Raw genomic sequence first — 112,888 nt, 5'->3', positions numbered from 1 at the left:
CGGCGAGCCGCATCAGACGCTCGGTCTGGTCGCGGCCGATCTTCCACCCCTCACGCTTCAGCAGGGCATGCATCTTCCGGCGCCCGTACACGCCATAGTGCTTCGCGTGGAGCCGCCGGATCTCAGGGAGGAGCAACTCGTCGCGCAGCTGCCTGGCTGAGGCCGACCGGGCTTTCGCGGCCCGGTATCCGCGGGAGGTGAGGAACCCACGAACTGCCGCACGCAGCGTACGACAGAGGAACTCGACCCCGAAACGATCACGGTACTCGTCGATGAATCTGATCATTTCGTTCGTGGCCGGTCGAGTTCCTTCGCGAAAAACACGCTCGCGGCTTTGAGTACCTCGTTGGCCTTACGGAGCTCGCTCACCTCGCGGCGTAACCGCCGGTTCTCCTGGGCCATATCGATCGAGGTGCCAGGCTTCGCGCCGGTATCGATGTCGTAGCGGCGCTGCCACACGCGCAGCGTCTCCGGGCTCACTCCGAGGAGCCCACCGACGTGTCGGCAGGCCGCGGTCAGCGACTCGTGCTCGGGACGGGCTTCGGCGAGCATCCGAAGTGCGCGCTGGCGAAGTTCAGGGTCATATTTGCTTGGCATCGTAGTTCCATCCTTGTATAAAGATCGGAACTCAAACCAGGCCAATTCACACCGGGTAACCCAGTCGTGCACCAGCACCATGCATCCGCCTGCCGCATTACGCGGCCGGAAATCGCGCGTAGAGCTTCGCCGCGCGGCCGTTGTTCATGCCCCTGAGGGTCGCTTCGAGCCCCATCTTCTTCAGGTGGGCAGCAGTGCTCGCGGCTACGTCCTCGCCGACCAGCGCCCACTGACCGGGCCGCTTTCGCAGTTCTTTCGCGACCTGCTGCCACCTCCCGGCACCCGCAGAACTTCGGCCGGTCCTCGTGGGCTCGGGCTCCTGCCACTTGATTTCAGTCATTCCGCCACTCCTTCGCATCAGATAGGCGCGTGCCCTTGCACGGCACCCGTGGCGGTGCCGGGAGTTGAACCCGGAGCGGCACGCCCACAGCTAAGTGGGATCGCCCGCGACCACATACACCGCCCGCACGTAACCCCGTGCCCGGTTCCCGCCCATCGGGCAGGCCAAAAGAGTTGTTGTGCGGCTTCACCGATACCGCGACCGTTCCCACCCAACAGCGGGCCACGCACGACGGGACCTACCGTCGCGACTTCGCCACCAGAGGCGGGACTGTCTGAATAATGGTGTGTGAGGGTCCGGCCTGATCCGAAAGGAGATGGCCGTGGCTGACACGACCACTGTCGTTGTTGACGACGAGATGATTGATCCCGTGACCGGGGAGATCATCGATCAGAAAGAACTCGCAGAACGCTTGCTCGCGCAGGCGAAGGAGCAGGGCGTGAGCCTGACGGGGCCGGGCGGCCTGCTCAGCCAGCTCACGAAGAACGTCCTCGAGACCGCGCTGAATGCCGAGTTGACCGAGCACCTCGGCCACGAGCACGGCGGGACCCCAATCGGCGAGAACATGCGTAACGGGACGCGGGTCAAGACGGTGCTGACAGAGATCGGCCCCGTCGAGATCGAAGTCCCGCGAGATCGAGACGGGTCGTTCGAGCCGGTGATCGTCCCCAAGCGGAAACGCCGACTGGACGGCATCGATCAGATCGTTCTGTCCCTTTCCGCTCGGGGGTTGACGACCGGTGAGATCGCTGCGCATTTCGACGAGGTCTATGGGGCGAAGGTCTCCAAGGACACGATCAGCCGGATCACCGAGAAGGTCGCCGGGGAACTCGCCGAATGGTCGAGCAGGCCGTTGGATGCGCTCTACCCGGTGATCTTCGTCGACGCGATCGTGGTGAAGGTCCGTGACGGGCAGGTGAGGAACACCCCGTTCTATGTCGTGATGGGCGTCACCGTGAACGGGGAACGCGACATCCTCGGCATCTGGGCCGGTGACGGTCAGGAGGGTGCGAGGTTCTGGCTGCAGGTGTTCACCGAGCTGAAGAACCGGGGTGTCGAGGACGTGCTCATCGCGGTCTGCGACGGGCTGAAGGGTCTCCCGGAGGCGATCAACACCACTTGGGAGCAAACGGTCGTCCAGCAGTGCATCGTCCATCTGATCCGCAACAGCTTCCGCTACGCCGGGCGGCAACACCGCGACGCGATCGTCCGTTCCCTCAAACCCGTCTACACGGCCCCGTCGGAGCAGGCGGCGAAGGATCGGTTCGAGGAGTTCGCCGCCGAGTGGGGCGGACGGTATCCGGCGATCGTGCAGCTCTGGAAGAACAGCTGGGCGGAGTTCGTGCCGTTCCTCGAGTATGACGTCGAGATCCGGCGGGTGATCTGCACGACCAACGCGATCGAGTCAATCAACGCTCGCTATCGGCGCGCCGTGAGAGCTCGGGGGCACTTTCCCAACGAGGCCGCCGCGCTGAAATGTCTCTACCTCGTGACGCGGTCGCTTGACCCGACTGGCGGCGGAAGGGCACGCTGGGTGATGAGGTGGAAGCCCGCGCTGAACGCGTTCGCGATCACCTTCGCCGGACGGTTCGAGAAAACCACTCACGAATGAAAACCGCCGGATCCCACACACCGTTTATCGGACAGACCCCCAGAGGCCATCTGGTGGGCTTCACGCATCGCTACTTTCCTAGGCGGGGCCGTCAACCACGGGTGTGTCATCCCGCGGGCTGCCAGGTGGTGGCCGCTCCCTCTCGCCGTGTGAACCATGACCGCGGCAGTACATGCTGCCCATCACCTGATCTGGCTCGTATCCTCACGAAACGCTGTGTTTAGTTGTGCAGTGGATCCGACGCTGGTGAAGGCGACGGACCCGAAATTGGGTGTGCTGATGGAAGGCACCCACCCATGCGGGTGCCGAGAGAGAGGAAGTGGGGGCGCTACTCCTGCTTCACGCGCCACACCTTCGCGTGGTGCTTACGCCGGCGACCCCGCTGCGAGATCCGCATCGCGCCGGTGTCCTCCACCAGGCCCTGTACCACGAGCTCACTGCGCGCCGTACGTACGCGCTGCGGCGAGTAGTAGTCCTTGAGGTTGTCCTCGAGTTCGTAGTCCGTGCAGGGGCCAAGATCCTCGAGCAGCTCAAGCACCATCGCCTGAGAACCCACCAGATCCACCGACCGGCCCGCATCAACCGACGTGACCGGATCCGTCGAACGCGACCGCGGCATACCGCCGTCAAGAACCATGCTGCTCATCGCCCAACCTCCGGCTTATCAGTCGGGAGGGACTTCACCCAGCGCACGAGTTCACAATGCTCGATGATCGCCTTCGAGTTGGGGTAGCGCGCCTCGATAAGCCCACTGTTGATCTGGTCCCGGATGACGGTCCCAGAGAGGCCAGTCGTGGCGGCTGCGCCTTTGACGCTGTACGCGATCTCGCTCATGCTGCGAGCACCTCCGCAGCGCGCTGGGGAAGAAACCCGGTCGGGAGAAGCGTGAACGGTTCCACCCCGAGCGCTCGGGCAACTCGGAGAGTCTCGCTGACGGTGAAGTCGGTTCCACCGTTAAGCTTTCGCTTGAATGTAGTAAGAGCGATGCCCGATTTTTCTGCGGTCCACTTGATGGATCGCTCTGCATCGAGGCGGGCCTCTTCGATGAGTTCTGCCGCGGTCTTGGTTTCCATACGGACACTATAGGCACACGTTTGAGTACAGCGCAACGCTCATCGGAAAACTTTTTGGTCCAATTTGTGGACAAAAGTATCCAAGTTGGCGCTATGATGGACGCATGGGAACTTACGGAGACGCGTTCAATGCCGCTATTGCAGCAGAACTTAGAGCCGAGCGTGGCCGCAACAAGGTCACCATCGACTCTCTCGTTGCGGCCACGGGGCTCTCGAAGAGCGCTGTGTTGAACTACCTCAACAACAAGCGCGACATCCCGACGCCGGCATTCGTGGAGCTATGCCACGCGCTGGGCGTCTCCCCCAAGCTCGTCTTCGAGCGAGCTGAGGAAGCGATCGAGCAGGGCTGACGGGGGTATCCCGCAGAGCTTCGCTGCTTCAGCAATTCCACCAACTGTCGTCATCATTTAGCACTCCCGCGTCTATTCGAAACTATGTTCGAATCCTAGGCGCACCCTCCGACATTTACGAACCCAATACGGGGATGGATGTACATAGGGCGGTACTGCGGCCAGAAACAGAAAAAGCCCCGTGCGGATCGCTTTGATCCACGCGGGGCTTTAGCTTTAAAAATGTCTTCTGACCAGGTACAAAAGAACCCCCGCGATGTAGAAGCTACGCGGGGGTTCAGTGGCTCCGACCGGCATCGATCCGGTGACCTTTCGATTTTCAGTCGAACGCTCTACCAACTGAGCTACAGAGCCAGGCAATCACTTTCATGGCGACCGCCAGAGACGAAGAAACCCTTCCGTAGAAGGGTTCTTCGACTGGCGACCCTGACGGGACTTGAACCCGCGACCTCCGCCGTGACAGGGCGGCGCGCTAACCAACTGCGCCACAGGGCCATGGTGTATTCAATTGTATTCGGTGTTTAGTGACCCCAACGGGATTCGAACCCGTGCTGCCGCCGTGAAAGGGCGGTGTCCTAGGCCGCTAAACGATGGGGCCGAAGCGATTTCTCGCTTGCTACCGAGATATGATCTTATGCGGAGAAACGGGTGCAGTGCAAATCGGGTTCGAGAACTGCGCATCCCTGGCGTGTCGCGCCCGCTGTTCCCCGCGTGGAGCCACTGACACCGGCCCGCGACTCCGAGGAAAACGCCGCGCCGACGCCCAATGCTTCAGTCGCGCCTCAGCCGCCGAGCGCGCGCTGCACCCGATTCAGCGAGATGTTCTCGTGCAGCATGACTCCCGAGCTGGTGCGCTGCTCGAAGTGGTAGCCCATCTTGCCGCGCGACAGCATGCCGATGAGGTAGGGCTCGGTCGCGTTCCACATGATCCACGTCGGCTGCCCCGCCGCGTTCGTTCCGAGGTAGGTGATCTCGATGTCGCGCTCCCCGATACGCTGCACGCTGGGCATCAGCGCGTTGTGCGAGAGGGCGACGCCGGTGTGTCCCGTCTGCTGCATCTCACTCATAGCACGATCCTAGCGAACGTGGCCCGGATTATGACAGGGTTGAGAAAAACGCGCCAGTCGCCCGGGCGAGACCGTGAAGGTCGTCGACGTGGGCGAGTTCGCGCGCCGAGTGCATCGACAGCAGCGGCACGCCGACGTCGACGGTGCGGATGCCGAGGCGCGTCGCGGTGAGGGGCCCGATCGTGGAACCGCACGGCGACGTGTTGTTCGACACGAACTCCTGCGTCTGCACGCCGGCCGCCTCGCACACGCGCAGCCACAGGGCGGCGCCGTGGGCGTCGCTCGCGTAGCGCTGGTTGGCGTTCACCTTGAGCATCGGCCCCCGGCCGGCGAGCGGCTGCACTCGCGGGTCGTGCTTCTCGGGGTAGTTCGGGTGCACCGAGTGCCCGGCGTCGGCCGACAGGCACCAGGATCGGGCGAACGCGCGAGCGGAGTCTTCGACCGTCGCCTCGAGGCCCGCGCGGATGCGAGCCAGCACCTCCTCGAGGAACGGTCCGGAGGCGCCCGAGCGGGTCTCGGACCCGAGCTCTTCGTGGTCGAACGCGGCCAGCACCGAGATGGTGCCGGGGGCCGGCTCGGAGGCGAGCAGGGCGACGAGTCCCGCGACCGTCGAGCTGAGGTTGTCGAGGCGAGGCGAGGCGTACAGCTCGCCGTGCACGCCGATACGGGCGGGAGGCTGGGTGTCGTGCAGGCGCACGTCGGTTCCGGCGATCTCGTCGGCCGCGACGCCGGCCGCATCGGCCAGTAGCGCGAGCGCCGAGGGAGCGCCCGCTTCCGAGTCCGGATCGGAGCCCGCCCCAGAGCCCGCAGCGGGCACGAGCCCGATCACGGGCTGCGTGTGGCGCTGCCGGTCGAGCGTGAGGCCGGAGTTCGCCTCGCGGTCGAGGTGGATCGCGAGCTGCGGGATGCGGGCCACCGCCCCGGTGCGCACGAGGCGCTCGGTGCCGTCGCGGGTGACGATGCGACCGGCCAACTCGAGGTCGCGGTCGAGCCACGAATTGAGCAGCGGCCCGCCGTAGACCTCGACGCCCACCTGGCTCCACCCGTGCGCGGTGAAGTCGGGGCGCGGCTTGACCGTGAAGCCGGGCGAATCGGTGTGGCAGCCGAGCACCCGCACGGGGCTGTCGGCCGACACCTTCTTGCCGACGCGCCACGCGATCAGCGCGCCGTCGCGGCGCACGAAACCCCGCGATCCGTCGATGACCGCCTGCCACGCCTCGGTCTCGTCGTGGGCGCTGAAGTCGGCGGCCTCGAGTGCTTTCTGGAGCGCTGCGGCGGCGTGGTACGACGACGGCGCTTCGGCGATGAACTCTGAGAGGTAGTCGATGTAGGCGTCGCGATCCTTGAGCAGGTGCTGCGGGGCGCGCGCCGAGCGCCCGCCCCGGCGGGAGCGCCGAGACGCCGAGGGAGTCGACTCACTCATCGTCGGCGTCCGCCTCATCGATGTCGGTCTCGGGTGCGTCGACCTCTCCGGCGGGCTTCACGAAGCCGGCGGCGAACTCGGCGAGGAGTCGAGCTCCGAAGCCGGTCGAGCCGACCGAGCGCCACAGGTCGTCGCTCTCGGCCTGCATGGTGCCGGCGATGTCGAGGTGCCCCCACGGCAGCCCGTCGACGAACTCGTTGAGGAAGAGCGCGGCGAGGATCACGCCGGCGTACTGGCCGCCGATGTTCGAGAGGTCGGCGACGTTCGACTTGAGCTGGTCGCGGTAGCGGTGATCGAGCGGGAACCGCCAGATGTTCTCATCGGTGGCATCGGCGGCCGCCTGCAGCTGCTCGGCGACGGAGTCGTTATTGGCGAGCATCGCAGCGGTGCGGGTGCCGAGCGCCATCATCGCGGCGCCCGTGAGGGTGGCGATGTCGACGATCGCGTCGGGCCGGCGCTCTTCCTCGGTGGCGAGCACAAGGCCGTCGGCCATGACCAGGCGCCCCTCGGCGTCGGTGTTCTTCACCTCGACGGTCTTGCCGCCGCGGATCGTGAGCACGTCGCCGAGCTTGGTCGCGCTGCCCGAGGGCATGTTGTCGGTGCACATGAGCCAGCCGGTGACCGCGGTGGTGGTGCCGAGGTCGCGCAGGGCGGTCATCGACGCGAACACCGCGGCCGCGCCCATCATGTCGAACTTCATGGCCGCGTGCATCGCGTTCGACGGCTTCAGGCTGATGCCGCCCGAGTCGTACATGATGCCCTTGCCGATGAGCGCGAGATGGCCCTCGGCGTCGGCGAGCGCGGCGCCCTCGGGGCGGTACGAGACCTTGATCATGCGCGGCTCCTCGACACTGCCCGCGTTGACGCCGAGCAGGCCGCCCGTGCCGAGCTGCATGAGCGCCTCGCGGTCGAAGACCTCGACCTCGAGACCGAACTCGGGCGCGAGCAGCTCGACGACCTCGGCGAACTTGACCGCGCTGAGGTGGCGGGGCGGGGTGTTGGCCAGGTCGCGCGAGAGCGCGGCGGTGCGGGCGAGGATCAGCCCCCGCTCGACCCCGTACTCGGCGGCCTCGGCGTGCTGCTCGCCGATCTGCAGCATGAGCTCTTCGAGCGCGACCGTCTTCGGGTCGCTCTTCAGAGCGTCGTAACGGTATCGGGCGAGCACTGCACCCTCGATCGCGGCCTGCACGGCCACCTCGGCGTCCCAGTCGCCCGAGGCCAGCAGCTCGGTGAGATCGACCCCGATCCGGGCCTCCTCGCGCGCCGCGCGCGTGAAGGCCGCGACGGCGTCGCGCAGGCGCGCATCGCTGTCGATGCCCGCCTTGCCGGTGCCGACGAGCACCCGCAGCGGGGTGCCCGGCAGCAGCAGCGTCTGGTTCTCCGCGCCGGTGAAGCCAGCTGCGGCGAGCGCGTCGCGGCCGATCTCGGCGATGCTCTCGGGCAGCTCGCCCTCGGCGGGCACGAAGACCGCGAGAGCGCCGGGGTCGACCGGCGGCTGCGACGAGACGCTCACGCTTGTGGCGCGGGCGAGAGAGGGGACGGGATCGAATGCGGGATCAATCACAACGGTCATGGCTTCAGCCTAGTCGCGGCCGCCGACATTCTTCCGAGACGTTCGCGGGCGGCGTTGGCCGCTTCAGCGGGATCGTCACGGCCTGTCTCGAGCCGGGGTCGCTTCTGGCCGCGTCGGGGGCCGACGCGCAGCCAGAAGCACTCCCGATTCGCTCATGAGAGCGCGCAGCAGAACGGTGCGAGACGCGCAGCGCTCACTGCGCAGCGAGGGCGGCGATGGGAGACACCCGGATCGCGCGCCGGGCCGGTGCCGCCGCCGCGATGAGGGCGAGCGCGATCCCGCACACCACGATGCCGCCGATGATCGGCCACGGGATGGCCGGCGCCATGAGCCCCGTCTGGAACCCCAGCAGCGTCTGCGCCGCGGTCCATCCGTAGAACACTCCGAGCACGAGCCCGAAGACGAGGGCGGTGAGCGTCATCTGGGCGCTCTCGGCCAGCACCATGCGGCGCACCTGCGCCCCGGTGAACCCGAGCGCGCGCAGCAGGCCCAGCTCGCGGGTGCGCTGCAGCACGCTCAGCGAGAGCGTGTTGACCAGGCCGACGGCGGCGATGACTCCCGAGAAGCCGACGAGGCCCGTGAACACGCCGGTGGTGACGGCGAGGGTGGCCGTGAAGTCGGCCGCGAGGCGCGGGTCGCTCGCGAAGGCCTGCAGCGTCATCGTCTCATAGCTCGCGAGCGCCACCGCGAACATCGTGATGAGGGTCACGCCGATCACGAGGCCGATCGTGGAGCGGGCGCTGCGCTCCGGGAAGCGCACGGCGTTCGCCGCCGCCAACCGCCCCGACGGTCCGTTGCCCAGCGCCCGGCCCGAGATCCGCAGCAGCGGGGGCATCACGAAGTGGGCGCCGAGGGCGATGCCGGTGAACGAGAAGAGCCCGCCCATGAACGCGATGAAGAGCGCGAGCGGCGTCATGAGGCCGAGCACGATCCCGATCGCCAGCAGCGCGACCCCGATGATGAGCAGGATGACCGCCCACACCGTGCGCGCCGGGCGTCGTCCCGCGCGGTCGGCGGGCAGCTCGACGGCGGCCCCGGTCGCGGCGATCGGCGAGACGCGGCCCACGCGCCGCGATCCCGACCACGCCGCCACCCAGGTCGTGAGCGCGACGATCGCGACCGCGACGACTGTCAGCGGATCGAACAGCGGATAGTCCCGACCCGCGGGAAGCCAGCCCGCGTCCGGCCCCCACGTCACCGCGGCGGCGCACAGCGCCTCGGCGATCCCGAACCCGAGCACCGCGCCGAGCAGCCCCATCGCGAGCCCCTCCCCCGCGACCCGCGCGCGCACCCGCGCCGCGCTCGCGCCGATCAGCCGCAGCAGCGCGATCGTGCGGGTGCGGCCCGCGATGATGGTCGAGAAGGTGTTGGCGGTGACGATCGCCCCGACGTAGAGCGCGATCAGGATGAAGATGAGCGCCACCATCATCAGCACCACGCGGAAGGTGCCGCCCGCCTCGATCACGGCCGGGTCGATGGCGGCGGTGAGGATCCCGGTGAACAGGGTCAGCGTCACCGCGAACAGTGACGACAGCGCAGAGACGACGATGGTGGAGGCGTGCTCCCGGATCACGGCGATCATGCCGCGGCCCCGGATCCGGCGACGGCCACCGACTCGAGGTTCAGCATGGTCTCCGAGATCTGCTCGGCGGTCATCGCTTCGCGATCCGAGACGATGCGCCCGTCGGCGAGGAACAGGATGCGGTCGGCGTGGCTCGCCGCGATGGGGTCGTGGGTGACCATCGCGATGGTCTGGCCCGCGGTGCGGGTGGCGGATCGCAGCAGGCCGAGCACCTCGCGCCCGGTGCGGGAGTCGAGCGCGCCCGTGGGCTCGTCGGCGAAGATCACATCCGGCTGCGTGGCGAGGGCCCGCGCGATCGCGACGCGCTGCTGCTGGCCGCCCGACAGTTCGTGCGGGCGGTGCTTGAGGCGGTTCGCGAGGCCGAGCGTCTCGACGAGTGAACCGATGCGGTGCTGCTCCTCGGCGTTCGGGCGGCGCCCGTCGAGCTCGAACGGCAGCCGCAGGTTGCCCATGACGTCGAGCGTGGGCACGAGGTTGAACGACTGGAACACGAAGCCGATCCGGCGCCTGCGCAGCTTCGTGAGCGCGGCGTCGCCGAGGTTCGTGATCTCGTCGTCGCCCAGCCAGACGCGCCCCTCGCTGGGGCTGTCGAGGCCGGCCATGACGTGCATCAGCGTCGATTTGCCCGATCCCGAGGGTCCCATGATCGCGGTGAACTTGCCGCGCCTGATGCCGATCGAGACGTCGTCCAGGGCGGTGACCCGCTGCGGTCCCTCGCCGTAGTGCTTGCCGAGGTGGGCGACGCGCGCCACCAGTCCCATATCGCTCGAGTGAATCTCCATGCTTCGACGCTAGATTCGGCGCCCGGCGCGCGCGTCAGCCCTGGGTACCGCGGGGGTCGTCCCGCGGTACCGGCTTCGCGGCGCGCCCGTCGCGCGGGGGATTCGTGTCGCCAGGCGGGGCGGCGATCGATTTACATGCACGGGAATACAATTCGGGATCGGGTGTTGCACCCCGCATGAGAGCTTTCGGATTCCTGTCATTCGGGCACTACGGGCCGGTGCCCGGTTCGCGCGTTCGCACCGCGGGCGACATGCTGCACCAGACGATCGAGCTGGCCGAGGGGGCCGACGAGATCGGCGTGAACGGCGCCTACGTGCGCGTGCACCACTTCGCGCGGCAGGCGGCTTCGCCGATCCCGCTGCTCACCGCGATGGCCGCCCGCACCCGCCGCATCGAGGTGGGCACCGGCGTGATCGACATGCGCTACGAGAACCCCTTGTACTTCGCCGAGGAGGCGGCCGCGCTCGACCTCATCTCGGACGGCCGGATCGCGCTCGGCGTGAGCCGGGGATCCCCCGAGACCGCCCTGCGCGGCTACGAGGCCTTCGGGTACACGGGATCCGAGGATCCGCGCGGCGCCGACATCGCCCGAGACAAGTTCGAGCTGTTCCTGCGCGCGATCGACGGCGACGGCGTCGTCGACAGCGACCCGCAGATGCCCCCCCCCCCCCCCCCCCCCCGGCAGGCTCGCGGTCGAACCGAGGTCGCCCGGGCTGCGCGACCGCATCTGGTGGGGTGCGGGATCGCGGGACTCCGCCGAGTGGGTGGGCCGGCAGGGCCTCAACCTCATGAGCTCGACGCTGCTCACCGAGGCGACGGGGCAGCCGTTCCACGAGCTGCAGCGGGAGCAGATCGAGCGCTTCCGCGCGGCGTACCGCGAGGCCGGGCACACCGGATCGCCGCGCGTCTCGGTGAGCCGCAGCGTGTTCCCGCTGGTGAGCGAGCAGGACGAGATGTTCTTCGGCGTGCGGGGCCGCGACGGGCAGGATCAGGTCGGGATCATCGACGGCATCCGGTCCACGTTCGGCAAGACGTACGCCGACACCCCGGATCGCCTGATCGACCAGCTGCTCGCCGACGAGGCGGTGATGGCGGCCGACACGCTCATGCTCACGATCCCGAACCAGCTCGGCGTGGAATACAACCTGCACGTGCTGCAGGCCTTCGCCGAGCACGTGGCGCCCGCGCTCGGCTGGCAGCCGAACACGGAGGGGCCGGTTCGGGGAGACGCGGTCTGAGCTCACCTCCTCTCACCCCGCGACGGTGGTGGTGTGGAGCGCTGACGCAGCCTCCAGGCGAGGCTGCGGAGTACGCAGACGGTCACGCGGGTCATAGAATCGGCCCATGCGAGAAGGAGCCGCTCAGTTGAACATCCGAGCCGGCCGCGGCCCGCAGGAGCACGAAGCACTCATTGAAATCTGGCGCAGCGCGGTCCGCGCCACCCACGATTTCCTGGACGAATCCGACTTCGCTCGAATCGAATCTCATCTTGCATCGGACTACTTTCCCGCCGTGACACTCACTGTCGCCGAGAAGAACGGGCGACGCGTCGGGTTCGCGGGAGTGCGTGACGGCGCCCTGGAGATGTTGTTCGTCTCCGATGCCGTCCGTGGCGAGGGCGTCGGCTCGGCGCTTCTCGCCGAAGTCATCGAGAACCAGGCAGTCTCGAAAGTGGATGTGAACGAGCAGAACAGCGGAGCTCTCGGCTTCTACCTCAGTCGGGGCTTCGCGCAGATCGGCCGTAGCGAGCTCGATGGGGATGGCCGACCGTACCCGACCATTCACATGGCGCTTCAGACCGCACCCTGAACAGGTGAGGAGTTCGGGATCGAATCACTGTGCTGCTCCGATCCCGAACCGGCTCGGCGCGGCGTACAACCTGCGCGTGCTGCAGGCCTTCGCCGAGCACGCGGCGCCCCCGCCCGGCTGGCAGCCGCACACGGGGCCAGTTCGGGGAGACGCGGTGTGAACTCTCGCCGAGCGGCGGGTTTCGCATGCGCCGCTGAGCAGATGGGTGCGAAATCCGCCGCTCGGTCGATCCCCGCCGGGTCTCACCGAGCTCGGAGGCCTGCCCGCACGCACCGAGATCAGCGGCTATGTCAGGGGCGAGCGGTCGAGGCCGCTCGCCCCTCGGCGTACCTCAACTTCAGCCGCTCGCAGACGATCGGCATGCGGGACTCGAACCCCCTCGGACTCGCGGAGTAGGCGCGCCAGTAGTGCTCGTGCACCTCGCGCCACTGCGCGAGGCTGCGGTCGCCCTCCCCCTCCGCGAAGGCGTGCGACTCGGACACCTCGTCGAACGCGACGACCTCGACCGCGGTCGTCTCGAGCAGCGCGCGCGGCACTCCGCGACCGTCGAGGATGATGCTCAGCTCGCCGACGCCGGGCACCGGATCGCCCGTGTGCTCAAGGTCCCAGAGCGACGAGGCCGTCGCGGTCTTCGTGCCCTCGAGCACGAGAGCCAGCAGACCATCGGCGTGATCCGGTGTCGCGCCGAACGCCCAGGCCTCGGGCACCGCCTCAGGCAGGCCCGGAAGCGCGGTGCGGACCTCGGCCCAGAACTCTTCGACGGTCGGGGATGCGCTCATCCCGGTCAGCATACTCGGCGACGCAGGCCCCAGCGCCGCGAGCGTGCGCCACGGCGCCCCCGCTAGGGGCGCATCGCGAGGTAGGCCTCGCGCATCGCCGGGTAGTAGCTGTCGAAGCTGGGGCGCTCGGTGCCCTGGGTGGCGGCGACGAGCAGGTCGAGGTAGTACTCCCAGCCCGGCCCGATCTCGCCGACCTCGTCGGTGGTGTCGAGGTGGTGCACGAGCGTGAGCAGCGAGTCGTCGCCGTCGCGCTCGACGAGCAGCTCCAGGTGCCAGCCGCCGACCTCGTCCTCGGCTTTGAGCACGAGCCGCTCGAAGGGGTCGCACGCGAGGATGCGCACGCCGATCGCCGGTTCGTGATCCTCGAACCGCATGCGCACGCGCACCGCGCCTCCGGCGCGCCCGTCGCCCTCCCAGGGCCCGAACCACTGCTCGGTGAGCTCCGAGTCGGTGAGGTAGGCCCAGGCCTCCTCGACGGGCAGCGCGAGCGAGCGCACGAGCGCGAGATCCGCGCCCCGCCCCGTCGGTTCGATCCGTCCGCTGGTGTCCATCGTCATGCCGCTCTCCCATCGCCGTGCAGGTCTCCAGCGTACGCCGCCCCGGGCCGGAGGGCGCGCGCTGCGCCGGGGCCGATGGGCGCGCAGCGCACCCGGGCGCTCCTGCTCGGCCGGTCACGCGTTCGGGCCCTCCGGCTCCGCATCGATCGCCCCACCGCCCGCGCACCGCCCGCGCGCCGGTCGTGTGCGGTTCGCGCCCCGCCCGCACCGTCCGTGCGCCGTCCGCGCACCGATCGAGCTTCATGCACCTCGATCCGGGCGGATCCGGTGCGTGAAGCTCGATCGGTGCGGCTGGGTCGCTGCGATGCCGAGGGCCCAGGGGTCGGGGCGCGGGTGGCGCCGTGGAGCGGGCGGGAAGCGGGGAGCGGGTGGGGGCGGGACCGGATCGCAGCGAGAGCCATGGCCGGAACACGGCGACGGCCCGATCGCGGCAGGCTAGAGCACGGCGGCTCGGTGACAGGCCGGATCCCGGCAGGGGCCCGGATCCCGGTGACCCGGGCCCCGGCGCCGAGCCGGGTCTCGGTGGACCGCCCCGAACCCGCACTTGCGCACCCGCACCCTGTCTGGCGTACACTCGGGGGCGTGAAGAACTAACGCAGCCTCAATCCCCGTTCCGGTTCCGCTGCGCGCTGAGCGCGCCAGGGTCGATGCCACGGGATGCTGCGTGATCACCTCGGGCCCGCCGCGCCGCGCGCGGCTGCAGCGCCCGCCCGCGCGATCCGAGCCGCCATACGCGCGCCTCACGACGCGGGATCGGCGACCCGTCTCACGCGCACCCCGGCCACCCTGCGGAGCACCCGATTCCGAGAGGCGGCCACCATGCCCGCATCGAACACCACCCCAGACCTCGCAGCCGCGACCCGTGCGGCGTCCCGCTCCGCATCCGACGGCGCGGGGTCGGCGCCCGGCACCGCGCACCTGATCGTCGACGGCGTCTCCCGCTCCTACGGCGACCGCCGCGTACTCAGCGATATCTCGTTCACGGCGAAACCGGGCGATCGCATCGGCCTGATCGGTGAGAACGGCACCGGCAAGTCGACCCTGCTGCGCATCCTCGCGGCGGCGGGAGGATCGGCGGGAGGCCCGGCAGGAGACACAGCGGCAGGCCGGGCAAGCTCCGAAGACCCTCCGGCACGCACCGTGGGAGGCCCGGCTGACGATCCCGGATCGCGCCCCGACTCCGGCACCGTCGCGCTGCCGGGCTCGGTCGGCCTGCTCGCCCAGCAGCTGCCCTACCCCGACGAGACGCCGCTCGGCTGGGTGCTCGACGACGCCCAGCGCACCGCGCTCGACGCGCTCGAGCGCATCGAGCGGCTCGGAGAGCGCTTCGCTTCCCACCCCGACGACCCCGAGGTCGCCGACGCCTACGCTCTCGCGCTCGAGGACGCCGAGCGCACGAGCGCCTGGTCGACCGCGGCTCGCCGGGGCGAGATCCTCTTCGGGCTGGGGCTCGGCGGCATCGCCGAGGGCCGCCCGATCGGCGAGCTGTCGGGCGGGCAGCGGCTGCGCCTGGCGCTCGCGGCACTGCTGCTCACCGCGCCGCAGACCCTGCTGCTCGACGAGCCGTCGAACCACCTCGACGACGCCTCGGCCGCCTACCTCGAGCGGGTGCTCGCCGGCTGGCCCGGCATCGTGATCGTCGCGAGCCACGACCGCGCGCTGCTCGACGCGGTGAGCACGCGCATCCTCGATCTCGACGCGCTGCCCCTTCCCGCACAGGTGCTCGCGGACGCGGAACCGGTGGCGAGCGCCGGACGGGTCGGGGCGGCGGGACTCGCCGCGCACTCGCCAGACTGGGTTGCGATCGCGGCAGAGGCGAGCGCAGCGGAGACGCATGGTGCGGAGCGCGCAGTCGAGGGCTCCGGCGCCTCGGGGTCGGGATCCGGCGCGGCCGCATCCGGCATCGGCTCGGGCTCCGGGTCCCTCACGGGATCGGGATCCGGCACCGGCTCCCGATCCGGGTCCGCACCGAGTTCCCGTCCCCTCTCGGCGCCCGGGCCGCACGATTCCCTCCCGGCGGGTCCCGTGACCGACGACCCGGGCTCGGGTTTCGGCGTGCGGCTCTGGGGAGTCGGCTACTCGGCGGCACGCGCCGCGCGGCAGGCGGAGATGGAGCGCTGGCGCGCCCGCTACGCCGCCGAGACGGCCGAGCGCGAGGCGCTGATCCACGAGATCGAGGTCGGATCGCGCGAGGTGAACCGCAAGCACGAGTCGAAGTCGGAGGCGAAGATCACGCGCAAGTTCTACGCCGACAAAGACGCTCGCGTCACCGCCCGACGCGCCCGCAACGCGCGCGTGCGCCTCGACGTGCTCGAACGGGAGCGGGTGCGACGCCCGCCCGAGCCGCTGCGCTTCGCCGGGTTCGGGGCGGCGGCTCCCCGGGAACGCGGTGTACCGCACGGACAGGGTCTCGCACCGCGCGGCAGTTCATCGCCGGGTGACGGGCGGGCGGGAGGCGCGGTGGCGGAGCTCGATCCGACCCGATCCGCCGACGCTCGCGGCGAAGCTTCACCGTCCGCACTCATCCGCGCGGACCGGATCGCCCTCGCCGGGCGGCTGCGGCCGACCTCCTTCGAACTGCCGACCGGGGGCCGGCTCATGCTCACGGGGCCGAACGGCTCGGGCAAGTCGACGCTGCTCGCGATCCTCGCCCACCGCCTCGACCCCGATCGCGGCGAGCTCGAGATCGCGTCGCACGCACGCGTCGGCTACCTGCCGCAGGAGGTCGAGTTCGAGCACGCGGACCGCTCGGCGGAGCGCGTCTACCGCGACGCGGTCGGCGTCGACACCGCCGACGCGCTGCCGCTGCACGAGACCGGCCTGCTGGCGAGGCGCGACGTTGTCCGGCCCGTCGGCGCGCTCAGCGTGGGCCAGCGCCGACGGCTCGCCCTCGCGGCGCTCGTCGCCGATCCGCCCGACGTGCTGCTGCTCGACGAGCCCACGAACCACCTCTCCCTCACCCTGGTCGAGGAGCTCGAGACGGCGCTGCGCGAGTTCACCGCGAGCCCCGCGGCGAGCACCGGGCTCGTGATCGCGACGCACGATCGCTGGCTGCGCTCGCGCTGGGAGGGCGAGGTGCTGGATCTCGCCGGCGAGTGAGCCGGGAACCGCGATCGGGCGCGCGCCGGTGCATCGACGGAACGCGTACCCGAGGGATCGAGTTCGTCTGGGCGAACTCGATCCCTCGGGTATTCGACCTTGGATCAGGGCTTCTCCCTCTCGTCGCAACCTTGCTACGGTTGCTGCGGTCGCGCCGAATCCAGCGCCGCTCAGGTCGCGCCGCACCCGGCGCGCACCCTCCCCACGACCCCGAGGTGTTCATGAACGACGGACCCATCGACATCGCCAACCCGCACGACTACGATCACACGCACTCGTCGTCGGCGGGGTCGGGCTGGCTGCGCGCATCGGTGTTCGGCGCGATGGACGGGTTGGTGTCGAACATCGGCCTCATCTCGGGCATCGCCGCAGCGGGCGCGAGCCCGGGGATCATCGCGATCACGGGCGTCTCCGGTCTCATCTCGGGCGCGATCTCGATGGCGCTCGGCGAGTACACCTCGGTGCGCACCCAGAACGAGCAGCTGGCGGTCGAAGTGCAGACCGAACGCGACGCGCTCGACCGCAACCCGGTCGGCGAGCAGGCCGAGCTCACGGTGATGTTCGAGCACCTGGGCATGTCGCCGCAGACCGCGAGCGACGCGGCCACGCAGGTGCACGCGAACAGCGAGCAGGCGCTGAAGGTGCATCTCGCGCACGAGCTCGGGCTGAGCCCCGACGACCGCCCCTCGCCGCTCGTGGCGGCCGGGTCTTCGTTCGCCGCGTTCAGCGTGGGCGCAATCATCCCGGTGCTTCCGTTCCTGCTGGGTTTCGGCACGCTCTGGTGGGGGCTCGTCTTCGGCGGCGCGGGCCTGCTAGCGGCCGGTTTCACCGCCGCCCGCTTCACCGACCGCAACCCGTTCTCGGGCGCGCTGCGGCAGCTGGTGTTCGGCGGCATCGCCGTCGCGGCGACGTATCTCGTCGGCACGCTGCTCGGGGTCTCCTCGCTCGGATAGCGGCCGGGGATCCCGACCCGAGTCCGCCCCGCCCCGCCCCGAGTTCCTCGCCCCATCGAGACGGCCCATTCGTATCGACCCGGCACGGAATTCGCGCGAATCGCAGGCCGACTCGATACGAATCGGCCGACTCGATGAGCTGCGAAGCACGGCGCCCCCCGGTCGCCTCGAGCGCGTACCCTGGTGCCATGCCCAGTGCGGAGTTCGTCGAAGCCGTGCTCGACGTGGTCGAGCGCATCCCCGCCGGCCGCGTGATGACCTACGGCGATGTGGGGATCGCGATCGGCTCGGAAGCGCCGCGCGCCGTCGGTCGTGTGATGGCCCTGTACGGGCACGCGGTGCCGTGGTGGCGGGTGGTGCCCGCCAGCGGGCTGCCGCCCCAGGGGCACGCCCGGCTCGCCCACCCGCACTACGTCGAGGAGGGCACACCGCTCAGGCACGTCGAGTCTCCGGAGCGCTACCGCATCGCGCTCTCCACGGCACGGCTCCCGTACACGCACGAGATCTACGCGAAAATAGCGCTGTGAACGACGCCGAACTTCCCTCAGCCCCCGCCGACGACACGGGCGCGCTGCGCCTGGGCTTCACTCGGGGCACCGCTCCCAGCAAGTGGGCGAAGCGCTGGGAGCGGGCCGGCGGCGACCCCCTCGAACTGGTGCCCGTCGAGACGGCCTTCGGTCGGAAGGCCGAGGCGCAAGGGGTCGACGTGATGCTCGAGCGCACGCGCGCGGGCGAGCGCCCGGAGGGCTCGTCGGAGCCCGACCGCAGCCGCCACGCGATGCTGCTCTACACGGAGGCCGTGGCGCTCGTGGTGCCCGCCGACCACGAGCTCGCCGAAAGCTCCGAGATCTCGGTGGGCGACCTCGAGCTGGTGCCGCTGCTCGACCACCCAGATCACTTCCCCCAGTGGCCCGCCGCGCGGTCGTGGGAGGACCCTTCCTGGATGCCGACCGGTGTGAAGGCCGCCCTCGAACTCGTCGCGACCGGCGCCGGCGCGATCCTGCTCCCCCTTCCCCTCGCCCGGCACCTGAGCGACAAGCGCGCCCATGCCGTGCTGCCGGTGACCGGAGAGCCCGAGCTCGCGGGCAGCGGGATCTGGGCGAGCTGGGACGTGGATCGCGACGCTGCCGATGTGCAGCAGCTCGTGGGCATCATGCGCGGCCGCACGGCCCGCAGCTCCCGGCCCGCGGCCGCAGCTGCCGATGGCTGGACGGGCGCCAACGGCAGGAAGCCCGCGAAGCAGGCGCGCCCGAAACCGGCGGCGAAGAAGGCGGGCCCCAAACCGGGCTCGCGCGGCGCGCAGCTCGCGGCGGCGAAGGAGAAGGCCGAGCGCGCGAAGGCGCTGCGCCGAGCGGAGAAGAAGCGCAAGCGCCGCTGAGCACGATGCGACTCGCCGGGCGGGACCATCCGCTCGGGCCGGACGAGCCGGGACGGGCTGTCGGTTCTCGATGGCCCGCCGAGCATGTCTGTGCGGAGCCGGGCAGGCCGGTGCGCAGCCGGGCGAGCCCTGCACAGCGTGCGGCGCGCCCGTCCGGCCTACAGCTCCGAAGCGGGCACGTCGAAGGTACCGCACGCGCCGGGGCCGCTGCGGTAGCCCTCCTGGAACCAGCGCTGGCGCTGCTCGGATGTGCCGTGCGTGAACCGCTCGGGGTTCACCGGGGCGCCGGCCGACTCCATGATGTGGTCGTCGCCCACGGCGGCCGCAGCGCTCATGGCATCGGCGATCTGCTGCTGCGTGACGGGCTGCAGGAAGGGCACACCCGCGTCGTCGGTGACGGTGGACGCATTCTTCCCCCAGGCGCCCGCGAAGCAATCGGCCTGCAGCTCGAGGCGCACCGACCCCGACGCGGGCCCGGATTCGCGGCCCGTCTGCTGCAGCGTGCCGATGAGGTTCGAGATGTGGTGGCCCCACTCGTGGGCGAGCACGTACATCTGGGCGAGCGACCCGTCCGACGCGCCGTAGTCGCTGCTCAGCGTGTCGAAGAAGGCGACGTCGAGATAGATCGACTCGTCGGAAGGGCAGTAGAACGGGCCCGTCGCAGACGAAGCGGCGCCGCACGCCGACTGGGTCTGGCCGTCGTAGAGCACCACTTCCGCGGGTGCACGATAGCCGTCGACCTCGCCCGTCCAGAAGCGATCGAGGGAGTCGGCCGTGGCCGCCATGCGACACTCGGCGTCTTCGTTCGCGTCGGCGCCGGTCTCGCAGCCGGGCAGCGCCTCGGAGCGCTCGCCCGAGAGGGAGCTGCCGCTGATCAGCTGGTCGACCACGGGCGCGAACGGCAGCAGGTTCACGCCGAACAGCTGCGAACCGAGCGCGAGCAGCAGCGCGACCCCCACACCGCCGCCCGCGATCAGGCCGCCTCGCCGCGCGCCGCTGCGCTTCGACACTCGTCCGGTATCGATGCGAGCGTTGTCGTTGAAGGTCATGCCCCACCTGCCCTGTGAACGGAACCGATCTGCCGTGCCTCCAACTCTATGCCGCGGGGCGGGCGTTCACGAGCCCGCGCGCTGCTAGTCGGCCTTCTTCTTCGCGCGGTAGAGATCCTTCTCATGCATCGGCCAGGTGCCAGCCGCGCGCTGCGCTTCGACGTAGGCGTGGGCCTCCTCCTGGCGCTCGCCCTCGATGCCCGTGGCGATCTCGGCGCGCAGCAGCTCGGGGCTGAGACCGAAGGCCTCGACGAGGTCGAGGGCGTGCGGGCGCAGCCGACCGATGAGGCGGTCGATGTAGGCGGTGACGGCTTCGGCGCGCTGGCCCGAGATGCGGCCGTTCACGAGGTACCAGGAGGCGTTGCTCTCGATGAGTCCGAAGCCGAAGAGATCGCGCAGCCAGGTCAGCACCTGACGGGAGCCCTCGTCGTCGATCTGCTCGACCGCCTCGGTGAAGGCCTCCCACTGCAGCAGCTCGGCGTGGGCGCGGGCGGCCGCGATGAGCTTGTGCTGCTGCGCGTTGAAGGCGTCTTCGGCGGCGATGGCACGGGCGCGCTTGTCGTCCTTCGGCGTGTTCTTGGTGGCCTCGCGCAGCGCCATCGCGATCTCGGAGATCATGGTCTGCACGCGGTCGGCGAGCAGCTCCCGCTGCGCCTCGGGGCTGCGCAGGCTCTCGACCGATCGCGCCATCTGGCCGAGGTCGAAGATGCTCTGCCCCACCTGGCGCAGGCCGAAGCGGCTGACCCGCCCGCCCAGCTGGCTCGCGGCCGCCTTGATGAGAGCGGCCCGGTCGGCGCCCTTGAACTGCTCGGCGTAGTCGGTGAGCAGGCGCTTGCCGACGAGCTGCAGCAGCACGTTGTTGTCACCCTCGAAGGTCACGTAGATGTCGAGGTCGGCGCGCAGCCCGGTCACGCGATTCTTGGCCATGAAGCCGGCGCCGCCGCAGGCCTCGCGCACCTCCTGCAGCGTGTCGAGCGCGGCCCAGGTGGAGAGGGGCTTCAGCGCCGCGGCCAGGGTCTCGAGGTCCTCGCGGTTCTCGGGGGTGTCTCGTGCACCCGAGAACACCTCGTCGAAGACGGTGAGCAGCCGTTCGTCGGCGAAAGCCATGGCGTAGCTCTGGGCCAGCCGCGGCAGGAGCCTCCGCTGGTGCAGGCCGTAGTCGAGCAGCACGGTCTCGCGGCCGGAGGCCCCGGGGAACTGGCGCCGCTCGCTGCCGTAGCGGATGGCGATCGCGAGCGCGGCCTGCATCGCCCGCACCGAGGACCCGTCGAGGGAAACGCGACCCTGCACGAGCGTGCCGATCATGGTGAAGAAGCGGCGGCCGGGGCTCTCGATCGCCGAGGAGTAGGTGCCGTCGGCGGCGACGTCGCCGTAGCGGTTGAGCAGGTTCTCACGGGGGATGCGCACGTGGTCGAAATGCAGGCGCCCGTTGTCGATGCCGTTGAGGCCGCCCTTCACCCCGTCGTCTTCGCTGCCCACGCCGGGCAGCATCTCGCCGTCGGGCGTGCGGATCGGCACGAAGAAGGCGTGCACGCCGTGATTGACGCCGCGCGTGATGAGCTGCGCGAAGACGACCGCGGCCTGCCCGTGCAGCGCCGCGTTGCCGAGGAACTCCTTCCACGCGCCCGTGAAGGGCGTGTGGATCTCGAACTCCTCGGTCTCGGGATCGTAGGTGGCCGTGGTGCCGATCGAGGCGACGTCGGAGCCGTGCCCGATCTCGGTCATGGCGAACGCGCCGGGCAGTTTGAGGCTCATCACGTCGGGCAACCACCGCTCGTGGTGCTTGCGCGTGCCGAGGTGCAGGATCGCCGCGCCGAAGAGCCCCCACTGCACGCCGCTCTTGATCTGCAGCGACGGGTCGGCGAGCACCAGCTCTTGGAACGCCGCGATGTTGCCGCCGTGGTTGTCGCTGCCGCCGAGATCGGTCGGGTAGGCGCGCTGGATCGCGCCCTCCTCGACCAGGATGCCGAGCTGTTCGAGCACGCGCTCGCGGTGCTCGGCCATGGGCTGGCCGGGGATCGTGTGCAGGCGGGGGTCTTCGGCGAGCCGGCGCGACTCGAGCCGCTCCTTCTTCCAGCGGCCGAGCAGGGCGTCGCCGACCCGCTCGATGTCGATGCGGGCGCTGGTGGACTGCGGCGTGATGGTGACGCTCATCGATGCTCCTTCGACGTGATGCGCGGATGCGCGGCGCCGTGCGCCCGCGATCCGCTGACCTGCTGCCAGGCTAGGGGGCACCACCGACAGCGACAACCGGCCGCCGCGCTCCCCACAATCGGAGCCGCGGCCGACCCCGCACATCGTTGTGCGGTCTCTCCAAAAACAGGGTTCTGTTCCTGGAGATCATCTCCACTCTCGAAGCGTCCGCATGTTCTGCCCCACCCCCGAGTTCACGCAGCGGCACCGATCGAGCCGGCAGCACCTCGATCCGCCGGGAAGAGGTGCTCCGAGGTGGATCGGTGCGGTGAGCTGCCGCGGGAGCGCGCCCAGTGCCGTGTCCCGCCCAGCGTCGCCGCCGCCCGCCAGCGTCGCATCGACCGCCCAGCGCCCCGCCCCGCCGGCCCGGCCCGCCGCCCGGAGCTACGGGGTCGTCGGATCGTCGCCGGGCTCGTGGTCGCCGAAGGAGGCGGGCACGATCTCGGCCTGCCCGAGCAGTTCGCGCGTGCGCTTCTGCCTGGTGCGCGGGATCACCGTGAGCACGAGCCCGTCGCGGCCTGCCCGCGCCGTACGGCCCGCGCGGTGCAGGTAGGTCTTGTAGTCGTCGGGCGGGTCCGCCTGCACCACGAGGTCGACGTCGTCGACGTGGAGGCCTCGCGCAGCCACGTCGGTCGCCACGAGCACCGACGCCTTGCCCGAGGCGAAGCGCTCGAGGTTGCGCTCGCGCCTGGCCTGGCTGAGGTTGCCGTGCAGCGCGGTGACGCGCAGCCCGGCCTCGTCGAGCATCTCGGCGAGGCGCTCGGCGTAGGCGCGCGTGCGGCAGAACACCATGATCCGCCCGGGGCGCGACGCGAGTTCGACGAGCACGCGGTCCTTGTGCTCCCGCAGCACGATGAGCACGCGGTGCTCGGCCTCGCTCACCGCTTCGCCCCCGACCTCGTGCACGGCGGGATCGCGCAGGAACTCCGACACGAGATCCGAGACGCCGCTGTCGAGGGTGGCCGAGAACAGCAGCCGCTGCCCGCCGCGCACCGTGTCGCGCAGCACTCGCTGCACGGGCTCGAGGAACCCGAGCTCGCACATGTGGTCGGCCTCGTCGATCACCGAGACGAGCACCTCGCGCAGGTCGAGCTTGCGGCGGTTCACGAGGTCGCGCACGCGCCCGGGCGTGCCGATCACGATGTCGACGCCGCGCTCGAGCGCGTGCATCTGGGGGTCGAGGGGAACGCCGCCCACCAGCTGCGCGGTGAAGAATCCGACGGAGCGGGCGATCGGCTGCACCGTGCGGTCGATCTGCAGGGCGAGCTCCCTCGTGGGGGCGAGGATCAGGGCCTTCGGGTTGCGGGGAGGCCGCTTCGGCGCCCCCTGACGCTCACCGCGGCGGAGTCGATCGCGCGAGGCGGCGCCGTCGCCCGCGAAGGCGCCCTCCGCCTTCAGTTTCAGCAGCCGCTCGACCACGGCGGCGCCGAACGCGATGGTCTTGCCAGATCCGGTGCGGGCCCGGCCGAGCACGTCGCGACCGGCGATCGCGTCGGGGATCGTCGCGGCCTGGATGGGGAACGGCTGCTCGGCGCCGAGCTCGGCGAGCACGCGCACGATGTTCGGCCCGAGGCCGAGGTCTCCGAAGGCGACGCCCTCCGCGTCGGCGGCGGTGATGAGGCGGGCGTCGAGCCGCTCGAGCACGGGGGGCTCGGCGGGGCGGGGTCCGCCCGCCACCCGCTCGGCCTGTCCAACGGCTCCGAACGCGTAGACGCGCGCCTGATCGCGCCGTTCGCCGGGGCCCGGAGCTCCCTCGCGCCCCGCCCCGCCCGAGCCCGCCGCGCGAGCCGCGCGGTCGGAACGGTCCTCGCGCACCGGCCGGCTCTCCGCCGGCCGCCTCCGTCCCGCGGTCGTAGCGCGCTCTCCCGCCTCGCGGCCGCGCTCTCCCGCTTTGCGGCCGCGCTCTCCCGCCTCGCGGCCGCGCTCGGCAGCCCCGCGATTCCGCGCGTTCGACTGCCGCTGCCCACCCTGGGTGCTGCGCGGGTGTCCGGCGCCGCTGTCCCGGCCGGCGCCCCTGGCTCCGCGCGTCGGCTGCCCCTCGTCACCGGCGGCGGCTGCGCGGCCCCCGGCCCAGCGTTTGCCGGCACGACCGGGTTTGCGGCCCGGCTCGTAGTTCGACGGGGGTTTGAAGCCGCGTCGGCCCTTCTGCGCCACCGCTATCGCCCGCTCTCGTCTTCGGGCTGCTTGCCCTCGTCGCTGCCCGGTTCCGACGCGAGGGCGCGGGTGTTCTCGGTTTCGGCGTCGGCCCCGGCGCGCTGCTCGGCGGCCTCGACCTCCTGCGTGGCCTCCCACATGAGCTGCTCCCAGTCGAGCTCGCCGGTCACGGGAGGTGCCGCGGGAGGCGCGTCGCGGGCGTCGCCTCGGCTCGGCTCGTCCCCGGCATCGAACTCGGGGGCGACACCGGCCCGCGGCTCGGGCTCGGGCTCGGGCTCGGAATGCTCCCCGGGATCCCCCGGCAGCACGAGCGGCGTCACCTCGTCGGCGGCCTCGGCGCTTTCGATGTCCTCGACATCGAGCCCGGCGCCCGCGTGCCGCGGCACCGTCTGCTCGAGGTCGTCATCGCCGACCTCGTGATCGGACTCGCCCTCGAGCTCGGGCTCCGCTTCGATCTCGGGTTCGGGTTCGGGTTCGGATCCGGTCTCGCGATCGGCTTCCGCTACCGCCCGCTCGGGCGCCTCGTCGTCGACAGGTCCGTCACCCGTCTCTAGAGGGTTGTCCTCGCCGGTGAATCCGAGGTCGGCGAGCGCGAGCGACATCTGCGCGGTCGCCGGACCCACTTCGCCCTCCGCATCGGTCCCGGCCGTCTCGTCCGTCTCGTCCGTCTCTGAGCCATCACGATCGGTCAACTCGGGGGCCGAGAGTCCCACCCGCATGAGCTCGCTGAGGATCGCACGCTGCGTAGCGGGATCGGCCTGCGCGGCGACGGGCGCCGGCACCGGCTCGGGCGTCGCGAGCTCGTCGGCGTCGCGAGCACCGTGTGCAGGCTCGGGATCGGTCACATGCGCGCCGCCGTCGGACTGCTCCTCGAGGGCGGGGAGCGCACCGGCCGGGGTCTCCCCCGTCGCCTCGGGATCGATGCCGTCGGCTGCGCGATGCGCGTCGCGGGCGGGCCCGGCATCCACGGTCTCGGGATCGACGGCCTCCGGGGCACGCGGGTGCTCCGGCTCAGCAGCCGGGTCGGGATCCCTGTCGCCCGCGAACCGGTCGAGGAGTTCGCCGGGCGACTCCGCGGGGTAGCCCGTCGTCGTCTCGCGCGTGGTGTCGGCGCCGAGCACGCCCACGGTGCCCACCGCGCCGACGGCTCCGGCGAAGGCGAGCGCCTCGGGGCCGGCCGACACGGATGCCTCGGCGCCGGCCTGCGGGCTGCGCCTCGGGCCGCGCCGCCACGGCGCACGGACGCTCCCGCGACCTCCGGCCCCTCCGCCGTCCCCGCGGCGCCGAGCCGCGCGCCCGGCTCCGCCCTCACGACGACGCTCTACCGCGTAGTACAGCGTGGGCAGCACGATGAGCGTGAGCACGGTCGACGACAGCAGGCCGCCGATCACGACGACCGCGAGGAGCTGAGAGATGAACCCGCCCTTGCCCGTGATCCCGAGCGCCATCGGCGTGAGCGCGAGAATGGTCGCGAGCGCCGTCATCACGATGGGGCGCAGACGCTGCAGGGAGCCGTGCACGACGGCGTCGTGCAGCGAGTCGCCGCGGTCGCGGTACTGGTTGACGAGGTCGATAAGCACGATCGCGTTCGTCACGACGATGCCGACGAGCATGAGCACGCCGATCAGCGACGCGACGCCGAGCGGGATGCCGGTCGCGATGAGCAGCAGGATCGCGCCGGTCGCGGCGAACGGCACCGACACGAGCAGCAGCAGCGGCTGCAGCAGGCTGCGGAAGGTCGCCACCATCACCACGTAGACGATGAGGATCGCGGCGAGCAGGGCGAGTCCCAGCTGTTCGAAGGCCTCGGCCTGCTGCGACATCACGCCGCCGACCGTGGCGGTGGCGCCGGCGGGCAGGTCGACCGCTTCGAGGGCGGTGTTCACGGCGGCGCTCGCGACGGTCAGGTCGTCGCCCTCGGGCAGCGCGGAGACGGTCACCATGCGCACGCCGTCCTCGGTGCGCACGGTCACGGGGCCGTCCGCGACCTGGATCGTGGCGAGGGTGTCGAGCGTTCGCGGACCGAGCGCCGTCATGATGGGCAGCGCTGCGACCCCGGCCTGGTCGACGGCTGCGACGCCGTCGGTCAGGTAGATCGAGACGTTGTCGGCGTCCAGGGTGATCTGGCCGATCTGGCGCGGCTGCATCTGCTGCGCGATCTGGGCGGCGACGGCGGCCTCGGTGAGGCCCGCCGTGGCCGCGGCGGTGCGGTCGACCGCCACCTGCAAGAAGGGGCGCGAGGCGCCGAGGTCGCTCTCGACCTGCCGCAGGCCGGGCTGCTGCTCGAGTTCGGCGAGCATCGCGTCGCTCGCTTCTGCGAGGGTCTGCTGATCGGGGGCCGACACGTTGACCTCGATGGCGCTCGACATGGTCACGCCGCCGCCCGACTGGCCGAGCGAGAACTCGCCCGCGTCGTCGAGGCCGTCGACGGCCGCGCGGATGTCGTCCTGAACCCTGGCCTGGTCGGCGTCGGAGTCGGTGGTGATCGAGTAGCTGACCGCTCCGTCGCCGCCGCCTCCGAAGATCGCGCCCATGCCGCCGCCGCTGCCGATGGTCACCTGCACGGTGTCGATGTCGGCGAGCTCGGCGAGCGCGCCCTCGACGCGCTCGACCTGAGCGAGCTGGGCTTCGAGGCTGGTGCCGGGCGCGAGCGTCTGCACGAGGCCGATCGAGTTCTGCTCGTCGTCACCCATGAAGTTCGTCTTCATGAACGGGGTGAGCGCGATCGTGAGACCGAAGACGAGCACCGCGGTGAGCAGCGTCGCCGCGGGGCGTTTGAGCGTCCAGTCGATGACCGGTCGGTACCCCCGCTGCAGGGCCGTGAGCGGCTCCGCTGCGACCGGCTGCTGAGCCGGCGCGTCCGCGGCAGCCGCGGCGGGAGCGGCTGCGGGCGCCTCGGCGACACCGTCCGCGTCTGCGCCCCGCTTCTTCCGATCCGGCCTCAGGAACCAGTAGGCGAGCACCGGCACGATCGTGAGCGAGACGAGCAGCGATGCGGCGAGCGCGATCGTCACCGTGAACGCGAACGGGCGGAACAGCTCGCCCACCATGCCGTCGACGAACGCCATCGGCAGGAACACCGCGACGGTCGTGATCGTCGACGCCGTGATCGCGCCGGCGACCTCGCGCACCGCCTCGATGATGGTCTTCGTGCGGTCGACGCCCGGGGCGAGGTGCCGCTTGATGTTCTCGATGACCACGATCGAGTCGTCGACGACGCGGCCGATCGAGATGGTGAGCGCGCCCAGCGTGAGCATGTTGAGCGTGTACTCGGCGAAGTTGAGCCCCACGAAGGTGAGCAGCACCGAGGTCGGGATCGAGATCGCGGTGACGAGCGTCGCCCGCACCGACATCAGGAACACGAGGATCACGAGTACGGCGAACACCAGGCCGAGCAGGCCCTCGGTGGTGAGCGTGTGGATCGACTGCTCGACGTACGGCGCCTGATCGAACACGACCGAGAGCTGCTCGCCGCCGAGCTGATCCTGCAGTTCGTCGAGCTTCTGCTGCACCGCGTGCGACACGTCCACGGTGTTCGCGGCCGACATCTTGGTGACGCCGATCGTGAGGGCGGGCGCGCCGTTGATGCGCGAGATGCTCTGCTCGGGGCCCGGCTCGAGGCGCACCTCGGCGACGTCGCCGAGGGTGAGGGGCGCGGGCGGGGCCTCGTCGTCGAAGGAGGAGGGATCGCTGAACGCGCCGGTGCCCGGCAGCGGGATCGCCGCGATGTCCTCGACCGAGGCGAGCTCCGTTCCCGCCTGCACCGCGAGCGTGCGGTCCCCGTCGGTGACGGTGCCGGCCGCCATGAGCACGCCGCTCTGCTGCAGCGCGTCGGCGATGGTCTGCGACGAGAGCCCGTTCGCGGCGAGGGCCTCGGCCGAGGGGGCGATCGTGACCCGCTCCTCGCGGGCGCCCGAGAGCTGCGCGTCGCGCACCCCGTCGATGTCGCTCAGCTCGGGGATCGCCACGCGCTCGATGAGCTGCGCCGCTTCCTCCGGCGTCTCCCCCTCGGCCGGGGCGACGGCGATCTGGATCACGGGGAAGTCGTCGATGCTGCCCGACATCACCTGCGTATCGGCGGCCTCCGGCAGCAGCTGCGAGATGCGGCTGATCGCGCGCTCCACCTTCTGCTCGGTCGCGGTGATGTCGACGCCGTAGGTGAACTGCGCGACGACCATGGAAGCGCCCGTGCTCGACGTCGCGGTCGAGGTCTCGAGCTGCGGCACGCTGCGCAGAGCCGTCTCGATGGGGCCGGAGACGTCGTTGTTGACGACCTCGGGAGAGGCGCCGGGGTAGGTGGTCACCACCGCGATCGCGGGGAACTGGACGGATGGCATCAGCTCCTGCTTGAGCGATCCCACGCCGATGAGGCCGAAAACCGCGGCGACGATGGTGACGAGCGCGATCAACGCGCGGTTCTTCAGGCTGAGCGCCGTGAGAAGGTGCATGGTGTCGATTATTTCATGCGGCTACCGGGAGCCCGCCGTGGAGGATAATACTGAGATGCCGTCGTCCCGCACACGCCGCACCCTGGGGGCCGTGTCCCCCGCAGACTTCGAGCGGCTCGCCGAGCTGCGCCGCATGCAGCGCCTCGCGGTCGCCCTGCTCATCGGCATGGCGATCGTGTTCGTGATCTCCTTCGCGCTGCAGACCCGCTACCCGTGGTTGGGCTACGTGCGCGCGGCCAGCGAGGGCGGCATGGTCGGCGCCCTCGCCGACTGGTTCGCGGTGACCGCCCTCTTCCGGCACCCGCTCGGCCTCAAGATCCCGCACACCAACCTCATCTCGAGCAAGAAGGACGACATCGGAGAGGGCCTCGGGTCGTTCGTCGAGGAGAACTTCCTCGCCGACGACGTGGTGCACGACAAGCTCGCCGGCATCAGCGGCGCCAGGCACGCGGGCGAATGGCTGTCGCAGCGGCCCAACGCCGAACGCGTGGGCGACATGATCGCGAGCGCCGGTCTCGGAGCCCTCACCGTGCTCGACGACGGCGACGTGCAAGAGCTTGTCGAGATGCTCGTGCGCCGCCACGTCGTCGAGCCCGAGTGGGGGCCGCTGCTCGGCCGCGCGGCGGAGTCGTTCGTCGACGGCGGACACCAGCAGCCCCTCATCGACATCGCGGCCTCCCGTGTCGAGGAGTGGCTGCTCGCGCACCCGGCGGCGTTCGACCGCGTCATCTCGTCGAGGCTGCCCTCCTGGGTGCCGAACATCGTGGATCGCTTCGTCGACGACCGGCTGCACGCCGAGACCGTGCGGTTCGCCCAGCGCGTCGGCGCCGATCCCGAGCATCCGTTCCGCATCGCGATCGCCAGATTCCTCGCCGATCTCGCCCGGGATCTGCAGCAGCAGGAGCGCCTGCAGCAGCAGCTCGAGACGTTCAAGCACGAGGTGTTCGACAGCCCGCGCATCCGCGCCGTCGCCGCCAGCACGTGGGAGACGGCCAGGGCGGCGATCGTGTCGATGCTCGAGGAGCCCGGCAGCGAACTGCGCACGCGGATCGTCTCGGCGGTGCAGGACTTCGGCCGCAAGCTGCTCGACGATCCGACCCTGCAGTACAAGATCGACGTGTGGGTGATGGGCGTGGTCGAGCACCTGGTGCGCAACTACCGCCACGACATCGCCGGCGTGATCACCGAGACCGTGCAGCGCTGGGATGCGCAGGAGGCCGCCGAGAAGATCGAGCTGCAGGTCGGCAAGGATCTGCAGTTCATCCGCATCAACGGCACCGTCGTGGGCGCTCTCGCCGGCCTCGCCATCTACACCGTCGCCACGCTCGCCATCGCGCCGCTCGCGCACTGAGCCCGTCGCTCGGCACGAGCGGGCTTCGTCGTGACGGGCCGGCGCGCTACTCCCGCGCGAACGCGACCGGCAGCAGCATGTCCTGCACCCGATCCCGCGCCGCGGTGTGGTCTGCTCGGGTCGCGATCGCGCAGCGGGTCTCGCGGCAGTCGAGGCCGTCACTCGTGGGCGCCGGCACCGAGAGGGTGGCGGTGAAGGATCCGGACTGCGCGTCGTCGTAGCGCTGCGTGGCGAACGCCTGCCACGCCCAGTCGTCGGTGATCCACACGCTCGCCAGCGCCGCCTGCTGCGCGTGCCCCTCCTCGGCCCCCTCCGGGATGCCCCCCCCAGGCAGGGCCCCGGCTTCTCGTCGGGACCGCTCGGGATCGCGCACACGGCCACGTATATTCCGATACCGGCATCAAAGCCGTCGCCCCGCACCACGAGGGTGTCGCCGGGCTGCAGCGCGTCGAGTTCGGCGGGCGCGCCGTCCGGCGTCTCGACGCGCAGCTCGCGCGTTCGCCCGTCCGAACCCTGCGCGCTCGTCTCGGAGACGAACTGCTCGGGCACGGTCTGACCCGACCCGCCGGCGCTCTGATGGGTGAGAATCGGCAGCAGCACGGCGATCGCGCCCGCCAGCACGAGCGCCGCGATCACCAGCACCGCGATGAGCAGAATGCGGGTGGCGCGGGGGCGGCGGGAGGTCATGCCTTCATCGTAATGGCCGCGTCTCACCCGTTGCTCCGATCTGCTAGAATCTGCTCCATACGTCTATTTGTATAAGTACCTGCCTCGCGGAAGATCGCCCGCGAGGCCTGAATGTGTAAGGGGGTCACGCATGGGGCGCGGCCGTCAGAAGGCAAAGCACACCAAGGTAGCCAGGGAGCTGAAGTATTTCAGCCCCAACACCGATCTCTCACAACTTGAGCGCGAGCTCGCGCAGAGGTCGCAGCGCGGCTCCGATGAAGATCCCTGGGCTGAGTACGCCAGCAAATACAACTCCGACGACGACCCCGTCGACGAAGACGACACCGACGATCCCCGCGGCGAGCGCTGACTCAGCCTCGCGCCTCGCACATGTGAAGGGCCCCTCCTCCGAGGGGCCCTTCACGTTGCAGCCGATCCGCCCTCGGCGTCGGCTCAGTGCTTGCCCTGGTCGGCTCAGTGCTTGCCCTGCGCGGCGACCGCTGCGGCACCGGCGGCGGCGGCCTCCGGGTCGAGGTATCGGCCCGCACCCGCCGGGGTGCCGTCTTCGTTGATGTCGTAGACGAGCGGCATGCCCGTCGGGATGTTGAGACCCGCGATATCGGTGTCAGAGATGCCGTCGAGGTGCTTCACGAGGGCGCGCAGCGAGTTGCCGTGCGCGGTGACGAGCACCGTCTTGCCTGCGTTGAGGTCGGGCAGGATCTCGCCCTCCCAGTAGGGGACGAGCCGCTCGACGACGTCTTTCAGGCATTCCGTGCGCGGCCGTTCGCCATCGATGCCCGCGTAGCGCGGATCGTCGGATTGCGACCACTCGCTCGAGTCGTCGAGGGGCGGCGGAGGCGTGTCGAACGAACGTCGCCACTCCATGAACTGCTCCTCGCCGTACTTCTGCAGCGTCTCGGACTTGTCGAGCCCCTGCAGTGCGCCGTAGTGGCGCTCGTTCAACCGCCACGACCGGCGCACCGGGATCCACAGACGATCCGCGCTGTCGAGAGCGATGTTCGCGGTCTGGATCGCCCGGCTCAGCACCGAGGTGTGCAGCACGTCGGGCAGCACGCCCGACTCCGCGAGCAGCTCTCCGGCGCGGGCGGCCTCGCCTCGCCCCTGCTCGGTCAGTCGCACGTCCACCCAGCCGGTGAAGAGGTTCTTCTGGTTCCAGTCGCTCTGCCCGTGGCGGAGCAGGATCAGCTTGTTCGTCATGGTTCCAGTCTATGAGGTTTCGCAGTGCGGGCGGTGTGCCGGGCGGCGGGCGGTGCTCGGAGACTACAGCCGCTTGAGGCGCGGGATGTGGCGCGTCGCTCCGGCATCGGCGGGCACGATCGGCTCCTGCGCCGCGGCCGCGCGCTCGGCGGTGTCGGGCAGCTCGACCTCGAGCGGCGCGTCCTCGGGCAGCGCGCGCTTCAGCAGGGCGAGCGCGATGCCGCCCCACTCGTGATGCAGCGCGGCGCGGGTGATGCGGCCCACCGGTCGCGCCTCGGGATCCCGGTCCTGTTCCGGCTGCGGCGCGCGGAACACGAGCGCGCCGGGCGTCGGCAGCTCGCCCCCCGAGCCGTCGAGGTGCAGCATCGCCAGGCGACGCGGAGGATGCCCCAGGTTGTGCACCTTCGCGACCGTCTCCTGGCCGCGATAGCAGCCCTTCGTGAGGTGCACGGCCGTGCGCAGCCAGTCGAACTCGTGCGGGATCGCGCGCTCGTCGACGTCGGCGTGCTGCGCCGGCCGCCACGCGCGCACCTCGAGCGCTTCGAGCGAGAGCAGGCCCGCGGCGCGCACCTCGCCGCTCGCGCCGCTCGCCAGCTCGATCACCGCGGGGAGCTGCTCGCGCGCGAACACGAACTGCGACACCGACCACCCCTCGGCCGCGTGCCCCTCGGGGGCGGCGTACTGCACGCCACCGCCGGTCACCGCTGCCCACGGATCCTGCCACTCCACCGCGGGCGTCAGCCCGCGCAGCGCCTCCGCGGCGGGGCCCGCTCCGGTGAAGGCGAGCACGGCCGCGTACTCGTTCGAGACGTCGTGCACCTCGACGCGCAGGGCGAATCGCATGCGCTGCAGGAACGCCGCGAGCGGCTCCGACGAGCCCTCGTCGACGAGCAGCCAGCTGCGCTCGCCATCGTCGACCACGCGCATCGCACGCTCGATGCGGCCGTTCGGATCGAGCAGCAGCGTCTCGGTGCTCTCGCCCGGGCGCAGCCCCGTCAGCTGCTGACTCGTCATCGAGTGCAGCCAGCTCAGACGGTCGGGGCCGGAGACCGTGACGATGCCGCGGTGCGACAGGTCGACGATCGCGGCGCCCCGTTCGAGCGCGCGCTGCTCGGGCAACGGCTCGCCGTAGTGAGAGGCGACGCCCACCGGGTCGGCGACGGCGCCCGGAAGCTCGAGGAACGACTGCATCAGACCCTCCCGCTCATGAGACGTGAGGCGAGCGGGTGATTAGCGCTGGCCCTTGAAGAGCTTGTAGACGACGGTGCCCGAGATCCACGCGATCGCGACACCGGCGAGACCCAGCAGGCCGAGAAAGAAGAGTTCGAGAGCGAGAAGCATGACGCCAGTCTAATACAACGCGCGCATCGGGGTACGGCGCGATCCTCACCCCTCTGACCGCCCGCGAGCCCCGGCCGCGGCTCGGCCTGAGCTCGCGACTCAGCCTCAGCCTCAGCCGAGCAGCATGCCGATCACGTCGATCACCGCGATCAGCACCACCGACCCGGCCACGCTGAACGAGACCCGGGTGATGAAGCCCTCGCGCTGAGCGGTGCCCAGCTGCAGTGCGAAGGTGACGAGCGTGCTCGCCCCCACTGCGAAGGCCAGCCAGGCGAAGCGACCCTCCTGCGGGACGAGCAGCGTGACGAGCGTGCCGATGAGGGCGGCCACGGCCCAGGCGATGATCATGCGCGGCAGATGCCACGACTGCACGTCGGGCATCTCCGGGGCATCGGACTGCACGGGATCGCTCACGCCCCCATTGTCCCACAGCGCCCCAGGGCGCGGGCCGAGGCCCCTCTGCACGAGCTTCTTCTCCCGCTGTCTGGCGATGATGGTCGCTTTCGGGTGCGGCCGCGCGGCGCCGCGCGGCCGGCGGCGAAGCACTCGGCGCCGCGAGAAACACGGTCGAAACGGTCGCGAAACAGTGCCCGCAGTACTATTGCCTCGGGTTGAACGCACAGTGAAGGGAGCCGATCCATGCAGCTTCTCTGCCTCACCGATCGAGATCCCGCCGATTCCCTGCCCGGGCTGGATCTGCTGCCGCACGACGTGCGCACCTCGCCGCTGTCGTTGCGCGTGCCCGAGACGATGGCGGCGCGCTTCGACGCGATCCTCGTCGACGGCACCCTCGATGCCCGCCGGGCCCGCAGCGCGTGCCTGGCTCTCGCCGAGGGCGTGGATACGCCGCGGGTGGTGCTGCTGCCCGAGCTCGCGCTCGCCGCTCTGACGCGGGAGTGGGGCGTGAGCGAGCTGCTGCTGCCCACGGCGAGTCCCGCCGAGATCGAGCTGCGCTTGCGCCTGCTCGGTCGGCCCGCCTCGGCGGCCACTGCTCCTCCGCCCGCGGTCCAGGCCGCGGGCGTTGTCATTCACGAGTCCAATTTCACGGCGCGGCTGTTCGGCCGCCCGCTCGATCTCACCTACAAGGAGTTCGAGCTGCTGCACTTCCTCGCGGGGCACCCGGGACGGGTGTTCACGCGGGAGCAGCTGCTCAGCGAGGTGTGGGGCACCGATTACTTCGGCGGCACGCGCACGGTCGACGTGCATGTGCGGCGCCTGCGCGCGAAACTGGGAGAGCACGAGGGGCTCATCAGCACGGTGCGGGGCGTCGGGTACGGCTTCGCACGTGCCCGCGTCGAGGAGGAGTAGATGCCAGCACAGCTCGAGATCGCCGAGGGGGCGTCGGATCGGGCGCTGTCCGATGCGCGCGCGCTGATCGCCGAGGCCGAGGCCGCCGACGGTTCCTCGCCCGTGTCGGATCAGGCGCTGCTGGCGGCGGCGCAGGGGCAGCGGGCGCTGCTGCTGTTCATCGACGCGGGCGCCGAACCGGATCCCGGCACCGGTGCGCGCGGTTCGGACGATGCGGGCGGGCCCGTCGCGGTCGGGATCGTGGGGCAGGGCGAGGTCGACCTCGCGGTGCGCCCCGGGCACCGCGGCCGTGGCGTCGGATCCGCGGCGCTCGCGGAACTGCTCGCGCGAGACCCCGGCGAGCTGAAGGCCTGGGCGCACGGCGAGAACCCGGCCGCCGAGGCGCTGCTCGCGCGGGCCGGCTTCGCGCCCGTGAGATCGCTCTACCGCATGGCGCTCGACCCCGGGCTGCTGCCGGCCGACGGGCGCGACCCGCTCGCCCTTCCCGTGCCGCAGGGGCTGCGGCTGCGGGCGTTCGATCCCGAGCGCCCCGCCGACGCGGCCGCGTGGGTGCGGGCGAACGCGGCCGCGTTCGCGACGCACCCCGAGCAGGGGCGGATCACGGAGGCCGATTTCGAGCTCATGCGCGACGAGCCGTGGTTCGAGCCCGCCGATCTGGTGCTGCTCGCCGAGGATCCGGGCGACGAGCTCGCGGGATCGACCTGGATCAAGACCGTGCGCGGCGACGACGGCGTGGAGTGCGAGCTCTACGCCGTGGGCGTGCGCCCCGAGTACGCAGGGCGGGGCCTCGGCGGGCTGCTGCTCGACGTGACGCTCGCGCGCATGGCCCAGCACTCCCCCGACCGCGTGACGCTCTACGTCGACGGCGAGAACGAGCGGGCTGTGCGACTGTACGAGCACGCGTCGTTCACCGTCGATTCACGCAGCCGTCAGTGGGCGAGACCGGCTTCGTCAGGGGTCGATGACACAATGGACGCATGACCGAAGACACCCGAGAGACCGCCGTCGAACGAGCAGAACTGCCCGCCGACCGGTACATCGATCGCGAGCTGAGCTGGCTCGCCTTCAATCAGCGCGTGCTCGAGCTCGCTGAAGACCCCGGGGTGCCGCTGCTCGAACGCGCCAACTTCCTCGCCATCTTCGCCTCGAACCTCGACGAGTTCTTCATGGTGCGCGTCGCGGGCCTCAAGCGCCGCATCGTTACCGGCCTGGCCCTGCCGACCAACGTGGGCCGGGCCCCGACCGACGTGCTGGCCGACATCAATCGCACGGCCTACGAACTGCAGCTGCGGCACGCGCGCTGCTTCCGCGAGCAGGTGCAGCCCGGCCTCGCCGAGGCGGGTATCCGCGTGGTCGAGTGGGAGCAGCTCGACACGGCCGATCGTGTGCACCTCACCGACTACTACGAGCGCCACATCTACCCGATCCTCATGCCGCTCGCGGTCGATCCCGCGCACCCGTTCCCCTACATCTCGGGCCGCGCCCTCAACCTGTCGATCCGGGTGCGCAACCCGCGCACCGACAAGGTCGAGTTCGCCCGCCTGAAGGTGCCGCAGATGATCCCCCGCTACGTGCGGGTCGACCAGCGCGAGAGCATCGACGACGTGCGCTTCATCGCGCTCGAAGAGCTGATCGCCAACCAGCTCGACGGGCTGTTCCCGGGCATGGAGGTGCTCGACCACCACGTCTTCCGGGTCACCCGCAACGAAGACATGGAGATCGAGGAAGACGAGACCGAGAACCTCATCCAGGCCCTCGAGAAAGAGCTGCTGCGCCGCCGCTTCGGCCCGCCCATCCGCCTCGAGATCTCAGACGACATGGACGAGGCGACGCTCGAACTGCTGGTGAGCGAATTCGACATCGACGAGCAGCAGGTCTACACACTGCCGGCGCCGCTCGACCTCAGCGGGCTCTTCGCGCTCTCGGGCATCCGGCGCCCCGATCTCAAGTTCAAGCCGCACATCCCGGTCACGCACCCGCAGTTCCGCACCAACTCGCCGAGTGAGAAGCCCGACGTGTTCGGCGCGATCGCCCGGCGCGAGGTGCTCGTGCACCACCCCTACGAGTCGTTCTCGACGAGCGTGCAGGCCTTCGTCGAACAGGCGGCCACCGACCCCGACGTGCTCGCCATCAAGCAGACCCTCTACCGCACCTCTGGCGACAGCCCCATCGTCGCGTCGCTCATCAAGGCGGCCGAGGCCGGCAAGCAGGTGCTCGCCCTCGTCGAGGTGAAGGCCCGCTTCGACGAAGAGGCGAACATCACCTGGGCGCGCAAGCTCGAGCAGGCCGGCGTGCACGTCGTGTACGGCCTCGTGGGCTTCAAGACGCACTGCAAGCTGGTGCACGTGATCCGCGAAGAGCAGGGGCGTCTCGCCCACTACTGCCACATCGGCACGGGCAACTACAACCCGAAGACCAGCCGCATCTATGAAGACTTCGGCCTCTTCACGTCGTCGCCCGAGGTGGGCCGCGACGTGACGAAGCTGTTCAACGTGCTGTCGGGCTACGCGATCGAGACCGACTACGACCGGCTGCTCGTCGCCCCGCTGCAGCTGCGCAGCGGTCTGCTCGAGCGCATCGAGCGCGAGGCCGAGAACGCCCGCGCCGGCCTGCCGAGCGGCATCAAGTTGAAGGCCAACTCGATGGTCGACGAGGCGATCATCGACGCCCTCTACCGCGCCAGCCAGGACGGCGTGCCGATCGACGTGTGGGTGCGCGGAATCTGCTCGATCCGCGCCGGCGTGCCGGGCCTCTCCGAGAATATCCGCGTGCGCTCCGTGCTCGGCCGCTACCTCGAGCACTCCCGCATCTACGCCTTCGAGAACGCGGGCGAGCGCGAGGTGTTCATCGGCAGCGCAGACCTCATGCACCGCAACCTCGATCGCCGCATCGAGGTGCTCGTGCGCCTCGAGGACCGCGAGCACCTGGCCCGCATCGACCGCTTCTTCGGGTTCGCGTTCAGCGACGACGTATCGTCGTGGCGCATGCTGTCCGACGGCAGCTGGCAGCGGCGCGTGGTGAGCGAAGAGGGCGAACCGCTGCCCGACCTGCAAGATCTGGTGATGATCGACCGCACCCAGGCGCGTTCGCGGAGGAGCCGGTGAGCCCGACCGCCACGCAGAAGCGCGCGAAGAGGGGCTCCGCGTCGGCCGAGCCCGCGGCGAAGCCGACCGAGGTGCTGGCGGCGGGCACCGTCTGCTGGCGGCGGGTCTACGACGAGCACGGCGATCCCGGCATCGTCGTGCTGCTGATCCACCGGGCGAAGCAGCGCGACGTCTCGTTCCCCAAGGGCAAGCTCGACCCCGGCGAGAGCATGCCGCAGGCCGCGGTGCGAGAGACGCGCGAGGAGACGGGCTACCGGGTGTCGCTCGGAGTGAATCTGGGCACGATCCACTACGCGCTCAGCGGCGGCCGTTCGAAGACGGTGCAGTACTGGGCCGCGAAGGTGTCGTCGAAGGCCGAGGCGAGCGCCAAGTTCAAGCCCAACGACGAGGTGCAGGCCATCGAGTGGGTGCCCGCCGACCGGGTGCGCGAGCGTCTGAGCTACGACGCCGACCGCGAGCTGTACGACGTCTTCCTGCGGCTCGTCGACCGTGAACTGGTCGACACGTTCTCGGTCACCCTGCTGCGGCACGCGAAGGCCGAGCCCCGCAGCAGCGCCTTCCCGGTCGACCATCTGCGCCCCCTCGCAGACGTCGGCGAGGAGCAGGCCGAGACGCTGGTTCCCACGCTGCAGGCGTTCGGGCCCCGCCGCATCTACTCGTCGACCGCGGTGCGCTGCCTCTCGACGGTGGCGCCCCTCGCCGAGCGCCTCGGCAAGCGGGTGCGCGCGAAGCAGGCGCTCAGTCAGGACGCCTGGGACGAGGGCGACCTGAGCTCGCTGCGCAAGCTCGTCGCCAAGGTGATCGGCCGCGGCCGCAACGCGATCCTCTGCAGCCACCGCCCCGTGCTGCCCGACCTCGCGCGGCAACTCGCGATCGTCACCGGCAGCCCCCAGGGCCGCTACCTCGAAGAAGCCGCGTCGCTGCCGCCCGCAGGCTTCTCGGTGCTGCACTTCTCTCGCGCGCGCCCCGAAGCGGGCATCGTGGCGGTCGAGACCTACCCGCTCAAGCACTGAGGCTCGCGCGCACCTCTCGGCGGGCGCAGGGGCCCTCCGGCTCTCCCGAGCGGGTAAGAACTGCTGCGCGACTCCGGAAACCCGACCGTTTTCGACCAGTCGGCATGCGTGCAGCCCGCGCACCTGCGACGGGTTGGGCGCAGGCGCAGGCACAGGGGGCGCGACGCGGCGGAGCCGCGCGCCGCTACTCCTGCGTGATCAGCCACTCGCGGGCGCCGAAGTCGGCCGCCCCCATCGCGTTGGCCGTCGCGCGCGTGCGCTCGAGCACGCCGGCATCGAAGTCGGGCGACTGGCAGACGCCCTGCGGCTGATCCGGCATCACCGAGCACCACTTGTAGCGGCCGTCCTGCGTGTTCGTGGCGGCGTTCCAGGCGAGGTCGTTGGTGACCCACGTGCCGTCGGTCTGCTTCGCGAACTGCACGCGCGCCATCAGAAACTCGTTGTTCACCTGCTGTGCGGGCGGCGCCGACTCGCTGATCGTGTTGCCGGTGCCGTAGAGGATCCACTTGCCGTTGTAGCTCTCGAAGGGCTGCACCGAGTGGGAGTGGTGCTGGTAGACGAAGTCGAACAGGCCGCTGTCGTGCAGCTGATGCGCGAGCTCGATCTGGCCGCCGGTCGGCTCGGACCAGTACTCCTCGCCGATGTGCTGCACGCCGATCACGATCTCGGCGCCCATCTCGCGGGCCTTCTGGGCCTTCGCGATCGCCCGTTCGGGGTCGACGCGCGGCTCCTCCTCGCGGTAGTCGACCTGCCACTCGTAGTCGGCGTACAGGCCGTTGAGCGAGAACGTCGACGTGATGATCGCGACCTTCACGCCGTTGGCCTCGACGATGAGCGGCACGTCGCGCTCGCCCTCGGCCCGGTACGATCCGGTGTGGGCGATGCCGGCCTGGTCGAGCACGTCGAGTGTGCGGACGAGCCCCTCGGCGCCCTGGTCGACGGTGTGGTTCGACGCGGTGGTGCAGACGTCGTATCCGATCGCCTTGACCGCGGCGGCCAGCTCGGGCGGCGTGCTGAAGGCCGGGTAGCCCGCGTAAGGGCCGCCGACCGGGGCGAGCGGGGTCTCCATCTGGCAGATCGCCAGGTCGGAGCGGTCGAGGTAGGCGCGCTGCCCCTCGAGCAGCGGTACGAAGTCGAAGTTCTGGCCCGCCTCGTTGGTGGGGATCGCGTACTGGCTCCAGAGCCCCTCGTGGAAGAGCAGGTCGCCCGACACCGCCACGCTCACGCAGTGGTCGGTGGGGCAGGCGGGGCCGACGCCGGGCTGAGGCTCGGGGGTCGGTTCGGGCTCGGGCGTCGCCGTCGGCTCGGGGGCCGCGACCGGGGCCTCCTCCGGCTCAGGCGCGCACCCCACCAGTCCGATGCCGCCGGCGATCACCGCAAGCGCCGCCCCGAAAACCGCGATCCGTCTCTTCCCACTCACGCGCACCATGCTACATCGCATACGGCGACAGGCAGCGGGCACCGCGAGTTCACCCTCTGTTCACCTCCCGGCAGACCTCGCGTCACGAAGCCTCCCTAGCGTGGACATGTGGTCGTTCGCGATCATTCCCTCATTTCAGATTGAGATTGGAACATACTCGAAGTGAAGCTTTCAGCATTCGCAAAGGTCGCCGCCATCGGCGGCATCGCCGCGCTCACCCTCACCTCGTGCGCCGCGAACGAGGGCGGTTCGGCCGAGGGCGATGCCCAGGCCTCGTCGCTCTCCGGCACCCTTGTGGGCGGCGGCGCTTCGTCGCAGGGCTCGGCACAGGAGGCCTGGGTCGCCGGCTTCCAGACCACGCACGCCGATGTCACCGTGAACTACGATCCCGCCGGTTCCGGCGCGGGCCGCGAGACCTTCCAGCAGGGCGCCTCCGCCTTCGCGGGCAGCGATCGGGCGTTCAAGACCGACGAGATCGAGGCCGGCCCCTTCGACAGCTGCGCCACCGACGCGCTCGTCGAGTTCCCCGCCTACATCTCACCGATCGCCATCATCTTCAACGTCGAGGGCCTCGACTCGCTGAACCTCGACGCGGCCACCGTCGCGAAGATCTTCAACGGCTCGATCACCCAGTGGAACGACCCGGCAATCGCCGCGCAGAACGAGGGCGCTCAGCTGCCCGACCTGAACATCACCGCCGTGCACCGCTCCGACGAGTCGGGCACCACCGGCAACTTCACCGAGTACCTCTCGGCCACCGCGGCCTCCGACTGGACCGTCGGCTCGATCGAGAGCTGGCCGACCGAGTTCGGCGGCGAGGGTGCGCAGGGCACCTCGGGCGTCGTCGAGGCCGTGACCAACGGCGTCGGCACCATCGGCTACGCCGACGCGTCGCGCGCCGAGGGCCTCGGCACCGTCGCGATCAAGGTCGGCGAGGAGTACGTCGAGTACTCGCCCGAGGCCGCCGCCGCGATCGTCGACGCCTCGACCGTCGAGGAGGGCCGCACCGACCACGACATCGCGATCGAGCTCGACCGCACCAGCACCGCCGAGGGCGTCTACCCGATCGTGCTCGTCAGCTACCTGATCGGCTGCGAGGAATACGCCGATGCCGCGAACGCCGAGCTGGTGAAGGAGTACTTCAGCTACATCGTCAGCGAGGAGGGCCAGCAGCTCGCCGCCGACGCCGCGGGCAGCGCCCCCATCTCGGCCGATCTGCGCAGCCAGATCGAGCCGGCCATCGCCGCCATCAAGTAGCATCCGCTCGCGGGCCCGCTCCCTCACAATAGATAGGGGGCGGGCCCGCGTCCGCGGCGTCGTCCCCTGCGGCAGACCCAGGGGACGGGATCCCGATCCTCGCCCTCTTCCCACCGATCCAGGAGCCCGAGTGACCTCCACCTCCGCCACTTCCAAGCCCGTGCTGAGCCTCGGCGATCGCATCTTCTCGCGCTCCGCGGTCTTCGCCGGCAGCATGATCCTCGTCACCCTGGCGGCGGTCGCGATCTTCCTCATCGTGCAGAGCCTGCCCGCCTTCGTCGCCACCGACGAGACCGCTTCGCTGCTGCCCGACAACTTCTGGTCGTACGTCTGGCCGCTCATCTTCGGCACGATCTGGGCCGCCGTGCTGGCGCTGCTCATCTCGCTGCCGCTCGCGATCGGCATCGCGCTCTTCATCTCGCACTACGCGCCCCGCAGGGTGTCGGCCGTGCTGGGCTACATCGTCGACCTGCTCGCCGCCGTGCCCAGTGTGGTCTTCGGCCTGTGGGGCATCGGCGTGCTGGCGCCCGCCGCTCAGCCCGTATTCGTGTGGCTCAACACCTACCTCGGGTGGATCCCGTTCTTCGGCGGCACGGTGTCGGGCACCGGTCGCACGGTCCTCACCGCCGCCCTCGTGCTCGGCGTCATGGTGCTGCCCATCATGACCGCGGTCTGCCGCGAGATCTTCCTGCAGGCGCCCGTGCTGCACGAGGAGGCGGCGCTCGCGCTCGGCGCGACCCGCTGGGAGATGATCCGCCTCGCCGTGCTGCCCTTCGGCCGCCCCGGCATCGTCTCGGCCGCCATGCTCGGCCTCGGCCGCGCCCTCGGCGAGACGATGGCGGTCGCGATGGTGCTCTCGGCGACCGGCCTCGTGAGCTTCCGGCTGCTCACCAGTGAGAACCCGTCGACCATCGCCGCGAACATCGCTCTCTCCTTCCCCGAAGCCTACGGTGAGAACGTCAACGTGCTCATCGCCACCGGCCTCATCCTCTTCATCGTCACGTTCCTCGTCAACGCGGTCGCCCGCTGGATCGTGAGCCGCCGCGCCGAGTTCTCTGGAGCCAACTGACCATGGCACTCACCGTCCGCCCCGTCTCCCCCGGCGCCGTGCTCACGGGCAACCGGCTGCCGAAGCCCACGACCTGGATCATCCTCGGCGCGAGCCTCGCCGCGTCGCTCGCCCTCTTCGGCCTGCTCTCCCTCGCGAACGGCGCCGAGTTCAACCTCGTCGGCGCCGTGCTGATCGGCCTGATCCTGCACCTCGTCGTGACGACCTCGATCTCGGCCGCCGTCGAGGGCCGCCGCCAGGCGACCGACCGTTTCGTCACCAATCTCGTCACGGGGGCATTCCTGCTCGCCATGGTGCCGCTGATCTCGGTGGCGATCACGGTCGTCGGCAACGGCGTGGCACGCCTGGACCCCGAGTTCTTCAACTCCTCGATGCGCAACGTCACGGGTGAGGGCGGCGGCGCGCTGCACGCGATGGTGGGCACGCTGATGATCACGCTCGCGGCCACGGTCATCTCGGTGCCGCTCGGCCTCATGACCTCGATCTACCTGGTCGAGTACGGCCGCGGTCGACTCGCGAAGACCATCACCTTTCTCGTCGACGTGATGACCGGCATCCCCTCGATCGTCGCCGGCCTGTTCGCCTACGCGGCCTTCGCGCTCTTCCTCGGGCCCGGCGTGCGCATGGGCATCATCGGCGCGGTCGCCCTCTCGGTGCTGATGATCCCCGTGGTCGTGCGGTCGAGCGAGGAGATGCTGCGGCTCGTGCCCAACGAGTTGCGCGAGGCCTCGTACGCGCTGGGGGTGTCGAAGTGGCTGACGATCATGAAGGTGGTGCTGCCCACCTCGATCGCTGGCATCACCACGGGCATCATGCTGTCGATCTCCCGCGTGATCGGCGAGACCGCGCCCCTGCTCATCACCGCCGGATTCACCGCGAGCATGAACTACAACCTGTTCAACGACCGCATGCAGTCGTTGCCGGTGTTCGTGTACACCCAGTTCGCGAACCAGGGCAATCCCGCGTGGGCGTTCCTCGAGCGGGCCTGGGCGGCGGCCCTCGTGCTCATCCTCATCGTCATGGCCCTCAACCTCGTCGCCCGCTTCGTCGCGAAGAAGTTCTCCCCCCAGCACCGGGCGCTGACCACCGCCCGCCCCAGTCTTACTCCACCGTCTCAAAACCAAGGGAACGCAATGTCCAAGCGCATCGAAGTCAACGACCTCAACGTCTACTACGGCAGCTTCCTCGCCGTCGAGGGCGTCTCCATCAACATCGAGCCCTGCAGCGTCACCGCGTTCATCGGCCCCTCGGGCTGCGGCAAGTCGACGTTCCTGCGCACCCTCAACCGCATGCACGAGGTCATCCCCGGCGCGCGCGTCGAGGGCGAGGTGCTGCTCGACGGCGACGACCTCTACGGCCCGGGCGTCGATCCGGTGCTCGTGCGCCGGCAGGTGGGCATGGTGTTCCAGCGCCCCAACCCGTTCCCCACCATGTCGATCCGGGAGAACGTGCTGGCCGGCGTCAACCTCAACAATCGCAAGATCTCGAAGAGCGACGCCGACGATCTCGTGGAGCGCTCGCTGCAGGGCGCCAACCTGTGGAACGAGGTGAAGGATCGCCTCGACAAGCCGGGATCGGGCCTCTCGGGCGGTCAGCAGCAGCGCCTCTGCATCGCCCGCGCCATCGCGGTCTCGCCCGAGGTGCTGCTCATGGACGAGCCCTGCTCGGCGCTCGACCCGATCTCGACGCTCGCCATCGAGGATCTGATCGACGAGCTGAAGAAGGAGTACACGATCGTCATCGTGACCCACAACATGCAGCAGACCTCGCGCGTCTCGGATCGCACGGCGTTCTTCAACATCGCCGGCACGGGCAAGCCGGGCACGCTCATCGAGTACGACGCCACTTCGAAGATCTTCTCGACCCCGTCCGTGAAGGCGACCGAGGACTACGTCTCGGGCCGCTTCGGGTAGGTCTCCGCGTCGAGGCCGGCGCGGCTGCCGCGCCGGCCTCCCGCACCGCGGAGCCCCGAACTGCACTGCCTCCGGGGCGCAGTTCGGGGCTCCGCTTCGTCGTCTCCGAGGAGGGGGCAGGGGACCCCGGCCGAGGAGCGGAGGCAGTCCCGGCTGGCGTGCAGCGGCGCGCACCGATCCGATAGGCTTATCCGGGTCCGCCCCTATAGCTCAGCGGTAGAGCTACGGACTTTTAATCCGCAGGTCGTAGGTTCGATCCCTACTGGGGGCACCACCGCGTCAGACGCTTCGCCGAGTGCTGCGACGCACCAGCAGCATGCCCCCGAGGAGCAGCGCTCCGGCAGCGAGCAGCAGCCCCGACGGGTCCGCACCGGTGCTCGCAAGCCGTGCAGCCCTGGAAGTCGCGCTGGTGACACCGGGCTCGTCGGTGCGGGCCGCCGCCGCTGCGAGGTTGATCCTGAACGTCTGATCGGCGAACTGCCCGACCCGGTCGGTGGCCCGCACGACGAACTCGTACTGCGTGTTCACCGCCATTCCTCGCGTGTCGACGGTCACGATCCCGGCCTCGTTCACGGTGGCGGGGCCCGTCGCGAGCAGCATCGAGAATGCCGAGAGTTGCCGCATCGCGGCGGCGGGGCCCGCTGCACCCGCATTGGGGAGCGCCGTGGGCTGCTGCAGCACGGTGAAGGCCCCGGTCTCGGGCAGATTGCCCGGCAGGAGGGCCCCGGCGTCAAACTGCACCAGATCGCCGACTCTGGCGGTCTTGCTGACGAGGCCCGGCTCGGTGTGGGCGAACGCCGGCTTCGGCAGCACGGCGACGGTCACGGTGCCCGTGGCGGTGCCGCCCCGGGCATCCGCCACGGTGTAGGCGAGAGTGATCTCGTGCGCGGCCTCGCCCGCACTCCAGGCGTGGTCCGGCATCACCGCGACTGCGCCGGAGGCCAGGTCGGGCTGCACTGCCGCGTCGCCGGAGACGAGGCTGACCGCGGCGAGGGCCTTGCCCTCCCCGCCCGAGCCGTCGAGCAGGTCGAGCACGAACGCCGCGTCGGGCTGCTCCATCGTGATGTCGGGGGCGGCCGCGCCCTCGTACGCTTCGAATCGGACGTCGACCGTCTCGGACTGCCCGACCTTGTCGGTGACCCGCACGGTGACGCTGTCGATGGTGCCGAGCGGCATGCCGGCCGGGGCGGCGTAGGCGACCACGCCCGCGTCGTTCACCGTCGCCGTGCCGAAGCTCGGCGGTGCAACGATGCTGTAGCCGTCGGTGGCGGGGATCACTGGACCGTTCAGGACCTTGACCGCCGAAGTCGCGCTTCCCCCGACCGGCACGTCGCCCACGAGCGTCGGTGCGGTGATGACCGGAGCCCGCAGCACACGAACGTTGACCTGCGCCGTCGCGGGTCCGTTGTCGTCGGTGATCGTATAGGGGGGCGACGAAACCGGTCGAGGCCTCCAGCGGGCCCCAGTTTCTCACGGGAGGCGTGAAGGTCGCGCCCGTGGCGTCGAACGACACCGCGGCGTTGCCGGGGTTCGCGAGCACACTGGTGAGTCGCGGGTTCACCCCTCGGGCGTGGTCGGGAAGGATCTCCACGCGAGTGCTCGTGTTGCCGTCGCCGGAGGGGATGTCGACGCCGAAGGTGTCGGCTTCGGCGGTGCCCTTGATCGTGAATGTCAGCGGCTGATAGGTCTCGCCGGTCTGGCCGTAATGGTCGGTGGCGAGGATCCGCACCGTTGCGGTGCTGTTGGGCACCGCGTTCGCGGGGGCCGTGTAAGTGACCACCCCGTCACTCGCGACGGCTGCGGTTCCCATCGACGGCTGGGCCTTCACCGAATAGCTGCTGCCGCCGGTCGCCGCGCCCGCCACGAACTCTTCTCCGCGCGCTTCGACTCGCAGTTGCACGGTCTCGCCGGCTGCGACGACGGCGTCGCTCAGGCCCGATGCGAACACCCACGGCTTGTGGACGAAGGTGAGGTCGATCTGCCCGCTGGCGGTCTCGCCATCGCTTTCGACCGTGTACCCCACCGTCGCCTGGGTGCGGTGGTTGGGGAAAGCCGGCGTCTGCGTCGGCGAGACCACGATCTGGGTGGGACCCTGAATGCTCACACTCGCACCCGCCGACGGGCTCACTGCGACGATCACGTTCCCCATACCGATTGCGCCCTGGAGCTCGACGAGTCCCCCGCCTGCGGGGAGCGTGAATCCGACCGTCGGGGCCGTGGGCGGCGCAGCCTGGGCGGGGGCGGCGATCCCGAGGAGTGCGCCGACGCCGAGCAGGAGCGCCAGCCCGCCGGCAACGAGCCGAGCGGTTCGCGAGCGGTGTTCGGCGCGCTGGAAATACGGTTGCAGCATCATCTGTGTTCCCCCGGAACAGATCGCCGCGCCCACTTCCCCAGCGAACTTGGACGGCGTCCACTCGAGGAGTGTATCAGGGCGTGTCTCGTAGCGAGACCCCGGAATCACCAATTTTATCGGGCTTTCCCGAACACCCGATCCACGCGGGGGCGGCGCCCGCGGCGTAGACTCGCGGGGCGCGCGGGATCCCGAACCCTTCTCCCGCCGTTCCGACCCGAGGAGATGTGTGACCCGAGACCATCAGCGCCCCGTGCTGCAGCCCACCGCCGACTTCGACTGGATCATCGGCTCCGACGAGCCGGGCGCTTCGCACCGCATCGCCCAGCAGACGTCGTGGGCGCTGCTGGATCGGGTGCGCACGGGCGCAGACCCCTCCGTGGTCGAGCGCGTGGTGGGGCTCGCCTCGACGGGCCCCGGCATCGACGACATCGCCGAGTTGTGGGCCCGCGAGGGAACTCACTCCCTCGCGGGGGTGCTGTGGCGCCTCTACCTGCTGCGGCGCGTGGTGGCGGGCGACGCCGAGGGGTCGGCGGATCTGTTCCGGCGCGGATCGGCGGCGGCGTTGACCATCGATCCCGTGGTGGCGGGGGCGGCCGAGCCGGTCACGCCGGTGTCGATCGGGGAGCTCTGCGACACGATCCTGCGCGGCGCCTTCGTGGGGGATCTCGGGGCCGCCCTCGACCGGGCCGCGAGCTATTGCCGCATCATGGCGCTCGGAGCGGCCGACCTCGCCGACACGCGCGATGTGCACGATGACGCCCACGCGCAGCAGCTCACCACCCGCGCCCTGCGCTACTCCACGATGGCGCAGGAGCTGCACGCGGGCGCCCGCCGCTGGCGCGACGGCTCCCTCGCCTGACCGGAGGCCCTGCGTTAGACTGGTGCCGCCGGGCCGCAGTAACCCCGGGCTCCAATTTTTGCCGCTTCGAGCGGCCTTCCGCCGAGAGGCGTTCTGCGGTCCGGTTTTTTCGTGCCCTCCCGCGGCGATGGCGGGACGGCAGCTGAGCGAGGTGGATGCACCTGCCGGGTACCGCGGTCCCCCGTCGGCGCCGCTCACCCCGCCGACTCCGGCCTCTCTCAGAAAATAATTGCCCGAGGCAACTATTAGGGCGATAATGGGGGCATGGACGACGGCGACGCGGATCCCCGGGCCCGGTTGCTCACCTCGCTCACGGGGCTCATGTCGCGCTGGTCGTCGCGCGACTTCCAGACCCGCATCTCTGCGGCATGCGGCGTCCCGCTCGACGCGACCGCCGTGCGCGCCGTCTACACCCTCGGGCTGCGCGGCGGGTCCGCGCGCCCCAGCGAGATCGCCGACGAGGTGCACCTCAGCCGCCCCTCCACATCGAAGCTCATCGCGCGGCTGCGCGAGGCCGGGCTCATCGAGCGCGACCGCGACGAATCAGACGGCCGCGCGGGCATCGTCGCACTGACCCCCGCCGGCAGGCAGGCCTTCGACCGGCTGTTCGACGCGGGCGTGCAGATGATCGGGCACGCGATCGCGCGGTGGACGGACGGCGAGACGACGACCTTCGCATCGCTGATCGAGGAGTTCGTCGGCTCGCTCGTCACGGAGCGCACCGTCGCAGACCTCGAGCGGCACTCGGGCGCACCCGAGGCGCATCCGAGCGGCCCCGGCTCCGAGGGCGCCGCTCCGCCCTCCCCCAGCATCCCGCGCTCGCACGCGGGTTGATCCCCACGAAAGGAATCACCATGTCACGCACCTACGTCATCACCGGCGCCGCATCGGGCATCGGCAAGACCACCGCCGAGCTGCTGCGCGCCGACGGCCACACCGTCATCGGCGTCGACCTCGCGGGCGTCGAGGTCGACGGCGACCTCTCGACGAGCGAGGGCCGCCGCGCTGCGGCCGAGGCGGCTACGCAGCTGGCGGGCGGCACCGTCGACGCCGTGATCGCCTGTGCCGGGCTGTCGCTGCCCAAGGCCATCACCGCGGCGGTCAACTACTTCGGCATGACCGAGTTCCTGGAGGCGATGCAGCCGGCACTCGCGAAGTCGGATGCGCCGCGCACCGCGCTGATCTCGTCGCTCTCGTCGGTGCAGCCGGTCTTCCCGCCGCTCGTCGACGCGTTCCTGAACGACGACGAGCAGGCCGCGCTCGGGATCGCCGAGGAGCTCGCGCAGAACGAGCAGACGGGCGGGCTGATCTATGCGTCGTCGAAGCAGGCGATCTCGCGCTGGGTGCATCGCGAGGCCGTGACCGAGCGGTGGGCGGGCGCGGGGATCCCCCTGAACGCGGTCGGCCCGGGCGTCGTGAAGACCCCGATGACGGCGGATCTGCGCGCGACGCCCGAGGGGTCCGCGCTGATCGACGCCGTCGTGCCGATGCCGCTCGGCTACCATCAGGATCCCGAGAGCATCGCGAAGCTGCTGATCTGGCTCACCTCGGTCGACAACACGCACTGCTGCGGTCAGACGATCTACTGCGACGGCGGCGCCGAGGCCGTGCTGCGCGGCGAAGACGTCTGGTCGTGGAACAACGACGGCATCGCCCAGAAGTTCGCCGAGCTCTACGCGAAGCTCGGCGGCTGAACGACCCCTGTCGCGCCCGACCCTGCCGCCCCTGAGCCTGTCGGAGGGGGGCGACGGGGTCGGGCGCCCCTCTTCCAGGACGCGGGCACCGAGCCCGTCTCCGGCCCGCTACGGGGTCTGATCGCGCAGGCGCACGAGGCGCTCGTGCCCCGTCTCCTCGAGCTCGGCCACGTCGGAGCGAGACTTCAGGAAGTCGGAGAAGGAGCGGAACCCGAGCGCCTTCTCGTTGAACGACGGGTCCATGCGGCGCATCTGCTGCTTCACGGCCGAGCTGTGCAGCCACCCCGAGTCGTCCTTCTCCTGCCCCAGCCAGAGCGCGCGTATGAGCAGCCCGGTCACGGCGAAATCGGAGTCCTCATCGGTCTCATCGGTCTCGTCGGCGGCGTCGCGATCGTCGTCGGCCCGCGAGGCGGGCGCCGACTGCTCCTCGACGGCCTCGATCGCGGGGCTCTCCTTCGACGCGGCCACGGCTTTGCCGCGCTTCTGCCGCTTGGCCGGCTGCTCCTGTTCGCGCTGGGGCAGTTCGACGCCGGGCAGCGAGTCGTACGACGCGAACTCGTCGCACGCCGCGGTGAGCGCCTTCGCGGTCGAGCCCGCGACGCCGATGCCCACGACGTAGCGGCCGAGCCGCTTGCAGCGCTGCGCGAGCGGCACGTAGTCGGAGTCGCCCGCCACGATCACCACGTGGGTGAGGTCGTCGAGGCGGAACATGTCCTCGACCGCGTCGACGGCGAGCCGGATGTCGGCGCCGTTCTTCGCGTAGGCCGCGGCCGGGAAGAGCTGCACCAGGTCGACCGCGCGTGCGACGAGCTGCGCGCGGTAGTCGGCGTTGATGGGCGACGACCAGTCGGCGTACGCGCGGGTGAGCACGAGCGTGCCGAACGACGAGGCGTAGTCGATCACGGCGCCCACGTCGACCACCGCCGCCCGCAGTCGGGCTGCGATCTCGGCGTCGGAGGGATCCTCGGCGATGCGCTGCCGGTCGCGGGCGTAGGAGTTGCGGCCGTGCACCCGGTCGTACCAGGAGAGCACGATGTTGTCGAAGTCGAGGTAGACCGCCACACGGCCGTTCTGAGTATTCGCCACGGACTCAGTCTGTCAGGGTGCGGCGCTTCGCCGCGCGAGACGCGTCGATCTCACAGGGCATGCGGAGCCGCCGCGCGGAGCGCGCAGCGAGCCGCCGCGCGCCACCGCGCGACGCGCCGAGCGCCGTACCGCGCTCACTCGATGCCGCGGTCGACCGGATCGACCTGGCCCCCGCCCCGTCGCCGGGAGAAGAAGAGGATCAGCGAGATGAAGAACACCACGGCGCCGGCGCCCATCAGCAGATAGCCGACCATGTTGAGGTCGATCCACTCGACCTGCACGTTGAGCGCGAACGCCATGATGGCGCCGATGACGAAGAGCACGATTCCCGAGCCCATACCCATGAGCCTCTCCTTTCACCTGATCCGAAGGGTGCGGCGCGGCGCCCTTCGGGCGCCGTTCCCACCGCGTCTCCGAAGGCGGACGTGCACCCCAGACTCGCCCCGGGCCGCAGGCCTCGACAAGGGGTTGACAAGGCGGGCGTATCGGAAGCGCGCTGGCCCCCGATCACTCCGCCGGCTGCTCGAGCCCGACCGGCTGCACCAGCGGACGGCGGTGGTCCCGCACCCACACCGCGCCGTCGGCCCGGCGCTCGGCGCGCGACGCGAAGCGGTAGCGGTACGACGTCACCCGCACCCACCGCGGCCGCTCGCCGCGAAAGGGGTCGTCGGCGAGCAGGGCGAGCGTCGGAGCGTCGGCCTCCAGCAGGCGCACGAGCAGCGCCGTGAACCACTCGTCGAGCGAGCGGCCGAGCGGCAGGAACCACATCAGCCAGTCGAGCCTCAGGTGGTAGGGGGCGAACTGCCGCGGCACTCGTCGCACGTCGCCCGGTTTGCCCTTGAATCCGTACTCCAGCCACTCCGCGGCTCCGGGATCCTCGTCGACGGTGCCCTCGATCACGTACTCGACGCGCTCCTTCGTGACCGTGCCGAACGCGCCGTACGCGTTCGCCAGTTGCCACCGGTTGAAACTCGCGTTCATGAGCTGACGGCTCGCGAACAGGTTGCGCAGCGCCGGCCAGCTGAGCGCGACGACGAGCAGGCCCACAGCGGTGGTGATCCCGAACCAGTAGGGCGGCAGGCCTCCGAACCAGGCGAGCGCCCCGGGATCGGTCGCCGCGACGGCGCCGCTTCCGGTCACCGAGATCGCCGAGCACGCGAGCACGACGGTGGCCCAGTTGAGCCAGGCGAAGTTGCCGGTGAGCACGAGCCAGAGCTGGGTCGCGATGATGATCGCGGCGGCCGCGGTGCCGATGATCGCGGGCACCGGGCCCGGGATCCAGAGACCGAGGATCGGCGCGAACAGGAAGAACGGCACCACGAGCTGCGCGAAGTGGCTGCCGAGCGCCTCGGCCCGGTGGAACCAGCCGGGCAGCAGGTGCGCCTGGCGGCTGAGCGGGCCGGGCATCGGCTGCGTCTGGTGGTGGTACATGAGGGCCGTCAGGTCGCGCCACTCCCGCCCGCCGCGCATCTTGATCATGCCGGCGCCGAACTCCAGCCTGAAGACGAGCCACCAGAACAGCACGATCACCGCGGTCGGCGGCGGTTGATCCGTCGATCCCAGGAACGCGGCGAGGAACCCCGCTTCGAGCAGCAGCATTTCCCAGCCGAATCCGTAGAAGGTCTGGCCGATGCTCGCGATCGACATGTAGCCGAACCACAGCAGCAGGAAGCACAGCATCGGCACCCAGGGCGCCGTGAGCTGGGGCACACCCGCAACGAGCAGCGCCGAGAGGGCGATGCCGATCCAGCACAGCACCGCGAGGCGACGGTCGGTGTAACGGATGCGCCGGAACAGCGTCGGTCGCAGCAGCCTCGCCCGCGACGGCGAAGACTCGGCCCACGCGAGCAGTCGGGTGACGGGCAGCAGGCCGCGCTCGCCGAGCAGCGGTCGGAACTGGTTCAGCGTCGAGATGAAGGCGACGAGGTACAGCGCTGCGACGCCCCTCTGCAGAACCTCTCGCGCGAACCCGAAATCGACAGCCGCGAACCCGTCCATGCCGAAGAGGCTACGCTCTCGTCTCCCGCCCGAACAGGGGTTGCCACAGCGCGTGAGAGCGCCGCAACCCCCTGAGGGGTGCGGGATCGCCCCACTAAACTGTGGGCACGCGCCGGGCGAGGGGCCCGGCTGGCGCATGAGTCGATCTTCGGAGGTCACATGTCCGCACCAGCTCTCACCCGCCGCGCGCTGCTCGGAAGCGCCGGCGCCCTCGCCCTCGGGGGCCTCGTGGGCTGCGCGCGCGGCTCGGTTCCGGCCGGCGGGGCCGCGGAGGTCACCTACCAGCTGTCGTGGACGCACTCGGTGCAGTTCGGCGGCACCTATCTGGCGCAGGATCGCGGCCTGTTCGAAGAGCTCGACCTGACCGTCAGGCTGGCGGCCGGGGGGCCGAACGTGGCGGGCGACACGAGCACGGTGAGCGGTGCCTCACTCATGAACATCTCGGCCGCCGACGGGGTCGCGCGATCCAATGCGGAGGGCGCCGACCTCGTGATCATCGGGGCCCAGTATCAGAAGAGCCCGGGCACGATCCTGTCGCTCGCCGACGCCCCGCTGCAGCAGCCCGGCGACCTCGACGGCAAGAAGATCGGCGTGGCCGGCACCGACACCCCGGCACTCGAGGCGTTCCTTGCGCTGAACGGGCTCGAACAGGATCAGGTGGAGTTCGTGCCCAGCCAGTACGACCCGGCCGTGCTCACGGCGGGTCAGGTTGACGGCCTGTACTGCTTCTACAACGATCTGCCGGTCGCCCTGGCGGTACAGGGTGTCGAGGCGCACTCGATGCTGCTCGCCGATTTCGAGTACAACCCGATGAGCCAGACGTACACGGTGCTGCGGTCGAGCCTCGAAGACGAGCAGCAGCGCGACCGGATCGTGCGACTCATGCGGGGCGACGCGCAGGGCTGGCAGCTGTACCAGCAGGACCCTGGTGCGGCGGCCGAGCTGGTCGTGCAGATGTACCCCGACGCCGGGCTCGATCTCGCCACGCAGCAGAAGCAGGCGGAGGTGCAGCTCGACATCATGTTCTCGGAGGCGACCGACGAGTTCGGCTTCGGCTGGTTCACCGATGAGCAGGTCGAGCAGAATCTGCGGCTGTTCGAGGTGCTGGGCATCGAGGGTGCGACGGAGGAGTTGTGGGATCACTCGATCCTCGAGGAGATCTACGAGAACGGCCCGACCGCGTGAGCGCGCCCGGGGCCGAGAGCGACGGAGCGGACGGCCCGGCGGGCCGCCCGCTCCCCGCCGATGCCGCGGAAGCGGCCGCCGGTTCCGCCCCCGACGTGGTGTGCGCGTCGGTCTCCAAGACGTTCCCAGCCGGCCGCGACGGGCTGCGCGTGCTCGAGCCCCTCGACCTGACACTCGCGGCGGGCTCGGTCACGGCGCTCGTCGGTCCCTCGGGCTGCGGCAAGTCGACGCTGCTGCGGATCATCGCGGGCCTCGAACAGGCCGACCCCGGCGGATCGGTGCGGATCGGCGGCGACGATCCGACGGAGGTGCGGCGCCGGGGCGAACTCGCGATCGCCTTCCAGGACGCGTCGCTGCTGCCCTGGCGCACGACCGCGGCCAACGTGGCGCTCGCGCAGCGGCTCGCGCGCAGGCCCGTCGACCACGAGCGCGTATCCGAGCTGCTGCGGCTCGTCGGCCTCGAGGGCTTCGAGCGGGCTCGGCCGGCGCAGCTGTCGGGCGGCATGCGGCAGCGCGCTGCGATCGCCCGCTGCCTCATCACCGAGCCTCGGCTGCTGCTGCTCGATGAGCCCTTCGGCGCCGTCGACGAGCTCACCCGCCGGCGGCTCAACATCGAGCTGCCGCCGCTGTGGTCGGGCTCGCAGACCACCACGCTGCTCGTGACCCATTCGATCTCCGAGGCGGTGCTGCTGGCCGACCGGGTGCTGGTCATGTCGCCGCGGCCGGGCGCGGTGATCGCGGACATCCCCGTCGACCTCGAACGGCCGCGCAGCCTCGAGCATTTCCGCAGCCCTGGCTTCGGCGAGCTCGTCGAGCGCATCGGCGCGCTGCTCGGCGTCGACGAGACCGCCGGCAGCCGGAGCTGAGCGATGGTGCTGACGGCGACCCGGGCCGAGCGCCTCGAGGACGGCGCCGCGGGCGGCGAGCTCGCCCCCGGCGCACTCCGCCGGGGGTCGAAGCGGGCCGCGGCGCTGCGGGCCGCGCTCGGCTGGCTCGTGGTGATCGGCCTCTGGGAGCTGCTGGGCCGCACGCTGCTCGCCGGCCGGCATCTCATCGGCACGCCGTCGGGCATCGCCGTCGCACTCGTCGAGAACGCCGAGGTCTACGGCCGAGGGCTGCTGTTCACCATGCGCGAGGCGCTGGCCGGCTACCTGCTCGGCAACCTCGCGGCGGTCGCGCTCGCGCTGCTCGTCGTGCTGCTGCCGGGCCTCGAGCGGATCGTGCTGCGCTTCGCCCTCGTGGTCTACTGCCTGCCCCTCGTGGCGCTGGGCCCGCTGCTGCGGCTCGTCTACGGCTTCGGCGACGGGCCCCAGATCACACTGGCGGCGCTGGCGGTCTACTACCTCACCCTCGTGCCGCTGCTCGTCGGGTTGCGCGCGGTGCCCCGCTCGTGGCTCGACCTCACGGCCTCGTACGGTCGCGGCCGCTGGACCACCCTCGTGACGGTGCGGGCGCGGGCGGCCCTGCCCTACCTGATGGCCGGCCTCCAGGCCTCGGTCCCCGCGGCGTTCCTCGGCGCGCTCGTCGGCGAGTTCACGGGCGCCGAGCGAGGGCTCGGCGTGCTGTCGATCCTCGCCCTGCGCAGCCTCGACACCGACGGGCTGTGGGCGCTCATGGTGCTGAGCGCGGCGGTGTCGCTGCTCGGCTACGGCGTGGTCTCCCTGATTGCGCGGAGGGCGAGCCCGGACCGGCCGACGGTGCTGCTCACGCCGCCCGGCTCGGCGCCGCGCCGATCCGCGCTGGGGCGCTGGGGGCGAGCCGTCGGAGGGGCGCTCGCGACGACCGCGATCGTGCTCGTCGCGTGGGTCGTGCTGTTCGAGGCGCTCGGTCTCAACCCGTACTTCGCGAAACGCCCGTGGGACGTCTGGGACTGGCTCGTCGCCTCGGCCGACGCCGGCGAGCACCGCGCCGAACTGCTCGAGGCGGTGGCCGAGACCGTGGCCGTGGCGACCCCGGGGTACTTCGCCGGTCTCGCGATGGGGCTGCTGCTCGCGGTCGCGTTCTCGCTGTCGTCGCGGGTGCGCCGCGCGCTCACCCCGGTCGCGGTCGCGCTGCGGTGCGTGCCCATCATCGCGATCGCTCCCCTGCTGGTCGCCGCCCTCGGCCGCGGCCCCTTCGGCACCGCCGTGGTGGTCGCCATCATGACGTTCTTCCCGACCCTCGTCTCGTGCCTCTACGGTCTGCGGCAGCTGCCGGGCCAGGTCTCCGACGTCTTCGCGACCTACGCGACGCCATCGCCGCGCGTGCTGCTGCTCGGACGGCTGCCCGCGATGGCCCCCGCGTTCTTCTCGGCCGCCCGCATCGCCGCGCCCACCGCGCTGCTGGCCGCCACGGTGGCGGAGTGGCTCGCCACCGGCACCGGTCTCGGCAACATGATGGCGGTCGACGCGGCGACGAGCCGCTACACGTCGCTCTGGGCGACCGTGGTGGTGGTCACCCTCGTCTCGCTCGTCGCGTACGCGCTCGTGGAGTTCGTCGAGGCGCGCGTACTGGCCCGGGTGGCGCCCGAGCAGACGCGCTGGTGAGGCTCGGTCGCACTGCCGGGCGTCCCCGGCGCGACCGAGCGCTACGGAGGGAACGCCCCGGCGATGACCCGGGCCGCCGCCGTCCAGGTGGGCAGGCGCGGGCGCAGCTCGGCGGTGAGGTCCCGCCACCGTCGGCGCAGCTCGGGATCGGCGAGCCACCCCCGCAGCTCCTGCGACAGCCGCTCGGCATCACCCGGCGGGAACGCGGAGCCCGCGCCCTGCTGCGCCTCGATCGCGCCGGTGCCGAGCGGCACGATCGATGGGATGCCGCGGGCCAGCGCCTCGCTCACGACCATGCCGTAGGCCTCGGAGCGCGCGGTGTGCACCAGCAGGTCGGTGCGCTGCCAGATCTGCTCGAGGTGCGCACCGGTGCGCGGGCCCGTGATCTCGAGGCGATCCGCGAGACCCGCCGCCGCGATGCGGCGCCGCAGCTCGCGGCTGAGATCCGAGTGCGCCGTGTGCGGCCCCACCAGTCGAGCCGTCCACGGCAGTTCGCGCAGCTGGGCGAGCGCGTCGACAAGGGCGAGCGGATCCTTCGTCTCGGTGACCCGCGCCAACCAGAGCAGCGCCGGAGCCCGGCCGTCGCGCTCGGAACCGGCAGCCGGGTCGGCCGCATCGACCCCCGGGACTGCGACGAGCGCGTCGTGCCGCCCGTACCGCCGCGCCACCTCGCGGGCCGTCCAGGCGCTCGTCGCGACGACGGCGCTCGCCGCCCTGACGGCCCGCTCCTCGGATGCGGCGAGCGCGGCGCGATCCCGCGACGGCAGGGAGAGGTCGTCGGAGGGGAAGTAGTGCATCAGCACGACGACCGCGCGGCCCGCCCCCGTCGCGGCAGCGATCGCCTCGGGCGCCGCCGCGGCCACGATGTTGTCGACCAGCCAGCGCTGCTCAGCCTCGAGAAGCGTCGCGAACCGCTCGCGGTCGCCGGGGCCAGCCACGGGCCAGGCCCCGGTGACGGGGTGCTCGCGCAGTTCGATCCCGAGCCCGCGCAGCTCGCCCGAGATCTCGTCGTCGTAGCGGTTGCCGCCGCTCGCGACGTCGCTGCGCCAGCGCGCGAAGCCGATCCGTCGCCCCATGCCGCCTCACCCCCGTCCGCCCGGCACGGCCGCCGCCCGGGAGCGACCGCCGCCCCCGGCACCGTCCCCCGCGCCTCACCGCCGATCTTAGGCTCACTCGTGGAGCAGGGGGGAGGGGCTTGTGGCAAGGGGGTTTCGCTGCCATCGAACCCCCGTGACTCCGCCCCGGCGCTGCGGCAGGCTGGGGACATGACTACCACCGAGACCCGCACCGCCGTCACCCGCACCATCGACGCGCCCACGAAGGCCATCTTCAACCTGCTGACGCTGCCCGCCAGGCACCCCGAGTTCGACGGCTCGGGCATGGTGCGCTCCGACGAGAAGTCGCAGCGCATCCAGGGCGTGGGCGACGTCTTCGTCATGAACATGCACCGTGACGCGATGGGCGACTACCAGATGCACAACCACGTCACCGCCTACGACGAGAACAAGATGGTGGGCTGGCAGCCCGCCCAGGCCCGCAACCCCGACGAGCCCGACGGGTGGGAGTGGCTCTACGAGCTCGAGGCGATCGACTCGGGATCCACGCGGGTCACGCTCACCTACGACTGGTCGAGGGTGACCGATCCGCAGCTCGTGCCGATCTTCCCGGCCGTCTCGGAGGAGCAGCTCGAAGAGTCGCTGAACCTGCTCGCCGCCGCCGTCTCCGACGCCTGAGCGGGGCGCGCAGGGTCTGGCCGCGCAGGGCCGCGCGGCAGCTCCCCGCCCGACCGCTGCGCGATCACTCGGGCCGAGCCGGCTGGGCCCCGTCGTCTCCGGCGCCGGAGTGCGGAGCCTCGAGCTCCTCGGGCGCTCCGGCTGCCGTCGCCGCGAATTCGGCCGGCGATCCCGCGTCGGTCGTCTCGGACGCCCGCCGCGAGCCCCGCCTCACCGAGCCCGCCGCGCGCTTCGCCGTGCGCCCCACCGCGCCGGCGCCCGCCGCGATCGAACCGCCCGCGGTGCGCGCGCCTCGCAGGATGCGGCGCTCGAGCCGCTCCGCGCCCTCGCGGGGGGCGAGCTCGGGAGCGAAGCCCGCGGGAGCCGGGCCGAAGGCGCGACGCGAGGCCGCGACGACGCGGCGCCCCAGGATGTGGTTGCCCGCACCGCCCACGGCGGCCCCGATCCCGAACGGCAGCGCCTTGCCCACGAGCGAACCGCCCCCGATCTTCGCGAAGTGGCGCACGAACGAGCGCTGCAGCTTGTCGAGCACCGGCCGCACCGCACCGCGCGGCAGCGACTTCGTCACCATCTCGCCCCAGAACGCGGATCGCCCCACGCCCTTGCCCACGACCTGCTTCGTGAACTGGCCGAGCAACTCGCCCGCCTCCTGCCCCAGCATGAGCGTCATCACGAGCACGCGGGCGCGATCCGGGTTCTCGACGGGGATGCCGTGCACCTCGGCGACCGACTGCGCGAACAGCGCGGTGCTCTCGAGGAACCCCACCGTCTCGACCCCCGAGAGGGCGAGTGTCGCCGGCGTGCTGATCACCGGGATGACCGCGGTCGCCCCCACCGCGGCGCCGCCGCCCGTGATCGCGAGCAGGTAGCGGCGTTCGAGCATGCGGATCACCTGATCCGGCGTCGCCCCGGGATGGCGCAGCCGCACGCTGCGGATGTGCGCGAGCACCACGGGGCGCTGCACCGCGAGCGCTCGGTCGAGCGCCCGGGCGAACGCCGGTCGGTGCTCGAGGTGTTCGGGCGCCATGATCACGGTGCCGGTCTGCGTTTCGTCCACGCCGCGATTGTACGGAGCCGACATGGAAGCTCGGGGAATCTGTTCGGGGGCGTTGACTCGTCCCCGCCGCGGTGCCATGGTGGAGACGGAGGTGCGCCATGCGCGAGTACTCGTTCGTCAGCATTCCGATCCGCCGCCGCCGCGAGGGCGCAGCGCTCGAGATCGACTACCGCGACGTGATCCGCGAGCGGGCCGAGCACGGCTGGGAGTTCATCCAGGCGATCCCCCTCGACACCCACGCCGATCCGCGCCTCGACCTCGTGTTCGCACGGAAGGGGAAGCAATGAAGCACCCGCTGCGCCTGCTGCAGGCGTTCACACTGTTCTCGGCAGGCCTGTTCGCCCTGTTCGTCTTCGCCGGCAATCTCATGGACTACGACTCGAACTACCAGTTCGTGAAGCACGTGCTCTCGATGGACACCACCTTCGAGGGCAACGCGCTCATGTGGCGCGCGATCACGGCGCCCTGGGTGTGGACCGTCGGCTACATCGGCATCATCGTGGCCGAGGGCGTCTTCGCGGTGCTCGCGATCGTGGGCGCGGTGAAACTGTTCCTGCGGCGCGCGGCCGGGGTCGCCGAGTACGACGCCGCGCGCAAGTGGGGCTACGCGGCCTACGCGCTCGGCTTCGCGATCTGGTTCATCGGCTTCATCGTGATCGGCTCCGAGTGGTTCGCGATGTGGCAGTCGGACACGTGGAACGGCAAGGACACCGCGATGGGCATCGTCACACTGTGGGCCGGCTTCGCAGTGCTGCTCGCGATGAACGAACCGCGCGAGGTGACGCTGCGGGAGGGCGAGCCGCTCGCACGCGAGAACCGATAGGCACTGACGGGCGGGGGCGCGGTGCGCCCTGCGCCCGGGGAGCCGGCCTCAGCCCGCCGAGGAAGACGCGTAGTGCTCGGCGGCCTCGGCCACTCGGTGGTTGTACTCGATCGTGTCGTTGTAGGCGGCGACCGCGGCGATCCAGCGGTCGGGGTCGGTGAGATCGCCCCCGCCGCGCAGAGATAGCGGGCCGCCGAGTAGGCCGCGTCGTCGATGTTCTGCGGATCCGCGATGCCGTCGCCGTTGCCGTCGCCGCCCCACTCGGCCCAGGTCGAGGGGATGAACTGCATCGGCCCCACCGCCCGATCCCACACCGGGTCGCGGTCGAGCCGCCCGTCGTCGGTATCGGGCACGGCCTTCGTCGAGACGCCGTCGAGCGGAATGCCGATGATCTGAGGCGACGCCGCCCCGCTGCCCTCCAGTGCGCCCCCGAAGATGGTGCCGTGCTCGGACTCGACGAACCCGATCCCCGCGAGCGTGTTCCAGCCCAGCCCGCACGCGGGCTGCTCGCGCGCGATGCGGTGCGCGGCCGAGGCGTACGCCTCGAGCGCCCGCGGAGCGATGCCGGTGCGGGCGGCCGTCTCGGCGAGCCACCCGGGGTCGAGAGCCGGGCGCCCCGCGGGCTCGGCGGCGGCCGTGCTCGGCCCGGCCTCGGCGGCCACCGGTTCGGCGAGCGCGACGGGCGCGACGGCGGGCGCGACGTCCGCACCGGGGGCCGGGGCGCCGAGCAGCAGCGCCGCCGACACGCAGCCCGCTCCGACGAGGCCGGCGAGCAGAGAACCCACGATCAAGCGTCTCGGCGGGCCCGCCTCGGGCACGGCTCGGCGCCGGCCCTCTCCGCCGGCCGCGCTCACGCCGGTACCGCCGCCGAGGCGGTCGCCGCCGACGCCGAGCCGAGCCGGCGCACGTACCAGACCGTGCCGCCGATGATGCCGCTGAGCATCAGCAGGCCGCCCCCGACCACACCCGCGACGGCCGCCGGGTGCATTCCCGCCCCCAGCAGCGCTCCCGGCCCGCCGCTGCCCGAGCCGTCCGCGCCCGCAGCCGCGGCCGACCTCGACCTGCCGCTCTTCTTCGCCGCGGCATCGGCGTTCTTCGCCTTGGAAGCGGCGACGGCCTTGCTCCCGGCCTGCTTGACCGCGCTGCCGACGGCGAGACCCGCGGCGGCCGCGTTCGGATCGACGGCCACCCCGCAGAACGCATCGCCCAGCTCGACGTCGCCCACCTGGAACATGTAGGTGTGCGTCGCCGTGGTCAGCGTCCGTCCCGTCGCCGGGCTGGTCGCCGTCGCGTTGACCGTCAGCTTGTAATTGCCCTTCGCCGAGAAGACCCAGGCCGCGTGCGTGTGCGCCGGGTGGGGCACACGAATCGTTCCCGGCATGGCGAAGCCGTCCATGATGGGCGACCACGCGCCGAGCGGATCCTGCGTGGCGAGGAAGATCCGCCCCGGGCCGTCGACGCCCACGACGTTGATCGACACGTTCGTGTAGCCGCTCGCCTCGGTGAACCCCAGCGTGTTCCAGCCGGGCCAGATCAGATCGGGGTCCTGGCTCAGCGGCAGCACGTAGCCCTGCGCCGGAGCGCCCGCGATGCCCGGCGGCACGGCGCCGTAAGCCGATTCCTTGACCCGCAGCAGCACGCTCTCCGCCTCGCGGATCACGTTGAGGCCGGTCACGTCCTCCTTGAGCTGCAGCACGGCCTGGCCGTCGGCCGCGGCGACGTTGAAAGCGTCGATGTGGCCGGTCTCGAGCACGACCTTGGGTACGCACTCCTGCGTCGGGGCCGCCGGCACCGGCACGGGCAGACCGCCGCCACCGGGGCTGCCGCCGCCCGGAGTGCTGCCGCCGCCGGGACCGCCTCCCCCACCGGGGTTGCCGCCGCCCGGGTCGCCTCCGGGGTCTCCACCGCCCGGTTCCGGGCCCCCTGCCTGCCCGGTCACCCGCACCTCGTCCCAGCCGAGGAAGGCGCCCGCCGCGTCCTTCAGCACCAGCGCGTGCGTACCGGCGGCGGTGCGGGCCGGAACCTGCTCGGTGAAACCGCCGTCGGTACCCGTGCGCACCCATCCCAGCCAGACGGGATCGGGGGTGTGCAGCCAGACCGAGACCCAGTCGCCGCCCCGCAGCGCTTCCGCCGAGACTGCGCCGGCCACCACCTCGCCGGCCCGCACCGTCTTCTCGGGGTTCCGCACCTGCACGTGCGCGCCGGCCGCAACGGCGCGCACCTCGGCGGCGGGCACCGCGTCGACGTCGTCATGCTCCGGCCTCGGCTGCGCCTCGCCGCTGACGGTGAGCGTCATCTGCTCGGACTCCGAGGCGGTGAAGTCGGTGCTCCAGGTCGGCACGAACTCCGCCACGATGCGGTGCGGGCCCGAAGCCAGGGCGGAGGTGCGGAATGACGCGGTGCCGTCGGCCCCCACCGGGGCGTGGCCCAGCACGGTGCCGCTCTCGTCGTCGCGGAACTGCACGGCTCCCGCCGGGCTGCGCGCCCCGGCGGAGTCGACGGTCGCGGTGAACGTAACAGGCTCGCCGAGCACCGCGTTCCCCTCGGCGTCCTCGCTGTACTCGGCCGAGAACGAGGTGGCCGTCGCGGCCGTGTGATCGTCGAGGTCGCCGACCACGAAGGTGTAGTCGTTCTGCGCCCGCTGCACCGAGCCGCCGATCACGGCCTCCATCTCGAAGGTGAAGGTGTACGTGCCCGTCTCGATGAACGCCCAGTTCATGTGGGTGTGCTGCGGCACGCCCATGCTCCAGTCGGCCAGTCGCTCGCTCGAGCTGAACACCCGCTTCGGGCCGAAGGTCTCCTGCAGGTACACCTCGGCTTTCCCCGGCCCGTCGACGCCCAGCAGGCGCACCGCGACCGACCCGCCCCTCAGCTGCCCGACCAGCCGCTCGTCCTCGGTGCTGAACCCGGGCCAGATGAGGGCGGCGTTCTGCGTCTGCGGCGCCAACCAGAAGGTGTCGCCCGCCTCGCCGATGAATCCGTACCGACCGCCGCTCGGCACCTGCATCCTGCTGCTCGTCGTGTCGACGAGGTGGAAGACGGTCGCCTGCGGGTCGATCCGGATGGCTTTCTGCCCCCCGGGCTGTCGTACTTCGCCTCCAGCACGAGGCGTCCGTCGTCGAGGTAACCGGACACGGTGTCGGTGTGCACGTTGCCGATGACCTGCTTGGCCCGGCTCGCGGGTGCGGGCTGATCCGACTGGTCGGCGAACGGCGTCGCCTCGGCGAGCGTCGGGGCCGCAGCCGTGGCAGGCGCGGTGGCGCCGACCGGGGCCCGCACCCCCGGCGCGGCCGGGGGTTCCGCCGTGTCGGCGGCGGCCCCGCCGGAATCGGCCGCCTCGACCTCGGCTCCGGCGCCGGTCTCCCCGTCTCGCTGAGGATCGGCGCGCTCGCCGTCGCCGAGGGGCTGCTCGGCACTCGTCTCCGGGCTCGGATCCGGGCTGGGCCCCTGCGCCGGCTGCGCTTCCGAGCCCCCCGCCGCATCCTGCGCGAAGGCCGGCGCCGATGCGCCGAGCGAGCCCGCCGCGAGCGCCACGACGAGCGCCGCGATCCCGATCCCGCGCACGCCGCCTCTGATCCGCCGGTTCATGACACTCCCTCCAGACGCCGAGCCCGCGGGGGCCGGGGCGCCTCGTCCTCGTCTTCCTCGCCCTCGATCGGCACCGCCCTCCGCAGCCGGCGCATCAGCAGGCCGTGCCTCGGCGCGAAGACCCACGCGAGCAGGAACACGGCGGTCGCCACCAGCACGATCGTGCCGCCCGCGGGCAGGTCGAAGCTCCAGGAGACGTAGAGTCCCACGAGAGCGGAGCCGCCGCCGATCACGGGCGCGAGCAGCATCATCGCGGCCAGTCGGTCCGTGAGCAGCCGGGCCGCGGCGGCGGGGGTGATGAGCAGCGCGAGCACCAGGATGTTGCCGATCGTCTGGATCGAGATGACGATCGCGATCGCCACCATCACGTACAGCCCGAGATCGAGCGCGAAGACCGGCAGGCCCGCCGAGCGGGCCATCTCGCGGTCGAGCGTGACCGCAACGAACTCGCGATGCAGCAGGAACACGACGAGCAGCAGCACCGCCCCCGTGATCGCGACCGTGAGCACGTCCTCATCGGGGATGCCCGTGATCGAGCCGAAGAGGAACTGCTGCAGGGATCCCGAGTAGCCGGGCGACAGCGAGATGATCACGATGCCGAGCGCGAACGCCGCCACGAAGAACACCCCGATCACACTGTCCTCCTTGATGCGGCGGTTCTGGGAGAACACCGCCACGATGATCGCGGTGAGCACCCCTGCGACAGCGCCTCCGAGCACCAGGTTGCCCTGGATCACGAAGGCGACGGCTAGGCCAGGAAACACCGCGTGCGCCACCGCGTCGCCGATGAAGGCCATGCCCCGCAGCACCACGTAGGTGCCGATCACGCCGCAGACGACGCTCGACATCACCGCGACCAGCAGCGCCTTCGGCAGGAACCGCAGGTCGGGATTGAGCAGATCCTGAATGAAATCGACCGGTGAGAGCATCAGGCGGCCACCCCCAGCACCGACAGGATCGGGTTCGTCGCCTGCACGTCGAACGCGCGCATCCAGATCGCGGGATCGCGCAGCTCCCCCGGCCTGGCATCGGCGATCACCGTGCGATTCACGAGGCAGAGGCGCGAGCACTGGTGCATCGCCCCCGCGAGATCGTGGGTGCTCATCACCACCGCGCGCCCCTCGGCCGCGAGCCCGCGGAAGAGATCGAGCAGCAGCTCCTGTGTGGGCATGTCGAGTCCGGTGAACGGTTCGTCGAGCAGCAGCAACCGGGGCCGCAGCGCCAGCGCCCGCGCGACGAGCACGCGCTGCCGCTGCCCGCCCGAGAGCTCCCCGACCGGTCGACGGGCGAGTGCGCCCATCTCGACGCGCACGATCGCGTCGGCCACGGCGTCGTAGTGCTCTTGCCGGGGGCGCCGAAACCAGCCGACGTCGCGCACGAGGCCCGTCATGACCGTCTCCTCGACGGAGATCGGGAAGTCCCACGCGAACTCGTGGCGCTGCGGCACGTAGCCGATGCCGGCGCGCGCCTGGCGCGGCGGAGCGCCACCCACCCGCACCCGGCCGCTCTCGGGCCGCACGACGCCGAGCACCGAGCGCAGCAGCGTCGTCTTCCCCGCACCGTTCGGCCCGATCAGACCGACGAACTCGCCGTCCCCGATCGAGAGATCGATGTCCCGCAGCACCCGCCGGCCTCCCAGCCGCACGGAAAGGCCCTGCACCTCGAGCACGCTCACCGGGTTCCCTCCTTCGCGTTCGGCTCGGCGCCGCGGCCCTGGGCCCGCTGCCACGCCAGCTCCCGAGCGCGCCTCTTCGCGCCCAACCGGGCGATCAGCACCACCACGACCGCGACGATCAGCGCCGCGCCCAGCACACCGGCGACGATCCCGATCACGAGCCCCGTCGCGTCGGCCGGGTCGCCCGCCTGATCGGGCCCGGCGCTCGCGGGTTCGCCCGGCCCGTCGCGCCGTCGGCTCCGCCGGTGTCATCGGGGAGCGCCGACTCGTCGAACCGGGCCGTGAACGCCTGCGCGGAATCGGTTCCGTCGCCGACCGCGAACCGCAGCGTGTCGTGCGCCGATACCGGCTCGCCGTCGATCAGCTCGCCCGAGAACTGCACCTCGACCAGGTACACGCCGGGTTCGTCGAACACCCAGTTCGCGTGCGTGTGGGTGTTCGATTCGATCCAGGTCTGCTGCGGGAACGCCTCGTGCGTCGACCAGAGCGGCTCGGGCTGACCGAAGTTGCCGCTCTGCAGGTAGACCGAGACGTCGCCCGGCCCCTGCACCCCGAGGATGCTGAGCGTGGTGCCCATGCTCAGGGAGTCGAGCACCGTGGGCTCCTGCGTGTTCCAGCCCGTCCAGATGACGCCGGGCTTGCGCACCTGCGGAATCACCCAGGCCTCGGTGCCCGGCTCGAGCCCGAGAAAGGCGTAGTCCTCGCTCTCGGGGATCGTGAGCTTCGCGGCGTCGTTCACGTGGGCGACGACGTCGGACGGCATGCGCCAGTACGATGGGGCGCCCGTGTCGTCGTGGATCTGCACGATCCACTCCCCCGTGTTGAGCGTCGGGCCGAAGTCGATGTGCCCGTCGTCGAGCACCACCTGGCCCGTGCCCTGAGCCTGATTGGGGTCGAGCGTCTGCGTCAGCCCGTCGTCGGGGGCCTCCACTGCGAGCGCCATCGAGGCCGGCAGCAGCGCGAGGGCGGCTGCCACCAGTGCACCGCCGAGCAGCGCTCGGCTCGTACGCGAGCGGGTCATTGATTCTCCTTGTCGTGGGCGTCGGCGCCCGGTGTGTCCTCATGCGTCGCGGTCGCGCCCGCGGCCTTCTCGTCCCCGTGCGGCGCACCGGTCAGGCAGTCCCGCACGGAGTGCGCGTTGAAGCGCATCATCTCGACGTAGCTCGTCACCTCGGCGCTGAAGGCGTCGCCGTAGATGCTGCAGACCTCGATCCCCTGCTCTTTCGCGACTTCGACGAGGGTGGAGGAGCGCGAGGCCAGGTTCGGTTCGAGGAACACGGCCGGCACCCGCAGGTTGCGGATGGTCTCCGTGAGTCTCTTGCGCTCGGAGAGCGAGGGCTCGACCGACGGGTTCGGGGTCACGAATCCGACGATGTCGAGGTCGTAGGCCCGCGCGAGATAGGCGTAGGCGTCGTGGGTGGTGACGAGCGTGCGGGCCTCGCGCGGGATCTCGGCGATCGTGTCGCGCACCTCGGCGTCGAGCTCTTCGAGTTCGCGCAGATAGGCGGTCGCGTTCTCGGTGTACGTCTCGGCGCCCCCCGGATCGACCTCGATGAGCGTGTCGCGGATGATCTCGGTGTACGACATCGCGTTGCGCACGTTCTGCCACAGGTGCGGATCGATCTCGCCGTGCACGTGCTTGCCCAGCACCGCCTGGGCGAGCTGGTAGACCTGGTCGCCCGGCCGGCCGAGGAAGCGATAGGCCGGATCGCCGGGGATCTCGTGCAGGGCCTTGTTGGGCACCTCGACCACGAGGTCGTCGGGGGCGAGCGTCTCCTGATGCACCTCGGAGGTGCCGTGCTCGTGGTCGACGAGCACGCGGAGTTCGTGTTCGTCGAGGTCGAGCACCAGGTCGGAGTGCCCGGAGTTCAGCACGTGCGCGCCGGGGCGGCCCGGGGCACCGTAGGGGTCGACGCCCACGGCGAAGGTGATCTCGCCCGCCGCGATGTCGATCGGCTGCTGGTCGGGGGTCACCTGCAGGCTTCCCCGCAGGTCGAGCGTGTAGTAGCCGGGTTCGGTGAAGGCCCAGCTGAGGTGGGTGTGGGTGTCGGGCGGGATGGTGACGGAGTCGTTCGCGTACCCCTGAGAGGCGTCGAAGCCGTCGGTCGAGTCGAAGTATCGATCGATGTCGCCGAAGCTGCCGGTGAGGTAGGCGACGAGATCGCCGGGGCCCTGCACACCGGTCGCCGAGAGGATCACCTCTGAGGTGCGATCGGCGCCGTACTGCGCGCCGTTCCCCTGCACGCGCAGGCCGAGCCAGACCGTGTCGAGGGAGACGTCCTCGACGAGCGGGATGATCTCGGCGGCATACTTCACGGCGTCCTCGGCGAGGGCGACGTTCGGCACGCCCTCGGGGAGATTGGTGTCGAGGGCCTTGATGAGACTCTGCTCCTCGAGCATGAGGTAGTTGGAGAACGCCGCGTCGGCGTACACGATGCTGCGCACGTCGCGCAGCGAGGGCTCGTAGCTGTGGGGGTCTCCGCCCTCCGGTACCAGGGAGACGACGTTGGCCCGGTCGCCGGCCACGTTGCCCACGAGGTCGGCGAGGATCCCCGTCGTGGTGACCACCTCGATGCGCCCGTCGTCGGCGGTCGCCGCGGGTGCGGCGCACCCCGCGAGCGCCGCTGCCGCGCCGAGCGCGAGAAGCGATCTGCAGATGCGGTGTCTCACGTCATCCTTTCGCACTGGGAGCGGGCGCGGCCCGGAGGCCGTCGCCCGCTCCGGCATCGACGGTGTCAGTCGCCCGGGGCGTCCGGGGTGCGGCGCCGCGCGAGGAGCACAGCGCCGACGCCCGCGGCGAGCAGCAGCGTCGCAGCGGTGGCGGCAGCGGCGAGCTCGGTGCCCGTGGTCGAGAGCTTGGCCCCTCCCGCGGGTGCATTCGCACCGGCCGGGGTCTGAGCCGCCGGGGCCTGCCCGCCCGGTGCCGTTGCACCCGGCGTGCCCTCGCCGGGCTTGCCGCCGCCGGGCGTGCCGCCGCCGGGCCCGGCAGCCGCCACCTCGATCGCCTGCCACCCGATCAGGCTGCCGTCCTCGGCGAAGGCCGCGAGACGGTGGCCGCCGGCGGGCGCGTCCGCCGGGATCGTCACGGAGACCGAACCGTTGCCGGCCACCGCCTGCCAATCGCCGCCGAGCAGCACGGGATCGGAGAACATCCAGACCGCGACCCAGCGGCCGGCGAACTCGTCGCCCTCGCCGATCTGCACGGTGACGGTCTCGCCCGGGCTGGGTTTCGTATCCGATGCCGTGATGCCGCCGGCCTCGACGCCGTCGAGAGCGGCCCCCGTCTGCGCGGTCGGCGCCGTGTCGGGCTTGGGCGCCGGGTGCTCGCCGCCGTGATCCTCGACGTGCAGGGTGACGGGCTCCGAGACGACGTACCGCTCGCCGTCGTCGTAGCTGAGCTGCGCGAAGATGCTCGCCCCGTCGAGGGCCTCGGTCGCCTCGAACGAGACGGCGGCGCCGTTCTGCGAGACCTCGCCCTGCAGCGGGCTCGGCTCCGTCTCGGCGTCGCGCTGCACGAACCAGTCGTAGCGGGTCAGCACCGACGCGGGCTCGACGCCCGCGGTGAGCGTTGCGGTGTCGCCGGGGTGGTAGTGGCCCGCGAGGCCCGAGATCACGACCCTCTGCAGCGGGTCCGCGCCGTGGTCGTCGACCTCGATCGTCACCGGCTCGGCCGAGGCCACGGCCTCGCCGTGCTCGTCGAGCAGCTGGGCGCTCACCCGGGCGCCGTTCAGCGCCTGCTCGGCCGTGATCCGCAGCTGTGCCTCGGTGACGCCGGCGACGCGCACCGGCTCGGGCTGATCCGTGCGCTGGATGAACCAGGCATAGCCGGCGTTCTCAGCCGCCGGGTCGGAGGCCGCCTCGAGCTCGATCGGGGTGTTCTGGTGGTAGTGCCCGCGCAGCCCGGTGATCGAGAGCGCGGGGGCCTGCGGGGCCTGCGCGTCGAAGCTCCATTCGGACGGGGCGCCGTCGGCGAGGTCGAAGCCGTAGGCCGGCGCGGCGGTGATCGTCAGGTCTTCCCGCAGTTCGTGGGGGCCTGCTTCAAGCACTGCGCCTGATCCGTCGGTGTAGACGGTCCAGGGCTGCGCCGGAATCGTCACGGTGTTGCCCGACTGCGTCGGAGCGGCAGGGGTGAGCTTCGTGCGCTCCGCCACGACGAAGGTGTAGGTGGCGGTGTTGGTGGTGGCGGTCTTCGCGCCGTCGGCGCTCGCCACTTCGCCCTGCACCGTGAGCTTGTAGGTGCCGGGGTCGGTGAACGCCCAGTTGGCGTGGGTGTGCGCCGGGTAGGGCTGCGAGATGACGCCGGGCAGGGCGTAGTCGTCGCCGTGCATGAGCGGCTTCGGCGCGCCGAAGGAGTCCTGCGACCAGAGGAACACCTGCCCGGGGCCCTCGACGTCGACCGTGAAGTCGGTCGAGAACCCCGCCCCGAACTCGGGGGTGAGCGCCTGGGTGTCCCAGCCGGGCCAGATGAGGCTGTGGTCCTGCGTGAGCGGCAGGAAATAGACCGATGACGGCAGGCCGGGCACGTAGTCGGCCGGAACCTGCTGCTGCGCCGCCGGTTTCACGAACAGCTCGACGGATTCGGGCGTGCGCAGCACGTGCGACCCGGTCACGTCCTCCTTGAGCACGAGCCCCGGCGAGCCGTCGTCGTTCAGCACGAGATTGAACGCGTCGATGTGGCCCGTCTCGAGCCTGATCGGGTCTTCCGCGACGGCCGCGTGGGCCGCGGCGGGCGCGATGAGGCCCGCGAGAAGGGCGAGCGCGCCGACGGAGACCGCCGACGCTCTCGTTCGGGTCAGCAAAGCCATGGAGACAACCTTCCAAGTCGGATCACCGCCATCCTTATTGATAACGGTTTTCACTGCCATTGCGGATCAGCCGAACGCGCGCAACTCGACGCCCGTCGCGGCGCGCCCGGATCGCGGCCAGAGACGGGGCACGCGCGCCCGAGGCCGGCTCCACAGACACGGCCGATCCGCTCGAGGTGCGTGAAGCAGCGGGCACCGAGCGCGCCGCGCGTCAAGCCCCTGACCGACCCTGCCGCGCACGCCTAGCGTGGGAATCATCGGCGCGGCGGCCGCCGCGCCGACCGAACGAGCAGGAGGTCGAGAGCATGGCGAAGCACGACGTCACCACCAAGGCGAAGAACGGGCAGTGGGTGAACGAGGTCGACGGCGATCCGGCGCTCTCGCGCAGCTTCAGAAGCCGAGACGAGGCCGTTCAGGCAAGTCGCGAGTTCACCGCCGAGCGCGGCACCCGGCACACCGTCGTGCACGACGAGCCGACCGGAGCGATCACCGACGGCGGCGATCCGGAAGACGAGACCCCCGTCGTGGGCGAGGGCGCGTAGCGGCGGGCGCTGGCCCGGGGCGCCGAAAGCGGCCCCGAGGCCGCGCGATCCGGAGCCCGCGTGCTCAGTGCATCGGGCAGCGATCCGCAGCCGCGCCCGCGCCTCGCACCCGCCCACCGGAGGCGGGCTTCGTGGGCAGCCGGCGACGATTCACCTCGAGGCCCCGACCCAGGACCGCGACGCGCTCATCGCTCAGCGTTGCCACGGCCGCGGCGAGACCGACGATCGCGAGCTTCTCTCCCGGGCACCGGTGCCCGCCCGCGACCGTGGCGCCCCCCCCCTGCGGCACGAATGCCGCGAGCTCCTCGTAGTCGTCGATCCCGACGAAGCGCTCGGGATCGAAGAGTTCGGCCCGCTCCCACGACCCGTCGTCGAGATTCGTGCCGAGCACGTCGAGCACCACCCGACCGCCCGCCGGCACCCGCTCGCCGTCGAGCTCGATGCCCTCGAGCGCCCAAGCGGGCAGCACGGGCACGAAGGGCGCAGTACGGCGCACCTCCTGCGCGAACGCCGTCGCGAGCGGGCCGCTGACGAGGCTGCCGCGCTCGGCGGTCTCGGCGGCGATGCGGGCGCGCCACTCGGGTCGGTCGTGCAGCTCTTTGGCGGCGAAGGCGACGAAACGGGCGACCGCGATGAGCGGGCGGATGCAGTTCTGCAGCTCGATCCCGGCCAGCCGCGCGGGCAGCAGCACGTCCTGCTCATCGCGGTGCCAGGCCCACGCGTGCAGCGCGGTGCCCTCGGCGGGATCGAGCCGGCCGGCGCGCGTCGCCTCGACGAGCTTCTGCGCGTGGCGGTCGGACCACGCGCGGTTCAGGGCCGACATCACGAACTCGGGCGAGTACGGGGCCCCGAAGCCGTCGACGATCTGCGCGAGGCGCGCCGCCCACCGGGTCTGAGCCGCAGCCGTGCCGGGCAGCCCCGCCCAGCGCATGCCGGCGCGGCCGAACACGCCGACGGCGGCATCGTAGGCGGAGCGGTCCCCACCGGCGATCCAGTCGGCGAGCTCCGTGCGCCACTGCTCCTCGATCAGCGGGGCCAGCCGCGCCACCTGCTCGTCCTCGTAGGCGACGTCGACGAAGGGTCGACTTGCGGTGGCGGTGCTCCGCGCCGTCGAGGCTGTGCACCGAGCCGTGTCCGAACAGCGTCTCCTGCACGAACGCCGGCATGGCACCGTGCCGGGCCACCCGCCCTTCGTCGTAGAACAGGGCGACCCCCTCGGCGCCGCGCACCAGCAGCGCCTCGCGTCCGAGCAGCCGCATGGGCGCCGATCTCGCCCCGTCGCGCACGCGCTCCCAGATGCGCGCCCCGAAGCCGTAACCGCGAGTGAGGAGCGAGAGCGAGTCGTCGCGCAGCAGGTTGCTCATCGTGGGGTCCTTCCTGGGGTGGGGTCGACTGTCGGGCGCGGGCGCTCCGATGAGGATCAGGCTGGCAGAGCCCGTCGGGTGCCGCCAAGGGGGCACGCGGGGCCGACAGTTGTGCTAGGGCTCGGCGAGCCGAGTGGAAGGCCGGCCTCCGCACAGCCTCCGCACATGGCAGCCCGGAAACCGCTCCCGTGCAGGGAAATCGCCTAAGCTGGCCTCGGATATTGGGGGGTATCATGCCGGGCAGGGGACCGCACATCGCGAGCGGCGATACATGAGACGCGCGCTCCCCGCACTATTCGCGGCCGTCATCGGTCTTGCCTCGATCGCAGGCCAGCAGCCTGCGCAGGCACTCGACCCCGTCGCTCTCGGCGCCCGAGCTGCTCTCTCCGCTCCCGTCGCCACCGACCTCGCGAGCGTCGTTCCGCCCCATGGGCCCGCCGACGACTCTTCGGAGCCGGGGACTCCGCCCGCCGGGGGGGAGCTCCCCGGAGAACTCGGACTCCTCGCCCAATCTGCAGGCACTCCCCATGCTCGCCTGGCTGGGGCCGGGAAACCCGGTGTGGGTCACCGTCGTGGTGCGCAACGACGGAGCCGGCGCCTCCACCGGCCACACGCTCGATTTCGCGCCGCAGGAGGGCACCGACCGGCAGGTGTCCGCCGACGCGAACTGCGCCGCGACGCCCCCGGGCGGGTTCCGCTGCGTCGGCGGCGCGCTGGCCCCGGGCGAGAGCGAGTTCCACTCCTTCCGGTTCTCCCCGCCGGGAGCCGTGGAGGGGTGGCCGCCGTTCTGGTCGGCGACGGTCGCGGGCGAGCAGCCCGACGCACTCGAGGAGGACGACCGTGTGGTGCTCGAACTGCCCGACTCCACCTTCGTCAGGCTCGAAGCCGACATCAAGACCCGGGTCGACGACACCGACGGCGACGGGCGCGCGACGCCCGGAGAACCCATGGAGGTCTACGTCTACTTCGTCAACACCAGCGAGTACGAACTCGACGAGGTGGTCGTCGCCGTCACCGGAACCGTCTGGGACCACCGCCGGCTGGCGCAGGCGATCGCGCCCGACGAAGAGACCACGGTGCGATTCGACGCGACCGTGCCGGACCTCGGGGACGACGCATCGAGCGGGGTGGAGGCCGATGTCACCGCCCGCGCCATGGGGGCGACCGTCAACACTTCGAGCGGCACACTGATGCTGCTGGGCCCCTATGCGGCACCGAATCCCGAAGGACCCGAGGGCGAGCAGAACGGCGCCGTGAAGCACGAGGTCATCGGCGCCCCGGCAGAGACCCTCGAGGACGTCGCGCCCCGATCCGCGCCCCTCTCGAGCGATCTCGGTGTCATCGAGACGCGGGAGGATCCGCCCCTCCTCGGCGTCCCTCCGGCGCCGCGGGAAGCCCCGGCCGAGCTCAGCCCGATCCACACCGAGCAGTCGGCGTCGACCTCGCGAGAACAACCCCTCGCAACCGCGTCGGCGCAGCCGTCCTCGGGTCAACAGGCGCCACTCAGCATCACCGGCTCCGACCCCCTCAGGACGTCGATGCTCGGGGCGCACGTGCTCGTCGCGCTCGGGATCGTGTTCGCCCACATCGGCTTCTCGCGGCAGGCGCGCAGAACGCGTGCGGGAAGCGGATCCTGATGTCGGATCGCACCCCTGAGACGGCGCGCGGCGATGACCGCGGCCGTGACGCCCGCGGCAGAGCCGCGCCCGGCCCCGGCCCCGAGCTCACCGACGAGGAGCTGTGCCGGCTCGTACGCGACGGGGAGGCGTGGCCGCTCGAAACGCTCTGGCAGCGCCACAGCGCGGTCGCTCGATCGTGGGCCGCGAAGAAGGATCCGGGGGCCGCGGAGGACATCGTCGCCGAGGCGTTCGCGTCGGTGTTCCAAGCGCTGGTCGGCGGCGGAGGCCCCTCCGCATCGTTCCGCGGATACCTCTTACAAGACGATGGACTCGCTGCTCGCCACCCACTGGAGTTCGCAGCGGCGCATGCATCAGCTCGACGACCTCGGGGGCTTGCCCGCCGATGACGTCGAGAGCTCGCCGGAAGCGCTCGGCGACGCTCAGGAGCAGCGCGCCGCCGCCGCGCTGCTGGAGCTGCCCGAACGGTGGCGCGACGTGATCGTGGCCGTCGATGTCGAGGGGCGACCGGTGCAGGACGTCGCGAGATCGCTCGGCCTCTCCCCGAACTCCACCTCCGTGCTGCTCAAGCGGGCTCGCGGCGGCCTGCGCAAGGCGTGGATCCAGCGCCTGCACCGGCCGACCTCTGCGCTGCCCGACGACTGCGCGAGCGCGGTCGAGCACTTCGGCATCATGCGCTGGGGCAAGCCGGGCGCGCGGCGGAGAGCCGCGGCCGAGCGTCACCTCACCACCTGCGACTCGTGCCGTTCGCGGTACGCGCAGTTCATCGAGCAGGCCACCACCGTCGGCCTGGGGATCGCCGGTCTGCTCGCGCTCACCCGCGAGTGGCGGCAGAAGCTCGTCCCCGCCCTGGCCACCTCCGCGACCGTGGTCGCCTCGTTCTCGATCCCCGCCACGATCGACCAGGCGCCCCTCGCCCCGCCGCCGAGCCCCGCGCCCGTTCAGGTCGACGAGTCGCCCGCTCGAACCGGCTCGGGGGCGTCCGGTGCGGATGGCCGCACCGTGGGTTCGGAGCCGGGATCGGGCGACCGGCCTGCGGATCCGAGCGTCACCGCCGAGCCGGATCCCGGAGCCGACACCCCCGAGGATGAGGAAGAGGAGGAAGAGACCACGGTCCTCTACTTCGGGGACTGGACCGGCTGGAACGAGGAGGAGCAGCGCTTCGTCGTGGCGCCGTGACGCCTCGGCCGCGAGGAGCACCGCACTGAGCGGGACGCCGAGCACCGCATCTCGATCAGGAATCGAGAAGCGCCGTCGGGGCCCCGCCGGTTAGCCTGGGCCGAACACGAATCGACGCGAGGAATGAGGGCGGAAGATGGCTGAGAAGGAGAAGGCCGGGTTCTCGGCTCAGGAGCGGGCCGCGATGAAGGAGCGGGCCGCCGAGCTGAGGGCCGAGGCCAAACGCGAGAAGGGCGCGAAGAAGGCTGCGGCCGAGGAGGCGGAGCTGCTCGCGAAGATCGAGCAGATGCCCGACGGCGACCGGCAGATGGCGCAAAGGGTGCACTCGATCGTCACGTCGGCGGCCCCCGACCTGGCGCCGAAGCTCTACTACGGCCAGCCCGGGTATGCGCGGGGCGGCAAGGTCGTGGTCTTCTTCCGCAGCGGGCAGATGGACAAGGAGCGCTACTCGACGTTCGGCGTGAGCGCCGAGGCGGCGCTCGACGACGAGAGCGGGTTCTGGCCCACCTCGTACGCGCTCGTCGACCCGACGGAGCGCGCCTGGGAGCAGCTCGCAGACGTCGTGCGGAGGGCCGCGGGGTAGCGCGGAGAGGTCGAGGTCCCGGCGGGCTCACTACACCGAGCGCACCGAGCCGTCAAGCACTGGCCCAGTCATTCCGGCGCCGTCTACCTTGGGATTCCCGGCTCCTCGGTACCGCCAGACGGCGCACCCGGGATCCCCGTTTCCCTCCGCCTCTCGCGGACGACCGAGGAGAACGCAATGATGGATTCACGGTTCTGGACGCGGCTCGGCGCCACCCTCCGCGACACCCTCGACGCCGTCGGAGCGATCAGGCCGAGCCGCCGGCGCCGCGCCCGCGCGAGCAGCCCGCTGCTTCCGGACGACCCTTACGCGCGCTACCTCGAGTGGATGCGGACCCGCGAACCGTAGGCGGTTCGCTCCCCGGGCCGGGGGGTCCCCGGCTCACTGTTCACCGGGTCGGGCGGGGATCCCGCTTCACCCCCGGCCTTCGAGCGTGGCGACGCGAGCAGGGCGCGAGGCGACGGACCGCGAGACTCCAAGGCAATGAGCGCACCTCAAGTTGAGAGGATTTGAATTGGCCTGGTTTGAGTTCCGATCTTTATACAAGGATGGAACTACGATGCCAAGCAAATATGACCCTGAACTTCGCCAGCGCGCACTTCGGATGCTCGCCGAAGCCCGTCCCGAGCACGAGTCGCTGACCGCGGCCTGCCGACACGTCGGTGGGCTCCTCGGAGTGAGCCCGGAGACGCTGCGCGTGTGGCAGCGCCGCTACGACATCGATACCGGCGCGAAGCCTGGCACCTCGATCGATATGGCCCAGGAGAACCGGCGGTTACGCCGCGAGGTGAGCGAGCTCCGTAAGGCCAACGAGGTACTCAAAGCCGCGAGCGTGTTTTTCGCGAAGGAACTCGACCGGCCACGAACGAAATGATCAGATTCATCGACGAGTACCGTGATCGTTTCGGGGTCGAGTTCCTCTGTCGTACGCTGCGTGCGGCAGTTCGTGGGTTCCTCACCTCCCGCGGATACCGGGCCGCGAAAGCCCGGTCGGCCTCAGCCAGGCAGCTGCGCGACGAGTTGCTCCTCCCTGAGATCCGGCGGCTCCACGCGAAGCACTATGGCGTGTACGGGCGCCGGAAGATGCATGCCCTGCTGAAGCGTGAGGGGTGGAAGATCGGCCGCGACCAGACCGAGCGTCTGATGCGGCTCGCCGGCGTGCGCGGGGTACGGAAATCAAAGCGCGTGTTCACCACACGCCCTAACAAAACGGCGGCACTGCCTGCCGATCTCGTCAACCGGAGATTCGCCGCTGACGGGCCGCGCAAGCTCTGGGTGTGCGACGTGACCTACGTCGCCACCTGGTCTGGGTTCGCCTATGTCGCGTTCGTCACTGACGTGTACTCGCGCAGAATCGTGGGCTGGAATGTCGCTGCGACGCTGAAATCTGAGGTTCTGCCGATGCAGGCACTCGATATGGCTGCGTGGCAATCGGGCGGCAGGCTCGATGGCCTGATCCATCACGCCGATCACGGGTCGAATTACACCGCCATGGTCTATACGGATCGCATTGCGGAACTCGGAGCAGTGCCCTCGACCGGGACGGTCGGCGACAGTTTTGACAATGCCATGGCTGAGGCGGTCAACAACCTCTACAAGACCGAACTGATCCGACAGCAGGGCCCCTGGCGGACGGTTGAGCAGGTCGAACTCGCGACCCTCGAATACGTGTGGTGGTGGAACCATGAGCGCCTTCACGGGGAGCTCGATATGCGTACCCCGATCGAGGTCGAGCAGGCCTACTATACTGAGGCCGAGGAACTTCTGTCACCGACAGGTTGACAGGAAAACCGGTCGGAACTCAAACCAGGCCAATTCAATTCGAACCTGCGACCCCTTGACCCCCCAGGTAAGACGTCGACCGGTTTACCCCACTTGACCGGGGTTATTCCCTTTCTAGCGTTGCACAGCGCGTCATGGATTTCATGCTTTGCAGGACGTTGACCACTAGATTGGCCCACTAACTTCCGCGCCTCGATGTGAGCCACATCGAGCCCCGGAACGGGGTTTATGGTGACTTCTTGGCGATCTCTTCCAAGCAACTGGACTGCGGCGAGCCCTCACGTCAGTGCTGTCAGATAACTTCCCATTCGGGAACTTTTCTGACAATGGTGCCGATAGGAGTGCTCGGAGGCGCGACAGGGCGGCGGGGCTCCCCGGCTCTAGGCTGATCAGATTACGCGGTGCCACCGTACCTCTCCTCCAGCATGCGGGCGGTGGCCGGGTTCACTAGATCATTACGCACGATGTAGTGCTGAGCTGTGATCCGCGAGTCGGTGTGTCCGAGAAGCTCGGCCGCGAGGTCGATGCCGCCAGCCTGGTTGACTGCAGTCGCTCCGGTGCGGCGGAATCGGTGCGGGGTCACTCCGTTCAGTCCTGCTTTGTCCATCACGTCGCGGAGTCGGCGGCGGACGTTGTTCGTCGTGAGTGGATCGCCGTTGCGGTTGCAGAACAGAAGCGCATCGGGGTCGATCGAAAGCCGCTTCTTGATCCGCGCGCGGATCGCGGCCACCGCGAACTGCGGCAGTGCGATCGTCCGCACCGAGCGTGAGGTCTTCGGGTGATCTTGGCGGTGAGTCGGTTCGCCCTTCCTGCTGACGATGGTGCCCGTGATCCTGACCGTTGGGATTGCGCTGCGGAGGTCGAGGTCTCGGATACGGATCGCAAGGACTTCGCCGATCCGAACGGAGGTGCCGAGGAGCACTTCGATGATCTGCCCGAGCTGTCCGTCTGGCTTTGGGCCAGCCACGATCTTTCGCTCTTCCCACTCGCGCACGGCCTCGCGGATCAGTTCGATCTCCGAGCCCTCGAACGCATCAGGAGTACGAGCGGGTCGGCGCAGCCGAGAGACGTGATCCATCGGATTGCGTGGGATCACTTCGTGCCGCACTGCAAGCCCGAGCGCGAGGCGCAGAACCACGCGAGCCTGACGGGCACGGCTATAGCTTTGCTTCGCGAGTTGTTTCAGGAAGTAGTCGCACCGTGCGACTCCGATTTCGCGCAATGTTAGCTCGGCGAACGACGGGGCGACGAGGGTTCGCATGTTCCGCTCGTAGAGGTTCCGGGTGGTTCGTGAGAGCCGGTCTTCGACCTCCATGTCCTCAAGCCAGTAGTCCACGAGCTTCGCGAACGTACTGTCGGCGCTGAGGCCAGCAAACCCGGGTTGGAAGAGCGATCGCTCGGAGAGCTTTCGCTTGAGCGCGAGTTCGGCGGCGGCTTTCGTCGCCCCAGTGCACTGCACGGCTCGCAGCTTTCCATCCCAGTCGCGGTAACGTGCCCGGGCTTGACATACACCCGTGGTGATCTTGCGGTGGCTGATTTTTCCGAACGTGCCGATAGGGGTCCGAGGTCTAGCCAAGATACACCTCATCCGGACGCGAAACGCTAGAGCAAATACCGGTATGCGGCTGGCAGTGAGGTCTGATTTCTTGCATCAGACCAGGGTGCCAAAGAGATACTCGGTATTCTCCGCGCGACCCACGAGCCGTGACTCGGAGTAGATCTAACCTTGGATGCGTTGCCTAGCCTATGCGCGCACCATCGCTCGGAGGCTTGCGCGCACCTCTTCGTGAACAGTGGTCGAGGTCTCAACTCTGGTTTCGACAGAGACGACAAGACCGTATCGAACGGCATTTCCCTTTCGCAGAGTCTGTCCATCTTTCATGCACTCAACGTGAATGGGAAGCGTTCCACCTTCTCCAAAAATCATCGACTGATCGCCTTCGATGATTTCGTGTTGGCAGCTCCCTCGGCGGACGGCACGGAACTCTGCTTCGGCGGGACTGTCTGAATAATGGTGTGTGAGGGTCCGGCCTGATCCGAAAGGAGATGGCCGTGGCTGACACGACCACTGTCGTTGTTGACGACGAGATGATTGATCCCGTGACCGGGGAGATCATCGATCAGAAAGAACTCGCAGAACGCTTGCTCGCGCAGGCGAAGGAGCAGGGCGTGAGCCTGACGGGGCCGGGCGGCCTGCTCAGCCAGCTCACGAAGAACGTCCTCGAGACCGCGCTGAATGCCGAGTTGACCGAGCACCTCGGCCACGAGCACGGCGGGACCCCAATCGGCGAGAACATGCGTAACGGGACGCGGGTCAAGACGGTGCTGACAGAGATCGGCCCCGTCGAGATCGAAGTCCCGCGAGATCGAGACGGGTCGTTCGAGCCGGTGATCGTCCCCAAGCGGAAACGCCGACTGGACGGCATCGATCAGATCGTTCTGTCCCTTTCCGCTCGGGGGTTGACGACCGGTGAGATCGCTGCGCATTTCGACGAGGTCTATGGGGCGAAGGTCTCCAAGGACACGATCAGCCGGATCACCGAGAAGGTCGCCGGGGAACTCGCCGAATGGTCGAGCAGGCCGTTGGATGCGCTCTACCCGGTGATCTTCGTCGACGCGATCGTGGTGAAGGTCCGTGACGGGCAGGTGAGGAACACCCCGTTCTATGTCGTGATGGGCGTCACCGTGAACGGGGAACGCGACATCCTCGGCATCTGGGCCGGTGACGGTCAGGAGGGTGCGAGGTTCTGGCTGCAGGTGTTCACCGAGCTGAAGAACCGGGGTGTCGAGGACGTGCTCATCGCGGTCTGCGACGGGCTGAAGGGTCTCCCGGAGGCGATCAACACCACTTGGGAGCAAACGGTCGTCCAGCAGTGCATCGTCCATCTGATCCGCAACAGCTTCCGCTACGCCGGGCGGCAACACCGCGACGCGATCGTCCGTTCCCTCAAACCCGTCTACACGGCCCCGTCGGAGCAGGCGGCGAAGGATCGGTTCGAGGAGTTCGCCGCCGAGTGGGGCGGACGGTATCCGGCGATCGTGCAGCTCTGGAAGAACAGCTGGGCGGAGTTCGTGCCGTTCCTCGAGTATGACGTCGAGATCCGGCGGGTGATCTGCACGACCAACGCGATCGAGTCAATCAACGCTCGCTATCGGCGCGCCGTGAGAGCTCGGGGGCACTTTCCCAACGAGGCCGCCGCGCTGAAATGTCTCTACCTCGTGACGCGGTCGCTTGACCCGACTGGCGGCGGAAGGGCACGCTGGGTGATGAGGTGGAAGCCCGCGCTGAACGCGTTCGCGATCACCTTCGCCGGACGGTTCGAGAAAACCACTCACGAATGAAAACCGCCGGATCCCACACACCGTTTATCGGACAGACCCGCTTCGGCTCTTGCTCCCGCCGTAATCTGCTTATCTGGCGTCTCGAAGAACACCTTGGTTCCGCGATATCTCGTAAGTTGGCCGGCAGTCGGAGCCATGTAGGCCAATGTGATGGTCACTCGGTGCCATTCGCGGCGAGCTCGTAAAGACGACGGGAGAGGAATCTGGTAAGTGTGCCTCTGCTCGCGCTCGATGGAACCGCCCGCGATCAGAACAGCACGGTTGGTAGCTGCATTGCCTAGGCGCGTAAGGTCGAGAGCGCCATAGCCAAGAAGGGCACTGAGTTCTCGACGTGCTTGCTGCGAATCCATTTCGAGGAGCTGACGCAGACGGACTGAACGCTCGCCCCAGGCACTCGAATGAACGAGAAGCGCCTTAGCCAGCACAGGATGGTATTGCGGTGCTGGAAAATTCGGATCGTCGAGGTCCGCGCCCGCTTCAAGGACATCGAATAAACGGCTTGCTTCACGGGTAACGAGGGCAGTCGCATTGCTCGTGCCATGGGTGAATGCGAAGGTGTCAGATGCGCCGCTCCGACCAGGTGCCGCCACTTTGGTCCCGGGACTGTCTGAATAATGGTGTGTGAGGGTCCGGCCTGATCCGAAAGGAGATGGCCGTGGCTGACACGACCACTGTCGTTGTTGACGACGAGATGATTGATCCCGTGACCGGGGAGATCATCGATCAGAAAGAACTCGCAGAACGCTTGCTCGCGCAGGCGAAGGAGCAGGGCGTGAGCCTGACGGGGCCGGGCGGCCTGCTCAGCCAGCTCACGAAGAACGTCCTCGAGACCGCGCTGAATGCCGAGTTGACCGAGCACCTCGGCCACGAGCACGGCGGGACCCCAATCGGCGAGAACATGCGTAACGGGACGCGGGTCAAGACGGTGCTGACAGAGATCGGCCCCGTCGAGATCGAAGTCCCGCGAGATCGAGACGGGTCGTTCGAGCCGGTGATCGTCCCCAAGCGGAAACGCCGACTGGACGGCATCGATCAGATCGTTCTGTCCCTTTCCGCTCGGGGGTTGACGACCGGTGAGATCGCTGCGCATTTCGACGAGGTCTATGGGGCGAAGGTCTCCAAGGACACGATCAGCCGGATCACCGAGAAGGTCGCCGGGGAACTCGCCGAATGGTCGAGCAGGCCGTTGGATGCGCTCTACCCGGTGATCTTCGTCGACGCGATCGTGGTGAAGGTCCGTGACGGGCAGGTGAGGAACACCCCGTTCTATGTCGTGATGGGCGTCACCGTGAACGGGGAACGCGACATCCTCGGCATCTGGGCCGGTGACGGTCAGGAGGGTGCGAGGTTCTGGCTGCAGGTGTTCACCGAGCTGAAGAACCGGGGTGTCGAGGACGTGCTCATCGCGGTCTGCGACGGGCTGAAGGGTCTCCCGGAGGCGATCAACACCACTTGGGAGCAAACGGTCGTCCAGCAGTGCATCGTCCATCTGATCCGCAACAGCTTCCGCTACGCCGGGCGGCAACACCGCGACGCGATCGTCCGTTCCCTCAAACCCGTCTACACGGCCCCGTCGGAGCAGGCGGCGAAGGATCGGTTCGAGGAGTTCGCCGCCGAGTGGGGCGGACGGTATCCGGCGATCGTGCAGCTCTGGAAGAACAGCTGGGCGGAGTTCGTGCCGTTCCTCGAGTATGACGTCGAGATCCGGCGGGTGATCTGCACGACCAACGCGATCGAGTCAATCAACGCTCGCTATCGGCGCGCCGTGAGAGCTCGGGGGCACTTTCCCAACGAGGCCGCCGCGCTGAAATGTCTCTACCTCGTGACGCGGTCGCTTGACCCGACTGGCGGCGGAAGGGCACGCTGGGTGATGAGGTGGAAGCCCGCGCTGAACGCGTTCGCGATCACCTTCGCCGGACGGTTCGAGAAAACCACTCACGAATGAAAACCGCCGGATCCCACACACCGTTTATCGGACAGACCCTTGGTCCCCGGTGCGGTGGCCGGGGTATGTAAAGGTCGCAGTTCGACGTGTTCGGCGCCTGGTTCGACGATCGGTCGAGAGTAGAGCACTCGACCACCCTCGTGGTAGAGATCGGGCTTGATCGATCGGCCGACGCCAGGGCCGATCGCGCTGTAGTGGGCTGGCATCCCATCCTCAGTGAGGTTCCATACGCCATCTGGGAGTTCGATCTCTCCGCTTGAGTCGGAGTGAATGGCTCCGACTGTGAGCGCGTTCAACGAGTCGCCAGGTGGAAGGATCCCACGCTGACGGCTAGTCGCGCGTGCGGCCTTGACGGCTCCGATCAGAGCATCGTCAGCGTTGAGTACCGCTGTGGTGGGAATCATCAGCGGGCGGCTGTGGTTTCCGGCGCTCACAACAAACAACAGGTTCAGCTCGACGGCTAGCCAGTCCAAGAGACGGCCGAGTGGGCTCATCTTCCGTACGAGCGCTCGAGACTCTGCGCCGATTGAGAGATTGATGATGCGCACGCTGGGAGCGGCGGGTGGTCGGCCTGCGTCGCTCTCGACAATGCGTCGGATTGCTCGATGCAGTAAATCAGGGAAGAGTTCCTCGTCGAGGACGTGCTCAACTCCGGTGAGGAAACTGTGTGGACGCAGAATCGGGCGTACATAGAGCTTGCGATCGAGCGGGGTGCTTGGAGATGAGAGGTCGCCGTGGATGATGAGCGAAGCCATCCCGGTTCCGTGATGCCGTGCCGCCACCGCGAATCCTTAGCGAGATCATCGGGGTCGTCAACGGCAAGGCGTCCAGCAAGCGCATCGTGATTGACGAATGGCAAGCCATCCAGCAGTGCGATCCTCGGGAGACCGTCCGCAGTCATAGGCGGTCGCAGCGAGCCCGAAGGTATCGACCTGCGCGACAGCGCCGCCGTCGGCACCGGTCATACCAACGCGGGTCGCGGCGACTTCTCGTTCCATGAAGTCGATCACCTCGGCGATCGCCGCGTGATGCGCCTCGGCGATGAGCGCTTGGGTGCCGGCATCGGCGACCGCCCACAGCACCGACGCCGACTTCGGCAAGGAGAAGGTGTAGTCGTATCCGGCGACGGCCTTCCTGGTGCCGCGCGCGTGTTCTTCGGCTCCGATCTCAGCGATCGCTTCCGCACGCGAGGCCGGGCCAAGGTCGGAGTCGAGGGCTTCGACGCGCTCGGCGATGCGCTCGGCCGGGGTCTTGTACACCGGGTAGGCGCGGCCGAGCGGGTCGCCTGTCACCGGGTCGCAGCCCATCCCGATGAGGAGCTGGAGCTGCTGCTCCGATACCTCCTCGCCGGGAGTGATGCGACCTTCGCCGAGCTGGGCGAGGCCAGAGCCGAGCCAGCTGCCGGGAGGATTCCCGACCTCGGCATAGTAGCGAGTCAGCGGCGTCGAAAGGCTCCGGTCGCCGTCGCCTGCAACGACGGAGCGCAGCAGATACTTGTAGCCGTCGCCGGCGCTCATCACGCGCATCGAAACCGTCACATCCGATAGGTAGGAATCCGAGGCTTGGCTCAAGCCCTGAGCTCCAGACGGCTTCCATCTTGTTGCCGAGAGCACTGGAGGGGAACGGGGTAGATCCGGGAGCAAGGAGGCAAATGCGTTTCGGAGTCATGCGAACCAATATGAACGTTAGGTGTCAGCTGGCGAGTTGCTTTCCAGAGCGCGGGCTCAACGGCAGACTTGGTGGGGTGGGACTCCCTGATTCAGTTGCGTCTCGCCCATTCCCGGGTTCATCGGGACGGGTCTTCCTCGTGTTCCTGCGGCTCGGGTTGACGTCGTTTGGCGGGCCGGTCGCTCACCTCGGCTATTTCCGCACCGAGTTCGTCGAGCGGCGAGGATGGCTCAGTGACCGCGCCTACGCGGATCTCGTCGCGCTGTGCCAGTTCCTGCCCGGGCCGGCGTCGAGTCAGGTCGGCATGGCGATCGGCCTGCAGCGCGCCGGTATCCTCGGCATGCTCGCCGCCTGGGCCGGCTTCACGCTCCCCTCAGCCATGCTGCTTTTCGCTTTCGCGCTCGGTATCGGCGCGAGCGGGGATCTCTCGCAGGCGGGCTGGGTACTCGGTTTGAAGGCGGCTGCGGTCGCGGTAGTCGCCCACGCTGTGCTCGCCATGGCAAGATCGCTCACCCCCGATGCTCGTCGCGCGACGATCGCGGTCGCGGTCATGGTGCTCGTGCTGCTCGTGCCGGGCCCGCTCGCGATGCTTGGTGCCATGATCGCCGCGGGCATCGCCGGGTTGCTGTTCCTTGCGCGCACCGCGCACACCGGGGCACCCGCCAGGACTGAGGATCGATTTCCGGTGCGCCTGCACCGGGGCGTCTCGATCGGCTGCCTGATCGCGTTCGCCCTGCTGCTGGTGACCCTCCCGATCCTCGCAACAGCGACAGGAGATGCGGCACTCAGTCTGTTCGACCTCTTCTACCGTGCGGGCTCGTTCGTGTTCGGGGGCGGCCATGTCGTGCTGCCGCTCCTGCAGGCGGAGACGGTGCAGACAGGGCTCGTAGAGCCCGGCGCGTTCCTGGCCGGGTACGGAGCCGCGCAGGCGGTGCCTGGTCCGTTGTTCACGTTCTCCGCTTTCCTTGGCGCGGTCACGACGAGCGGCCCCTCGGGGGCGCTCGGAGCATCGATCGCCCTCGTCGCGATCTTCCTCCCCTCGGCCCTCCTCATCATCGGCGTACTGCCGCTCTGGAATCGGCTGCGCCGAGCCCCGAGGGTGCAGCGAGCGCTGAAGGGCGTGAATGCGGGAGTCGTCGGCCTGCTCGCGGCGGCCCTGTACGATCCGGTGTTCACCGAGGGCGTCACCGGACCGCACTCTCTCGTAATCGTCGCAGTGGCATTCGTCGCACTGACCGCGTGGAAGGCTCCCGCTTGGGCCGTGGTGCTCGGTGCTGCTGGGCTGGGGGCGCTGCTGCTCTGAACCACGCCCTCGGCCGAGACCGAAGCATGCTGAGGCAAGGCTCGCCTGCGATGCGCCGACGCCCGCGATCTGGGAAGCTTGCAGCGTGAGACGAGTTTCTGCCGCAGCCAAGGCGTATCCGCTGGTGTTCGCGACCCTGCTGATCGCGATGGTCGGCCTGATCCTGCTCACCACCCCTGCCCGAGAAACCGCCCCGTGGCTCGTCGGCGCGTATGCGCTGGCGATCGCAGCGTGGGAGGCGGTCGGCATGATCCGCCAGCTCCTCAAAGGCCACGCCGGGCTCGACATCCTCGCGGTCACCGCGATCACTGCGGCTGTGCTCGTCGGTGAGCCGTGGGCCGCGCTCGTGGTCGTGCTCATGCTCACCGGCGGCGCGGCCCTCGAAGACTACGCTGAGAACCGCTCCAAGCGCGAGCTCACCGCGCTGCTGCGCAAAGCCCCGCAGCAGGCCACCAGGCTGCTGCGCGACGAGGCCGCCCCGGCGGGCCGCTCAACCCTCGAGGCGGTCGCCGAGGACGTGCCGGTCGAAGCCGTCGAGGTCGGCGATCTGCTGCTTGTACGGCCCGGCGCGCTCGTACCGGTCGACGCGGTGCTCGTGTCAGAGCATGCTGTGCTCGATGAATCCTCGCTCACGGGTGAGAGCCTGCCGGTCGAGCGCGTGGCGGGCGAGCGCGTCTCCAGCGGAGTGGTGAACGGTGCGAGTGCGGTCACGATGCGGGCTGTCGCGCTCGCCTCAGACAGCGAGTACCAGCAGATCGTGCGTTTGGTCGAGCAGGCCGCGGGCAGCAAGGCGAAAGTGGTGCGGCTCGCCGATCGCTATGCGGTGCCGTTCACGGTACTCTCGCTCGTCATCGCGGGCGTTGCATGGGTGGCCAGCGGGGAGGCGGTCAGATTCGCCGAGGTGCTGGTGGTCGCAACGCCGTGCCCCCTGCTGATCGCCGCACCGGTCGCGTTCCTCGGCGGCATGAGCCGGGCTGCGCGCTTCGGGCTTATCGTGAAGGGCGGCGGCACTCTCGAACAGCTCTCGCGGGTACGCTCCGCGGCGTTCGACAAGACCGGCACCATCACGACCGGGCGGCCCGTGCTCGAACGCATCCTTGCTGAGCCCGGCTTCGACGAGATGAGCGTGCTCCGGTTCGCCGCATCGGCCGAGGTGTACTCGTCCCACGTGCTCGCAGAATCGGTCGTCGCGGCGGCCAAGCAGCACGGATATCCGCTGCTGGAAGTGCTCGGAGCCGAGGAGATCGCCACCAACGGCGTCGCCGCGCAGTTCGCGTCCGACAGCACAAACGGTGCGGTGGCGACGGTACGGGTAGGCAAGCCCTCCTGGCTCCGCGAGTTCGCCCCGACCCTCGCGCTCGCCCCGCTGGAGCCCGGGGAGCTCGCGATCTACGTCGCCGTCGACGACCGCTTCGCGGGCGCGATCGTGATGCGCGACCAGACGCGGGACGAGGCTGCGCAGGCGCTCCACGAGCTGCACGGGCTCGGGATCGAACGCACGCTCATGGTCACCGGCGACGTGGCGACCACTGCCGAGCCGATCGCCGCGAGCCTCGGCATCGACGAGGTGCACGCCGAGTGCCGGCCCTCCGACAAAGTACGCATCGTGAGCACGGTGCAGCCCAGGCCGCTCATCATGGTCGGCGACGGCCTCAACGACGCCCCGGTGCTCGCCGCTGCCGATATCGGTTTCGCGATGGGGGCTCGGGGCGCGACCGCCGCGAGCGAGTCCGCCGACATTGTGAACCGGTACGACACCCTCGCTTCCCTCCCCCTGGCGGTACGCGTGGGAAAGGACACGGTGCGGATCGCTCTCCAGAGCATCTGGCTCGGCATCATCATCAGCGTGGGTCTCATGCTCGTCGCAGCGTTCGGGTTCCTTCCCGCGTTGATCGGGGCCTGGCTCCAAGAAGTCGTCGACCTCGTCGCGATTCTGGGCGCGCTGCGCGCCGTCGGCCCGCGCGCCGAGCGCAAACTCAAGGCGTCGCGAGCCAACGCAGACGGCGCACAGCGCACACCGCTGACAGGCCGAGAGCGCCAGCGAACCCACTGAGAATCACTATGGAGGCACCGAGCCATGGCTAGAAAAACAGCACCCCAAGCCCATCCCGGCGAACCTCACGACCGGGGCACCGGCCAGCGACTCAACTGGCTGCGCGCCGGGGTACTGGGAGCGAACGACGGCATCGTCTCGACCGCTGGCGTCGTGATCGGTGTCACAGCGGCGACCCCGAACAACGTTCTCGCGATCGCCACGGCAGGAATCGCCGCAGTGGTCGCTGGCGCATTCTCGATGGCCGGAGGCGAGTACGTTTCGGTGAGCACCCAGCGCGATACCGAGAAGGCGCTGATCGCCAAGGAGAAATGGGAACTCGAGACCATACCTCAGGAAGAACTCGAAGAACTCGCCGGCTTCTACCGTCAGCGTGGGCTCTCGGACGACCTCGCGCATCAGGTCGCGGTCGAGCTCACCGCGAAGGACGCCCTCGCAGCCCATGCAGAGGTTGAACTTGGAATCGACCCCGAAGAGTTCACCAGCCCCTGGGCGGCGGCTGTCTCGTCATTCGTCTCGTTCGCGCTGGGAGCGCTCATCCCGCTCGTAATGATCCTTTTGCCATTCGGCGAGAATCGCGTCTGGATCGCCGCGGTTGCAGTGGTGATCGGCTTGTTCCTCACCGGCTGGATCAGCGCCGCCCTCGGCGGGGCCCCGCGCGGCCGGGCCATCCTCCGGAACGTGGTGATGGGCTCAGCGACGATGATTGCGACTTACCTCATCGGCCTGCTCTTCGGCGTCGCTGTTGGCTGAGCGGAGACGACCGCTGAACCCAGCTGACCGTGAAGGTGGCGTTCACCGGCCGTTCGGTTTTCCACGCCCGCGATGAGCGGCCTCGATCAAGTTGGGTGGGGCCGGAGCCGAGTCAGAGGACGGAAAGGGCCGGCTTCGGCAAAGTAGCGGGGCGGCGGCGCCGAAAAGCTCCGGTCAGCATCATCACGCCCACGGGGTGCAGTAGATTCCTGTAGCCGTCGTCGGCGCTCGTCACGCGCGTCGAGACCGCCTCCTCTCGCGTTGCAACCAGGGGTTGCATCGGGGGTTGCGGTGCGAAACCTCGCGCAACCCGCTATCTGGTCAGAGGAGCGTTCCAGATTCCCGGCACCACCTCGTTGACGCGGCGGCCACATCGCGGTCGCCAGCGCAGGTCACGACCGAGTTGAACAGATAGCGGTACCCATCACCAGTGGTCATCACCATGATCGACACCGTCATATGGGAAGGTGCGTCGGTATCTCACCCATTCCAGTCGCATTCGGGAAGCAGGCTCGCACCGTCATATCTAGGTCGACCGACCTGAGACTTCGGCGGATTGACGCGGGCGTGACTCCTGACGTGAACAAGGCTTGCGAAACCGCATCTGCAAGACGCGTGGAGGCTCGGGAGGGAAGCGGAGCGGTGGCCGGCGATGCGGTGGCGGTGAGGGCGATATTGGGAGCGGGAGCGGGGCCCGGGTCTGCGGGTGAGGTGCCGGGGTGAGCTGGGCGCGGGTTTGGCGGCGTGCACCTGTGAGGTGATCAGCTCGGCGCGCTGGAACCTCGGTAGAGGGGTGCTGCTGGGATCGCCGACCGGCAGGAACCCCAATGCCCACACCTCCCAAAATGCCCGCTGCAAAACCGCTCAAGGTCGGGTCGCTGTTCTCCGGCTATGGTGGCCTCGACCTCGCCGTCGAGCACGTCTTCGGGGCACGCACGATCTGGTTCTCCGAGATCAACGAACCCGTGAGCCGCGTGTTCTCCCATCACTGGCCGGACGCGCCCAACCTCGGCGACATCACCATGATCGACTGGCGCACCGTCGAGCCGGTGGACATCCTCTGCGGCGGGTTCCCCTGCCAGGACGTCTCCACCGTGGGGAAGATGGCCGGCCTCGCGCCCGGCACGCGCTCCGGGCTCTGGGCGAACATGGCCGATGCCATCGACCAGCTCCGCCCCGAATGGGTCGTGATCGAGAACGTGCGCGGCCTGCTCTCAGCCTCAGCGATCCGAGCAACCCACGAAGATGCAACCCCTCAAGGAGACGAACGTGCAACCCCTGACCCCGCAACCCTTCGCCACCTGGAACCCGACCTCTGGGGTCTGGGAAACCAGCCAGCTCGACCTCTCCGGGCGCTCGGCGCCGTACTCGGAGACCTGGCCGACCTCGGGTATGACGCACGATGGATCGGCCTACCCGCTTCCCTCGTCGGCGCTCCGCATCCCCGGTTCCGCGTCTTCATCCTCGCCCGTGCCACTGTTCCGAACCCCGCTCGCCTCCGACGCAGCACGGGGTGGGGAGAACCTGGATCAAGTGCGGGCACGCCGGGGAACCATCGCGCTCTCGCACCAGGTGATCGACCTCGCCCTCAACGGGCCGCATGGCTCACCGAAATGGAGAGCCGAATCGGAGACGCTGTGGGACCTGATCGACGGCATCTTCACCGCTGGGGAAGGTACGCCGACGCTATAGCTCGATGGGAGCACATCACCGGACGAGCTGCGCCCGCACCCGCGCTCCTGAACAACAAGACCGGTGCCAGACCGGCACCTGAGTTCGTGGAATGGCTAATGGGGCTCCCGCGAGGTTGGGTGACTGATCCAGCGGAGCCGCTCACGGTGAACCAGCAGCTTAGCGCGCTCGGGAACGGCGTACTACCGCTACAGGCTTGGGCAGCAATTCAGTAACTATAAGAAATGAATCAGGCGGTCCGTTGGGTGTGCTCAGCTCGGAAGGCTCACGATGGCATCGACTTCGACCAGCACATCGGGATGGAATAGTGATTCGACGCCGAGCAGAGCGGATGCAGGCGGGGTATCGCTGTTGCCCAAGAACTGGTCCCTGGCTGCTCGGATGAGCGGAAGTCGATCTTCGCTGAGGCCGACAACGTAGATGGTGATGCGTATGAGATCCGTAGAGGTGGCGTGGAGATCCCGGCGACCGCGCAGACCCAGCAGCCGCCCGCCGTGCTCCCGCCATCCGGCGCCGGATCGGAGGGGTGAACGATCATGTCCAGCACCAGCACCCCGTTCGAGCTGCAGACGATCCAGTTCTCAAGGTTGACCCGCCGCGGCGTCCTGCTCGGATTGTCGATCTCGCAGTTGATCGTGCTCGCCTGCGCCCTCCTCATCGTCGTGACCGCGCTGTACACGAGCGGCGGGGCTGGGCTTGCCTGGTCGTCGCCCGCGTGGCTGACGCTCGCGGCGATCGCGTGGGTGCCCGTCAGCGGCCGCAAGCTCATCGAGTGGGCGCCAATCATCACCCGCTGGCTCATGCGCACCCGCGCGAAGCAGACCCGCTACCGCCGCCGCATGATCCGGCCCCGCCCGGCCGGCACCCTCGCCCTCCCCGGCGACCTCGCAGCCCTCCGCGAGTGGCACGACCCCGAGACCGGGACGGCGATGATCCACGACCCGCACGCGCAAACCCTCACCGTGATGCTGCGGGTGCAGCATCCGGCGTTCGTGCTCCTCGACCCGGCCGAGCAGCAGCGCCGCGTCACCGGATGGGGTCGCGTCCTCGCCGCCGCCTGCCGCTCCGGCAGGATCGCCCGCATCCAGGTCATGGAACGCACCCTGCCCGATTCGGGGTCGGGGCTTGCCGAATGGTGGCGGCAGCACGGCACCGATGACGACTCCTGGGCGGCCACCACCTACCGGGAACTCATCGAGCGCGCCGGCCCCGCCGGCGAACGCCACCAGACGACCATCTCGCTCGCGCTCGACATGCGCGCCGCCACCCGGCAGATACGCTCCGCAGGCGGCGGCATGGCGGGTGCGGCGGCGGTGCTCAGGCAGGAGATGCAGTCGCTGCAGACCGCGCTGCGCAGCGCGGAACTCGCCTTCGCGGGTTGGCTCACCCCGGGCGATGTCGCCCTGATCCTCCGCACCGCCTACGACCCCGCCGCAGGCCCCGCCCTCGAACGCCACGGCGCGCTCGGCCGCGACCTCGCCACCGCCGGCCCGGTCGCAGTGAACGAGGCGTGGGATCGGCTGCGCTCCGACAGCGCCCACCACGCGGTGCTGTGGATCAGCGAATGGCCGAGAGCACAAACCTTCCCCGGATTCCTCGCCCCCTTGGTACTCACCGGCGGCGTGCTCCGCTCCCTGTCGCTCTACTATCTCCCCGTGCGCGCCGACCAGGCCGCGCGCGATCTGCGGAAGAAGAAGACCGAGATGATCGCCGACGCCGCACAGCGCCGGAAGATCGGGCAAGTCGAAGACACCCAAGCCTCGGCGGAGTTCCAAGACGTGCTGCAACAGGAGAGCGAGCTGACCGCGGGGCACAGCATCCTCCGCGTCGTCGGCCTCGTCTCCATCTCCGCACCAACCCCGGGCGAGCTCGACGCGGCGGTCGCGCAGATCGAGCAAGCCGCGATCCAGTCCTCCTGCGAGACGAGAAGGCTGGTCGGCCAGCAAGCGCAGGCATTCACCGCGGCAGCGCTGCCGCTGTGCCGCACCATCTGATCCGCGCCGTTTGGCGCGGATCCGGGCGGGGTGGCGTCGTGGCCGGTGCACCTGCCTGGTGACCTGCCCCAACTGTGAAGGAGTCCCACGATGGCGACATTCTCTGATCCGAAAGCTGATGCTGCTGAGGCGGCGGAGGCGGTGCGCGGCATCGCGCACGCCCTCCACGCCGCCGACCATCCCCGCTACGTGTACGACGTGCTCGGCGAACTCCTCTCACTCACTCGGCGACTCACGAACGTCACCGGACAGCTCGCAGGGAACATCGCCCACCATCAGCGCCTCGCCGCAGACGACACCGGGAACCGGCAGGCCGGCACCGACGCCGCACAGTCCGCGATCGATGGGCTGCGGGAGGCGTCCGCGATCTTCGACCAGGCAGAGACCGCCATGGACCGAGCCTCGCAGGCTGCATCGCGCATCGCCTGGCAGGACCTACCCGACGTCGTGCTGCCGCGCCGGTTCGTGAGCGTCGTGTTCTTGCAGGGCGAGGACGCCGACCGGGTACTCGACACGATCACGCTCAAGGGCACCGATCATGCGATCGAGGAACTGGCCGGGCACGACTTCGGCGACGAGACCGTGGATGCCGCGCTCGAGAACGGGTACGTCTACGACCGGCCCCCGACAGGGCAGCTCGACCGGGTAGCGACCCGCGACGTGTACACGATGGTCTATAACTCCTTCATAGGGCATATCGGCCTCTACCGGGAGCACGACGCCCTCCCCGATCCCGTGCTCCTCGGCATCGAAGAACCACCCACGCACGCCACACCCGCCACGGATGCTGCGATGCCGGTGCAGGAGTCGTCGCGGGCGGATCGCCTCGGCACCCCGCGGGTGAGCCGACCCGCCTATTCGACGCGGGCGAACCTGCGGGGGCTGGGCGCGTGACCGCCCGCCACGCTGGCCTGCACGCCTCCGATGAGGGGAAGTTGCATACCTCGGCGCTCGTCGGCCCCGAAGGCGAACGCCGCGCCCAGCGCAAAGCGCGCCGGCAAGCCGCCGCACGGCTCCACGCCGAAGCCCGCGTAGCTCAGGCCGCTGCGGCGCGGGCGGAGCGGGAAGCGGAGCGGGAGGAGCGGCGGACGACCAGCTACCTGCCCCGTGCTGGCGAGGCGGGGGCGGCGGCGCTTCGCACGCCGGGCAGGTTCCGGCTCCCGCGCCACCAGGACACCTCGGCGACGCTCGCCGGGCACTACCCATTCCTCGCAGAAGGCGGCCTCGGCTCGGCCGGCACCTTCGTCGGGCAAGACCTCTACTCCGGCGGCTCCTTCGTGTACGACCCGTGGGAGCTGTACCGGCAGAGCGTCATCACCGCCCCAAACATGATCCTCGCCGGCATCGTCGGCAGCGGGAAGAGCTCGCTCGCGAAAGCGCTCTAAACGCGGGGGCTGCCGTTCGGGCGGCGCGTCTACGTCCCCGGAGACCCGAAAGGCGAACACACCGCCGTCGCCCGCGCCGTCGGCGGGCGCGCGATCCTCCTCGGCCCCTCGCTGCCCGCACGCCTGAACCCCCTCGACGCCGGATACCGGGCCACGGGAATCGCGGATGAGGACTGGAAAGCGCAGGTCGCCGCGCGCCGCCGCGACCTGATTGGTGCACTATCGGAGACGGTGCTCGACCGTCGCCTCTCGCCAGTCGAGCACACCGCGATCGACGTGGCACTCGCCGACGCGGTGCGCACCGCCGAGGTGCCGATCCTGCCGATGGTCGTCGACCGCATCCTCGACCCCTCACCCGACGACGACCCCGACGGCAGGCTCGCGGAAGACGGCCGCATGGTCGGGCACGCACTCCGCCGTCTCGTTGCCGGCGACCTATCCGGCATGTTCGATGGTCCGTCTACGGAGACTTTCGATCCGACGTTGCCGATGCTCTCCCTCGACCTCTCCCGCGTCGCCGAGAACTCCGCACTGCTCGCGGTGCTGATGACGTGCAGCTCAGCCTGGATGGAGGCCGCCCTCCAAGACCCGAACGGCGGCAGGCGGCTCGTCGTCTACGACGAAGCATGGAGGCTGATGTCCTACCCGTCGTTGTTGGCCCGGATGGATGCGCAGTGGCGGCTGGCACGCCATTTCGGGATCAGCAACCAGTTGATCTTTCACAAACTGACCGACTTGGAGAACGTCGGCGATAGCGGCTCCCGGATGCGCGCACTCGCCTCCTCGCTGCTCGCCAACGCCGAAGTGCGGGTCGTGTATCGGCAGGCGAGCGACCAGCTCGGCGCGACCGCGGAAACCCTCGGCCTCACCAGCACCGAACGATCCCTCCTCCCGACCCTCGGCATTGGGCAAGGCCTGTGGAAGATCAAGGACCGCAGCTTTGTCGTGCAGCACCAGCTCCACCCCGCAGAGCTCGAGCTCTTCGATACCCGCGGCCGGATGCTCTAGAAACCCGCAAGTTCAGGATTCCTGAAGACGATTCGGCGTGAAGATGCGGGTCGACGGGTCGCAGGACTGGGTGTGAGGGTTCGTCTTCGTGGAAGATGCGCCCTCACTTCGTTCTCCAGCGGTGCGGCGTTCGACGAGGAGCGTGTCGCGCCATTGGCCGGCGTGCGGCCCGTAGGTCATGCGGGCGATGCGCTCTCGTCGTCCGACAGCGCGGAACCCTGCCCGCTCGTGCAGGCGCAGGCTCGCAGTGTTCTCAGTGAAGATCGATGACTGCACAGTCCAGATCCCGTGCTGATCGGTGAGATCCAAGAACGCTGCGAGAAGGCGGCGCCCGACTCCGTGACCGGCCGCGTCGGGGTGGATGTAGATCGAGTGCTCCACGACGCCCGCGTACGCGGCTCGTGTCGACACGGGAGACGCGGCGGCCCATCCGAGGACCCGGCCGTTGGAGTCGACGGCGACGAGGCTGAGCTCTGGGCGCTTGCCCGCGGTGAATGCGGCCCAGGTCGCGGGTGGAGCGGTTTCAAAGGTGGCGTGCCCGGCGGCGATCCCCGCCCGGTAGATGCTCTCGACCTCGGCCCAGTCGGACTCGGCCATTGGCCGGAACCGGAGTGGCTCCATCAGGCCGTGAACGCCCGTGCCGCCGTGGCGAGGGTGCCGGTCGTGGGCTGGTAGTACGCCCACTTGCCGCGCTGCTCGCGGGTGACGAGCCCGGCCTCGACGAGGAGCTTCATGTGGTGCGACACCGTCGGCTGTGACAGTCCGACGGGTTCGGTGAGATCACACACGCACATCTCCCCGCTCGCACTCGCAGTGATCAGCGAGAACAGCTTCACCCGGTTCGGGTCGCCGAGCGCTTTGAACACCTTCGCGAGCTGATGCGCGGTCGCGTCATCGACCACCGCATCGGCCGCAGGGGCGCAGCACGACGCCTCCGCAGGTGTCACGTCGATCGTCACGGGAAGAACAGCCATGCCCCCATTCTGCCCCACATATTGACAGATGTCGATGAGTCAGGCAGGCTCTTCATATCGAAGAACATCAATGCATGGAGGTTGGTATGGATTCCGTCGTCGTCATTGGTGCGGGCCCGCAGGGACTTGCGGCGGCCGCGCACCTGCTTGAGCGCGGCTTGAACCCGCTGGTGCTGGAGGCCGGCGATGGTCCGGCCGCGGCGGTGGCCGAATGGGGTCACGTGCGCTTATTCTCACCGTGGACGGAGCTCACCGACGCGGCATCCCGTCGTCTGCTGGAACCCACCGGATGGAAGGCACCCGCCCAGGGGTACCCGACCGGGATGCAGTGGATCGAGCAGTACCTCGCGCCGCTCGCGGACGTTCTCGGAGACAGAGTGCGGTACGGGGCACGCGTGGTCGGCGTCGGCCGCAAGGGTCGCGACCTCTCCGTCGATGCGGGGCGCGCCGAGCAGCCGTTCGTCGTGCACGTCGAGCGCGCGGACGGCAGCGAGGAGCGGATCGAAGCCAGCGTCGTGATCGACGCCTCCGGCACATGGCGAATGCCCAGTCCCGCGGGCGCTGACGGGCTCCCCGCCCTCGGCGAGCGTGCAGCGGTCGATGCGGGTCTCCTGGAGCACCGCATGCCCGGGATCGAGGATGCCAGCACTCTGGCAGGCCAGCATGTCGTGGTGGTCGGCAACGGGCACTCCGCCGCGACGACGATCGGGATTCTGTCGCGGGTAGCAAAGCGCGAGCCGGGGACGCGGATCAGTTGGGTGCTGCGCCGCGGCGCGGTCGGGAATACTTTCGGTGGCGGCAGTTTCGACGAGCTGCCTGAGCGCGGCGCGCTGGGCCAGCGGGCGAAGAAGGCGGTCGAGGACGGCCTCGTGGACCTCGTGACCGGGTTCCGCACCGAGCAGGTCGCCCTCGACGGCGGCCAGGCGGTGCTGGTGGCAGAGGACGGCCGCCGGCTCGCGCCTGCTGCGCGAATCTTCGTCGCGACCGGGTTCCGCCCCGACCTATCCTTCCTTTCGGAGGTGCGGCTCGACCTCGACATGCGCCTGCAGGCCCCGTCGAAGATCGCCGCGGAGGTCGACCCGAACCTGCACTCCTGCGGCTCCGTCCGGGCCACCGGCGCGACCGACCTCGAGCAGCCGGAGCCAGGCTTCTACATCGTGGGAGCGAAGTCCTACGGCCGTGCGCCGACATTCCTCGCTCTGACCGGGTTCGAGCAGGTCCGCAGCGTCGTCGCCGCGATCGCCGGGGACCATGAGGCTGCCGAGCGCGTAGACCTCGTTCTGCCGGACACCGGCGTGTGCGGCGGCTCGGGCCTCTTCGACGCGCCCGACGAGCAGTCCGCGGCCGGTTCCTGCTGTGCCCCTGCGCCGCAGCTCATCCAGCTCGGCATGGCACCCGCTGCTCGCTGAGTCGCGGACAACAGGAAGGGGTAGGAACCAGACGGTTCCTACCCCTTCGCACGTGCGGTACTGCTCAGCTCAGGAGCTCGGCGAGAAGGGTCTCGACGCGGCCCTTGATCTCGTCGCGGATCGGGCGCACCGACTCGATGCCCTGCCCTGCGGGGTCTTCGAGCTTCCAGTCCTCGTAGCGCTTGCCTGGGAAGAACGGGCAGGCGTCCCCGCATCCCATGGTGATCACGACGTCCGAGTCCTGCACCGCTTCGGTGGTGAGCACCTTCGGCTGCTCCGCGGTGATATCGATGCCCTCTTCGCGCATCGCCTCGACGGCGACCGGGTTGATCTGGTCGGCGGGCATGGACCCGGCGGAGCGGACCTCGACGCGGTCGCCCGCGAGCTCGCGGAGCCAGCCGGCTGCCATCTGGGAGCGGCCGGCGTTGTGGACGCAGACGAAGAGGACTGAGGGCTTCTGGTCGGTCATGGTTTTCGTTTCTTTCAGTCGGTGAGTGTGGCGAGGAGGTCGCGGACGCGGCCCTCGATGTCATGGCGGATCGCTTCGACCCCTTCCGGGGAAGCGAGGGCGGGGTCGCCCACGGTCCAGTCCTCGTAGCGGACGCCAGGGATGACCGGGCACACGTCCCCGCAACCCATCGTGATCACCACGTCGGCCGCGCGCACGGCGTCATCGGTGAGGGGCTTCGGGAACGCCGTCTCGGCCTCCTGCGCACCCTCGATCTCGGTGAGCAGAGAGCGCACGTGCGGGTGCACGTCCGACGCAGGGGTGGAGCCTGCAGAGCGGGCGATCACGCGGCCGTCGGCGAGCTGGTTGACGATAGCGGCGGCGAGCTGCGAGCGGCCCGCGTTCTGCACACAGACGAACAGCACCTGCGGCACCCCGGCCGTCCGGTCCCGGGTCAGATCGGCCAGGCGCTGCCGGGCGAACCGTTCGGTCAGTGGGATCATGTGCGCCGTCAGCTTCGCCGAACGCACCAGGCCGGCGTAGGACTCGCGCACGATCGCGATCACGAGATCCCGGTTCAGCCCGGTCAGCTCGTCCGCGAGCTCCTCCGCGAGGCGGGTTACTCGGGCGTCCATCTGCTGCAGTGCCTCGGCCCGTGCTGCGGTGTCTTCGGGTTCGTCGGTGACGGCGGCGGCGGGAGCGAACGCGTCGAGGAGCGCCGCGACGGCGCTCTGCTTGCCCGGGGCGATGCGGTAGTACACCCAGGTGCCGCGCCGCTCGGACAGCAGCATCCCGGTCTCCTTCAGCACCTTCAGGTGGTGCGAAACCGTCGGCTGGGACACCTCGGCGAGGTCGGCGAGATCGCACACGCAGGACTCTCCTCGAGGGTCCGTCGCGATCGCCGAGAGCATCCGCAGTCGCAGCGGGTCAGCGAGCGCTTTCAGCGCCCCGGCCACGGTGGCCGCGGCCTCTGTCCCGATGGCGTGCGCCGTGGACGGTGCGCATGCGTCGGCGTCGGCGATGACGGTGGTGTCGGTCATGACGTCCTCGATTCGGTGACGGTGGCGTAGGGGTCGGTGCGGAACCAGGCTCGTGCGGCCCAGAGCGAGACGTAGACGAGGCCCACGAGCACGGGTACTTCGATGAGGGGGCCGACGACGCCGGCGAGGGCTTGCCCGGAGGTAGCGCCGAAGGTGCCGATCGCGACCGCGATCGCGAGCTCGAAGTTGTTTCCCGCTGCGGTGAACGCGAGTGTTGTCGACCGTGCGTAGCCGAGCCCGAGCCCCTTGCCGAGCAGGATGCCGGCGAACCACATGAGCGCGAAGTAGACCAGCAGCGGCAGGGCGATGCGGGCGACGTCCATCGGGTGGGAGGTGACCTGCTTGCCCTGCAGGGCGAACAGCAGCACGATCGTGAAGAGCAGTCCGTAGAGCGCCCACGGTCCGATCGTCGGGAGGAACTTCTCCTCGTACCAGTCGCGCCCCTTGCGCTTCTCGCCGATGAAGCGGGAGGCGAAGCCCGCGACGAGCGGGATGCCGAGGAACACGAGCACGTTCAAGGCGATCTGCCCGACCGAGACGTCCAAGCCCTGCGCATCCAGTCCGAGCCAGCCCGGCAGCACGGTCAGGTAGAACCAGCCCAGAAGTGAGAACGCGACGACCTGGAACACGGAATTGATCGCGACCAGCACCGCGGTCGCCTCACGGTCGCCGCAGGCCAGGTCGTTCCAGATCACGACCATTGCGATGCAGCGGGCGAGCCCGACGATGATCAGCCCGGTCCGGTATTCGGGCAGGTCCGGCAGGAAGATCCACGCGAGCGCGAACATGACCGCAGGGCCCACGAGCCAGTTCAGCACGAGCGAGGAGACGAGGAGCTTCTTGTCACCGGTGATGGCGGCGACCTTGTCGTAGCGGACTTTCGCGAGCACCGGGTACATCATCACCAGCAGGCCCAGCCCGATCGGGATCGAGATCCCGCCGACCTCCAGGGCAGAGAGGGCGTCTGAAAGGGCGGGCACGAAACGGCCGAGCAGGAGGCCTGCGACCATGGCGAGGCCGATCCAGAGCGGCAGCCACTTGTCGAGGGTGGAGAGCCGCTTCGGGGCGGTGCGGGTCAGGGTGTCGGTCATGCGAGCAGCTCCTCGATCTTCGCGATGTAGACGGGTTTCGGGTGCGCGCCGATCAGCACGTCTACACGTTCCCCGTTCCGGTAGAAGCCGAGGGTCGGGATCGAGGTCACGCCGGCCGCGGTTACGGTCTCGGGGTTCTGGTCGGCATCGACCTTGACGATCTTCACCCGGCCCGCGTACTCGCCGGCGAGCAGGTCCAGGATCGGGGCGATCGCCCTGCACGGGCCGCACCAGGTCGCCCAGATGTCGACCACGACGGGCAGCTCGGACTCGAGCACCTCGGTCTGGAAGGTAGCGTCGGTGACGGCGGTGACGGTGCTCATGCGGAGACCTCCAGAACGGGTGCGGATACGGTGGCGGGTGCGAGGTTCGACAGGTAGTGCTGGGCGTCCTGCGCGGCCGCGCAGCCGGTGCCCGCGGCGGTGATCGCCTGCCGGTACGTGTGATCGACGAGATCCCCGGCCGCGAACACCCCGGCCAGGTTCGTCCGCGTCGACGGGTGCGCGACTCGCACGTACCCGTCGGCGTCGGTGTCGACCTGCCAGATCACGAGCTCGGAGCGCGGGTCGTGCCCGATCGCGACGAACACTCCGGTCGCGTCGAGCGTGCGCTCCATTCCGGTGACCGTGTCGCGCAACCTGAGCCCGATGACCTGCTCATCGCCGAGGATCGCGGCGACCTCGCTGTTCCAGGCGACCTCGATCTTCGGATCGTCTAGTACGCGCTGCGCCATGATCTTTGACGCCCGGAACTCGTCTCGGCGGTGCACGACGGTGACCTTCGATGCGAATCGGGTGAGGAACAGGGCCTCCTCCATCGCGGAGTCCCCGCCACCGACCACGACGATCTCCTGTTCGCGGAAGAAGAACCCGTCGCAGGTCGCACACCACGACACGCCGTGCCCCGACAGACGCTCCTCCTCGGGAAGGCCGAGCTTGCGGTACGCGGAACCCATCGTCAGGATCACCGCGCGTGCCCGGTACGTCAGCCCGGCGCCGGTCTCGATAGTCTTCACGTCGCCGTCGAGATCAAGGCGAATCGCGTCATCGTAAGCGATCTCGGCGCCAAACCGCTCCGCCCGCGCCCGCATCGACTCCATCAGCTCCGGCCCCTGCACGCCATCAACGAAGCCCGGAAAGTTCTCCACCTCGGTCGTCGTCATCAACGCACCACCAGCCGTCACCGAACCCGCGATCACGACGGGAGCGAGACCCGCACGGGCGGCATAGACCGCCGCGGTGTACCCCGCAGGACCAGACCCAACGATAACCAACTCGACCTCTTGAATAGACATGTATCTATATTGATTCATATCGAATCAGTCGGCAAGTCGAGGAGCCGCATGCGGGCCAGTGTTTGCCGAAGGTTCACCTTCAGCGGCGCCTACACGCTGTCGACCGTGGTGTTGGGCGGGTCCGCGATGGTGCGGGCGTAGTGGAGGGCAGTGTCGATGGTGATGCCGAAGAGGTCGCAGACACGACGGACGTCTCCACCGGTCTGCTCAACCTCATAGAGGATGCGGTCGGCACGGAGCGACTGAGCGGAGATCCCGGCCTTCTTCCATGGGAAGTCGCGGCCGGGCAGGGTGACTCGCGCACCATCCTGGGGCCCCTCCCTCGCTTCGCTCGCGGCAGTGGCTTCTCAGCCTGGCAGGGGAAAACGGGAAGCAGGCGAGAACCCAGCGCGCGGGTGGGTCGGTGGCGTACCTGACTGTTGGCCGTCGTCACCCCTGGCGGCGGCGCTCGTTCTAGTCAGGAGTTCACTATGTCGCCTACCGCTCTCGTGCCACCCGATACCTCGCCGCCGCCGGGCCGTGCTGTCGCCCGCATGGCGGCGATCCTCACCGTGCTGCTGATGCTCTTCGGCGGCCTGTTCTTCACCCCGGCGCCCGCGCAGGCGGCCACCCTCGGGGTCGGGTATGGAGACGAGTCGTGGTGGCTCGGCAGCTTCTCCTCGCACGGGCGGCAGGCGTACTGCATGGACCTGGACGCGCTGCCCCCGTACGGCACGACGGAGCATCCCGAGCTCAAGACCACGCTCGATGAGCTCAGCGACACGCAGCTCGCCCGACTGAACTACGTCATGGGCCGGTGGGGCGAATCGCAGGACCCGAACATCACCTCGGCGGTGCAGCTCTATGTCTGGGATGTCGCCGACCACGGCAACTACACGGGCCGGGGCGGCGACGGGCACTTCATCACCCGGGTGCCCGCGAACATGCAGGCCACGGCGCTCGCGAACCTCGCCGCGATGCGGGATGCTGCGGCGGCGAACGCGGTCCGGAATCCGTCGGTGTCGATGTCGATTCAGATGGACAACCAGTACCACGGGCAGCTCACCATCAGCACGAACCCCGCCACCGCGACCGGCACCGTCACTCTCACCGGCGGCACCTTCGCGAACGGCTCCGCGACGGCGACGCTCGGGGCGGGCACGCATCAGATCGTCGGCACTCCCGCCGAGGGGGCACCCGAGTATCGGATCGAGGCGAAGATGTCGGCGCACGCGCTCGGATACGGGGCCGGCGTTGACCTGTTCTACACCCCGGGCGAGCAGCGGATTCTCGCCGCTGCATCCTTCGAGCCACTGACGGCGACCGCGCAGTCTCCGGTGATTCCGCTGGACTTTCAGCCAATCATCGAAACGCAAGTGTCGTCGAAGTTCGTGCAGGCCGGCGCTCCGATGCTGGACGACCTCGCGGTGACGGTGGTCAAGCATTCCTGGATCAAGGTCGAGGGCCAGCCTGTGCCGGTGGTCGCGGAGGGTCGCCTCTATGGCCCGTTCGACGTGCAGCCGGCCGAAGCGAACGCGCCGCCCATGGGTGCGCCGCTCGCCGGTACCGATGAGCTCGCCCTCACCCATACCGGTCACTACACCTCGCCGGGCACGATCATGGCGCCCGAGTCGGGCTTCTACACCTGGGTGTGGAGCATTGACAAGACCGCGCAGGGCGACTGGGCGAAGTACCTCACCGACTCCTTCACCGACAGGTTCGGCCGGGTCGTAGAGACTTCGGTGGTGCCGTTCCAGCCGGAGGCGGTGTCGCAGGCGAACGGCCGGCTCGTCAAGCCTGGCGATGAGGTGACCGACACCATCACCGTCGCATCCACGAACGGGGCCTGGCTGAAACAGAACGGCGAACCGATCCCGGTGATCTTCGAGGGCACCGCCTACCAGGTGCCCGGCACCCTCCCCCCCCGACACGAGGCGATGCGATCCCCGTGGATGCGGTGCCGCTTGGCACCGTCACGGTGACGGCGACGGGGCCGGGCACCTACACCTCGCCGAAGGTGACCCTCCCGGATGCGGGGTTCGTGACCTGGGTGTGGGAGGTCCAGAAGAGCAGCCAGCCGGAATGGGTGCGCCCGTTCATCGCCTCGGATTGGCGCGACGAGTACGGCATCAATGTCGAGACGCACAGCGTCCGCTGGCCGCTCACCATCACCCCGGAAGTACGCGAGTACAACGTCCACAAGGGCGGGCGGGCGTTCGACCGGATCACCGTCTCCGGGTTCCCCGAGAACCATCCCGGGTTCGAGGGCGACGGCTACTGGCAGCCCGACGTGAAGGAGTTCACGCACACCGTCTACGGGCCGTTCGCCTCCGATGCGGAGCTGACCGAGGACATGGCCTTGGACGATGCGCCGGTGCTGACCCGGATCACGACTCCGGCGAAGAACGGGGTCTACGACATCGGCTACGGCGAGGACGATCGGATTCAGCCGACGGAGCCCGGCTACTACGTTGTGGTGACCCTCTTCGATGGCGACGACCGGGTGCAGCCGTTCACGTCGTCTCCGGCTGACATCTGGGAGCGGTTCTTCGTGCCCGGTCCCGAGCAGCCGCTGTCGGTGGTGACGCAGGCGCAGGCGTCGGCGTTCGTCGGCGACCCGTTCGAGGACACCGCACTCGTGCAAGGCGCCGCGATCCCCGAGGGCGCGTATCTGGTGTTCCGGGCGTATGGGCCGCAGCCCTCAGGCGAGGACCCGATCTGTGAGGTGCCGTTCTTCACCTCGAAGCAGATCGCGGTGACCGAAGCCGGGCACTACCGTTCCGGCACGACGAGCACCGATGAGGCGGGGAGCGTGTACTGGGTCGAGACTCTGTACGGGAAGGACGGGAAGGTGCTCGCCGAGGGGCGCTGCGGTGCTCCGGGCGAGACGACCGTCGTGAGCGTGCGCCCGCCGGGTACTCCGGAGACGCCGACGCCGGAGCAGCCGGAACTGCCTGAGCTGCCGCCGGAGCTCGCACTCACCGGCGGCACCGCCTGGGGCGCCTGGGTCGGCGGCGTGGCGGCCGTCCTGCTCCTCGCGGCCGGGGCGACGCTCTGGTTCGGCCGGAAGCTCGCGCTCCACCGTGACCGCATGGAGAACGAGGGCGAGGAGGTGACGATCGAAGAACTCATGAACCAGTAACGCACCCCCAGGACGGGCGGAACCCGCAGACCCTACCCCCAGGTCTGCCGGCTCCGCCCGTCTCTCATGTCACCCCTGACGCACCTCACTCCTGTAGACGACCACACAGACCAGGGAGGGCCGATGATGGCGACGTTCTCGGAGGACATGCTCACCCGGATGGAGCTTGCGACGCTCGCCGAGCCCGGCAATCCGGTCACGGGGCAGCTCGTGCGCGCGATCGGCCTGGCCGAGACGCTCGCCCTGATCCGCGACCCTGGCGCGGCGATCCCCGCCGCGGTCGATCCGCTCCAAGGGGTCAGGTGGCGGCAAGCCGCCGCAGCCCGGCAGCGCGACGCGCTCCGGGATCAGATCGCCGAGCTCACCGACCGGCACGAGTTCCGGGTGCTCACCCCCGGTGGGGCGGGGTGGCCGGTCGCGCTGAACGATCTCGGGGATCGGGCGCCGCTCCTGTTGTGGGCGCGCGGGAACCCGGAACTGCTCACCGCCTCCGTCTCTTCGCGGGTGACGATCACCGGAGCCCGAGCCGCGACCGCGTATGGCGTGCATGTCACACAGGAGCTTGCGGAAGACCTGGCCGCGCTGCCGCGGGTCATCGTCTCCGGTGGCGCCTACGGCATCGATGCCGCCGCGCACCGCGCCGCCCTCACCACGGGCCCCGCAGCCACGATGGTGGTCTCCGCCAGCGGCCTCGACCGCCCCTACCCGCCGAACAATGCTGAGCTGTTCGAGCGGATCGTGGTGCAGGCCGGCATCCAGGTCAGCGAGACCCCGCCCGGCCAGGGGCCGTCGCGGGAGCGGTTCGTCGCCCGCTCACGTCTTCTCGCCGCGCTCAGCGGGGCGACGATCATTACCGAGGCTTCGGCGCGCTCGGGGTCGCTGCTGGTCGCGGCGCGCGCGTTCGAGCTCGGCCGTGCGGTCGGCGCGGTGCCCGGGCCGGTCACCTCGGTGTCGTCGGCGGGCTGTCACCGGCTCATGCGGGAAGGCATCGCCGAGACCGTCACCCGTGCTGGTGAGGTCGCTGAGCTCATGGGCCCGTCGCCGTTCCCGCTCGCTGCGGCCTATCAGCAGGTCGCCCGCCGCGTCGCACCCGATCACAGCCGCGCCGCACGCCGCCTCGCACTCTGACCCACCCCTCAGCCGCCCATGCCCTCGGGCGGCTGTTCCTTCATCCACTCGATAGGAGAACTTTGCCGATGTCGAAGCGTGCCCGCCAGAAGACCGACCCGACCGCCGTGGTGATGGTGCGAATCGTCGTCGCCGAGGACGGCACCCTGTCGGTGACCGTGGACGGGGCGCCGTATCTGCCGCCGGAGTTCTCGCCGCCATGGCGGCGCTCCGCCTACCCGCACATCGTGGACGCCATCAGCCAGCACACCGGCCACACGCTCCGCGTCGATGTCATCGAGATCGACGGACGAGTCATCACCGACTACCGCACCCCACCCAAACCCAGACCGGTGAGCCCCGACCCTGTCGCGGCTCCGGTCGTAGCGGCCGCGCAGCCGTCAGCACCGCAGCCCGCCGCGCCCGTGGAGGCGGTGCCTCGGTTTGCGCAGCTCGCGGGCAGCGGCTTCGTGCCCGGTGAGGATGTCGCGGTCGCGGTCATCATCTCCCACACCGAGACCGCACCGAACGGGATCGCCCGTGCCCTGATCGACTCCCGGCATCTTGCGGCGTGCCCGACGGGCGAGGCGATCCTCGTGGGCCGCATCTCCGGCACCCTCGTGCTCGGGCGGCCCGAGTGAGCGGGCAGCTCCGCCCGACCGGGTCGATGGGCGACGAACTCACCAACGCCGCGCTCGTCGCCCTCGCCGCCCTCGGCGTCGCAGCGGTGCTGCTCCGGGTCGCGGGCAGCACCGCCGCGTTCCTCACCGGCACCCCGCAACCAGGGGCCGGCCTCGGAGCCGGGGCAGCCGTGCTCCTGCACCCCGGCGACCCCGCCACCGCACTCGACGCGCCAGGCCTCAACGTCGTCGTCTACTGGATCGTCGCGGGGCTCCTCATCGCAGGCAGTGGTGTCGGGGGCTGGTGGGTATGGTCGGCGATCCGACACCACTCCCGACAGCAGGCGCTCGACCCGTACCGGATCGTCGGTATCGCGACCCGCCGCGAGGTCGCACGGGCCGGCTCCATCAAGGCGATCCTCGCCCGCCGCCGGGAACCTCCGCCCCTCACTCGAGCATCCCGAGCCCGTGGAGGTGGGCTACCGGATCGGCAGCTCGCGCGGGGTCGAGGTGTGGGCGTCGGTCGAGGACTCGATGCTGCTCATCGGGCCGCCCCGCTCCGGCAAGGGCGTACACATCGTCATCAACTCGATCCTCTCCGCACCCGGCGCGGTCATCACGACGAGCACGCGACCCGACAATGTGACCGCCACGATCAGGGCCCGGCAGCGGGTAGGGCCGGTCGCGGTGTTCGACCCGCAGCATCTCGCCGACGGCATCCCCGCAGGGCTGCGCTGGTCACCCGTGCGCGGCTGTGGCGACCCGCTGACCGCGATGATCCGTGCCTCTGGGCTCGCCTCTGCGACGGGGCTGGGGAAGGGCGGGGTCGAGGGCGGCGACTTCTGGGAGGCGAAGACGAGGGTCGCGCTGCAATGCCTCCTCCACGCGGCAGCCCTCGACGGCCGGCAGCCCGCTGATCTGTTCCGGTGGACGCTCGACCCGGCAGCGGCCGGGGATGCCGTATCGATCCTCGCCGCCCACCCAATGGCTGCCGGCGGGTGGGCCGAGGCGCTGCAGGCGATGCTCGAATCCGACCCGCGCACGATGGACTCGATCTGGCAAGGCGTCTCCCTCGCGCTCTCCGCGCTCGCCGACCCGCGCGTACTCGACGCCGTAAGCCCAGACCCCGACGAGGTGTTCGACCCCGAGACCTTCCTCAAGCAGAAGGGCACCCTCTATCTCCTCGCGACCGCCGCCGGGGCAAACAACAGCGCACCGATGGTCGCGGCGCTCATCGAGGACGTGGTCGAGGCTGCCCGCCGGCTTGCGGCACGCAGCCCGGGCGCACGTCTCGACCCGCCCCTGTTGCTCGCGCTCGACGAGGTGGCGAACTTGTCGCCGTTGCCGTCCTTGCCGACGCTCATGGCTGAGGGCGGCGGGTCGGGCATCACGACCATGCCGGTTCTGCAATCGCTCGCGCAGGCGCGGGAGAAGTGGTCGGAGAACGCGGCGTCGGCGATCTGGGATGCCGCGATCGTGAAGATCATCCTCGGCGGCGCCTCGAACTCGAAAGACCTCCAAGACCTGAGCACCCTGATCGGTGAGCGCGACGAGATCACCGACTCCACCACTGTCGGCGATCACGGCTCACGCTCCGCGCAACGCTCGATGCGCAGGGTGCCCGTCATGCCTCCCGACGTGATCCGCCGCTTCCCGTTCGGCACCGGCCTCGTGTTGCTGCGCTCCGCACCACCGATCGTCGCGCGCCTCCGCCGCTGGACCGAACGCGCCGACGCGAAGCAACTCACGCAGGATCGGGCAGAGGTCGAAGCCCAGCTCCACCACCGTCAGACCCCAGGCCCGGCGGGAGCACCTGCCGAGTAGAGGCGGCACACCGGGTGCCGCAATGAGCGAGGAGGTCGTGACGATGGAGATCCGTTCAGAGCCGTCGGTCCGAGGGTTTCTCTCCCGAGCGCCGGAGCAGAAGTCGAAGCCGGGAGAGGTCTTTCTACTGGTCGCGCAGATCGGGCAGAAGTTCCGTCGCCACGAGGAAGACGGCACCTTCACTCTCGTCGGTTCCGCATACATCGACCTGATCATGATCGGCGATAAGGCCGAGGAGGCCTTCGCGGATTTCGTCAAGGGCGATGATGTCGTGGCGGTCGGCGAGTTCGCGAAGCGGCAGTACGAGCAGGACGGGCAGCGAATCGAGCGCCCTCAGTTCCGCGCCTCCCGGCTCCTCTTCGATACCTCCCGTGCCCGCTACGCCGTCGAGCGCACCCCGCGCCAGCTCGAACCAAAGACGCCCACGGCGGCGGAGGTTACGGCGGTGGAGTTCCGCTCGCCTGAGCCTCGGCTTGCGATCGGGCTGGGGAGGTGAACACGATGACCGACGAGCCGACACAACCGAGCCCCGAGGCCGAAGTCGAGGTCGAGGACATCGACCTGTACGACGAGCTCATGGCCGGGATGGCGCTGCCCGAGCCTCCGCGTCCGATCAACTGGAATCTCCTGACCGCCGGAGACGCCGAGGCAGAGTGGCTGGCGCTGAACCAATGGGTGGACTGGCTGCGGAAGACTTACGGGCTGCCCGCCTCTGTTGTGCCGCCGTTCTGGCACCGGCATCCCGAACTCGTCTGGGAGCTCTCGGCGCTGCACCTGCACTGGTGCGCGAGCTACGATCCCGAGCAGTCGGCCTCTGGGCCGATTGCCTGGCATACGGACTTCGTGGCGGCACGCGACCGGCTCCGCGAATGGGTCGTCACCTCTGGCACTCGGCTCGATCGCGGCCGTCCGACACGGCAGACGGCCTGGCCAGGCGAGGAACTGCAACCTCCGCTCGAGGACGAGACGATCCAGAACCGGACCGAGGATTTCGTCGCGTTCGTCGCAGCCGACGTGCAGGCACGTCAGTACATCGAGGATACGTTCGGCCGAGCGCGGCGGGCGAGCGACCATGCCCGCCACGATTGACGCTGTCGAACCTCTCTGGAACTCGCAAGAGGCGGCGGAGTTCCTGAACGTCTCGCAGGCCACGCTCTCTCGCTGGCGGCGCGAGCACGAGGGGCCGCCGTTCGTGCAGGTCGGCGGTATCGCCCGTTACAACCCGCCCACCGTGCGAGCCTGGGTGCTGGAACGCGAGGGCACGCATGGCTGACCCACGCAACCACAAGATGCCCCCGATCGGGGTGAAGCTCTCCACGAGCATCGAGAGCCGCGGCAGCGGCTATCTCGCGCGCGTGCGCTGGACCGACCCGCAGACCAAGAAACGGCCCAGCCGATCCGAGTTCGTCGACACCCCGGAAGAGGCGGAAGCCTTCTTCGAGAAGCTGCAGCAGGCGACGGAGACAGGTGCGAACATCCTCATCACGTTCGCCGACTATGTTGGAGTCCATCGGCGAGCGCTGGCAGCGCGGTCTCGACCCGACGTCGACAGCCTCCGGCTACGAGATCAGCCTCCGGCTGCGAGTGGTGCCCGCGCTCGGGCATCTGCAGGTCAGCCGCATCTCCACAGGCCTGATCGACCGCACCATTGACCAGTGGGAGACCGAGTTCGGGCCGTCAACGATCAAGACCTCGATCGCGGCTCTCGTGCGCGTCCTCGACGTGGCGGTGCGCCACGAGGTGATCCCATCGAACCCTGCCAAGAATCGTGCCCGCCGCACGCTCAGTCAGCAGTCCGCGTTGACGCCCGGCTCGCTGCGAGCCCTCGCCGTCCCGGACATGGAGACGCTGAACAAGATCGCCGATGCGTGCGCTGAGGTGCATCAGAGCTATTCGGGTCACGTCATGCTCTGCGCCATGCTCTGCGCTCGTGGTTCCGAGGTCGCCGGCCTCGAAGTCGGTGACATCGACTGGGTGAATCGCATCGTGAAGATCGAGCGGCAGATATACCCCGGCAAGGGCGGCCTCGTCACGAAGCAGACCAAGGGTCGCAAGGAACGCTATGTGCCGATACTCGACCCGCTCGAACCCATCCTCATCCGCCTCTCAGCGGGGAAGGAGCCGGGTGATCCTCTGCTACGCGGCCCCCGCGGAGGGGTGCTCACCACTGCCACCGTGCGCGACGCGACGAAGTGGGATGAGCTCGTGACGAACCTCGGCCTGCCGAACCTCACCCGCCACGGCCTCCGGCACACCGGAGCCACCTGGCTCGCGGATGCCGGCGTGCCGCTCCATGTGCTGCAGCGCATCCTCGGCCATGCCTCCATCGAGACGACTAAGGGCTACCTGCACCCCGACCACCGGCACCTGAGCGAAGCAGCGACGCTCGCCAACCAGTTCTTCGCCACCCCATCGAAGAGGAAGGAGACCACCGAGAAGCCCCGCAGGCGACAGCTCTAGATACTCCCGCGCCGACATCCTGGCTCGGGAAGGGCTGGGAGCATCGTGCTGCCCGGATTTTGGCCCACTAGATTTCCACTTTTTGGCCCACTAGCTTGCTAGACAGGCCGGAACGAGCGGGTTCTAGACCCGATCTTGGACCCATTCCGGAGCCCGGCGAAGGTCACCAGAAACGAAGGAAGCCCTGACGAGAAATAGCTTCTCATCAGGGCTTTTCCGTCGGGTTGACAGGATTTGAACCTGCGACCCCCTGACCCCCAGTCAGGTGCGCTACCAAGCTGCGCCACAACCCGTTGTTTAGTTATTTTGGGCTGACGAGAGGCTAATGCACTTGACCCCCAGTCAAGTGCGCTACCAAGCTGCGCCACAGCCCTTTGCTACCACGCCTTCGCGAAGCAACCCCTCTATCTTACCCATACTTCGGGAGCACAAATGACCAGGGTCGCAGAAGCGGCGAACCCCCTACCCCTCCTGCTGGTCCTCGCGGCGCGGCTCGGGGCCGAAACGGTATTCGCGGCCGCCGATCGACACGACCTCGATGCGCACGAACGTGGGCTTGAGCGTCGGCACGAACGGCTTGAGCGGCAGCGCCTCGGCCTCGGCGACCTCGGCCTGCGCCTCGAGCACTCGCGCGTGCCCGCGCACCACCACGCTCCACCCCGACTCCTCGCCGATCTCGTCGGCCTCGAAGAGCACGGAGTCGTTGATGGTCAGCTCGACGAGCTTGTTGCCCGGCGCGGTGCGGAAGACCACCGAGCCGTCGTCGACCACGAAGTTGATCGGCACCACGTCGACGACGTCGCCCACGCTGGTGACGAGCCGCCCGACCCGCTGCGACCCGAGCCGCCGCCAGCACTCGTCGTCGGACAGCACCGTCACTGCACTCTGGTTCTCGCTCATACTCCATTCTCTCCCCAACCCAGCCCGCGCGAAAGAGCCGGCTCGGAAGGCCCGGATCGCCAGGAGCGGGCCGGGAGGCCCGAAGGCCCGAACCCTCAAGAACCGGAGACCCGGAAGCCCGGAAACCGCCGAGCGACCCGGCTACACGCGAAGCAACCTCCGGGCGCGCCCCCGCCCGGCCCCGCTACGCTGACATCATGAGCGATCTGCGAAACCCCGGCGACGCGTGGGTCACGGCGGCCGACGGCGGGCGCTACTGGGGGCGCTTCGGCGCGGCGGGCCTGCTCGCCCACGACCGCTCGCTCGACGCGATCCTGCTGCAGCACCGGGTCACCTGGAGCGACCACGGCGACACCTGGGGCATTCCCGGGGGCGCCCGCCACGAGGGCGAGGCCGCGATCGCCGGCGCGATCCGCGAGTCCCAGGAGGAGGCCGGGGTTCCCGACGACGCGGTCACACCGCGCTACACGCACGTGCTCGATCGCGGCGGCTGGACCTACACCACCCTCATCGCCGACGTCGCCACCCCGTTCGAACCCCGCATCACCGATCCCGAGAGCCACGCCCTCGCCTGGGTGCCGCTCGACGAGGTCGAGCGTCTCCCGCTGCACCCGGCCTTCGCGGCGAGCTGGCAGCTGCTGCGCCCGCTGCTCTCGGCGCGCCCCGCCGTGGTCGTCGACGCCGCCAACGTCATCGGCGCGGTGCCGAACGGGTGGTGGCGGGATCGCCGCGGCGCCGCGGAGCGTCTGCGCGACCGGCTCGGTGCGCTCGCGATCGAAGAGGGCGGGATCCGCGCCGGCTTCCTCGACCTGCCCGAGACCCGCGTGGCCGGCCTCGATCGCGCCTACCCGGAGTGGACGATGGTGGTCGAGGGCGCCGCGAACGGCATCGCGAGCGGCCCGCGGGTGCGCGTGGTCGACGCGCCCTCCCTGGGCGATGACACCATCGTCGCTGAGGCCGCCGCCTTCGCCGCGTCCGACCACGCCGTGACGGTCGTCACGAGCGACGCGGAGCTGAAGGTTCGGGCGCACGCCGTAGGGGCGACCACGCGCGGGGCGAAGAAGCTGCTCAAGCTCTTCCCCGAGGATCCGGCGGTCTGACCCGCGCTCGCGCTCGACGCCGTGCACGACGGATGGCGCCGCGCCCGGCTCCTCGGCTGCCGCGCTCTGACGGACGCCCGCACGCTCAGCCCGCGGCCCGCGCCTCCCTCCGCCGCAGCGCGCTCACGACCCCAAAGGCGAGCAGCCCCTGCCCCAGCGTGTAGGTGAGCACCACGGCCCCGCTCGTCCAGTCGGGCATCACCTCGGGCAGGAAGATGCGGAACGACAGGATCGCGTCCGAGACGAGGAACCACGCCCCGCCCCACGCGATCACGGCCCCGCACCGCGACGCCATCGCCGCCGTTCCCGCGAGCAGCAGCCCGTACCCCATCACCGGCACCGTGAGCGCGCCCGTGCGCGGGATGAGCACCACGATGAGCACCGCGTACACGAGCAGGTAGGCCGCCGCCCACGCGGGCACCCGGTGCCGCGCCACGCCGCGCGCCCGCCACATGAGCAGCAGGTATCCGACGTGGGCGAGCCCGAAGCAGAGCAGCATCATCGGCAGCTCGTCGTCGAACATCGGGAAGAAGGTTGCGGCTCCGTCGCCGAGCCAGGAGCAGAGGATCGCCGCGACCAGCAGCAGGATCGCGCCGCGCGCGCCCCGCAGCGCGCTCGGGGGCCGGCCCGGCGCAGCGTCCGACGCCGACGCCGACGCGCCAGCGGAAGGCGCAGCGGCAGCGGTCGGCGGCGTCACCAGGCCTCCCGGCGCATCCCCAGCCCCCACCGGCGCCGCCCCGGCGCCCACCGCCAGTGCCGCCGCCCAGATCACGGCGAGCGCCAACGCGGGCATCAGCGCGAGCTTGGTGGGCGCCGCGACCGGGCTCGCCGCGAAGAGGGCGATCACGTGCACGACGGAGATCGCCGCGTAGGGCAGGAACGGAGTGAGGAGCCGGATCCGCGATCCCATGCGCACCGCCGTCGATCGGGTCGAGAGGCTCAGCTCTCGACCAGGATCCCGTCTTCGTCGCACCACACGGTCGCCCCCGGCTGGAACACGACCCCGCCGATCTCGACGGGCACGTCGGTCTCGCCCTCGCCCGTCTTGGTCGACTTGGCGGGGTTCGATCCGAGCGCCTTCACGCCGAACGGCAGCGTGCCGAGCGCGACGCGATCGCGGATCGCGCCGTTCACGATGATGCCGGCCCAGCCGTTGTCGACCGCGAGGCTGCCGATCACGTCGCCCACGAGGGCGGTCTCGAGCGATCCGCCGCCGTCGATCACGAGCACGGCTCCGTCGCCGGGCGACGAGAGCAGCTCTTTGAGGCGGGCGTTGTCTTGGAAGCAGCGCACCGTGCGAACGGGACCGCTGAAGCCGCTGAGCCCGCCGATGTTCTGGAACTGCAGCGACACCGACTGCAGCTCGTGCCCGCGTTCGTCGTACAGGTCTGCGGTGCTGATCTGAGCCAT

At 69.9% G+C, this 112,888-nt stretch carries 97 protein-coding genes, 7 tRNA genes and 8 pseudogenes (1 of these 112 only partly in view); 56 read left to right on the top strand and 56 right to left on the bottom strand.

All coding sequences use genetic code 11. The annotated features are described in order from the left end of the window. From Leucomu_RS02825 to Leucomu_RS15115, 3 genes are all read right to left on the bottom strand, one after another. A protein-coding gene (locus Leucomu_RS02825; protein ID WP_128387728.1) for an IS3 family transposase occupies positions 1-597 on the bottom strand; the annotation gives its coding sequence in 2 pieces (ribosomal slippage) (positions 1-312 and positions 312-597; 1,224 coding nt in all); it reaches 626 nt to the left of the window's first position. Between the two features lie 97 nt (positions 598-694). Next, a complete protein-coding gene (locus Leucomu_RS02820; RefSeq protein WP_128386266.1) occupies positions 695-937 on the bottom strand; it encodes a hypothetical protein in 243 nt (80 codons plus the stop codon). 49 nt (positions 938-986) lie between these two features. Continuing rightward, positions 987-1,061: transfer RNA gene (locus Leucomu_RS15115), tRNA-OTHER, on the bottom strand. A 234-nt stretch (positions 1,062-1,295) separates the two neighbouring features. Between Leucomu_RS15115 and Leucomu_RS02815 the strand changes: the two genes are divergently transcribed. Then, on the top strand, positions 1,296-2,549 hold the full coding sequence (locus tag Leucomu_RS02815) for an IS256 family transposase (RefSeq protein ID WP_228407350.1): 1,254 nt from the start codon (positions 1,296-1,298) through the stop codon (positions 2,547-2,549). A 328-nt stretch (positions 2,550-2,877) separates the two neighbouring features. On the opposite strand, the gene Leucomu_RS02810 is transcribed toward Leucomu_RS02815, so the two are convergent. Genes Leucomu_RS02810 through Leucomu_RS02800 form a run of 3 tightly spaced genes read right to left on the bottom strand, consistent with a single transcriptional unit; the run spans position 2,878 to position 3,622 of the window. Further along, positions 2,878-3,195: a hypothetical protein gene (locus tag Leucomu_RS02810; protein WP_128386265.1), complete on the bottom strand. Its 318-nt coding sequence runs from the start codon at positions 3,193-3,195 to the stop codon at positions 2,878-2,880. Then, positions 3,192-3,383, bottom strand: coding sequence for a hypothetical protein (locus tag Leucomu_RS02805; protein ID WP_128386264.1), 192 nt, complete (start codon positions 3,381-3,383; stop codon positions 3,192-3,194). The genes Leucomu_RS02810 and Leucomu_RS02805 overlap by 4 nt, the downstream gene beginning before the upstream one ends. Beyond that, positions 3,380-3,622, bottom strand: a complete 243-nt coding sequence (locus tag Leucomu_RS02800; RefSeq protein WP_128386263.1) for a helix-turn-helix domain-containing protein — start codon at positions 3,620-3,622, stop codon at positions 3,380-3,382. The genes Leucomu_RS02805 and Leucomu_RS02800 overlap by 4 nt, the downstream gene beginning before the upstream one ends. 104 nt (positions 3,623-3,726) lie before the next feature. Here Leucomu_RS02800 and Leucomu_RS02795 point away from each other — a divergent pair, with 104 nt between their 5' ends. Continuing rightward, positions 3,727-3,972 carry a helix-turn-helix domain-containing protein gene (locus Leucomu_RS02795; RefSeq protein ID WP_128386262.1) on the top strand — a complete coding sequence of 82 codons (246 nt, stop codon included), beginning with the start codon at positions 3,727-3,729 and terminating at the stop codon, positions 3,970-3,972. 281 nt (positions 3,973-4,253) lie between these two features. Here Leucomu_RS02795 and Leucomu_RS02790 read toward each other — a convergent pair. The 8 genes from Leucomu_RS02790 to Leucomu_RS02755 form a co-directional block, all read right to left on the bottom strand. Beyond that, positions 4,254-4,326, bottom strand: a tRNA-Phe gene (locus Leucomu_RS02790). Between the two features lie 64 nt (positions 4,327-4,390). Beyond that, positions 4,391-4,467 (bottom strand) — tRNA-Asp (locus Leucomu_RS02785). Positions 4,468-4,497: 30 nt separating this feature from the next. Beyond that, positions 4,498-4,570 (bottom strand) — tRNA-Glu (locus tag Leucomu_RS02780). A 184-nt stretch (positions 4,571-4,754) separates the two neighbouring features. Then, positions 4,755-5,039 (bottom strand): hypothetical protein, encoded by a 285-nt coding sequence (locus Leucomu_RS02775; protein ID WP_017882884.1) that lies wholly within the window; start codon positions 5,037-5,039, stop codon positions 4,755-4,757. 28 nt (positions 5,040-5,067) lie between these two features. After that, positions 5,068-6,462, bottom strand: a complete 1,395-nt coding sequence (locus Leucomu_RS02770; RefSeq protein WP_228407225.1) for a M18 family aminopeptidase — start codon at positions 6,460-6,462, stop codon at positions 5,068-5,070. Then, positions 6,455-8,035, bottom strand: coding sequence for a leucyl aminopeptidase family protein (locus Leucomu_RS02765; protein WP_128386261.1), 1,581 nt, complete (start codon positions 8,033-8,035; stop codon positions 6,455-6,457). The genes Leucomu_RS02770 and Leucomu_RS02765 overlap by 8 nt, the downstream gene beginning before the upstream one ends. Positions 8,036-8,228: 193 nt before the next feature. Further along, positions 8,229-9,617, bottom strand: coding sequence for an ABC transporter permease (locus Leucomu_RS02760; protein ID WP_128386260.1), 1,389 nt, complete (start codon positions 9,615-9,617; stop codon positions 8,229-8,231). Next, entirely contained in the window at positions 9,614-10,399 is a 786-nt protein-coding gene (locus Leucomu_RS02755) for an ABC transporter ATP-binding protein (RefSeq protein ID WP_128386259.1), read from the bottom strand. The genes Leucomu_RS02760 and Leucomu_RS02755 overlap by 4 nt, the downstream gene beginning before the upstream one ends. A gap of 176 nt (positions 10,400-10,575) precedes the next feature. Here Leucomu_RS02755 and Leucomu_RS15895 point away from each other — a divergent pair. The 3 genes and pseudogenes from Leucomu_RS15895 to Leucomu_RS02745 form a co-directional block, all read left to right on the top strand. Then, a pseudogene (locus tag Leucomu_RS15895) lies at positions 10,576-10,998 on the top strand (LLM class flavin-dependent oxidoreductase); the annotation flags it as partial. A gap of 166 nt (positions 10,999-11,164) precedes the next feature. Continuing rightward, a complete protein-coding gene (locus Leucomu_RS15890; protein WP_407656649.1) occupies positions 11,165-11,638 on the top strand; it encodes a flavin-dependent oxidoreductase in 474 nt (157 codons plus the stop codon). A gap of 106 nt (positions 11,639-11,744) precedes the next feature. After that, positions 11,745-12,209, top strand: coding sequence for a GNAT family N-acetyltransferase (locus Leucomu_RS02745; protein ID WP_164884498.1), 465 nt, complete (start codon positions 11,745-11,747; stop codon positions 12,207-12,209). 290 nt (positions 12,210-12,499) lie between these two features. Here Leucomu_RS02745 and Leucomu_RS02735 read toward each other — a convergent pair whose 3' ends face one another. Beyond that, positions 12,500-12,988, bottom strand: a complete 489-nt coding sequence (locus Leucomu_RS02735; protein WP_031289584.1) for an ASCH domain-containing protein — start codon at positions 12,986-12,988, stop codon at positions 12,500-12,502. A gap of 62 nt (positions 12,989-13,050) precedes the next feature. Beyond that, complete coding sequence (locus tag Leucomu_RS02730) at positions 13,051-13,545, bottom strand: SRPBCC family protein (protein WP_128386258.1); 495 nt, start codon at positions 13,543-13,545, stop codon at positions 13,051-13,053. An 819-nt stretch (positions 13,546-14,364) separates the two neighbouring features. On the opposite strand from Leucomu_RS02730, the gene Leucomu_RS15255 reads away from it, so the two are divergent. From Leucomu_RS15255 to Leucomu_RS02705, 4 genes are all read left to right on the top strand, one after another. Then, complete coding sequence (locus tag Leucomu_RS15255) at positions 14,365-16,644, top strand: ATP-binding cassette domain-containing protein (protein ID WP_194294566.1); 2,280 nt, start codon at positions 14,365-14,367, stop codon at positions 16,642-16,644. A 221-nt stretch (positions 16,645-16,865) separates the two neighbouring features. After that, positions 16,866-17,597 carry a VIT1/CCC1 transporter family protein gene (locus tag Leucomu_RS02715; protein ID WP_128386257.1) on the top strand — a complete coding sequence of 244 codons (732 nt, stop codon included), beginning with the start codon at positions 16,866-16,868 and terminating at the stop codon, positions 17,595-17,597. A 188-nt stretch (positions 17,598-17,785) separates the two neighbouring features. Then, positions 17,786-18,124, top strand: a complete 339-nt coding sequence (locus Leucomu_RS02710) for an MGMT family protein (protein WP_017882873.1) — start codon at positions 17,786-17,788, stop codon at positions 18,122-18,124. Beyond that, positions 18,121-18,975, top strand: a complete 855-nt coding sequence (locus tag Leucomu_RS02705) for a LysR substrate-binding domain-containing protein (protein ID WP_128386256.1) — start codon at positions 18,121-18,123, stop codon at positions 18,973-18,975. Before Leucomu_RS02710 ends, Leucomu_RS02705 begins: the two co-directional genes overlap by 4 nt. A 158-nt stretch (positions 18,976-19,133) precedes the next feature. Here the strand turns inward: Leucomu_RS02705 and ypfJ are convergent, their stop codons facing one another. From ypfJ to Leucomu_RS02685, 4 genes are all read right to left on the bottom strand, one after another. After that, positions 19,134-20,024: a KPN_02809 family neutral zinc metallopeptidase gene (gene ypfJ / locus Leucomu_RS02700; RefSeq protein ID WP_128386255.1), complete on the bottom strand. Its 891-nt coding sequence runs from the start codon at positions 20,022-20,024 to the stop codon at positions 19,134-19,136. 84 nt (positions 20,025-20,108) lie between these two features. Beyond that, positions 20,109-22,178, bottom strand: coding sequence for an acyl-CoA dehydrogenase family protein (locus Leucomu_RS02695; protein ID WP_128386254.1), 2,070 nt, complete (start codon positions 22,176-22,178; stop codon positions 20,109-20,111). A 423-nt stretch (positions 22,179-22,601) separates the two neighbouring features. Beyond that, positions 22,602-24,032: a DEAD/DEAH box helicase gene (locus Leucomu_RS02690; RefSeq protein ID WP_323368300.1), complete on the bottom strand. Its 1,431-nt coding sequence runs from the start codon at positions 24,030-24,032 to the stop codon at positions 22,602-22,604. Positions 24,033-24,373: 341 nt separating this feature from the next. Continuing rightward, the gene (locus Leucomu_RS02685; RefSeq protein ID WP_128386252.1) at positions 24,374-28,819 is read right to left on the bottom strand and encodes an efflux RND transporter permease subunit; all 4,446 of its coding nucleotides are present in this window, start codon (positions 28,817-28,819) and stop codon (positions 24,374-24,376) included. A 55-nt stretch (positions 28,820-28,874) separates the two neighbouring features. Here Leucomu_RS02685 and Leucomu_RS02680 point away from each other — a divergent pair, with 55 nt between their 5' ends. Then, a complete protein-coding gene (locus Leucomu_RS02680; protein ID WP_128386251.1) occupies positions 28,875-30,170 on the top strand; it encodes a DUF445 domain-containing protein in 1,296 nt (431 codons plus the stop codon). A 46-nt stretch (positions 30,171-30,216) separates the two neighbouring features. Here Leucomu_RS02680 and Leucomu_RS15390 read toward each other — a convergent pair whose 3' ends face one another. Beyond that, the gene (locus tag Leucomu_RS15390; protein WP_228407223.1) at positions 30,217-30,543 is read right to left on the bottom strand and encodes a hypothetical protein; all 327 of its coding nucleotides are present in this window, start codon (positions 30,541-30,543) and stop codon (positions 30,217-30,219) included. Positions 30,544-30,987: 444 nt separating this feature from the next. Between Leucomu_RS15390 and Leucomu_RS02670 the strand changes: the two genes are divergently transcribed. Continuing rightward, a complete protein-coding gene (locus Leucomu_RS02670) occupies positions 30,988-31,206 on the top strand; it encodes a DUF3073 domain-containing protein (protein ID WP_128386250.1) in 219 nt (72 codons plus the stop codon). Positions 31,207-31,310: 104 nt separating this feature from the next. Here the strand turns inward: Leucomu_RS02670 and Leucomu_RS02665 are convergent, their stop codons facing one another. The 3 genes from Leucomu_RS02665 to Leucomu_RS02655 form a co-directional block, all read right to left on the bottom strand. Then, positions 31,311-32,054 (bottom strand): phosphoglyceromutase, encoded by a 744-nt coding sequence (locus Leucomu_RS02665; protein WP_017882864.1) that lies wholly within the window; start codon positions 32,052-32,054, stop codon positions 31,311-31,313. Positions 32,055-32,117: 63 nt separating this feature from the next. Further along, positions 32,118-33,245, bottom strand: a complete 1,128-nt coding sequence (ygfZ, locus tag Leucomu_RS02660; protein ID WP_128386249.1) for a CAF17-like 4Fe-4S cluster assembly/insertion protein YgfZ — start codon at positions 33,243-33,245, stop codon at positions 32,118-32,120. A gap of 261 nt (positions 33,246-33,506) precedes the next feature. Further along, complete coding sequence (locus tag Leucomu_RS02655; protein ID WP_228407222.1) at positions 33,507-33,809, bottom strand: hypothetical protein; 303 nt, start codon at positions 33,807-33,809, stop codon at positions 33,507-33,509. A 225-nt stretch (positions 33,810-34,034) separates the two neighbouring features. Between Leucomu_RS02655 and Leucomu_RS15250 the strand changes: the two genes are divergently transcribed. Genes Leucomu_RS15250 through Leucomu_RS02635 form a run of 4 tightly spaced genes read left to right on the top strand, consistent with a single transcriptional unit; the run spans position 34,035 to position 38,820 of the window. Further along, positions 34,035-34,703: a winged helix-turn-helix domain-containing protein gene (locus Leucomu_RS15250; RefSeq protein ID WP_128386248.1), complete on the top strand. Its 669-nt coding sequence runs from the start codon at positions 34,035-34,037 to the stop codon at positions 34,701-34,703. Further along, a complete protein-coding gene (gene mshD / locus Leucomu_RS15245; protein WP_128386247.1) occupies positions 34,704-35,684 on the top strand; it encodes a mycothiol synthase in 981 nt (326 codons plus the stop codon). Continuing rightward, positions 35,681-37,807, top strand: coding sequence for an RNA degradosome polyphosphate kinase (locus Leucomu_RS02640; protein WP_017882858.1), 2,127 nt, complete (start codon positions 35,681-35,683; stop codon positions 37,805-37,807). Before mshD ends, Leucomu_RS02640 begins: the two co-directional genes overlap by 4 nt. Next, positions 37,804-38,820 carry an NUDIX hydrolase gene (locus Leucomu_RS02635; RefSeq protein WP_128386246.1) on the top strand — a complete coding sequence of 339 codons (1,017 nt, stop codon included), beginning with the start codon at positions 37,804-37,806 and terminating at the stop codon, positions 38,818-38,820. The genes Leucomu_RS02640 and Leucomu_RS02635 overlap by 4 nt, the downstream gene beginning before the upstream one ends. A gap of 184 nt (positions 38,821-39,004) precedes the next feature. Here Leucomu_RS02635 and Leucomu_RS02630 read toward each other — a convergent pair whose 3' ends face one another. Further along, positions 39,005-40,240 (bottom strand): CapA family protein, encoded by a 1,236-nt coding sequence (locus Leucomu_RS02630; protein WP_228407220.1) that lies wholly within the window; start codon positions 40,238-40,240, stop codon positions 39,005-39,007. Positions 40,241-40,402: 162 nt separating this feature from the next. Here Leucomu_RS02630 and pstS point away from each other — a divergent pair, with 162 nt between their 5' ends. The 5 genes and pseudogenes from pstS to Leucomu_RS02605 all read left to right on the top strand — a co-directional run bounded on the left by pstS (position 40,403) and on the right by Leucomu_RS02605 (position 44,753). Beyond that, positions 40,403-41,497, top strand: a complete 1,095-nt coding sequence (gene pstS, locus Leucomu_RS02625; RefSeq protein WP_128386245.1) for a phosphate ABC transporter substrate-binding protein PstS — start codon at positions 40,403-40,405, stop codon at positions 41,495-41,497. A gap of 130 nt (positions 41,498-41,627) precedes the next feature. After that, the gene (pstC, locus tag Leucomu_RS02620; RefSeq protein WP_128386244.1) at positions 41,628-42,566 is read left to right on the top strand and encodes a phosphate ABC transporter permease subunit PstC; all 939 of its coding nucleotides are present in this window, start codon (positions 41,628-41,630) and stop codon (positions 42,564-42,566) included. Between the two features lie 2 nt (positions 42,567-42,568). Further along, positions 42,569-43,636 (top strand): annotated as a pseudogene (gene pstA / locus Leucomu_RS02615) (phosphate ABC transporter permease PstA); the annotation flags it as partial. A gap of 63 nt (positions 43,637-43,699) precedes the next feature. Continuing rightward, entirely contained in the window at positions 43,700-44,479 is a 780-nt protein-coding gene (gene pstB / locus Leucomu_RS02610; protein WP_128387752.1) for a phosphate ABC transporter ATP-binding protein PstB, read from the top strand. Positions 44,480-44,678: 199 nt separating this feature from the next. Further along, positions 44,679-44,753 (top strand) — tRNA-Lys (locus tag Leucomu_RS02605). A 5-nt stretch (positions 44,754-44,758) separates the two neighbouring features. On the opposite strand, the gene Leucomu_RS02600 is transcribed toward Leucomu_RS02605, so the two are convergent. Further along, on the bottom strand, positions 44,759-45,853 hold the full coding sequence (locus Leucomu_RS02600) for an Ig-like domain-containing protein (protein ID WP_128386243.1): 1,095 nt from the start codon (positions 45,851-45,853) through the stop codon (positions 44,759-44,761). A gap of 1,205 nt (positions 45,854-47,058) precedes the next feature. Between Leucomu_RS02600 and Leucomu_RS02595 the strand changes: the two genes are divergently transcribed. The 3 genes from Leucomu_RS02595 (at position 47,059) to Leucomu_RS02585 (ending at position 49,385) form a co-directional block, all read left to right on the top strand. After that, entirely contained in the window at positions 47,059-47,691 is a 633-nt protein-coding gene (locus tag Leucomu_RS02595) for a hypothetical protein (RefSeq protein ID WP_128386242.1), read from the top strand. Between the two features lie 264 nt (positions 47,692-47,955). Next, on the top strand, positions 47,956-48,525 hold the full coding sequence (locus tag Leucomu_RS02590; RefSeq protein ID WP_017882848.1) for a MarR family winged helix-turn-helix transcriptional regulator: 570 nt from the start codon (positions 47,956-47,958) through the stop codon (positions 48,523-48,525). 20 nt (positions 48,526-48,545) lie between these two features. Then, on the top strand, positions 48,546-49,385 hold the full coding sequence (locus tag Leucomu_RS02585) for an SDR family oxidoreductase (RefSeq protein WP_128386241.1): 840 nt from the start codon (positions 48,546-48,548) through the stop codon (positions 49,383-49,385). 108 nt (positions 49,386-49,493) lie between these two features. On the opposite strand, the gene Leucomu_RS02580 is transcribed toward Leucomu_RS02585, so the two are convergent. The 3 genes from Leucomu_RS02580 to Leucomu_RS02570 form a co-directional block, all read right to left on the bottom strand. Next, entirely contained in the window at positions 49,494-50,471 is a 978-nt protein-coding gene (locus Leucomu_RS02580; RefSeq protein ID WP_031289578.1) for an NYN domain-containing protein, read from the bottom strand. A gap of 134 nt (positions 50,472-50,605) precedes the next feature. Continuing rightward, complete coding sequence (locus tag Leucomu_RS02575; protein ID WP_041204898.1) at positions 50,606-50,815, bottom strand: DUF6458 family protein; 210 nt, start codon at positions 50,813-50,815, stop codon at positions 50,606-50,608. A gap of 163 nt (positions 50,816-50,978) precedes the next feature. Continuing rightward, positions 50,979-52,469 carry a lipase maturation factor family protein gene (locus Leucomu_RS02570; protein WP_017882844.1) on the bottom strand — a complete coding sequence of 497 codons (1,491 nt, stop codon included), beginning with the start codon at positions 52,467-52,469 and terminating at the stop codon, positions 50,979-50,981. Between the two features lie 159 nt (positions 52,470-52,628). Between Leucomu_RS02570 and Leucomu_RS02565 the strand changes: the two genes are divergently transcribed. The 3 genes from Leucomu_RS02565 to Leucomu_RS02555 are packed head-to-tail and all read left to right on the top strand — an operon-like array spanning position 52,629 to position 56,179. Next, a complete protein-coding gene (locus tag Leucomu_RS02565) occupies positions 52,629-53,654 on the top strand; it encodes an ABC transporter substrate-binding protein (RefSeq protein ID WP_128386240.1) in 1,026 nt (341 codons plus the stop codon). Further along, on the top strand, positions 53,651-54,520 hold the full coding sequence (locus tag Leucomu_RS02560; RefSeq protein ID WP_017882842.1) for an ABC transporter ATP-binding protein: 870 nt from the start codon (positions 53,651-53,653) through the stop codon (positions 54,518-54,520). Before Leucomu_RS02565 ends, Leucomu_RS02560 begins: the two co-directional genes overlap by 4 nt. 3 nt (positions 54,521-54,523) lie before the next feature. Then, positions 54,524-56,179: an ABC transporter permease gene (locus Leucomu_RS02555; RefSeq protein ID WP_017882841.1), complete on the top strand. Its 1,656-nt coding sequence runs from the start codon at positions 54,524-54,526 to the stop codon at positions 56,177-56,179. A 41-nt stretch (positions 56,180-56,220) separates the two neighbouring features. On the opposite strand, the gene Leucomu_RS02550 is transcribed toward Leucomu_RS02555, so the two are convergent. Then, positions 56,221-57,255 (bottom strand): glycosyltransferase family 4 protein, encoded by a 1,035-nt coding sequence (locus Leucomu_RS02550; RefSeq protein WP_017882840.1) that lies wholly within the window; start codon positions 57,253-57,255, stop codon positions 56,221-56,223. Between the two features lie 189 nt (positions 57,256-57,444). Between Leucomu_RS02550 and Leucomu_RS02545 the strand changes: the two genes are divergently transcribed. Further along, complete coding sequence (locus Leucomu_RS02545; protein ID WP_128386239.1) at positions 57,445-57,912, top strand: SRPBCC family protein; 468 nt, start codon at positions 57,445-57,447, stop codon at positions 57,910-57,912. 64 nt (positions 57,913-57,976) lie between these two features. Here Leucomu_RS02545 and Leucomu_RS02540 read toward each other — a convergent pair whose 3' ends face one another. Then, positions 57,977-58,993 carry a hypothetical protein gene (locus tag Leucomu_RS02540; RefSeq protein WP_128386238.1) on the bottom strand — a complete coding sequence of 339 codons (1,017 nt, stop codon included), beginning with the start codon at positions 58,991-58,993 and terminating at the stop codon, positions 57,977-57,979. 74 nt (positions 58,994-59,067) lie between these two features. On the opposite strand from Leucomu_RS02540, the gene Leucomu_RS02535 reads away from it, so the two are divergent. Together Leucomu_RS02535 and Leucomu_RS02530 are read left to right on the top strand one after the other, a co-directional pair. Next, positions 59,068-59,256, top strand: coding sequence for a DUF4177 domain-containing protein (locus tag Leucomu_RS02535; RefSeq protein ID WP_128386237.1), 189 nt, complete (start codon positions 59,068-59,070; stop codon positions 59,254-59,256). Beyond that, complete coding sequence (locus tag Leucomu_RS02530) at positions 59,253-59,792, top strand: DUF2165 family protein (RefSeq protein ID WP_128386236.1); 540 nt, start codon at positions 59,253-59,255, stop codon at positions 59,790-59,792. The genes Leucomu_RS02535 and Leucomu_RS02530 overlap by 4 nt, the downstream gene beginning before the upstream one ends. A 227-nt stretch (positions 59,793-60,019) precedes the next feature. Here Leucomu_RS02530 and Leucomu_RS15660 read toward each other — a convergent pair. The 8 genes and pseudogenes from Leucomu_RS15660 to Leucomu_RS02495 all read right to left on the bottom strand — a co-directional run. Beyond that, positions 60,020-60,082 (bottom strand): annotated as a pseudogene (locus tag Leucomu_RS15660) (hypothetical protein); the annotation flags it as partial. 560 nt (positions 60,083-60,642) lie between these two features. Further along, entirely contained in the window at positions 60,643-62,850 is a 2,208-nt protein-coding gene (locus Leucomu_RS02520; protein ID WP_267128464.1) for a choice-of-anchor M domain-containing protein, read from the bottom strand. 526 nt (positions 62,851-63,376) lie between these two features. Continuing rightward, entirely contained in the window at positions 63,377-64,309 is a 933-nt protein-coding gene (locus tag Leucomu_RS02515; protein ID WP_017882834.1) for an anchored repeat-type ABC transporter permease subunit, read from the bottom strand. Next, positions 64,309-65,055, bottom strand: coding sequence for an anchored repeat-type ABC transporter ATP-binding subunit (locus Leucomu_RS02510; protein WP_128386234.1), 747 nt, complete (start codon positions 65,053-65,055; stop codon positions 64,309-64,311). Before Leucomu_RS02510 ends, Leucomu_RS02515 begins: the two co-directional genes overlap by 1 nt. Beyond that, complete coding sequence (locus Leucomu_RS15105; protein WP_164884497.1) at positions 65,052-65,213, bottom strand: hypothetical protein; 162 nt, start codon at positions 65,211-65,213, stop codon at positions 65,052-65,054. The genes Leucomu_RS02510 and Leucomu_RS15105 overlap by 4 nt, the downstream gene beginning before the upstream one ends. After that, entirely contained in the window at positions 65,210-66,076 is an 867-nt protein-coding gene (locus Leucomu_RS02505) for a choice-of-anchor M domain-containing protein (protein WP_128386233.1), read from the bottom strand. The genes Leucomu_RS15105 and Leucomu_RS02505 overlap by 4 nt, the downstream gene beginning before the upstream one ends. Next, positions 66,073-67,725, bottom strand: coding sequence for an anchored repeat ABC transporter, substrate-binding protein (locus tag Leucomu_RS02500; RefSeq protein WP_017882831.1), 1,653 nt, complete (start codon positions 67,723-67,725; stop codon positions 66,073-66,075). Before Leucomu_RS02500 ends, Leucomu_RS02505 begins: the two co-directional genes overlap by 4 nt. Positions 67,726-67,790: 65 nt before the next feature. Next, positions 67,791-69,860, bottom strand: coding sequence for a choice-of-anchor M domain-containing protein (locus tag Leucomu_RS02495; RefSeq protein ID WP_164884496.1), 2,070 nt, complete (start codon positions 69,858-69,860; stop codon positions 67,791-67,793). 305 nt (positions 69,861-70,165) lie between these two features. Here Leucomu_RS02495 and Leucomu_RS02490 point away from each other — a divergent pair, with 305 nt between their 5' ends. After that, complete coding sequence (locus tag Leucomu_RS02490) at positions 70,166-70,402, top strand: DUF2188 domain-containing protein (RefSeq protein WP_128386231.1); 237 nt, start codon at positions 70,166-70,168, stop codon at positions 70,400-70,402. A 64-nt stretch (positions 70,403-70,466) separates the two neighbouring features. Here Leucomu_RS02490 and Leucomu_RS02485 read toward each other — a convergent pair whose 3' ends face one another. Continuing rightward, entirely contained in the window at positions 70,467-71,450 is a 984-nt protein-coding gene (locus Leucomu_RS02485; protein WP_228407218.1) for a cytochrome P450, read from the bottom strand. Between the two features lie 608 nt (positions 71,451-72,058). After that, positions 72,059-72,196 (bottom strand): hypothetical protein, encoded by a 138-nt coding sequence (locus Leucomu_RS15100; protein ID WP_017882828.1) that lies wholly within the window; start codon positions 72,194-72,196, stop codon positions 72,059-72,061. Between the two features lie 97 nt (positions 72,197-72,293). Between Leucomu_RS15100 and Leucomu_RS02480 the strand changes: the two genes are divergently transcribed. From Leucomu_RS02480 to Leucomu_RS02465, 5 genes are all read left to right on the top strand, one after another. Continuing rightward, entirely contained in the window at positions 72,294-73,403 is a 1,110-nt protein-coding gene (locus tag Leucomu_RS02480; protein ID WP_128386230.1) for a COG1361 family protein, read from the top strand. 306 nt (positions 73,404-73,709) lie between these two features. Beyond that, positions 73,710-74,582: an RNA polymerase sigma factor gene (locus tag Leucomu_RS02475; protein ID WP_164884495.1), complete on the top strand. Its 873-nt coding sequence runs from the start codon at positions 73,710-73,712 to the stop codon at positions 74,580-74,582. Between the two features lie 136 nt (positions 74,583-74,718). After that, a complete protein-coding gene (locus tag Leucomu_RS02470; RefSeq protein WP_017882825.1) occupies positions 74,719-75,165 on the top strand; it encodes a DUF1801 domain-containing protein in 447 nt (148 codons plus the stop codon). 177 nt (positions 75,166-75,342) lie between these two features. Then, positions 75,343-75,513 carry a hypothetical protein gene (locus Leucomu_RS15095; protein ID WP_164884494.1) on the top strand — a complete coding sequence of 57 codons (171 nt, stop codon included), beginning with the start codon at positions 75,343-75,345 and terminating at the stop codon, positions 75,511-75,513. 211 nt (positions 75,514-75,724) lie between these two features. After that, positions 75,725-76,947 (top strand): IS3 family transposase gene (locus Leucomu_RS02465; protein WP_128387751.1). Its coding sequence is split into 2 segments (ribosomal slippage): positions 75,725-76,010 and positions 76,010-76,947, totalling 1,224 coding nucleotides; the frame shifts between segments, so codons are not numbered across the junction. 394 nt (positions 76,948-77,341) lie between these two features. On the opposite strand, the gene Leucomu_RS02460 is transcribed toward Leucomu_RS02465, so the two are convergent. Continuing rightward, positions 77,342-78,406 carry a tyrosine-type recombinase/integrase gene (locus Leucomu_RS02460; protein WP_228407216.1) on the bottom strand — a complete coding sequence of 355 codons (1,065 nt, stop codon included), beginning with the start codon at positions 78,404-78,406 and terminating at the stop codon, positions 77,342-77,344. A 629-nt stretch (positions 78,407-79,035) separates the two neighbouring features. Here Leucomu_RS02460 and Leucomu_RS02455 point away from each other — a divergent pair. Further along, the gene (locus Leucomu_RS02455; protein WP_228407350.1) at positions 79,036-80,289 is read left to right on the top strand and encodes an IS256 family transposase; all 1,254 of its coding nucleotides are present in this window, start codon (positions 79,036-79,038) and stop codon (positions 80,287-80,289) included. A 691-nt stretch (positions 80,290-80,980) separates the two neighbouring features. After that, positions 80,981-82,234 carry an IS256 family transposase gene (locus Leucomu_RS02450; protein ID WP_228407350.1) on the top strand — a complete coding sequence of 418 codons (1,254 nt, stop codon included), beginning with the start codon at positions 80,981-80,983 and terminating at the stop codon, positions 82,232-82,234. Here the strand turns inward: Leucomu_RS02450 and Leucomu_RS02445 are convergent. Together Leucomu_RS02445 and Leucomu_RS02440 are read right to left on the bottom strand one after the other, a co-directional pair. Next, on the bottom strand, positions 82,225-82,989 hold the full coding sequence (locus Leucomu_RS02445) for a S8 family peptidase (protein WP_267128437.1): 765 nt from the start codon (positions 82,987-82,989) through the stop codon (positions 82,225-82,227). The genes Leucomu_RS02450 and Leucomu_RS02445 overlap by 10 nt on opposite strands. 141 nt (positions 82,990-83,130) lie before the next feature. After that, a pseudogene (locus Leucomu_RS02440) lies at positions 83,131-83,772 on the bottom strand (relaxase domain-containing protein); the annotation flags it as partial. Positions 83,773-83,885: 113 nt separating this feature from the next. Here Leucomu_RS02440 and chrA point away from each other — a divergent pair. The 8 genes and pseudogenes from chrA to Leucomu_RS02405 all read left to right on the top strand — a co-directional run bounded on the left by chrA (position 83,886) and on the right by Leucomu_RS02405 (position 94,090). Further along, positions 83,886-85,205, top strand: coding sequence for a chromate efflux transporter (gene chrA / locus Leucomu_RS02435; RefSeq protein ID WP_228407212.1), 1,320 nt, complete (start codon positions 83,886-83,888; stop codon positions 85,203-85,205). A gap of 85 nt (positions 85,206-85,290) precedes the next feature. Beyond that, positions 85,291-87,258, top strand: coding sequence for a heavy metal translocating P-type ATPase (locus Leucomu_RS02430; protein WP_228407210.1), 1,968 nt, complete (start codon positions 85,291-85,293; stop codon positions 87,256-87,258). Between the two features lie 24 nt (positions 87,259-87,282). Continuing rightward, positions 87,283-88,011 (top strand): VIT1/CCC1 transporter family protein, encoded by a 729-nt coding sequence (locus tag Leucomu_RS02425; RefSeq protein ID WP_128386227.1) that lies wholly within the window; start codon positions 87,283-87,285, stop codon positions 88,009-88,011. A gap of 827 nt (positions 88,012-88,838) precedes the next feature. Beyond that, positions 88,839-89,174 (top strand): annotated as a pseudogene (locus Leucomu_RS15380) (DNA cytosine methyltransferase); the annotation flags it as partial. Between the two features lie 106 nt (positions 89,175-89,280). Next, entirely contained in the window at positions 89,281-89,703 is a 423-nt protein-coding gene (locus Leucomu_RS15375) for a hypothetical protein (protein ID WP_228407397.1), read from the top strand. Positions 89,704-90,239: 536 nt separating this feature from the next. Continuing rightward, positions 90,240-91,697, top strand: coding sequence for an SCO6880 family protein (locus Leucomu_RS02415; protein WP_128386225.1), 1,458 nt, complete (start codon positions 90,240-90,242; stop codon positions 91,695-91,697). Positions 91,698-91,787: 90 nt separating this feature from the next. Beyond that, complete coding sequence (locus tag Leucomu_RS02410) at positions 91,788-92,591, top strand: hypothetical protein (protein ID WP_128386224.1); 804 nt, start codon at positions 91,788-91,790, stop codon at positions 92,589-92,591. Further along, positions 92,588-94,090 (top strand): annotated as a pseudogene (locus Leucomu_RS02405) (ATP-binding protein). The gene Leucomu_RS02410 and the pseudogene Leucomu_RS02405 overlap by 4 nt, the downstream one beginning before the upstream one ends. A gap of 117 nt (positions 94,091-94,207) precedes the next feature. On the opposite strand, the pseudogene Leucomu_RS02400 reads toward Leucomu_RS02405, so the two are convergent. Both Leucomu_RS02400 and Leucomu_RS02395 read right to left on the bottom strand, forming a co-directional pair. Continuing rightward, positions 94,208-94,711, bottom strand: a pseudogene (locus Leucomu_RS02400) (N-acetyltransferase family protein); the annotation flags it as partial. Beyond that, positions 94,711-95,064: an ArsR/SmtB family transcription factor gene (locus Leucomu_RS02395; protein ID WP_128386222.1), complete on the bottom strand. Its 354-nt coding sequence runs from the start codon at positions 95,062-95,064 to the stop codon at positions 94,711-94,713. The pseudogene Leucomu_RS02400 and the gene Leucomu_RS02395, both read right to left, overlap by 1 nt. An 86-nt stretch (positions 95,065-95,150) precedes the next feature. On the opposite strand from Leucomu_RS02395, the gene Leucomu_RS02390 reads away from it, so the two are divergent. Further along, positions 95,151-96,473, top strand: a complete 1,323-nt coding sequence (locus Leucomu_RS02390; protein ID WP_128386221.1) for an FAD-dependent oxidoreductase — start codon at positions 95,151-95,153, stop codon at positions 96,471-96,473. Positions 96,474-96,537: 64 nt separating this feature from the next. On the opposite strand, the gene Leucomu_RS02385 is transcribed toward Leucomu_RS02390, so the two are convergent. From Leucomu_RS02385 to trxB, 5 genes are read right to left on the bottom strand one after another with little or no spacing between them, the layout of a single operon-like run. Beyond that, positions 96,538-96,942 (bottom strand): arsenate reductase ArsC, encoded by a 405-nt coding sequence (locus tag Leucomu_RS02385; RefSeq protein WP_128386220.1) that lies wholly within the window; start codon positions 96,940-96,942, stop codon positions 96,538-96,540. Positions 96,943-96,956: 14 nt separating this feature from the next. Continuing rightward, positions 96,957-97,961: a metalloregulator ArsR/SmtB family transcription factor gene (locus tag Leucomu_RS02380; RefSeq protein WP_128386219.1), complete on the bottom strand. Its 1,005-nt coding sequence runs from the start codon at positions 97,959-97,961 to the stop codon at positions 96,957-96,959. Further along, positions 97,958-99,052: an ACR3 family arsenite efflux transporter gene (gene arsB, locus Leucomu_RS02375; protein ID WP_128386218.1), complete on the bottom strand. Its 1,095-nt coding sequence runs from the start codon at positions 99,050-99,052 to the stop codon at positions 97,958-97,960. The genes Leucomu_RS02380 and arsB overlap by 4 nt, the downstream gene beginning before the upstream one ends. Beyond that, entirely contained in the window at positions 99,049-99,375 is a 327-nt protein-coding gene (trxA, locus tag Leucomu_RS02370) for a thioredoxin (protein WP_128386217.1), read from the bottom strand. The genes arsB and trxA overlap by 4 nt, the downstream gene beginning before the upstream one ends. Beyond that, positions 99,372-100,346, bottom strand: coding sequence for a thioredoxin-disulfide reductase (gene trxB / locus Leucomu_RS02365; RefSeq protein WP_128386216.1), 975 nt, complete (start codon positions 100,344-100,346; stop codon positions 99,372-99,374). The genes trxA and trxB overlap by 4 nt, the downstream gene beginning before the upstream one ends. A gap of 470 nt (positions 100,347-100,816) precedes the next feature. Here trxB and Leucomu_RS15370 point away from each other — a divergent pair, with 470 nt between their 5' ends. From Leucomu_RS15370 to Leucomu_RS02325, 9 genes and pseudogenes are all read left to right on the top strand, one after another. Then, positions 100,817-102,307 (top strand): hypothetical protein, encoded by a 1,491-nt coding sequence (locus Leucomu_RS15370; protein ID WP_228407208.1) that lies wholly within the window; start codon positions 100,817-100,819, stop codon positions 102,305-102,307. Beyond that, a complete protein-coding gene (locus tag Leucomu_RS15365) occupies positions 102,274-103,467 on the top strand; it encodes a hypothetical protein (protein WP_228407206.1) in 1,194 nt (397 codons plus the stop codon). The genes Leucomu_RS15370 and Leucomu_RS15365 overlap by 34 nt, the downstream gene beginning before the upstream one ends. A gap of 126 nt (positions 103,468-103,593) precedes the next feature. Beyond that, entirely contained in the window at positions 103,594-104,595 is a 1,002-nt protein-coding gene (locus tag Leucomu_RS02355) for a DNA-processing protein DprA (RefSeq protein ID WP_128386215.1), read from the top strand. Between the two features lie 68 nt (positions 104,596-104,663). Next, complete coding sequence (locus tag Leucomu_RS02350; RefSeq protein ID WP_128386214.1) at positions 104,664-105,215, top strand: hypothetical protein; 552 nt, start codon at positions 104,664-104,666, stop codon at positions 105,213-105,215. Between the two features lie 26 nt (positions 105,216-105,241). After that, positions 105,242-107,018 (top strand): annotated as a pseudogene (locus Leucomu_RS02345) (TraM recognition domain-containing protein). A 22-nt stretch (positions 107,019-107,040) separates the two neighbouring features. Further along, complete coding sequence (locus Leucomu_RS02340) at positions 107,041-107,514, top strand: single-stranded DNA-binding protein (RefSeq protein ID WP_128386213.1); 474 nt, start codon at positions 107,041-107,043, stop codon at positions 107,512-107,514. 5 nt (positions 107,515-107,519) lie between these two features. Then, positions 107,520-108,107, top strand: coding sequence for a hypothetical protein (locus Leucomu_RS02335; RefSeq protein WP_128386212.1), 588 nt, complete (start codon positions 107,520-107,522; stop codon positions 108,105-108,107). Continuing rightward, a complete protein-coding gene (locus tag Leucomu_RS02330; protein WP_128386211.1) occupies positions 108,091-108,291 on the top strand; it encodes a helix-turn-helix domain-containing protein in 201 nt (66 codons plus the stop codon). The genes Leucomu_RS02335 and Leucomu_RS02330 overlap by 17 nt, the downstream gene beginning before the upstream one ends. A 311-nt stretch (positions 108,292-108,602) precedes the next feature. After that, entirely contained in the window at positions 108,603-109,478 is an 876-nt protein-coding gene (locus Leucomu_RS02325) for a tyrosine-type recombinase/integrase (protein WP_228407204.1), read from the top strand. 219 nt (positions 109,479-109,697) lie between these two features. Here Leucomu_RS02325 and Leucomu_RS02320 read toward each other — a convergent pair. The 3 genes from Leucomu_RS02320 to Leucomu_RS02315 all read right to left on the bottom strand — a co-directional run bounded on the left by Leucomu_RS02320 (position 109,698) and on the right by Leucomu_RS02315 (position 110,378). Then, positions 109,698-109,771 (bottom strand) — tRNA-Pro (locus tag Leucomu_RS02320). Between the two features lie 13 nt (positions 109,772-109,784). Continuing rightward, positions 109,785-109,852: transfer RNA gene (locus Leucomu_RS15085), tRNA-Pro, on the bottom strand. Between the two features lie 88 nt (positions 109,853-109,940). Next, on the bottom strand, positions 109,941-110,378 hold the full coding sequence (locus Leucomu_RS02315) for a pyridoxamine 5'-phosphate oxidase family protein (protein WP_017882746.1): 438 nt from the start codon (positions 110,376-110,378) through the stop codon (positions 109,941-109,943). Positions 110,379-110,575: 197 nt separating this feature from the next. On the opposite strand from Leucomu_RS02315, the gene Leucomu_RS02310 reads away from it, so the two are divergent. Continuing rightward, complete coding sequence (locus Leucomu_RS02310; protein ID WP_017882745.1) at positions 110,576-111,478, top strand: NUDIX domain-containing protein; 903 nt, start codon at positions 110,576-110,578, stop codon at positions 111,476-111,478. Between the two features lie 85 nt (positions 111,479-111,563). Here Leucomu_RS02310 and Leucomu_RS02305 read toward each other — a convergent pair whose 3' ends face one another. Both Leucomu_RS02305 and rraA read right to left on the bottom strand, forming a co-directional pair. Then, entirely contained in the window at positions 111,564-112,388 is an 825-nt protein-coding gene (locus tag Leucomu_RS02305; protein WP_128386210.1) for a lysoplasmalogenase family protein, read from the bottom strand. Between the two features lie 29 nt (positions 112,389-112,417). After that, positions 112,418-112,888, bottom strand: a complete 471-nt coding sequence (rraA, locus tag Leucomu_RS02300; protein WP_017882743.1) for a ribonuclease E activity regulator RraA — start codon at positions 112,886-112,888, stop codon at positions 112,418-112,420.

The organism is Leucobacter muris, from assembly GCF_004028235.1.
GTDB classification, from domain to species: domain Bacteria; phylum Actinomycetota; class Actinomycetes; order Actinomycetales; family Microbacteriaceae; genus Leucobacter; species Leucobacter muris.
Note: the sequence above shows the minus strand (reverse complement) of the source record. Positions and strands in the feature narration are given on the sequence as shown.

Coding starts and splice junctions, on each gene's coding strand:
- ypfJ (WP_128386255.1), bottom strand. CDS start 20,024: ATGACCTTCAACGACAACGCTCGCATCGATACCGGACGAGTGTCGAAG.
- Leucomu_RS02540 (WP_128386238.1), bottom strand. CDS start 58,993: ATGTCGGCTCCGTACAATCGCGGCGTGGACGAAACGCAGACCGGCACC.
- Leucomu_RS02505 (WP_128386233.1), bottom strand. CDS start 66,076: ATGACCCGCTCGCGTACGAGCCGAGCGCTGCTCGGCGGTGCACTGGTG.
- trxB (WP_128386216.1), bottom strand. CDS start 100,346: ATGTCTATTCAAGAGGTCGAGTTGGTTATCGTTGGGTCTGGTCCTGCG.
- Leucomu_RS15370 (WP_228407208.1), top strand. CDS start 100,817: ATGTCGCCTACCGCTCTCGTGCCACCCGATACCTCGCCGCCGCCGGGC.
- Leucomu_RS02335 (WP_128386212.1), top strand. CDS start 107,520: ATGACCGACGAGCCGACACAACCGAGCCCCGAGGCCGAAGTCGAGGTC.
- chrA (WP_228407212.1), top strand. CDS start 83,886: ATGCGTTTCGGAGTCATGCGAACCAATATGAACGTTAGGTGTCAGCTG.
- Leucomu_RS02715 (WP_128386257.1), top strand. CDS start 16,866: ATGAACGACGGACCCATCGACATCGCCAACCCGCACGACTACGATCAC.
- Leucomu_RS02640 (WP_017882858.1), top strand. CDS start 35,681: ATGACCGAAGACACCCGAGAGACCGCCGTCGAACGAGCAGAACTGCCC.
- Leucomu_RS02550 (WP_017882840.1), bottom strand. CDS start 57,255: ATGGGGCGACGGATCGGCTTCGCGCGCTGGCGCAGCGACGTCGCGAGC.
- Leucomu_RS02490 (WP_128386231.1), top strand. CDS start 70,166: ATGGCGAAGCACGACGTCACCACCAAGGCGAAGAACGGGCAGTGGGTG.
- Leucomu_RS02745 (WP_164884498.1), top strand. CDS start 11,745: ATGCGAGAAGGAGCCGCTCAGTTGAACATCCGAGCCGGCCGCGGCCCG.
- Leucomu_RS02305 (WP_128386210.1), bottom strand. CDS start 112,388: ATGGGATCGCGGATCCGGCTCCTCACTCCGTTCCTGCCCTACGCGGCG.
- Leucomu_RS02385 (WP_128386220.1), bottom strand. CDS start 96,942: ATGACCGACCAGAAGCCCTCAGTCCTCTTCGTCTGCGTCCACAACGCC.
- Leucomu_RS02555 (WP_017882841.1), top strand. CDS start 54,524: ATGGTGCTGACGGCGACCCGGGCCGAGCGCCTCGAGGACGGCGCCGCG.
- pstB (WP_128387752.1), top strand. CDS start 43,700: ATGTCCAAGCGCATCGAAGTCAACGACCTCAACGTCTACTACGGCAGC.
- Leucomu_RS02800 (WP_128386263.1), bottom strand. CDS start 3,622: ATGGAAACCAAGACCGCGGCAGAACTCATCGAAGAGGCCCGCCTCGAT.
- Leucomu_RS02770 (WP_228407225.1), bottom strand. CDS start 6,462: ATGAGTGAGTCGACTCCCTCGGCGTCTCGGCGCTCCCGCCGGGGCGGG.
- Leucomu_RS15255 (WP_194294566.1), top strand. CDS start 14,365: ATGCCCGCATCGAACACCACCCCAGACCTCGCAGCCGCGACCCGTGCG.
- Leucomu_RS02805 (WP_128386264.1), bottom strand. CDS start 3,383: ATGAGCGAGATCGCGTACAGCGTCAAAGGCGCAGCCGCCACGACTGGC.
- Leucomu_RS02330 (WP_128386211.1), top strand. CDS start 108,091: ATGCCCGCCACGATTGACGCTGTCGAACCTCTCTGGAACTCGCAAGAG.
- Leucomu_RS02730 (WP_128386258.1), bottom strand. CDS start 13,545: ATGACGATGGACACCAGCGGACGGATCGAACCGACGGGGCGGGGCGCG.
- Leucomu_RS02380 (WP_128386219.1), bottom strand. CDS start 97,961: ATGACCGACACCACCGTCATCGCCGACGCCGACGCATGCGCACCGTCC.
- Leucomu_RS02775 (WP_017882884.1), bottom strand. CDS start 5,039: ATGAGTGAGATGCAGCAGACGGGACACACCGGCGTCGCCCTCTCGCAC.
- trxA (WP_128386217.1), bottom strand. CDS start 99,375: ATGAGCACCGTCACCGCCGTCACCGACGCTACCTTCCAGACCGAGGTG.
- Leucomu_RS02570 (WP_017882844.1), bottom strand. CDS start 52,469: ATGGACGGGTTCGCGGCTGTCGATTTCGGGTTCGCGCGAGAGGTTCTG.
- Leucomu_RS02575 (WP_041204898.1), bottom strand. CDS start 50,815: ATGGGTATGGGCTCGGGAATCGTGCTCTTCGTCATCGGCGCCATCATG.
- Leucomu_RS02565 (WP_128386240.1), top strand. CDS start 52,629: ATGTCCGCACCAGCTCTCACCCGCCGCGCGCTGCTCGGAAGCGCCGGC.
- Leucomu_RS02515 (WP_017882834.1), bottom strand. CDS start 64,309: ATGCTCTCACCGGTCGATTTCATTCAGGATCTGCTCAATCCCGACCTG.
- Leucomu_RS02455 (WP_228407350.1), top strand. CDS start 79,036: ATGATTGATCCCGTGACCGGGGAGATCATCGATCAGAAAGAACTCGCA.
- Leucomu_RS02590 (WP_017882848.1), top strand. CDS start 47,956: ATGGACGACGGCGACGCGGATCCCCGGGCCCGGTTGCTCACCTCGCTC.
- Leucomu_RS02310 (WP_017882745.1), top strand. CDS start 110,576: ATGAGCGATCTGCGAAACCCCGGCGACGCGTGGGTCACGGCGGCCGAC.
- Leucomu_RS02735 (WP_031289584.1), bottom strand. CDS start 12,988: ATGAGCGCATCCCCGACCGTCGAAGAGTTCTGGGCCGAGGTCCGCACC.
- Leucomu_RS15095 (WP_164884494.1), top strand. CDS start 75,343: ATGATGGATTCACGGTTCTGGACGCGGCTCGGCGCCACCCTCCGCGAC.
- Leucomu_RS02355 (WP_128386215.1), top strand. CDS start 103,594: ATGGCGACGTTCTCGGAGGACATGCTCACCCGGATGGAGCTTGCGACG.
- Leucomu_RS02315 (WP_017882746.1), bottom strand. CDS start 110,378: ATGAGCGAGAACCAGAGTGCAGTGACGGTGCTGTCCGACGACGAGTGC.
- rraA (WP_017882743.1), bottom strand. CDS start 112,888: ATGGCTCAGATCAGCACCGCAGACCTGTACGACGAACGCGGGCACGAG.
- Leucomu_RS15250 (WP_128386248.1), top strand. CDS start 34,035: ATGCAGCTTCTCTGCCTCACCGATCGAGATCCCGCCGATTCCCTGCCC.
- mshD (WP_128386247.1), top strand. CDS start 34,704: ATGCCAGCACAGCTCGAGATCGCCGAGGGGGCGTCGGATCGGGCGCTG.
- Leucomu_RS02445 (WP_267128437.1), bottom strand. CDS start 82,989: ATGGCTTCGCTCATCATCCACGGCGACCTCTCATCTCCAAGCACCCCG.
- Leucomu_RS02665 (WP_017882864.1), bottom strand. CDS start 32,054: ATGACGAACAAGCTGATCCTGCTCCGCCACGGGCAGAGCGACTGGAAC.
- Leucomu_RS02820 (WP_128386266.1), bottom strand. CDS start 937: ATGACTGAAATCAAGTGGCAGGAGCCCGAGCCCACGAGGACCGGCCGA.
- Leucomu_RS02670 (WP_128386250.1), top strand. CDS start 30,988: ATGGGGCGCGGCCGTCAGAAGGCAAAGCACACCAAGGTAGCCAGGGAG.
- Leucomu_RS02340 (WP_128386213.1), top strand. CDS start 107,041: ATGAGCGAGGAGGTCGTGACGATGGAGATCCGTTCAGAGCCGTCGGTC.
- Leucomu_RS02680 (WP_128386251.1), top strand. CDS start 28,875: ATGCCGTCGTCCCGCACACGCCGCACCCTGGGGGCCGTGTCCCCCGCA.
- Leucomu_RS02530 (WP_128386236.1), top strand. CDS start 59,253: ATGAAGCACCCGCTGCGCCTGCTGCAGGCGTTCACACTGTTCTCGGCA.
- Leucomu_RS02480 (WP_128386230.1), top strand. CDS start 72,294: ATGCTCGCCTGGCTGGGGCCGGGAAACCCGGTGTGGGTCACCGTCGTG.
- Leucomu_RS02685 (WP_128386252.1), bottom strand. CDS start 28,819: ATGCACCTTCTCACGGCGCTCAGCCTGAAGAACCGCGCGTTGATCGCG.
- Leucomu_RS02475 (WP_164884495.1), top strand. CDS start 73,710: ATGGACTCGCTGCTCGCCACCCACTGGAGTTCGCAGCGGCGCATGCAT.
- Leucomu_RS02585 (WP_128386241.1), top strand. CDS start 48,546: ATGTCACGCACCTACGTCATCACCGGCGCCGCATCGGGCATCGGCAAG.
- Leucomu_RS02755 (WP_128386259.1), bottom strand. CDS start 10,399: ATGGAGATTCACTCGAGCGATATGGGACTGGTGGCGCGCGTCGCCCAC.
- Leucomu_RS02350 (WP_128386214.1), top strand. CDS start 104,664: ATGTCGAAGCGTGCCCGCCAGAAGACCGACCCGACCGCCGTGGTGATG.
- Leucomu_RS02765 (WP_128386261.1), bottom strand. CDS start 8,035: ATGACCGTTGTGATTGATCCCGCATTCGATCCCGTCCCCTCTCTCGCC.
- Leucomu_RS02760 (WP_128386260.1), bottom strand. CDS start 9,617: ATGATCGCCGTGATCCGGGAGCACGCCTCCACCATCGTCGTCTCTGCG.
- Leucomu_RS02410 (WP_128386224.1), top strand. CDS start 91,788: ATGGCGACATTCTCTGATCCGAAAGCTGATGCTGCTGAGGCGGCGGAG.
- Leucomu_RS02710 (WP_017882873.1), top strand. CDS start 17,786: ATGCCCAGTGCGGAGTTCGTCGAAGCCGTGCTCGACGTGGTCGAGCGC.
- Leucomu_RS02395 (WP_128386222.1), bottom strand. CDS start 95,064: ATGGCTGTTCTTCCCGTGACGATCGACGTGACACCTGCGGAGGCGTCG.
- Leucomu_RS02545 (WP_128386239.1), top strand. CDS start 57,445: ATGACTACCACCGAGACCCGCACCGCCGTCACCCGCACCATCGACGCG.
- Leucomu_RS02695 (WP_128386254.1), bottom strand. CDS start 22,178: ATGAGCGTCACCATCACGCCGCAGTCCACCAGCGCCCGCATCGACATC.
- ygfZ (WP_128386249.1), bottom strand. CDS start 33,245: ATGCAGTCGTTCCTCGAGCTTCCGGGCGCCGTCGCCGACCCGGTGGGC.
- arsB (WP_128386218.1), bottom strand. CDS start 99,052: ATGACCGACACCCTGACCCGCACCGCCCCGAAGCGGCTCTCCACCCTC.
- Leucomu_RS02390 (WP_128386221.1), top strand. CDS start 95,151: ATGGATTCCGTCGTCGTCATTGGTGCGGGCCCGCAGGGACTTGCGGCG.
- Leucomu_RS02795 (WP_128386262.1), top strand. CDS start 3,727: ATGGGAACTTACGGAGACGCGTTCAATGCCGCTATTGCAGCAGAACTT.
- Leucomu_RS02425 (WP_128386227.1), top strand. CDS start 87,283: ATGGCTAGAAAAACAGCACCCCAAGCCCATCCCGGCGAACCTCACGAC.
- Leucomu_RS02815 (WP_228407350.1), top strand. CDS start 1,296: ATGATTGATCCCGTGACCGGGGAGATCATCGATCAGAAAGAACTCGCA.
- Leucomu_RS02810 (WP_128386265.1), bottom strand. CDS start 3,195: ATGAGCAGCATGGTTCTTGACGGCGGTATGCCGCGGTCGCGTTCGACG.
- Leucomu_RS02535 (WP_128386237.1), top strand. CDS start 59,068: ATGCGCGAGTACTCGTTCGTCAGCATTCCGATCCGCCGCCGCCGCGAG.
- Leucomu_RS02495 (WP_164884496.1), bottom strand. CDS start 69,860: ATGGCTTTGCTGACCCGAACGAGAGCGTCGGCGGTCTCCGTCGGCGCG.
- Leucomu_RS02415 (WP_128386225.1), top strand. CDS start 90,240: ATGTCCAGCACCAGCACCCCGTTCGAGCTGCAGACGATCCAGTTCTCA.
- Leucomu_RS02470 (WP_017882825.1), top strand. CDS start 74,719: ATGGCTGAGAAGGAGAAGGCCGGGTTCTCGGCTCAGGAGCGGGCCGCG.
- Leucomu_RS15100 (WP_017882828.1), bottom strand. CDS start 72,196: ATGGGGCGGAACGACGCTCGCGAGGTCGGTGGCGACGGGAGCGGAGAG.
- Leucomu_RS02450 (WP_228407350.1), top strand. CDS start 80,981: ATGATTGATCCCGTGACCGGGGAGATCATCGATCAGAAAGAACTCGCA.